Origin of the sequence: Pseudarthrobacter sp. SORGH_AS 212, from assembly GCF_030818145.1 — a bacterium.
In the GTDB taxonomy this organism is placed as follows: domain Bacteria; phylum Actinomycetota; class Actinomycetes; order Actinomycetales; family Micrococcaceae; genus Arthrobacter.
Genome location: NZ_JAUTAA010000001.1, coordinates 2576004 through 2689603, shown reverse-complemented (window position 1 = coordinate 2689603; position 113600 = coordinate 2576004). Strand labels below are relative to the sequence as shown.

At 66.1% G+C, this 113600-nt stretch carries 103 protein-coding genes and 3 pseudogenes (2 of these 106 cut by a window edge); 62 read left to right on the top strand and 44 right to left on the bottom strand.

The window, feature by feature from the left end:
• The 3 genes in view from ligK to QE394_RS12215 are tightly spaced (at most 28 nt apart) and all read right to left on the bottom strand, a layout consistent with a single transcriptional unit that may run on beyond the window.
• A protein-coding gene (gene ligK / locus QE394_RS12225) for a 4-carboxy-4-hydroxy-2-oxoadipate aldolase/oxaloacetate decarboxylase (RefSeq protein ID WP_349034635.1) crosses the window boundary here: on the bottom strand, positions 1-321 show its 5' portion. It extends 363 nt beyond the left edge of the window; only the first 321 of its 684 coding nucleotides appear in the window; it begins with the start codon at positions 319-321; its stop codon lies off the left edge, out of view.
• A gap of 28 nt (positions 322-349) precedes the next feature.
• Positions 350-1375 carry an amidohydrolase family protein gene (locus QE394_RS12220; RefSeq protein ID WP_349034634.1) on the bottom strand — a complete coding sequence of 342 codons (1026 nt, stop codon included), beginning with the start codon at positions 1373-1375 and terminating at the stop codon, positions 350-352.
• Positions 1372-2559: a 4-oxalomesaconate tautomerase gene (locus QE394_RS12215; protein ID WP_056080692.1), complete on the bottom strand. Its 1188-nt coding sequence runs from the start codon at positions 2557-2559 to the stop codon at positions 1372-1374. The genes QE394_RS12220 and QE394_RS12215 overlap by 4 nt, the downstream gene beginning before the upstream one ends.
• Before the next feature lie 168 nt (positions 2560-2727).
• On the opposite strand from QE394_RS12215, the gene QE394_RS12210 reads away from it, so the two are divergent.
• Positions 2728-3384 carry a GntR family transcriptional regulator gene (locus QE394_RS12210; RefSeq protein WP_349034633.1) on the top strand — a complete coding sequence of 219 codons (657 nt, stop codon included), beginning with the start codon at positions 2728-2730 and terminating at the stop codon, positions 3382-3384.
• A gap of 23 nt (positions 3385-3407) precedes the next feature.
• Here the strand turns inward: QE394_RS12210 and QE394_RS12205 are convergent, their stop codons facing one another.
• Positions 3408-4499 carry an SDR family oxidoreductase gene (locus QE394_RS12205; RefSeq protein WP_056080698.1) on the bottom strand — a complete coding sequence of 364 codons (1092 nt, stop codon included), beginning with the start codon at positions 4497-4499 and terminating at the stop codon, positions 3408-3410.
• A 348-nt stretch (positions 4500-4847) separates the two neighbouring features.
• Here QE394_RS12205 and katG point away from each other — a divergent pair, with 348 nt between their 5' ends.
• Positions 4848-7142, top strand: a complete 2295-nt coding sequence (katG, locus tag QE394_RS12200; protein WP_349034632.1) for a catalase/peroxidase HPI — start codon at positions 4848-4850, stop codon at positions 7140-7142.
• A 111-nt stretch (positions 7143-7253) separates the two neighbouring features.
• Here katG and QE394_RS12195 read toward each other — a convergent pair whose 3' ends face one another.
• Both QE394_RS12195 and QE394_RS12190 read right to left on the bottom strand, forming a co-directional pair.
• A complete protein-coding gene (locus tag QE394_RS12195; RefSeq protein WP_349034631.1) occupies positions 7254-7886 on the bottom strand; it encodes an MBL fold metallo-hydrolase in 633 nt (210 codons plus the stop codon).
• 112 nt (positions 7887-7998) lie between these two features.
• Positions 7999-8835 (bottom strand): helix-turn-helix transcriptional regulator, encoded by an 837-nt coding sequence (locus QE394_RS12190; RefSeq protein ID WP_268155830.1) that lies wholly within the window; start codon positions 8833-8835, stop codon positions 7999-8001.
• 86 nt (positions 8836-8921) lie between these two features.
• On the opposite strand from QE394_RS12190, the gene ilvD reads away from it, so the two are divergent.
• The 4 genes from ilvD (at position 8922) to QE394_RS12170 (ending at position 12618) form a co-directional block, all read left to right on the top strand.
• Positions 8922-10781, top strand: coding sequence for a dihydroxy-acid dehydratase (ilvD, locus tag QE394_RS12185; protein ID WP_349034630.1), 1860 nt, complete (start codon positions 8922-8924; stop codon positions 10779-10781).
• 107 nt (positions 10782-10888) lie between these two features.
• The gene (locus QE394_RS12180; RefSeq protein WP_349034629.1) at positions 10889-11227 is read left to right on the top strand and encodes an antibiotic biosynthesis monooxygenase; all 339 of its coding nucleotides are present in this window, start codon (positions 10889-10891) and stop codon (positions 11225-11227) included.
• 4 nt (positions 11228-11231) lie between these two features.
• A complete protein-coding gene (locus tag QE394_RS12175; RefSeq protein ID WP_349034628.1) occupies positions 11232-11921 on the top strand; it encodes an SDR family NAD(P)-dependent oxidoreductase in 690 nt (229 codons plus the stop codon).
• Positions 11922-11958: 37 nt separating this feature from the next.
• Positions 11959-12618: an HAD family hydrolase gene (locus tag QE394_RS12170; RefSeq protein ID WP_349034627.1), complete on the top strand. Its 660-nt coding sequence runs from the start codon at positions 11959-11961 to the stop codon at positions 12616-12618.
• A gap of 249 nt (positions 12619-12867) precedes the next feature.
• Here QE394_RS12170 and QE394_RS12165 read toward each other — a convergent pair whose 3' ends face one another.
• Entirely contained in the window at positions 12868-13050 is a 183-nt protein-coding gene (locus QE394_RS12165; protein ID WP_349034626.1) for a hypothetical protein, read from the bottom strand.
• Positions 13051-13409: 359 nt separating this feature from the next.
• On the opposite strand from QE394_RS12165, the gene QE394_RS12160 reads away from it, so the two are divergent.
• Positions 13410-14600: a GDSL-type esterase/lipase family protein gene (locus tag QE394_RS12160; protein WP_349034625.1), complete on the top strand. Its 1191-nt coding sequence runs from the start codon at positions 13410-13412 to the stop codon at positions 14598-14600.
• A gap of 79 nt (positions 14601-14679) precedes the next feature.
• Here QE394_RS12160 and QE394_RS12155 read toward each other — a convergent pair whose 3' ends face one another.
• The 4 genes from QE394_RS12155 to QE394_RS12140 all read right to left on the bottom strand — a co-directional run bounded on the left by QE394_RS12155 (position 14680) and on the right by QE394_RS12140 (position 17763).
• Positions 14680-15117, bottom strand: a complete 438-nt coding sequence (locus tag QE394_RS12155) for a VOC family protein (RefSeq protein WP_349034624.1) — start codon at positions 15115-15117, stop codon at positions 14680-14682.
• A 128-nt stretch (positions 15118-15245) separates the two neighbouring features.
• The gene (locus QE394_RS12150) at positions 15246-15710 is read right to left on the bottom strand and encodes a pyridoxamine 5'-phosphate oxidase family protein (RefSeq protein WP_056080726.1); all 465 of its coding nucleotides are present in this window, start codon (positions 15708-15710) and stop codon (positions 15246-15248) included.
• A gap of 75 nt (positions 15711-15785) precedes the next feature.
• Positions 15786-16445: a response regulator transcription factor gene (locus tag QE394_RS12145; protein WP_349034623.1), complete on the bottom strand. Its 660-nt coding sequence runs from the start codon at positions 16443-16445 to the stop codon at positions 15786-15788.
• On the bottom strand, positions 16438-17763 hold the full coding sequence (locus tag QE394_RS12140; RefSeq protein WP_349034622.1) for a sensor histidine kinase: 1326 nt from the start codon (positions 17761-17763) through the stop codon (positions 16438-16440). The genes QE394_RS12145 and QE394_RS12140 overlap by 8 nt, the downstream gene beginning before the upstream one ends.
• A 163-nt stretch (positions 17764-17926) precedes the next feature.
• On the opposite strand from QE394_RS12140, the gene QE394_RS12135 reads away from it, so the two are divergent.
• Positions 17927-19033: an FtsX-like permease family protein gene (locus QE394_RS12135; protein ID WP_349034621.1), complete on the top strand. Its 1107-nt coding sequence runs from the start codon at positions 17927-17929 to the stop codon at positions 19031-19033.
• A 26-nt stretch (positions 19034-19059) separates the two neighbouring features.
• Complete coding sequence (locus QE394_RS12130; protein ID WP_349034620.1) at positions 19060-19767, top strand: ABC transporter ATP-binding protein; 708 nt, start codon at positions 19060-19062, stop codon at positions 19765-19767.
• A 74-nt stretch (positions 19768-19841) separates the two neighbouring features.
• Here QE394_RS12130 and QE394_RS12125 read toward each other — a convergent pair whose 3' ends face one another.
• The gene (locus tag QE394_RS12125) at positions 19842-22778 is read right to left on the bottom strand and encodes an exo-alpha-sialidase (RefSeq protein ID WP_349034619.1); all 2937 of its coding nucleotides are present in this window, start codon (positions 22776-22778) and stop codon (positions 19842-19844) included.
• 177 nt (positions 22779-22955) lie between these two features.
• Here QE394_RS12125 and QE394_RS12120 point away from each other — a divergent pair, with 177 nt between their 5' ends.
• On the top strand, positions 22956-24686 hold the full coding sequence (locus QE394_RS12120; protein ID WP_349034618.1) for a sialidase family protein: 1731 nt from the start codon (positions 22956-22958) through the stop codon (positions 24684-24686).
• On the opposite strand, the gene QE394_RS12115 is transcribed toward QE394_RS12120, so the two are convergent.
• Positions 24670-25566, bottom strand: a complete 897-nt coding sequence (locus QE394_RS12115) for a DUF4862 family protein (protein ID WP_349034617.1) — start codon at positions 25564-25566, stop codon at positions 24670-24672. The genes QE394_RS12120 and QE394_RS12115 overlap by 17 nt on opposite strands.
• A 141-nt stretch (positions 25567-25707) precedes the next feature.
• Here QE394_RS12115 and QE394_RS12110 point away from each other — a divergent pair, with 141 nt between their 5' ends.
• From QE394_RS12110 to QE394_RS12070, 9 genes are all read left to right on the top strand, one after another.
• Positions 25708-27360, top strand: coding sequence for an ABC transporter substrate-binding protein (locus tag QE394_RS12110; protein ID WP_261620572.1), 1653 nt, complete (start codon positions 25708-25710; stop codon positions 27358-27360).
• A gap of 21 nt (positions 27361-27381) precedes the next feature.
• Positions 27382-28338: an ABC transporter permease gene (locus QE394_RS12105; protein WP_015938539.1), complete on the top strand. Its 957-nt coding sequence runs from the start codon at positions 27382-27384 to the stop codon at positions 28336-28338.
• A gap of 3 nt (positions 28339-28341) precedes the next feature.
• Complete coding sequence (locus QE394_RS12100; protein WP_056080748.1) at positions 28342-30477, top strand: dipeptide/oligopeptide/nickel ABC transporter permease/ATP-binding protein; 2136 nt, start codon at positions 28342-28344, stop codon at positions 30475-30477.
• Complete coding sequence (locus QE394_RS12095; RefSeq protein WP_056080753.1) at positions 30474-31280, top strand: ATP-binding cassette domain-containing protein; 807 nt, start codon at positions 30474-30476, stop codon at positions 31278-31280. The genes QE394_RS12100 and QE394_RS12095 overlap by 4 nt, the downstream gene beginning before the upstream one ends.
• A gap of 47 nt (positions 31281-31327) precedes the next feature.
• On the top strand, positions 31328-32257 hold the full coding sequence (locus tag QE394_RS12090) for a dihydrodipicolinate synthase family protein (RefSeq protein WP_268155804.1): 930 nt from the start codon (positions 31328-31330) through the stop codon (positions 32255-32257).
• 205 nt (positions 32258-32462) lie between these two features.
• Positions 32463-33470 carry an ROK family protein gene (locus QE394_RS12085; protein WP_349034616.1) on the top strand — a complete coding sequence of 336 codons (1008 nt, stop codon included), beginning with the start codon at positions 32463-32465 and terminating at the stop codon, positions 33468-33470.
• Positions 33471-33472: 2 nt separating this feature from the next.
• Positions 33473-34156, top strand: coding sequence for an N-acetylmannosamine-6-phosphate 2-epimerase (locus tag QE394_RS12080; protein WP_056080757.1), 684 nt, complete (start codon positions 33473-33475; stop codon positions 34154-34156).
• On the top strand, positions 34153-35352 hold the full coding sequence (gene nagA, locus QE394_RS12075) for an N-acetylglucosamine-6-phosphate deacetylase (protein ID WP_349034615.1): 1200 nt from the start codon (positions 34153-34155) through the stop codon (positions 35350-35352). Before QE394_RS12080 ends, nagA begins: the two co-directional genes overlap by 4 nt.
• Positions 35353-35526: 174 nt before the next feature.
• On the top strand, positions 35527-35949 hold the full coding sequence (locus tag QE394_RS12070; RefSeq protein ID WP_349034614.1) for a GNAT family N-acetyltransferase: 423 nt from the start codon (positions 35527-35529) through the stop codon (positions 35947-35949).
• 6 nt (positions 35950-35955) lie between these two features.
• Here the strand turns inward: QE394_RS12070 and QE394_RS12065 are convergent, their stop codons facing one another.
• Positions 35956-36135, bottom strand: a complete 180-nt coding sequence (locus QE394_RS12065) for a hypothetical protein (RefSeq protein ID WP_261620578.1) — start codon at positions 36133-36135, stop codon at positions 35956-35958.
• A 137-nt stretch (positions 36136-36272) separates the two neighbouring features.
• Between QE394_RS12065 and QE394_RS12060 the strand changes: the two genes are divergently transcribed.
• From QE394_RS12060 to QE394_RS12050, 3 genes are all read left to right on the top strand, one after another.
• Positions 36273-36524: a DUF1272 domain-containing protein gene (locus tag QE394_RS12060; protein WP_349034613.1), complete on the top strand. Its 252-nt coding sequence runs from the start codon at positions 36273-36275 to the stop codon at positions 36522-36524.
• A gap of 172 nt (positions 36525-36696) precedes the next feature.
• Positions 36697-37449, top strand: a complete 753-nt coding sequence (locus QE394_RS12055; RefSeq protein ID WP_349034612.1) for an AAA family ATPase — start codon at positions 36697-36699, stop codon at positions 37447-37449.
• A 212-nt stretch (positions 37450-37661) separates the two neighbouring features.
• Positions 37662-37886, top strand: coding sequence for a hypothetical protein (locus QE394_RS12050; RefSeq protein ID WP_349034611.1), 225 nt, complete (start codon positions 37662-37664; stop codon positions 37884-37886).
• 66 nt (positions 37887-37952) lie between these two features.
• On the opposite strand, the gene QE394_RS12045 is transcribed toward QE394_RS12050, so the two are convergent.
• Both QE394_RS12045 and QE394_RS12040 read right to left on the bottom strand, forming a co-directional pair.
• Complete coding sequence (locus QE394_RS12045) at positions 37953-38513, bottom strand: hypothetical protein (RefSeq protein WP_349034610.1); 561 nt, start codon at positions 38511-38513, stop codon at positions 37953-37955.
• Entirely contained in the window at positions 38510-39040 is a 531-nt protein-coding gene (locus QE394_RS12040) for a hypothetical protein (RefSeq protein WP_349034609.1), read from the bottom strand. The genes QE394_RS12045 and QE394_RS12040 overlap by 4 nt, the downstream gene beginning before the upstream one ends.
• A gap of 112 nt (positions 39041-39152) precedes the next feature.
• Between QE394_RS12040 and QE394_RS12035 the strand changes: the two genes are divergently transcribed.
• A complete protein-coding gene (locus QE394_RS12035) occupies positions 39153-39755 on the top strand; it encodes a dihydrofolate reductase family protein (RefSeq protein WP_349034608.1) in 603 nt (200 codons plus the stop codon).
• Position 39756: 1 nt separating this feature from the next.
• On the opposite strand, the gene QE394_RS12030 is transcribed toward QE394_RS12035, so the two are convergent.
• The 3 genes from QE394_RS12030 to QE394_RS12020 all read right to left on the bottom strand — a co-directional run bounded on the left by QE394_RS12030 (position 39757) and on the right by QE394_RS12020 (position 42259).
• Positions 39757-40524, bottom strand: coding sequence for a glucosamine-6-phosphate deaminase (locus QE394_RS12030; protein ID WP_056081634.1), 768 nt, complete (start codon positions 40522-40524; stop codon positions 39757-39759).
• A 144-nt stretch (positions 40525-40668) separates the two neighbouring features.
• Positions 40669-41400, bottom strand: coding sequence for a FadR/GntR family transcriptional regulator (locus QE394_RS12025; protein ID WP_349034607.1), 732 nt, complete (start codon positions 41398-41400; stop codon positions 40669-40671).
• Positions 41401-41503: 103 nt separating this feature from the next.
• The gene (locus QE394_RS12020) at positions 41504-42259 is read right to left on the bottom strand and encodes a ZIP family zinc transporter (protein ID WP_261620599.1); all 756 of its coding nucleotides are present in this window, start codon (positions 42257-42259) and stop codon (positions 41504-41506) included.
• A gap of 217 nt (positions 42260-42476) precedes the next feature.
• On the opposite strand from QE394_RS12020, the gene QE394_RS12015 reads away from it, so the two are divergent.
• Complete coding sequence (locus QE394_RS12015) at positions 42477-42953, top strand: ATP-binding protein (protein ID WP_015938559.1); 477 nt, start codon at positions 42477-42479, stop codon at positions 42951-42953.
• Positions 42954-43095: 142 nt separating this feature from the next.
• On the opposite strand, the gene QE394_RS12010 is transcribed toward QE394_RS12015, so the two are convergent.
• Complete coding sequence (locus tag QE394_RS12010) at positions 43096-43707, bottom strand: NADPH-dependent FMN reductase (RefSeq protein ID WP_091723336.1); 612 nt, start codon at positions 43705-43707, stop codon at positions 43096-43098.
• A gap of 246 nt (positions 43708-43953) precedes the next feature.
• On the opposite strand from QE394_RS12010, the gene QE394_RS12005 reads away from it, so the two are divergent.
• The 4 genes from QE394_RS12005 to QE394_RS11990 all read left to right on the top strand — a co-directional run bounded on the left by QE394_RS12005 (position 43954) and on the right by QE394_RS11990 (position 49100).
• Complete coding sequence (locus QE394_RS12005; protein ID WP_349034606.1) at positions 43954-44106, top strand: hypothetical protein; 153 nt, start codon at positions 43954-43956, stop codon at positions 44104-44106.
• A 148-nt stretch (positions 44107-44254) separates the two neighbouring features.
• Complete coding sequence (locus tag QE394_RS12000; protein ID WP_349034605.1) at positions 44255-46936, top strand: Tat pathway signal sequence domain protein; 2682 nt, start codon at positions 44255-44257, stop codon at positions 46934-46936.
• A gap of 250 nt (positions 46937-47186) precedes the next feature.
• Positions 47187-47915: a polysaccharide deacetylase family protein gene (locus QE394_RS11995; protein ID WP_056080794.1), complete on the top strand. Its 729-nt coding sequence runs from the start codon at positions 47187-47189 to the stop codon at positions 47913-47915.
• A 165-nt stretch (positions 47916-48080) separates the two neighbouring features.
• Positions 48081-49100 (top strand): SRPBCC family protein, encoded by a 1020-nt coding sequence (locus QE394_RS11990; RefSeq protein WP_349034604.1) that lies wholly within the window; start codon positions 48081-48083, stop codon positions 49098-49100.
• Positions 49101-49225: 125 nt separating this feature from the next.
• Here QE394_RS11990 and QE394_RS11985 read toward each other — a convergent pair whose 3' ends face one another.
• From QE394_RS11985 to QE394_RS11975, 3 genes are all read right to left on the bottom strand, one after another.
• Positions 49226-51262 carry a rhamnogalacturonan lyase gene (locus tag QE394_RS11985; RefSeq protein ID WP_349034603.1) on the bottom strand — a complete coding sequence of 679 codons (2037 nt, stop codon included), beginning with the start codon at positions 51260-51262 and terminating at the stop codon, positions 49226-49228.
• A 430-nt stretch (positions 51263-51692) separates the two neighbouring features.
• Positions 51693-53009 carry an MFS transporter gene (locus QE394_RS11980; RefSeq protein ID WP_349034602.1) on the bottom strand — a complete coding sequence of 439 codons (1317 nt, stop codon included), beginning with the start codon at positions 53007-53009 and terminating at the stop codon, positions 51693-51695.
• Between the two features lie 14 nt (positions 53010-53023).
• On the bottom strand, positions 53024-54454 hold the full coding sequence (locus tag QE394_RS11975; RefSeq protein WP_349034601.1) for a M20 family metallopeptidase: 1431 nt from the start codon (positions 54452-54454) through the stop codon (positions 53024-53026).
• A 121-nt stretch (positions 54455-54575) separates the two neighbouring features.
• Here QE394_RS11975 and QE394_RS11970 point away from each other — a divergent pair, with 121 nt between their 5' ends.
• On the top strand, positions 54576-55478 hold the full coding sequence (locus QE394_RS11970) for a LysR family transcriptional regulator (protein ID WP_349034600.1): 903 nt from the start codon (positions 54576-54578) through the stop codon (positions 55476-55478).
• Positions 55479-55510: 32 nt separating this feature from the next.
• Here QE394_RS11970 and QE394_RS11965 read toward each other — a convergent pair whose 3' ends face one another.
• The gene (locus QE394_RS11965; protein ID WP_056080814.1) at positions 55511-55993 is read right to left on the bottom strand and encodes an Lrp/AsnC family transcriptional regulator; all 483 of its coding nucleotides are present in this window, start codon (positions 55991-55993) and stop codon (positions 55511-55513) included.
• Positions 55994-56112: 119 nt separating this feature from the next.
• On the opposite strand from QE394_RS11965, the pseudogene QE394_RS11960 reads away from it, so the two are divergent.
• From QE394_RS11960 to QE394_RS11950, 3 genes and pseudogenes are all read left to right on the top strand, one after another.
• A pseudogene (locus QE394_RS11960) lies at positions 56113-57180 on the top strand (histidinol-phosphate transaminase); the annotation flags it as partial.
• Positions 57181-57260: 80 nt separating this feature from the next.
• A complete protein-coding gene (locus QE394_RS11955) occupies positions 57261-57866 on the top strand; it encodes a YitT family protein (protein WP_235501540.1) in 606 nt (201 codons plus the stop codon).
• 70 nt (positions 57867-57936) lie between these two features.
• Positions 57937-58579 (top strand): annotated as a pseudogene (locus tag QE394_RS11950) (NAD(P)-binding domain-containing protein).
• Between the two features lie 92 nt (positions 58580-58671).
• Here QE394_RS11950 and QE394_RS11945 read toward each other — a convergent pair.
• Positions 58672-59652: a hypothetical protein gene (locus tag QE394_RS11945; RefSeq protein WP_349034599.1), complete on the bottom strand. Its 981-nt coding sequence runs from the start codon at positions 59650-59652 to the stop codon at positions 58672-58674.
• Between the two features lie 154 nt (positions 59653-59806).
• Between QE394_RS11945 and QE394_RS11940 the strand changes: the two genes are divergently transcribed.
• Positions 59807-60145: a hypothetical protein gene (locus QE394_RS11940; RefSeq protein ID WP_056080823.1), complete on the top strand. Its 339-nt coding sequence runs from the start codon at positions 59807-59809 to the stop codon at positions 60143-60145.
• Positions 60146-60183: 38 nt separating this feature from the next.
• Here QE394_RS11940 and QE394_RS11935 read toward each other — a convergent pair whose 3' ends face one another.
• Both QE394_RS11935 and QE394_RS11930 read right to left on the bottom strand, forming a co-directional pair.
• On the bottom strand, positions 60184-61113 hold the full coding sequence (locus QE394_RS11935) for a threonine/serine dehydratase (RefSeq protein WP_349034598.1): 930 nt from the start codon (positions 61111-61113) through the stop codon (positions 60184-60186).
• 1 nt (position 61114) lies between these two features.
• Positions 61115-61420: a hypothetical protein gene (locus QE394_RS11930; RefSeq protein ID WP_056081647.1), complete on the bottom strand. Its 306-nt coding sequence runs from the start codon at positions 61418-61420 to the stop codon at positions 61115-61117.
• Between the two features lie 159 nt (positions 61421-61579).
• Here QE394_RS11930 and QE394_RS11925 point away from each other — a divergent pair, with 159 nt between their 5' ends.
• Both QE394_RS11925 and QE394_RS11920 read left to right on the top strand, forming a co-directional pair.
• Positions 61580-62191 carry a thymidylate kinase gene (locus QE394_RS11925; RefSeq protein WP_349034597.1) on the top strand — a complete coding sequence of 204 codons (612 nt, stop codon included), beginning with the start codon at positions 61580-61582 and terminating at the stop codon, positions 62189-62191.
• Positions 62192-62313: 122 nt separating this feature from the next.
• Complete coding sequence (locus QE394_RS11920) at positions 62314-63801, top strand: cation:dicarboxylase symporter family transporter (protein WP_349034596.1); 1488 nt, start codon at positions 62314-62316, stop codon at positions 63799-63801.
• 91 nt (positions 63802-63892) lie between these two features.
• Here the strand turns inward: QE394_RS11920 and QE394_RS11915 are convergent, their stop codons facing one another.
• Positions 63893-64762 carry a hypothetical protein gene (locus QE394_RS11915; RefSeq protein WP_349034595.1) on the bottom strand — a complete coding sequence of 290 codons (870 nt, stop codon included), beginning with the start codon at positions 64760-64762 and terminating at the stop codon, positions 63893-63895.
• 88 nt (positions 64763-64850) lie between these two features.
• A complete protein-coding gene (locus tag QE394_RS11910; RefSeq protein WP_349034594.1) occupies positions 64851-65690 on the bottom strand; it encodes an IclR family transcriptional regulator in 840 nt (279 codons plus the stop codon).
• A 179-nt stretch (positions 65691-65869) separates the two neighbouring features.
• Here QE394_RS11910 and QE394_RS11905 point away from each other — a divergent pair, with 179 nt between their 5' ends.
• The 3 genes from QE394_RS11905 to QE394_RS11895 all read left to right on the top strand — a co-directional run bounded on the left by QE394_RS11905 (position 65870) and on the right by QE394_RS11895 (position 70448).
• Positions 65870-67180: an MFS transporter gene (locus QE394_RS11905; RefSeq protein WP_261620595.1), complete on the top strand. Its 1311-nt coding sequence runs from the start codon at positions 65870-65872 to the stop codon at positions 67178-67180.
• 106 nt (positions 67181-67286) lie between these two features.
• A complete protein-coding gene (locus tag QE394_RS11900) occupies positions 67287-68495 on the top strand; it encodes an amidohydrolase family protein (RefSeq protein ID WP_349034593.1) in 1209 nt (402 codons plus the stop codon).
• Positions 68496-68651: 156 nt separating this feature from the next.
• Positions 68652-70448, top strand: coding sequence for an HNH endonuclease (locus tag QE394_RS11895; protein WP_349035405.1), 1797 nt, complete (start codon positions 68652-68654; stop codon positions 70446-70448).
• A 169-nt stretch (positions 70449-70617) separates the two neighbouring features.
• On the opposite strand, the gene QE394_RS11890 is transcribed toward QE394_RS11895, so the two are convergent.
• Entirely contained in the window at positions 70618-71508 is an 891-nt protein-coding gene (locus QE394_RS11890; protein ID WP_056080843.1) for a Rieske 2Fe-2S domain-containing protein, read from the bottom strand.
• Between the two features lie 170 nt (positions 71509-71678).
• On the bottom strand, positions 71679-72047 hold the full coding sequence (locus tag QE394_RS11885; RefSeq protein ID WP_349034592.1) for a cupin domain-containing protein: 369 nt from the start codon (positions 72045-72047) through the stop codon (positions 71679-71681).
• A gap of 515 nt (positions 72048-72562) precedes the next feature.
• Here QE394_RS11885 and QE394_RS11880 point away from each other — a divergent pair.
• Positions 72563-73063: a hypothetical protein gene (locus QE394_RS11880; protein ID WP_349034591.1), complete on the top strand. Its 501-nt coding sequence runs from the start codon at positions 72563-72565 to the stop codon at positions 73061-73063.
• 69 nt (positions 73064-73132) lie between these two features.
• Here the strand turns inward: QE394_RS11880 and QE394_RS11875 are convergent, their stop codons facing one another.
• Positions 73133-74155 carry an Lrp/AsnC family transcriptional regulator gene (locus tag QE394_RS11875; RefSeq protein ID WP_056080850.1) on the bottom strand — a complete coding sequence of 341 codons (1023 nt, stop codon included), beginning with the start codon at positions 74153-74155 and terminating at the stop codon, positions 73133-73135.
• Positions 74156-74292: 137 nt separating this feature from the next.
• Here QE394_RS11875 and QE394_RS11870 point away from each other — a divergent pair, with 137 nt between their 5' ends.
• Together QE394_RS11870 and QE394_RS11865 are read left to right on the top strand one after the other, a co-directional pair.
• The gene (locus QE394_RS11870) at positions 74293-75537 is read left to right on the top strand and encodes a M20 family metallopeptidase (RefSeq protein ID WP_349034590.1); all 1245 of its coding nucleotides are present in this window, start codon (positions 74293-74295) and stop codon (positions 75535-75537) included.
• Positions 75538-75610: 73 nt separating this feature from the next.
• Positions 75611-76900 carry an MFS transporter gene (locus QE394_RS11865; protein ID WP_261621035.1) on the top strand — a complete coding sequence of 430 codons (1290 nt, stop codon included), beginning with the start codon at positions 75611-75613 and terminating at the stop codon, positions 76898-76900.
• A gap of 104 nt (positions 76901-77004) precedes the next feature.
• Here the strand turns inward: QE394_RS11865 and QE394_RS11860 are convergent, their stop codons facing one another.
• Positions 77005-78051, bottom strand: coding sequence for a DUF808 domain-containing protein (locus tag QE394_RS11860; protein WP_261621034.1), 1047 nt, complete (start codon positions 78049-78051; stop codon positions 77005-77007).
• 166 nt (positions 78052-78217) lie between these two features.
• Positions 78218-79267: an acetylxylan esterase gene (locus tag QE394_RS11855; RefSeq protein WP_349034589.1), complete on the bottom strand. Its 1050-nt coding sequence runs from the start codon at positions 79265-79267 to the stop codon at positions 78218-78220.
• 35 nt (positions 79268-79302) lie between these two features.
• On the opposite strand from QE394_RS11855, the gene QE394_RS11850 reads away from it, so the two are divergent.
• Positions 79303-80187 carry a DeoR/GlpR family DNA-binding transcription regulator gene (locus tag QE394_RS11850; RefSeq protein WP_326493563.1) on the top strand — a complete coding sequence of 295 codons (885 nt, stop codon included), beginning with the start codon at positions 79303-79305 and terminating at the stop codon, positions 80185-80187.
• 32 nt (positions 80188-80219) lie between these two features.
• Here the strand turns inward: QE394_RS11850 and QE394_RS11845 are convergent, their stop codons facing one another.
• The 6 genes from QE394_RS11845 to QE394_RS11820 form a co-directional block, all read right to left on the bottom strand.
• Positions 80220-81134: a substrate-binding domain-containing protein gene (locus QE394_RS11845; protein WP_056080868.1), complete on the bottom strand. Its 915-nt coding sequence runs from the start codon at positions 81132-81134 to the stop codon at positions 80220-80222.
• A gap of 79 nt (positions 81135-81213) precedes the next feature.
• A complete protein-coding gene (locus tag QE394_RS11840; protein WP_056080871.1) occupies positions 81214-83496 on the bottom strand; it encodes an FAD-dependent oxidoreductase in 2283 nt (760 codons plus the stop codon).
• 101 nt (positions 83497-83597) lie between these two features.
• A complete protein-coding gene (locus QE394_RS11835) occupies positions 83598-85379 on the bottom strand; it encodes a BNR-4 repeat-containing protein (RefSeq protein WP_349034588.1) in 1782 nt (593 codons plus the stop codon).
• A gap of 83 nt (positions 85380-85462) precedes the next feature.
• Positions 85463-86782 carry an extracellular solute-binding protein gene (locus tag QE394_RS11830; protein ID WP_200937805.1) on the bottom strand — a complete coding sequence of 440 codons (1320 nt, stop codon included), beginning with the start codon at positions 86780-86782 and terminating at the stop codon, positions 85463-85465.
• 55 nt (positions 86783-86837) lie between these two features.
• Positions 86838-87704, bottom strand: coding sequence for a carbohydrate ABC transporter permease (locus QE394_RS11825; protein ID WP_235501518.1), 867 nt, complete (start codon positions 87702-87704; stop codon positions 86838-86840).
• 59 nt (positions 87705-87763) lie between these two features.
• Positions 87764-88573 (bottom strand): sugar ABC transporter permease, encoded by an 810-nt coding sequence (locus tag QE394_RS11820; RefSeq protein ID WP_349034587.1) that lies wholly within the window; start codon positions 88571-88573, stop codon positions 87764-87766.
• A gap of 469 nt (positions 88574-89042) precedes the next feature.
• Between QE394_RS11820 and QE394_RS11815 the strand changes: the two genes are divergently transcribed.
• From QE394_RS11815 to QE394_RS11765, 11 genes are all read left to right on the top strand, one after another.
• Entirely contained in the window at positions 89043-89843 is an 801-nt protein-coding gene (locus tag QE394_RS11815) for a TIM barrel protein (RefSeq protein ID WP_261621033.1), read from the top strand.
• A 110-nt stretch (positions 89844-89953) separates the two neighbouring features.
• Entirely contained in the window at positions 89954-90832 is an 879-nt protein-coding gene (locus QE394_RS11810) for a 2-hydroxy-3-oxopropionate reductase (RefSeq protein ID WP_349034586.1), read from the top strand.
• A 131-nt stretch (positions 90833-90963) separates the two neighbouring features.
• Complete coding sequence (gene gcl, locus QE394_RS11805; protein ID WP_349034585.1) at positions 90964-92754, top strand: glyoxylate carboligase; 1791 nt, start codon at positions 90964-90966, stop codon at positions 92752-92754.
• 3 nt (positions 92755-92757) lie between these two features.
• Positions 92758-93954, top strand: a complete 1197-nt coding sequence (locus QE394_RS11800; RefSeq protein ID WP_056080891.1) for a glycerate kinase — start codon at positions 92758-92760, stop codon at positions 93952-93954.
• Entirely contained in the window at positions 93947-95290 is a 1344-nt protein-coding gene (allB, locus tag QE394_RS11795; RefSeq protein ID WP_056080894.1) for an allantoinase AllB, read from the top strand. Before QE394_RS11800 ends, allB begins: the two co-directional genes overlap by 8 nt.
• A gap of 105 nt (positions 95291-95395) precedes the next feature.
• Positions 95396-96151 carry a winged helix-turn-helix domain-containing protein gene (locus QE394_RS11790; protein WP_349034584.1) on the top strand — a complete coding sequence of 252 codons (756 nt, stop codon included), beginning with the start codon at positions 95396-95398 and terminating at the stop codon, positions 96149-96151.
• Positions 96152-96170: 19 nt separating this feature from the next.
• Entirely contained in the window at positions 96171-96698 is a 528-nt protein-coding gene (gene bcp, locus QE394_RS11785) for a thioredoxin-dependent thiol peroxidase (RefSeq protein ID WP_349034583.1), read from the top strand.
• Between the two features lie 225 nt (positions 96699-96923).
• Positions 96924-98438: a CotH kinase family protein gene (locus QE394_RS11780; protein WP_349034582.1), complete on the top strand. Its 1515-nt coding sequence runs from the start codon at positions 96924-96926 to the stop codon at positions 98436-98438.
• Positions 98439-98564: 126 nt separating this feature from the next.
• Positions 98565-99044 (top strand): thioredoxin-dependent thiol peroxidase, encoded by a 480-nt coding sequence (bcp, locus tag QE394_RS11775; RefSeq protein ID WP_349034581.1) that lies wholly within the window; start codon positions 98565-98567, stop codon positions 99042-99044.
• A 183-nt stretch (positions 99045-99227) separates the two neighbouring features.
• On the top strand, positions 99228-99803 hold the full coding sequence (locus QE394_RS11770) for a GNAT family N-acetyltransferase (RefSeq protein WP_349034580.1): 576 nt from the start codon (positions 99228-99230) through the stop codon (positions 99801-99803).
• A gap of 154 nt (positions 99804-99957) precedes the next feature.
• The gene (locus tag QE394_RS11765) at positions 99958-100623 is read left to right on the top strand and encodes a DNA alkylation repair protein (protein WP_349034579.1); all 666 of its coding nucleotides are present in this window, start codon (positions 99958-99960) and stop codon (positions 100621-100623) included.
• 211 nt (positions 100624-100834) lie between these two features.
• Here the strand turns inward: QE394_RS11765 and QE394_RS11760 are convergent, their stop codons facing one another.
• On the bottom strand, positions 100835-101212 hold the full coding sequence (locus QE394_RS11760) for a hypothetical protein (protein ID WP_235501520.1): 378 nt from the start codon (positions 101210-101212) through the stop codon (positions 100835-100837).
• Positions 101213-101481: 269 nt separating this feature from the next.
• Here QE394_RS11760 and QE394_RS11755 point away from each other — a divergent pair, with 269 nt between their 5' ends.
• The 4 genes from QE394_RS11755 to QE394_RS11740 are packed head-to-tail and all read left to right on the top strand — an operon-like array spanning position 101482 to position 105310.
• The gene (locus QE394_RS11755) at positions 101482-102594 is read left to right on the top strand and encodes a SpoIIE family protein phosphatase (RefSeq protein ID WP_056080907.1); all 1113 of its coding nucleotides are present in this window, start codon (positions 101482-101484) and stop codon (positions 102592-102594) included.
• Positions 102591-104570 (top strand): glycosyltransferase family 2 protein, encoded by a 1980-nt coding sequence (locus QE394_RS11750; protein ID WP_349034578.1) that lies wholly within the window; start codon positions 102591-102593, stop codon positions 104568-104570. Before QE394_RS11755 ends, QE394_RS11750 begins: the two co-directional genes overlap by 4 nt.
• Positions 104560-104892, top strand: coding sequence for an STAS domain-containing protein (locus QE394_RS11745; RefSeq protein WP_015938602.1), 333 nt, complete (start codon positions 104560-104562; stop codon positions 104890-104892). Before QE394_RS11750 ends, QE394_RS11745 begins: the two co-directional genes overlap by 11 nt.
• The gene (locus QE394_RS11740) at positions 104885-105310 is read left to right on the top strand and encodes an ATP-binding protein (RefSeq protein ID WP_056080913.1); all 426 of its coding nucleotides are present in this window, start codon (positions 104885-104887) and stop codon (positions 105308-105310) included. Before QE394_RS11745 ends, QE394_RS11740 begins: the two co-directional genes overlap by 8 nt.
• Positions 105311-105380: 70 nt before the next feature.
• Here the strand turns inward: QE394_RS11740 and QE394_RS11735 are convergent, their stop codons facing one another.
• Positions 105381-106607: a GAF domain-containing sensor histidine kinase gene (locus QE394_RS11735; protein ID WP_349034577.1), complete on the bottom strand. Its 1227-nt coding sequence runs from the start codon at positions 106605-106607 to the stop codon at positions 105381-105383.
• A 276-nt stretch (positions 106608-106883) separates the two neighbouring features.
• Here QE394_RS11735 and uraD point away from each other — a divergent pair, with 276 nt between their 5' ends.
• The 4 genes and pseudogenes from uraD (at position 106884) to QE394_RS11715 (ending at position 111155) form a co-directional block, all read left to right on the top strand.
• Positions 106884-107381: a 2-oxo-4-hydroxy-4-carboxy-5-ureidoimidazoline decarboxylase gene (gene uraD / locus QE394_RS11730; RefSeq protein WP_056081667.1), complete on the top strand. Its 498-nt coding sequence runs from the start codon at positions 106884-106886 to the stop codon at positions 107379-107381.
• Positions 107378-107716, top strand: coding sequence for a hydroxyisourate hydrolase (uraH, locus tag QE394_RS11725; RefSeq protein WP_349034576.1), 339 nt, complete (start codon positions 107378-107380; stop codon positions 107714-107716). The genes uraD and uraH overlap by 4 nt, the downstream gene beginning before the upstream one ends.
• Before the next feature lie 160 nt (positions 107717-107876).
• Positions 107877-108686 carry an IclR family transcriptional regulator gene (locus QE394_RS11720; RefSeq protein WP_056080922.1) on the top strand — a complete coding sequence of 270 codons (810 nt, stop codon included), beginning with the start codon at positions 107877-107879 and terminating at the stop codon, positions 108684-108686.
• 470 nt (positions 108687-109156) lie between these two features.
• Positions 109157-111155, top strand: a pseudogene (locus QE394_RS11715) (BCCT family transporter).
• A gap of 140 nt (positions 111156-111295) precedes the next feature.
• On the opposite strand, the gene QE394_RS11710 reads toward QE394_RS11715, so the two are convergent.
• Entirely contained in the window at positions 111296-111571 is a 276-nt protein-coding gene (locus QE394_RS11710) for a hypothetical protein (protein WP_056080928.1), read from the bottom strand.
• Between the two features lie 312 nt (positions 111572-111883).
• Positions 111884-112564 (bottom strand): GntR family transcriptional regulator, encoded by a 681-nt coding sequence (locus QE394_RS11705; protein WP_056080931.1) that lies wholly within the window; start codon positions 112562-112564, stop codon positions 111884-111886.
• Positions 112565-112685: 121 nt separating this feature from the next.
• Here QE394_RS11705 and purU point away from each other — a divergent pair, with 121 nt between their 5' ends.
• A protein-coding gene (gene purU / locus QE394_RS11700) for a formyltetrahydrofolate deformylase (protein WP_056080934.1) crosses the window boundary here: on the top strand, positions 112686-113600 show its 5' portion. Its footprint extends 6 nt past the window's final position; 915 of the gene's 921 nt are visible here — the first part of the coding sequence; it begins with the start codon at positions 112686-112688; the stop codon falls past the right edge of the window.

Below are 113600 nucleotides of genomic sequence, written 5' to 3'. Positions count from 1 at the left end.
GCGGGCCTGGAGGGAGGTGGCCAGCAGGTCGCCGAAGAATCCGTCCTCGCTTTCGGTGGTGCAGGCCGCCACCAGCACGTCGCCGGGCCGGACCTGCTCTGCGGCCACATGCATCATCCAGTTGTCACCGGGCTGCAGCAGCACTGTCACGGCGGTGCCGCACAGTTTGGCGCCGGGGTAGACGGGCCGGATGTAGGGCCGCATCAGGCCCAGCCGGCCCATGGCCTCATGAATGGTGCTGACGCCGAATTCCGATAGTGCTCTGACGTCCACCTCCGCCGCACGGGTGATGGTGCGGTGGACAACTCCTAGTTCCTGCATGTTCCTGGCTCCTTGGTACGTGGCTGCGTCAGCGGCCCTGCTGCTTGAGCAGGGCCTTGAGGCGGGGGTAGACGGTGCGGGCGTTGTGTTCCTGGATGGCTGCACGATCGGGTTCGGCCAGCCCTGCCGCCTCGATATAGCGGGCAGTGTCGTCGAAGTTGTGGCCGGTGCAGGGATCAATGTCCCGGACCGCGCCGATCATTTCCGAGGCGAACAGGATGTTCCTGGTGGGAATGACGTCCAGGAGGAGGTCGATGCCGGGCTGGTGGTAGACGCACGTATCGAAGAAGACGTTGCCCAGCAGGTGCTCTTCGAGCGCCGGCTTCTTCAGCGCCATGGCCAGTCCCCGGAAGCGGCCCCAGTGGTACGGGACGGCCCCGCCACCGTGGGGGATCACGAGTTTCAGGGTGGGAAAGTCGGCGAAGAGGTCACCCTGGATCAGCTGCATGAACGCGGTGGTATCGGCGTTCAGGTAGTGGGCTCCGGTGGTGTGGAAGGCCGGGTTGATGCTGGTGCTCACGTGGACCATGCCCGGGATGTCGTACTCCACCATTTTTTCGTAGATGGGGTACCAGTAGCGGTCCGTGAGCGGCGGGGCGGTCCAGTGCCCACCGGACGGATCCGGGTTGAGGTTCAACGCCACGGCGCCATACTCCTCCACGCAGCGGGTCAGTTCCGGGATGCAGCTGGCCGGATCGACGCCGGGCGACTGGGGCAGCATGGCCGCGGGGACGAAACGCTCGGGGTAGAGCTGGCTGACGCGGTAGCAAAGCTCGTTACAGATCGCAGCCCACTCAGCGGACGTTTCGAAGGTTCCCACGTGGTGCGCCATGAAGGACGCCCTGGGCGAGAAGACTGTGAGGTCGATTCCGCGCTCATCCATGAGCCGCAGCTGGTTCTGTTCGATGCTCTGCCGCAGGTCGTCGTCGGAAATCCTCAACTCCGCTGGCGTGGGCGCCTGGGCCGGGTCCGTGAGCCCGGCTACCTGCCGGTCCCGCCACTCGCCGAGGGCCGGCGGCGCCGTGGTGTAGTGGCCGTGGATATCGATGATCACAGGTCTTGCTCCTTTGAGGACTGGGGTTGCCGCTGGCGGGCCGGGATCATGACGTCACCGGCCATGATCAGCCGGGCGGTCCGGATCAGCGCGGACTTGGCCACGCGGGTGGGGTCTGCGGGATCGAGCTCCAGCTGGACGCTGAATTCCCCGCTGGGGTGTTCCACCGAAACCGTGGGGGTCCCGCCGTCGGGCATCTTTGCGACGGCGTGCGCCACCGTGCCGGCCAGCACGGCGGCCGTACCCACGGTGACGGCGGCCAGCACGCCGATCGATTCGTGGCAGACGTGCGGGATAAAGCTGCGGGTACCGATGGTCCCGCCCTGCGCCGGCGGGGAGACCAGCGTCATCTTGGGGTAGTTCTTCCCGGCAACGTCGCCGAGCCCCATCAGCTCGCCGCAGCTGAGCCGGAGCGCTTCGAGCCGGGCCTTCAGTTCCGTGTCCGCGTTAAGCTCGACGACGGGTTCCCGGCCCGTGCGCCCCAGCGCGGCGGCGTCGATGATCACCAGCGGCTGGCCGTTGTCGATGCAGGTCACCTCCACCGGACCGAAGCCGCCGATCTCCACGGAGTCCGTCAGGTTGCCGGTGGGCAGCATCGAAGAACAAACGGACCCTGCCGTGTCCAGGAAGCTGATGACGACGGCGGCCGAAGTGCCGGGAACTCCGTCAATTTCCGCGTCCCCGCCGTACTCGACGTACCGGCCGTCCTCCCCCGCCGGCGTCGGGATGGCGATCTCGGCCACCAGCCCGGTGTTCAGGGTGAGGACCCGTGCGGAGGTGATGTCGGCGCCGGGCTCCAGCAGGCCCGATTCAATCGCAAACGGCACCACGGCTGCGAGCATGTTGCCGCAGTTGGCCGTGGTGTCCACGGTGTCCTGGTCCGGCTGGACCTGGGCAAACCTGAACTCGAGGTCGATCCCGGCCTGCCGGCTCAGCCCCACGATGCCCACTTTGCTGGTCAGCGGGTGGGCCCCGCCCAGGCCGTCAATCTGGCGGGGGTCCGGCGAGCCCATGGCCGCCAGGAGGATGCTGTCACGCGCGTTCGAATCCTGGGGAAGGTCGTCGGCACGGAAGAAGGGGCCCTTTGACGTGCCACCTCGCATGAACCAGCACGGCACTGCGAACTGGCTGCCCGCGCGGCGGGGGGCCGCCCGGCGGACCTCTCGAATAGCTGTTGGAACCACGACGTTCCCTCTCAATTGATGGTGATGCAGTACACACACGATAGCCGTTAGCTAAATTGTTAGCAATCCTTTTGATGATCTTTCGCACATCCTGGGCGGTTGAGAGGGCAGGCCAGGTGACAAAATTGTTTACAATGGGTGGCACGGCGGCCATAGACAAGGGGCAGCATGACAACGATTCCTGAGACCGAAGGGCCTACGCTTTCGGCTCCGCAGCTGGTGGAAATCCTGCGCAAGGCGATCATTACGGGCGAGCTGGTGCCCAAGCAGCGGCTCGTTGAAGCCGACCTCGCCGAAGATTACGGGGCCAGCAGGGGCAACGTGCGGGTGGCGCTCGCGGAACTCAGCGTCGAAGGCCTCGTGGAACGCGTTCAGAACAGGGGTGCGCGGGTCAGGGCCGTCTCCATTGAGGAAGCCGTGGAGATCACTGAAGTCCGCGGCGCGCTGGAGGCGCTTTGCGCCCGGAAAGCCGCGGAGCGGATCACTGATGCCGGGGCCCAGGAACTGCGGGAACTCGCCCGCCAGATGGAAGATGCCGTGGCGCGGGGTGACCGCGAATCCTATTCGGCCTGCAACCAGCGGCTGCACGCCAAAATTATCGAGGTCAGCGCCCAGGCCACGGCGGCTGCCACCATCCAGCGGCTTCGCGGCCAAGCGGTGCGGTTCCAATTCCAGCTGGCACGGCAGCCTGGGCGCCCCAGCGTTTCCCTTCCCCAGCATCTGGCCATCATCGACGCCGTGTGCCGGCATGATCCCGAGGGTGCCGCGGAGGCCATGCGGCTGCACCTGGAAAGCGTGGCCGACGCTATCCGGGAATCGGCCTAACGGCTTGTGGCGGCCCTGCGCCGTCAGGGAATCAGGTTCTCCGCGCGGTACCGGTCGAAAAGTGCGGTGAAGGCGTCCAGCGTCCGCCGGTAGCCGGTGAAGCCGGCGTCCCTGCTCTTGCCCATGTCCGTCACCACCTCGATGTTCCGCCCGAGATCACCGTCCGTGTGCCACCAGGATGCCACGCGGCCCAGGTCCGGTTCGCTGAGGCCATGGCGCCCGGCCAGCTCCCGCCACTGTTCCTCCCGCCCCGCCATGGACTGCTCAAGCGGACGGGGCTCCCCCTGGTATCCCTCCCACTCCACGCCGAAGTAGGCTGCGAGCTTCGGCCACATCCAGCGCCAACGGAACACATCGCCGTTGACGATGTTGAAGGCCTCATTCGCGGCTGCCGGAGTGGTGGAAGCCCAGAGCATGTGCTCGGCCAGCAGGCCGGCATCCGTCATGTCGGTCAGGCCGTTCCATTGGGTTTCGGATCCTGGGAAGACGAACGGCTGCCCGCTGTCCCGGCACAGGGCGGCCTGCGCGGCAAGGGTGAGGCCCATGTTCATGGCGTTGCCCACCGCGTGCCCGATCACGGTGTGGGCGCGGTGCACGGACCAGGTGAACCCCTGCTCAGCCGCTGCCGCCCAAAGTTCGTCCTCCTGGGCGTAGTAGAAGTTGTTCACCGGAAGCCGCGGCTCCTCCTCATGGAAGGGCGTGTCCGGCATTTCCCCGGCGGCGTAGGCTTCGAACGGTCCCAGGTAGTGCTTTAGCCCGGTCATCAGGGCTACGTGGGCTACGTCCTTTCCCCGCAGCGCCGCGAGGAGGTCACGCACCATGCCCGCATTCACGGCGATGTTCTCTTCCTCCGTGGCGCGCCGCGACCATGCGGTGAAGAAGACATGGGAGGGGTTTTCCGGAGCAAGCACAGCGGTGAGCGCGGAAACCGAGGTCAGGTCCGCGGAAAGCCACCGGACGCCGGGACGCTCGGCCCCGGGCCGGCGGGACAGGGCAAGGACTGCCCAGCCGTCGCCAACCAGGGTATCCACCAGGGCCGAGCCCGCGATTCCGGTGGCCCCCACCACCAGGGCCGTCCGTCCGTTGCCCGCTGCTGTTCCTGATCCGATGGTCATAGTGCTCCTTCTAGTGGGTGCTGGGTGTATCCGCGCGTCAGCACGGCCTCACGCTGTGGCGGAGGCCCGCGCGCTGCGTCGCGCCGGGACAAAGGGCCACCGAAGGCCCCTTAGCGACAAGCCCCGCCATCAGGCAGATATTCCATGGAGCTCCCTGGCGGGACTGTTACGCGGAAGGCGGAAAGCGCCGGCTGCACCTCAGCGGTGGCAAGCCCGGGGGAACGGGCCGCACGGCGGATTGCGAGGAAAATAGGGTCTCATCCGCCCAGCCGTCTATGTTCCAATGGGAGGGTTGCACCGGCTGCCCGAGTCCAACCGCGGCCTCGGCCCAACGGAAGGAAGAAGCACATGACCGAACCCCAAGAGCATCCTCCGGTTCCCACGCCCGCGAGCGCCCAGGGCTCTGGCCAGAAGGCCGAGGGTGGCTGCCCCGTAATGCATGACAGCGTTACCGCACAGGGCAGCGAGAGCGAAAACCCGGCCATCGACTCACCCCAGCCCAAGGGGCACCGGCCGCGGACCATCGCCGACTGGTGGCCCAACCAGCTGGACCTCTCCGTCCTCCACACCAACCACCCGGCCGGCAACCCGCTGGGCCCGGACTTCAGCTACCGGGACCAATTCCAGAAACTCGACGTCGAGGCGCTCAAGCAGGACATCACCGAGGTCCTCACCACTTCCCAGGACTGGTGGCCGGCGGACTTCGGCCACTACGGCGGCCTGATGATCCGGATGAGCTGGCACGCGGCGGGCACCTACCGAGTCCATGACGGCCGCGGCGGAGCGGGCGACGGCGGCCAGCGGTTCGCGCCGCTGAACAGCTGGCCGGACAACGCCAACCTGGACAAGGCCCGCCGCCTCCTGTGGCCGGTGAAGCAGAAATACGGCCAGAAGCTTTCCTGGGCGGACCTGCTGGTCCTCGCCGGCAATGTGGCCCTCGAATCGATGGGCTTCAAAACCTTCGGCTTCGCATTCGGCCGCGAGGACGTCTGGGAGCCGGAGGAGATCTTCTGGGGCCCCGAGGATGCCTGGCTGGGCGACGAGCGGTACGTCGCCGAAGGCCAGATGGCTGATGAGGTGGGCTCCACCGAGATGGGCCTGATCTACGTCAACCCCGAAGGCCCCATGGGCAACCCGGACCCTATGGCCGCCGCAGCGTTCATCCGCGAAACGTTCAAACGGATGGCCATGAATGACGAGGAGACCGTGGCGCTGATCGCCGGCGGCCACACCTTCGGTAAGACCCACGGTGCCGGCAGCGCGGATGACCATGTGGGTCCGGAGCCGGAGGGCGCGGACCTTGAGTCCCAGGGCCTGGGCTGGCTGAGCACGTACGGGTCCGGCAAGGGTGCGGACACCATCACCTCCGGCCTGGAAGTGACCTGGACTGACGTGCCCACGCAGTGGAGCAACCGGTTCTTCGAGATCCTGTTCGGGCATGAGTGGGAGCTGCTGGAAAGCCCCGCCGGCGCCAAGCAGTGGGTGGCCAAGAACGCCGAGAAGATCATCCCGGACGCCCATGACCCGGAAAAGAAGCACCTGCCCACCATGCTCACAACGGACCTGTCGCTGCGCGTGGACCCGGAGTACGAAAAGATCTCCCGGCGCTTCCTGGAGAACCCGGACCAGTTCGCGCTGGCGTTCGCCAAGGCCTGGTACAAACTGCTGCACCGCGACATGGGCCCGGTGGGCCCGCACCTGCTCGGCCCGTGGGTTCCGGAGGCGCAGCTGTGGCAGGATCCTGTTCCCGCCGTCGGCCATGAACTGATCGGCGAGGAGGACATCGCCGCCCTGAAGGCCAAACTCCTGGACTCCGGCCTGACTGTCCCGCAGCTGGCCTCGACGGCATGGGCATCCGCCGCCACGTACCGCAAGACAGACCGGCGCGGCGGCGCCAACGGGGCCAGGATCCGTCTGGAACCGCAGCGCAGCTGGGAAGCCAACGAGCCCGAACAGCTCTCCACCGCACTGCAGACGCTTGAACGCGTGCAGGAGGAGTTCAACACCGGCCAGGCCAACGGCAAGAAGGTATCGCTCGCGGACCTGATCGTCCTGGGCGGCGCCGCGGCGGTGGAAAAGGCAGCGTCCGACGCCGGGGTCCCCGTCACGGTGCCGTTCCGTCCGGGCCGCACGGACGCGGCACAGGAGCAGACCGACGTCGAGTCCTTCGGCTACCTGCAGCCACGCGCGGACGGGTTCCGGAACTACATCCGGCCCGGGGTGAAGCTGCAGCCCGAAACCCTGCTGCTGGACAAGGCCTACCTGCTGGACCTCTCCGCGCCGGAGATGACGGCGCTGGTGGGTGGCATGCGCGCGCTGGGCACCAACGTGGGCGGCTCCGGCCACGGTGTCCTCACCGACAGGCCACAGGCCCTGACGAACGACTTCTTCGTCAACCTCCTCTCCCCCGGCACCAAGTGGAAGGCCTCGGAGAATGAGGAGAACGTCTACGAAATCACGGACGTCTCCACTGGCGAGGTGAAGTGGACTGCCACCCCCGTGGATCTGGTGTTCGGCTCCAACTCCCAGCTCCGCGCCCTGGCCGAGGTCTACGCCAGCGGCGACGCCAAGGAGAAGTTCGTCCACGACTTCGTGGCTGCCTGGGCGAAGGTCATGGAACTGGACCGGTTCGACCTAAACTGAGCCCTACTTTCGGCGGCTTCTAGCCGCTGAACCGGCGTCAGGAATGGCGGCGAAACCATGCCGGTTTCGCCGCCATTTCCTTGACCTGAGCTGTCGATGTCAGAAGTCGACTCACGCCGGTTCTGTAGATCCTGGCCTCCAGGGCGTGTGCGTGTGCGTCAGCCACACCGCGCCCGGGTTCAGCGAGCGCACCAGCAGCTGGCCCTCGGTGCTGGGGTTGTCGAGTTCTCCGAACCACACTGCCGTGTCCCCCGCGATGACCGTGGGGACTCCTCCTGGGTCGATGACCACGATCTGCGAGCCGGGGGTATGACCAGGGGCAGGGAGGAGCCGAATCCCTGGAAGCAGCTCATGCTCGCCGTCGACGGGGACGTAGGTGACCCCCGGCGGATCCACCCACTCCGGGATGGTGTAGTCCTCCTGGGTGCGGGCGTCGTCGAGTTCCCGGCGCTGCACATAGATGGGTTTCCCCGCAAAGAGATGGTTGCCGCCGCAATGGTCAAAATGCAGGTGGGTGTTGACCACCATGTCCACGCTGCCCAGGTCAAAGTCCTGGTCGGTCAGGGGATAGAGGCGGGGATCCATGTCCGCCACCGCCGGATGAAGCCGGGTCAGTCCGGTATCCACCAGTACGCGGGCTTCGGGGTGGTCGATGACGTGCACATACACCGGCATCAGCTCGCCCTCGGCCAGCAGCTCGGCAACCCGAATGGCGGTAACACTGATTGCAGCGGAAGAATTCATGCCTGGACCTCAGTTCCACGTCGTGGCGGTTGAATTGCCGGCACCAACGCCGGTGGCTGGGGCGGCGACGTTCTGGTGCTTGGTCCAGACTCGCACCTGCTCCGGCGTTCCGCTAGGTTGCCGCTGCAATAAGGGACGCCATCTGCGTGCCCGCGTCGCTCCCGGGTGCCGGGGTGTAGACCACCAGGTGCAGGTCCGGCCGGTCCGACGGGGACAGCTGGTGGTGCTCCAACTGCAGCACTCCCACGGCGGGGTGGTGGAACAGCCGCTCGCGTGATTCGAAGCCCAGGATGTCGTACCGGTCCCATCCTTCCCGGAATTCCGGGCTGGCCTCCTTGAGCCGTTCCACCAGGTTCTTGACGTCCACATCCCCCAGCCGCTGGCCCGTTTCGGCGCGGAACTCGGCCAGGAACCTCTTGCTGGTCACCTCCCAGTCGGGCAGCAGGTCCCGCACGTAGGGATCGGTGAACACCAGCCAGAGGAGGTTGCGGTCCGCAGCAGGAACCGTGGCGATGTTGGGGAAGAGTGCCGCGTAGGCGTTGTTCCAGCCGGCGACGCCCCAGTCCGGGAACAGCGCGAAGGAGGGGTTCGGGTCCAGGGCATCGAGCAGCCGCTGGAGGTGGGCTGGTGCGGTGGCGGCCGCCGTCGTGCTTGGTCCGGCGGACGCATATCCGCCGAGCGACAGGACGTAGTCCAGACCGGTGTCTGAAAGATGCAGTGCCCTGCTGACGGCTTCCAGCACCTGGCGGGACGGGCTGATGTCGCGGCCCTGCTCCAGCCACGTGTACCAGGTGACGCTCACGCCGGAAAGGAACGCCACCTCTTCACGCCGGAGGCCCCGCTCACGCTTGCGGGCTATCGGCGGGAGTCCATAGTCAACCCGGACGGCTTGGTCCCGGCGGGCCCGGAGGAAGAGGCCCAGTTCTTTGCGCCGGCCAGAATTCTGCACGAAAGAAATACTATTACTCTGGTACTTTCACTACTAGTAGCAAGGCCGTCTTCCTCTTGCGGCGGCGCCAGAGAAGGATGGTCATCATGCCTGCACTACGTTCAAAGACAGTTACCCACGGCCGCAACATGGCCGGAGCCCGCGCACTGCTGCGCGCATCCGGCGTCGCCAACTCGGATATCGGCAAGCCGATCATCGCCGTGGCCAACTCCTTCACAGAATTCGTCCCCGGCCACACCCACCTCGCACCTGTGGGCCGGATTGTCTCCGACGCGATCCTCGCCGCCGGCGCCGTGCCGCGCGAGTTCAACACCATCGCCGTGGATGACGGCATCGCCATGGGCCACTCCGGCATGCTCTACTCGCTGCCGTCCCGCGACCTGATCGCCGATTCGGTCGAATACATGGTCAACGCCCACTGCGCCGACGCCCTGGTGTGCATCTCCAACTGCGACAAGATCACCCCCGGAATGCTGATGGCCGCGCTGCGCCTGAACATCCCCGTGGTCTTCGTCTCCGGCGGACCCATGGAGGCCGGTCGCGTCACCCTGACCGACGGTTCCGTCCGCTCCCTTGACCTGGTGAACGCGATCGCCGACGCCGTGGACGAGTCCATCTCCGACGAGGACATCAACCTCATCGAAGAAAACGCCTGCCCCACCTGCGGCTCCTGCTCCGGCATGTTCACGGCCAACTCCATGAACTGCCTCGCCGAGGCCATCGGCCTGGCCCTGCCGGGCAACGGCTCCGTGCTCGCGACCCACACCGCACGCAAGGCGCTGTACGAGAAGGCCGGCGCTACCGTCGTCGAACTCGTGAAGCGCTACTACGACGGCGACGACGAGTCGGTCCTGCCCCGCAACATCGCCACCGCGGAAGCCTTTGACAACGCCATGGCGCTGGACATCTCCATGGGCGGCTCCACCAACACCATCCTGCACCTGCTGGCTGCAGCCCAGGAAGCCGGCGTGGAGTACGGCCTGGCCGAGATGGATGCCAAATCCCGCCAGGTGCCCTGCCTGGCCAAGGTTGCCCCGAACGTTGCCGGCAACAAGACCTACTACATGGAAGATGTGCACCGCGCCGGCGGCATCCCTGCGCTGCTGGGTGAGCTGAACCGTGGCGGGCTCCTGCACAAGAACGTCCATTCCGTGCACTCCACCGACCTGGACGGCTGGCTGGATGACTGGGACATCCGCGGCGGCAAGGCCACCGAAGAGGCACAGGCCCTGTGGCACGCTGCTCCCGGCGGCGTCCGCTCCTCAACCGCGTTCTCACAGTCGAACGAGTGGACGTCCCTGGACACCGACGCGGAGGGTGGCTGCATCCGCTCGGTGGAGCACGCCTTCTCCAAGGACGGCGGCCTGGCCGTGCTGCGCGGCAATGTGGCAGAGGACGGCGCCGTGGTGAAGACCGCCGGCGTGGACGAATCCATCTGGACCTTCCAGGGCCCGGCCGTGGTGTGCGAGTCCCAGGACGAGGCCGTGGAGAAGATCCTGAACAAGGGTATTAAAGAAGGCGACGTGGTGGTCATCCGCTACGAAGGCCCCCGTGGCGGCCCGGGCATGCAGGAAATGCTCTACCCGACGTCGTTCCTCAAGGGCCGCGGCCTGGGCAAGAAGTGCGCACTCATCACGGACGGCCGCTTCTCCGGCGGCACGTCCGGCCTGTCCATCGGGCACATTTCGCCTGAGGCTGCCTCCGGCGGAACCATCGCCCTGGTGGAGGATGGCGACATCATCAGCATCAACATCAGCCAGCGCTCCCTGCAGCTGGAGGTCTCGGACGAGATCCTTGCCGAACGCCGCGAGAAGCTGCTGGTCAACGGCGGCTACAAGCCGAAGGACCGGGACCGCCACGTGTCCGCAGCTTTGCGTGCCTACGCCGCCATGGCCACCTCCGCGGACAAGGGAGCCGTCCGCGACGTGTCCCTCCTGGAGCACTAGGCTTTAGCGATCAGATGACCCCCGCCCGGATGCTTTTCGGGACGGGGGTCATCTGCGTTACAGCAGGTCAGGACGGGAACGGCCCGGAAACCTGCCAGAATGGCCGGATGATTACCGAGCACGCACTGCTGCCCGTCGTTCCCGGCCAGGAAGAGGAGTTCGAAGCCGCCTTCGGCCAGGCCCGGCACATCATTGCGGCCATGCCGGGCTTCCTTTCGCTCTCGCTTTCGCGCTCGCTTGAGTCCCCCAGCACCTACCTGCTGCTGGTGGAATGGGAAACCCTCGAGGACCACACCCAAGGCTTCCGCGGCTCCCCCGAATACCAGCAGTGGCGGGCTTTGCTGCACCGGTTCTACGAGCCGTTCCCCGTGGTGGAGCACTATAACCAGGTGATGTCGGCAGGGCCTGCCGATGTGGGGGCCGCCGACGTGAAAGATCCGGCCTGATCTGGTGGGCAGGCTCGCAGTGGTCACTGGGGCCAACCGCGGACTGGGATTCGCCATCGTCCGCGAGCTCTCGGAGAACGGGTGGGACGTCCTCGCCCTGACCCGTACCTCCGCCGAACCTGCGGGGGGATCCTGGCCGGCCGGCGTCGTACCCGTCCTGCACGACGTCCGGTCCGAACCGTCGCACGCGCTCACGGCGGCAGTGGGCCAGAGGCCCGTTGACCTGCTGGTCAATAACGCGGCGCAGGGTGCCCCGCACGCCAGGCTGGGAGCCATTGAGCCGGCCGGCCTCATGAACGCTGTGGATGCGAATGTGGCCGGTCCGCTGCGGCTGACGCAGTTCCTGCTGCCGAACCTCCTGGCCGCGCCCGACCCCGTCATCGTCAACGTGGCGTCCCGGCTGGGTTCCGTGGCGGCGCAGGCGAAGGGCGATTTCGCGGATCTTTCCACCAGCTATGCGTACAAGGTGTCCAAGGCTGCCCAAAACATGCTCACCGTTTCGCTTGCCCAGGAACTCCAGGGCCAGGTGCGCTGCTGGGCGGTGCACCCCGGCAAGCTTGCCACGGCCATGGGCCAGTCCGATGCTTCCAAGAGTCCCGCCACCGCCGCGCGGCAGCTCCGGGAACTCGTCGACTCGGGCTCCCGCACGTCTCCCCGGTTCTGCTCCCTAGGCGAGGAAGACCTGGCCTGGTAGGTCCGGGACCGCGGCCCGGCGCCATTAGCCTTGAACCGTGAGCATCAAGGCTGTCCTCTTCGACCTGGACGACACACTCTTCGACCATCTGGCATCGGCAAAGGCAGGGCTTCAAGCCTTCACGCGGCATCTCGGGCTTGCACCCTCCAATGACCTGGCCGGGGACTGGTTCACCATCGAGCGAGCCAACTACGACCGCTTCCTCGCCAAGGAGTTAACGTTCCAGGAGCAGCGACGGGAACGGCTGCGGCAATTCCTCCCGCTGGCTGGCTACGCCGCACCCGCCGGCGAGGAAGATTTGAACGAACTCTTTGCGGTCTACCTGGAGTGCTACGAGCGGTCCTGGCAGGCATTCCCTGACGCGGGACCCTGCCTGCAGGCGCTTCGCGATGGCGGCGTACTGACGGCCGTGATCTCGAACGGAAACCACGCACAACAACAGGCGAAGCTCAGGAACATCGGGCTTGAGTCGGCGCTGGATGCAATCTTCACTTCGGAGTCCATCGGCCATCCCAAACCCATGCCGGAGGCCTTCCTGAAACCGTGCGAGGCCCTGACTGTGCTTCCGGTGCATGCACTGTACGTGGGAGACAACTTCCGGGTTGATATCGAAGGTGCCCGCAACGCCGGGCTCCAAGCTGTTCATCTCCAGCGGGGAGGCACCCCAGAACGCGGGACCCTTCAGAACCTAAAGTGAGCTCACTTTACTGATGTCCGCTACTGCGGTGCCAAGAGCGTAACTCCTCACCTGGCAGGCCCGCGGAATGAGGAAAGGCCCCCACGCGAGTCGAAGCTCGAGCGCGGGGGCCTCCTTGTTGCCTCCGCATTGGGGGAATTGGAAGCAACTAGAAATCTACCCGCTGGTAACCTCCGGAAATGCCGATTTTGGCGGCCGGCGGGGAATCTTGACTCAAATTTGAGCCCGGGCACGGGCTGACGCTGCGGTTCAGTCTGTTTCCGTGCCCTTGGCCGCGTCCGGGTCCTCTTCGGGCTCGAAGGTGTTGGCTTCGGCGTCTGCGCCGATTCCGACGCCGTCGCTGCCGCCGGGCACATCGCCGCCGCCCTTTGCCTTGTCTTCCGTCTCCCGGGCTTCGCCGTCAGGCAGTGAGTCGGGTGAGTTGGTGGTCATCGTTGCTCCTCCATTGGCCGGGCCTCCACGCTAACAGCCCCGGCCGCGAAAGGCTCCGGCCCGGGGCAAACTTTTTGACGTACGACGGCGGGCGGCAGCCTGGGCGCCGAGGCTACGGGCCCATGGGGTCGTCACCGGGCCGCCTCTCAGCGCGGGCCCCGCACCGCAACATGAAACACCAAAACATCACAGAAAACGATCAGAATCTCTTGACTGTGAAAGTTGAACGCTGTTACAACTGTTGTAACAGCGGCTCCAGGCTTCTACTTCCATCCCCATTCTCCGAATGACCGCCCGCTCCATTTTGAATCGATACAACATGGCCGTGTGCCGACCACCCGTTATCAAAGGAGATCAACGTGACCGAAACCCGCCCTGCCCGCAGCGCCCGCAGCAGGAACTACCAAAAGCCCCTGGCCTGGTGTCTTGCCGCCACTGCGTTGGCCAGTGGAGCCGGACTGGCGTTTTCCGCCCCGGCTGCCCGGGCCGAGCCCAGCAACTACAGGTTCGACTTCGGCAGCGGCCCGGTTGAAAAGGGATACACAGGAGTCAGCGCCTCGGACGCCTACACACCGGAGCGCCGGTACGGCTTCAACACCCCGGAACACATGGCCAATGTCGCGGCCAAAGGAACCGGGGCGGGAAGCGACGCCGTCCGGTTCCTGGAGTTCGGCACCAAGAGCAACAACACGTTCAACGTGGACCTCAAAGAAGGCCTGTACAGGGTGACCGTCACCCTCGGCGACACGTCACGGGCAAGCGTTGCCGCGGAAGGCGTCTTCCAGGAGATGAACCTGACCGGAAACGGCGCCACAGTGTCCTTCGAGGTCCCGGTAACCGACGGCCAGCTCAATCTCCTGGTCACGGAAGGCAAGGTGGGCACGGCCTTCACACTCAGCGCCCTGGACATCGAAAAGGTGTCGCGCCACCCGGATATGGACCCCACCATCTGGGTGGGCGGCGATTCCACGGTGGCCAGCTACTACCCGCTGGATTCCAGCGTCCAGGGCGGCTGGGGCCAGCTGCTGCCCCAGTTCGTCAGCCCGGAAAAGTACAACGTCCGCAACATGGCCACCGGCGGTCAGATTGCGCGGGGATTCCGCAACGACGGCCAACTGGAGGCCATCCTGCAGTACATCAAGCCGGGCGACCTGTTCCTGCTGGAGATGGGCATCAATGACACTGCCGCCAAGAACGCCACCACCGAGGCGGAGTTCAAGGAAATCATGCGGGACATGGTCCGCCAGGTGGCGGCCACCGGTGCCACCCCGGTCCTGGTGACCCCGCAGGGCCGCGCCACCGATTTCGTGGACGGTGTGCACTCCTCTGTGGACCGCTGGTACCGGCACTCCACCGTGGCCCTGGCCCAGGAGGAAGGCGTCCCGCTGGTTGACCTGAATGTCCTCTCGTCCGCTTACTTCACGCAGATCGGCCCGGAGGCAACGCTGGCCCTGTTCATGAACGGCGACACCCTGCACCCCAACCGGGCCGGCGCCACTGAACTCGCCCGGATCGTCACCGCGGACCTGGCGCGGCAGGGCCTCCAGTAGGCCTACACCTTCCGAAACAGTCGGACGACGGCGGCGCGCGGCACCGGGAGCTGGTTCCGGAAGCCGCAACCCGCCGTCGTCAGTCCTTCTTCAGCTCTTCGGCGAGCATGACGATGATGCCGCTGGGCCCGCGCACATAGGAGAGCTTGTAGATGTCCTGGTAGGTGGCCACACCGCGCAGCGGGTGGCAGCCGTGTTTCGCGGCGATCTCCAGGGCTTCGTCGATGTTGTCCACTGAGAAGGCGACTCGGTGCATGCCGATTTCGTTGGGCAGCGTGGGGCCCGTCTCGATCGCGTCGGGGTGGATGTACTCGAAGAGTTCCAGCTGGCCGTGGCCGTCCGGTGTCTGAAGCATCGCAATCTTGGCGTGGTTGCCGTCAAGCCCGACGGCGGTGTCGGTCCATTCGCCGCTGACGGTATCCCGGCCCACCACCGTGAGGCCGAGATCGGTGAAGAAAGCGATGGTTTCTTCGAGGTCCCGGACGGCGATGCCCACATTTTCCAGCTTGATGGTCATGGGTGCACGCTATCGAGGCGGACAGACGAGGTCCAGTGCCACACCGAACGCGTTGGCTGGTGTGGTCAGCTGCTACATTCGCCTGGCTTGTCGGTTTAGGGACTCGCAGGCCGCAGAATCAGGGTGTTTCAGGTCCAGTCGGACGAGAAATCGAGGGGCGGCCACCAGCGGGTCCGTGAATGCACGGGGAACCTGCGGCCGGTGACTTCGGTGGGAGTAATGCGGATCAGGTGGTCCTTGGGTCCCGGCAGCCACGGTTCACGGTCCGGGTCGGCCAGCTCAACAGGTGCTTCGCCCTCCGGCACTTGGCCCGGGATGCCCTTGACCACCACGCTCCACACTTCCGTGCTGTAGGTGCCCAGCCCGTCCGTCTCAAAGGCAACGGGCGTGCTGCTGAGCAGGGCATTGAGCTTGGCGCCGGGGGCCGTGCGGAACAGGATGGTGCGGTCCACAGGCACGAAGTTGACCGGGAAGATCTCCGGAACTGCCCGGTTGATCACCGCCAGCCTGCCGATGTACGCGGATTCCAGGTATCGCCAGCACTCGTCTTCTGTGAGGGTCTCGGCTTGCGGCTGCTGCTGTGGGGTGGCCATGGCCGTGATTCTAGGCCGGGGAGCCGCGGCGCAACAGGGCCGTGTTGCCCCAAACGCCAGCGGACCAGAAACCGATCAGCCGTTGCCACCCGGCGGCCGGATGATCCGCCGCTGGGTGGCCGCGGCGATTGCCGCGGTCCGGTTGTCCACCCCCAGCTTGCCGTAAATATGGACCAGGTGCGTCTTCACGGTCGCCTCGGAAATGAAGACCTGCTTGGCGATGGCACGGTTGGAGAGGCCGGTGGCCAGCAGTTCCAGCAGCTGCACCTCCCGCGGGGTCAGCGAGGTGCCGGGGTTGCTGATCCGGTCCATCAGCAGGGCAGCTGCCCTTGGTGCCAGGGCCGTGCCGCCCGCCGCAGCCTGCAGGACGGCCTGACGCAGCTGTTCTGGCGGGGCATCCTTCAGCATGTAGCCGCTCGCCCCTGCCTCCACGGCAGCGAGGATGTCAGCGTCGGTGTCGTAGGTGGTCAGGATCAGAACCGGCGGCGGGGCAGCCAGCTTCCGGATCTCGGCGGTGGCGGTGACCCCGTCCATCCCCTGCCCCATCTGCAGGTCCATGAGGACAACGTCCGGCGGCTCCCCCAGCGCGGACAGCCGGTCCAGTTCCTTCAGCGCAGCCCGCCCGTCGGACGCCTCGGCGGCGATGGCGATCCCCTCGAACCCCGCCAGCATGGCCCGCAGCCCGGCCCGGACCACGGGATGGTCGTCCACCAGGAGCACACGGACTTCACTCACGGAATTCACCAGCCAGCGGCAGCCGGATGGCCACCACGGTGCCCTCGCCGGGAGCGGATTCCAGCTCCAGCGAGCCGTTCAGGGCATCCACGCGTTCCCGCAGCGAGCGCAAACCGAACCCGCCGCCGTCGCCACCGCCGGCGTGCGCGGCGGCCGCCGCAGCATCCGGATCAAAGCCCGCGCCGTCGTCGTAAATGTCCATGGTCACCTCCGTGCCGAGGAAAGCCAGGGTCACGACGGCGGTGAGCGCCCCGGCATGTTCGCGGACGTTGGCGAGGCTCGCCTGGGCCGCGCGCAGCAGGGTGACGCGAACCGGCTGGGGCAGGTCCAGGGGATCGCCGTCCACCTCCACGCGGCAGCGCAGCGGCAACCCGGCGGCGGCGGCGCCCGCCTCGGTGGCGGCGCACAACCTGCGAAGTGCGTCCACCAGCGTGCTCCCCTCCAACTGCGGTGAGGACAGTCCACGGACAAAGCTGCGGGCCTCGGCCAGGTTCTCCGCCGCAGTCCGCTGCACCAGCACCAGCTGCGAGGCAGCCGCAATGGAATCGCCGCCGGCCAGGGACTGTTCGGCGGCCCGTCCCAGCAGCACGATGCTGGACAGGCCTTGGGCCAGGGTGTCGTGGATTTCGCGGGCCAGCCGCTCCCGCTCCGCCAGCACACCGGCCTCATGCTGGGTCCGGGCGAGCGCCTCGCGCGTCCGGCGCAGCTCCTCGGCCGCGCGCCGCTGGTTCAGCGCCTCGCGGTACAGGGCGGCGTAGGCCAGGCCCGTGATGACGGCGAAAATGGCACCGAGCGCGGGGCCGACGACGGCGGCCGCGTGTGGAACCGGGGCACCGCTGGCTGCCCACTGGGAGGCGATCACCGCTACCGTCATCAGCGCAATGGTCAGCAGCGCCGCGCGCCGGGGCAGCAGGTGCAAGTGCAGGAAGAAGATGGGGAACGCCAGCCAGGCAAAGTCGGCGCTGCCAGCCAGCAGGAAAGCCCACAGCCCCGTCACCAGCACCAGCCACAGAAGGGCGAAGCGGCGCGGATCCATGCTGGCCCGGCCCTCGGCATGGCGCTTCTCGAGGACCGTTCCGGCCAGGTACACCCCGGCGAGAACCACCGCCACCCCGGCCCAGAGCCAGCGCAGCGGACCGCCGGCCATCAGGATCCGGACCAGGGCCACGCCCAGCAGCACGGCGAACCCGGTGTGCAGGGTGACCCGGAGAACTTTCAGGATCGCTGCGGACGTCGCATTCTCCACGGCATCCAGCGGTCCCCCCGACAGGCTTCCGCCGGTTCTGTCCGGGGATGTCTGTAAGGGCGCGGCGGGCATTCCCCCAGCTTATGCCGGGGCTGCCGGCGGCGGATCAATCAAATGGTTGACTCCGGGATCCACCCCACGGCGGCCGGGGATCAACCATCCCCGCGATGCCCCGGCCGGTGCCCGGCGGGAGAGTGGAATTACCCAATTCCACTCCTGCTGAGAGAAGAACAACGTGTTCCTGGCAATCCGCGATATCCGTTTCGCCAAAGGCCGGTTCGCCATGATGGGCGGCGTCGTAGCCCTGATCACCCTGCTGCTGGTGATGCTGACCGGCCTCACGGCCGGCCTGGCCGAGCAGTCCACCTCCGCCATCGGCAAGCTCGGCGGAGCTGCCGGGTCCAGGCCCGTCGACGCCGTCGCGTTCGGCGCGCCGGGTACTGGCACCCCCAAGGCTTCGTACACGGAGAGCTCGGTGACCGCCGGGCAGGTGGACCGCTGGAAGGACCAGCCGGGGGTGGCCGCCGCCGAGCCGCTGGGCATCACCCAAACCCGGCTGCAAACCGCTGATGGTTCCGGGACGGCAAACGTCGCCGTCTTCGGGGTCCCGGCCGGCAGCCCGCTGGCGCCTGAGTCCGTGGCACCGGGGACGGCGGTGCTCGGCGCCTCGGTGGCGGACGCGCTGTCCGTGGAGAAGGGCGACACGGTAGGCGTCGGCGGCGTGGAACTTGCCGTCGCAGCCGTGGTCCCGGACCAGTGGTATTCGCACACCAGCGTGGTGTGGACGGACCTTCCCCAGTGGGCCAGGGTGGCGCACGTGTCCGACGGCGGGCAGCTGGCCACGGTGGTTGCCGTCACCTTTGCGGACGGTGCCGACGTGGACGAGGCTGCGGCCAATGCCGCGGCGGGGACTGTGAGCGAATCCCGCACCGGGTCCTTCCAGGCTTTGGGATCGTACAAGAGCGAGAACGGGTCGCTGACCCTCATGCAGGCGTTCCTCTACGGCATCGCTGCGCTGGTGATCGTGGCGTTCCTGACCGTCTGGACCATCCAGCGGACCCGGGACATCGCCGTACTCAAGGCCATGGGAGCCCCCGCGTCCTACATCCTTCGCGACGCCATCGCCCAGGCCGCCATCGTCCTGGTGGCTGGTGCCGCCGCCGGCGGGGCCGTGGGTGTTGCTGCGGGGTCCCTGGCCGCACAGGCCGCCCCCTTCATGCTGAACGCCGGCACCACGCTGCTTCCCGTCGTCGGGATCATCGCTTTGGGTCTTGCCGGGGCAGCCCTGGCCGTCCGGCGAGCCACCCGCGTGGATCCGCTCCTGGCTCTCGGCGGCAACTAAAACACCACTTCCCGAAAGGAAACCCCATGCCTGCATCCCCCACCCCCGCTCCCCTTGATCTCATCGACGTGACCCTCGAATACCCCGACGGCACCGGAACCACCACCGCCCTGGACCGGGTCAGCCTCACCGCGAATGCCGGTCAGCTGGTGTCCCTCGTGGGTCCCTCGGGCTCAGGGAAATCCAGCCTCCTGGCCACCGCGGCCACCCTGGTCCGGCCCACCGCCGGGCAGGTCTTCATCGACGGCACGGACACCACCGGGCTCAGGGACAAGGAGCTGACAGAACTGCGGCGCAGCAAGATCGGCATCATCTTCCAGCAGCCCAACCTGCTCCCCTCCCTGACGGCGGCCGAGCAGCTCATCATCACCGACCACCTGCGCGGCAAGCCTGCCCGGGCGGCCCGGGACAGGGCGGCCGGGCTGCTGGACGTCGTCGGGCTCTCTGCGAGCGCCCGGAAGCTGCCGCACCAGCTCTCCGGCGGGCAGCGCCAGCGCGTCAACATTGCCCGCGCGCTGATGGGCAGCCCCAAGGTGCTGCTGGTGGATGAGCCGACGGCGGCGCTGGACCATGAGCGCAGCGAGGCGATTGTCCGGCTGCTGCGCCGGGTCACCACGGAATTCTCGGTGGCCACGGTGATGGTCACGCACGATACCGAGTTCCTGCCGCTGACCGACGCGGTCGCCACCATGCGGGACGGACGGCTGGCGGCACCGGTCCTGGCCAGCGCCTGAGCGGGGGCAGCAACGCAAACAGCCCCGGAAGGGTCTCCCGCCGGGGCTGTTTGCGTCCGTGACGCGGCTGATGGCTAACCCTTCGGGGTCACCTGCAGGCGGTCGAAGGAGACCTGTTTGCCGTCCTTGTCCAGGACCACCACATCATCGCGGCCGTTCTGGACCCCCGCCGGGAGGATGAACTCCACGGTGTTGGCGGTAGTGGGGAAGAGCCAGCCGATCCGCTGGCTGCGCTTGTTGAGGTAGACGTAGTACCACTGCCCGTAGTCGAGCCCCTCGAGGACCACCTTCTGGCCGTTCCGGTACTTGTCCTGCGTCTTCAGGTCGAACGGCGGCGCCTGGCCGTCGAAGTCCTGGACCGTCAGGGCGGGTTGGGACTCCGGCTGGGCGGGCTGGAGCTCAAGCTGGATTCCGCCGCCGCTGACGGAAACGGTGGCACGCTTGGTTCCGTTGTCCCCGGTGGCGCTGAAACGTACTGCGTCCAGCTTCCCGGCGGCGATGTCAGCTGCGGTGAGCACGTAGTCCCTGGTGGCCGTCACAGTGCTGCCGGCTGCGAGGGACGGTTCGCTGATGCCTGCGTCCGGGGCAGCCACCCCGGTCAGCGGGACGTTGCCCGCGTTGCCCAGGGTGTAGGAATACGTCACAACGTCGCCTGCGGAGGCGTACCGGTCGCCGTCCTTGTCGGTCCAAACAGCTGCGACGGTGCCGTCCAGGCTGGCATCTCGCACCTTCAGGTCCACCTCGCCGCCGTTGACGGCGAAGGTCCGGGTGCCCTGGCCTGCGGCGCTGACGTCCCAGTTGGTTTGCGGGATGAAGAAGCCCTGGGCTGCTTCCTCTGCGGTGACGGTGTGCCGCGGCGTGGCGCAGGTGTAGCCCTGGCCCGCGGGCAGGACGCTGTACCGGCAGTTCCCGGGACCGTCAGGCACGAGGGGGCTGAAGTTGCCCGCCGTGGGCACCACCTTTTCCACCAGGGGGCTGGTGTTGGCGACGTCGAACTTGTAGGGGAAGGCCTCCCCTGCCGTGTACGGCTGCGCGGCCAGGTCCCGGCCGGCGTCATTCCGGCTGCCGGTGATCGCGGCGGAAACCAGGCCGTCGCGCAGGGCCACGGCCGCTCCGGTGAACGCCACCGTTTTAGTGAGCGACGGCGTCGCGCTGGCCGTAATGCTGAAGGTGGCCTGCGGCACGAAGTAGCCGCGGGCAATATCCTCGGCCGTCACCGTGTGCCTGGCCGTGGTGCAGGTGTAGCCGGCACCGGCGGCCAGGTTGTTATACCGGCAGTTAGGGCTGCTGGGTGCCCCGGGGGCGGGTGGCAGGAAGCCGGCGTCGAACGGCCCGGAAACGGGTACGGCGTTCGCGGTGACGTTGGCTGTGCTCTTCACAGTGAACGTGTAGCTGACAACGTCACCGGTCTTGTACGGGCTGGCCGCCACGTCGCGGTCCGGGGCGGAGCCGGTAATGGTCATGCCCACCTGCGGTGCAACCGGCACCGTGGCCGTGAAGGTGGCCTGCGAAACCCGGCCGTCCGCCGTCGTGAACGCCGCAGTAAGTATCTGCGGGCCGCTGGCGTTCGCCGGCGCGGTAAGGTCCACGTTCACGGTAGCGGAGGCACCGGGCGCGACGTCGGGCACGGGCACCGTGGTGGCAGACCAGCCGCTGGGAGTGTAGACGGTGGCGGTGGCGCCGGAGAGCGTGGATGCCTCCTGGTTGGTGACCGTCACGGCCACCTGCTTGGTGGCACCGGGTGCGGTGGTGACCGCGGGGACGGACAGTGGCGCGCAAGCGTAGTTCAGCCAGGCATCGTCGAAGGCGGCGAACGGCATGTTGTCCGTGTAGTTGCCCTCGTACAGGACGCCGAAGCGGCCCTCGTCCAGCCGGGTCACGGTGGAATAGGCCGAGAATCCGGCGCGGATGGTGCGGACGCCGGGCCAGGTGGCGCCGTCGTCGCAGGACACCCGGGCCGAGACGTTCTCGCGCCCGGTCTTGGAATTGGCGTTGGTGAAGATCAGCTTCTTCGCGTCGGCCGATCCTTGGGCGGCGTTGGGGAACATGCGCGCGATGGCGCCGTTGTTGGCGGGGTCCGGAAGCTCGGTGTCCTGCGTGACCGGGCCGTAGGTGGCGCCGCCGTCGGTGGAGACCGCAACTTTGCGGTATCCCTGGTTGGCGTTGTCACGGGAGTTGAGCAGCACGCGCCCGTCGGAGAGTTCCACCGTCTTGTTTTCGTCCATCCGGTCGCCCACGTTGGCGCCCTTGTGCCACGTGGCGCCGTGGTCGTCGGAGTAGACGCTGTAGGCCTGGATCCTGTTGCTGCCGTCCGCCTGGCGGATATCCCCGGCGTACTGCTGGATCAGGCGGCCCTTGTACGGGCCGTATTTGAGCTGGATGCCCTCACCGGAGGAAGCGAAGTTCGAGCGGACATCGCCGGCGGCCGGGCTGGCCTTGCTGGTGCCCGGCTTGGTGACGTCAGTGATGAGGTGCGGCTGGCTCCACGAGAGGCCGCCATCGGAGGACTCGATGACCGCGGAGGAGATGACGGACCGGTCCGCGTCGTCGTTGCCGAACTGGCTGCCGCCGAACCCCTGGTCCTTGGAATACACGAAGAATGCGAAGATCTTTCCGGCCTCGGCGTCCACAACGTAGGACGGATCGCTGTAGCCGTACTTTGCAGCGGCGGCGTCGCCCACATGCCCGGCGGCGATCACCTGCACCGGCCCCCAGGTCCGGCCGCCGTCGGTGCTGCGGCGCTGGACGATGGAGTTGGGGTTGGGGGCATCGGCGGAGCTGCCGGGCCTGCCGTCCCATGCCGCGAGGACCACGCCGTTGCCCAGGTAGGACAGTGCGGGGATGCGGTAAAAGAAGTTGTTGGCGGTCCTGTCCGCGGCCAGGTTGGTTTCCTGGAAAGCGCCGGGAGGAGCCGTGGGGCTGTTGGACGGGGTGGGTGCCGCCTGGGCGGGCAACCCGGTTCCGGCAAGCAGGGCTAAGGCGAGGGCGCCTGTGCCCGCAGCATGCCCCATCGATCTTTTCCTGGTTCTTTTCGTGGTAATTCGCAAACCCATGTCCTTTCTGGACGCCGCGCTGCGGCTCGAATGGAGGTGTGGAACGCCGTCGCGCTGAACCCAAAGTGTGATTCCTTCTACATACGACGTCCTACCACCTTAGGCATGGGAAGACCGGAAAGCTAGACTCAACATGTGACGTCCTATCTCCTCCGCCCAAGCGCATCCTCCGCGCCCGCCGCTTTACCCGCCGCCGTCCCCTCAGCCGAGCACGTCCTCGCCGTCCGGGGTCGCGGGGGCTACCGCCAGTACCGGATCCCGGCGCTCGCCGTCACCGCACGGGGCACAGTCCTGGCCGCCTACGACGGCAGGCCGAACCTCGATGACCTGCCCAGCCCCATCGATCTCCTGGTCCGGCGCAGCACAGACAACGGGCAGACCTGGAGCGGCCAGGAAGTGGTCCGAAGCGGCACTGGCTTGGAGGGCTTCGGTGATCCGAGCCTGCTGGTGGACGCCGAAACCGGACGCATCTTCCTCTTCCACGCGGCCGGAACGCGCGCGGGCTTCTTCGAGTCAGCCACCGGGACGTCGCCGGACGACCCCACCATCCAGCACACCGACCTCAGCTGGTCCGACGACGACGGCGCCACCTGGCAGCACCGCCGCCTCACCGCGGAGCTGAAGGGCAGCTCCCCCGCCGGCCGGGATGTCACCGGCATCTTTGCCGCCGCCGGACAGGGTATCCAGATCCACGCCGGGCCCTTCACCGGCCGGTTGGTGCAGCAGTTCGTCCTCCTGTGCGGAGGCGAGATCATGGCCGCCTCCGCCTACTCTGACGACCACGGCGAGCGCTGGATGCTTGGGGAATTCATCAGCGCCGGAACCCATGGCGCGGCGCCCAACGAGAACAAAGTGGCGGCCCTGGATGACGGACGGCTGCTGCTGCACAGCCGGGCAACGCCCCGGCGCCTGGCCGCCACCTCCACGGACGGCGGCCACAGCTGGAGCCAGCTGGCGCCTGTCGAGGACCTTCCGGATCCCAGCGACAACGGCTCACTGTCCCGCTTCGACGGACTGCCGTCCGTCACGGGTTGCGCCGGCACGGCGACGGACCGGTGGCTGCTGGCCACCAACAACCGGGACACCTCGCTGCGCCGCAACACCGTCCTGAGCCTCTCACCGGACAACGGCAGCACCTGGCCTGCCGGGCTGGTGCTCTGCCCGGGAAGCTCGGCGTACTCCACGGCCACACGGCTGCCGGACGGCAACATCGGCGTCCTGTACGAACGCCAGGGCTACCGCGAAATCGTCTTCGCCTCCATTCCCTCGCGTCAGCTGACGGACCAGCTGGCAACGCCGCCGCACCCGCAGCCGTCCACCCCTGAACCGGCCGCCGGACTCACCTTCCACATGGAACTCCGTTCCATCACGCCGGGCCTTCCGGAGGAGTGGCGTAACGCCGGCGAGTTCCACGTCATGGCGGACGACGGCGGCGACTGGGGTGCGGCGTCCAAGGAGATCGGCCAGGGCTACTCCGCCGGGCAGGCCCAGGTGCTGGGTACCCGCGCGGCGCAGGACCTCAACTACGGCCCCATCATCCCCGGCTACAAGACAGGCGACATCCTCGCGTTCACAGGCAGGGCACGGAACGACGGCGGCGATACAGTCACAGGGGTCAGGCTCACTGGGCCGGGGGCCGCGGCTTTCCCGGCCCGGGACCTCCTGCCGGGGGATGCGGCACTGTACTTCACGCCGTCGTACACCCTGACGGCGGGGGACGTGGAGCAGGAAGCCGTGACCATCACCTTCACCGTTAAAGGAACCAGCCGGGACACGGCATGGCAGCTGTCCAGGACCTTCCGGTTCAACATGGCCACCGGGGATGTCAGCGTAGAAGACGCGCCACCGGTCAGCTCCCCTCGATAAGGGCGCACATCTGCCGCAGGCGGTCAACACGGCCCTGCACCGTCAAGCCCTCGCGAGGCAGCCCAACCTTGAAGCCGATGAATGGCCCCGTGCCGGCAGCCGCGAGGCACCGTTGGATTTCGGCGCGGTTGAGCAGGGAGCCCGGCGGCGACCCTTCCACCTCGACGGCCGGAAGGTGCGCGTCGATCCACGGGTAACCGAACTCCGTGGCGTCCGGTGAGCAACCGGAAAACATGACGCCCGCCAGGACGCCCGCCTCCCGGGCCTGCGCAATATGTTCGGCGGCAGTGTCCGGGTTGCGGGTTTCGATGACGGACCGGGCCCAGTTGATCACGAGGCCCACCCGGCCGTCAGCCTGTTCGCGGAGTGAGCGGACCACCTCCACCTCGTCGGCAAACGGCAGGAAGCCTTTCTCCGGCCTGCTGCCGGGCCGGGGCGCGTCGCAGTGTTCCACCAGCACCCGGGTGGTTCCCCAGTCCCAGTCGAGGATTTCGCTCAGCGATGCCCTGAACATGGCCGCATCGGCGCCGGGATACGGCGCTGAATGCAGTTCGACGGCTTCCACCTGCCGCCCCTCGCCCTTAAGGCTGAGGACGAAGGCATGGAGGCCTGCCACGAATTCAAGGGCTTCCCGCCTGCCGCCGGCGTCCCTGGAGGCCAGTCCGAAAGCAGCCGATGCGTTCAGCCGCTGCATGGTGCCCGGTATTGAGGTCACGACGGCGGACCATCCCGCGGGTGCCCCGGCGGGCCAGGGGTTGCCGCCGTGCGGTCCGTACGGAAGTTCCAGTCCCCGTACAGCCTGGACGGATGCGAGCTCACGGTAGAACTCCTGCTGCGAGCCGGCAGGCTGGGCCGGATAAGCGCCGACGATGAGGGACATTTCAAACTCCGTTGCGTGGAAGGCGGTGTGTCTGCAGGGCGATCGGGTGCAGCTGAGCCGCCGCACTTGACGGCTGGCTGTGATCGCCCTTACAGTCGTTCTACGAGCTAGGACATCCTACATCCGATAAACATCTTTTGAATGGTGAGGCACATGAACAACATCAAGAACCTGCCGCTGGTCAATGACGCCAGCCGCCGGAACTTCCTGAAGCTGGGCGGGGCCATGGGCCTGGCCGCAGCTTTCGCCGGCTCCCTCGCAGCCTGCGGCGGTCCCGCCGCTACCACCACGGGCGCCACCGAAAACACCTCGCCCGTCAACAAGGACCTCACCATCGAGGCCGGCATCTCCTACGCGCTGTCTACCGGGTTCGACCCCATCTCCTCTTCCGGCGCCACCCCGATGGCCGCCAACCTGCACGTGTTCGAAGGCCTCATCGAACTGCACCCCGCCACCCGTGAGCCGTACAACGCCCTGGCCGCCGCGGACCCCAAGAAGGTCAGCGACACCCAGTACCAGGTGGCCATCCGGGACGGTGCCGTCTTCCACGACGGTACGCCGGTCACCGCCGAAGACGTGGTGTTCTCCTTTACCCGCGTGATGGACCCGGCCAACAAGTCGCTGTTCTCGCAGTTCATTCCGTTCATCCAGGAGGTCAAGGCCCTGGACGCCAAGACCGTGGAGTTCACGCTCAAGTACGCGTTCCCCGGCTTCGGCCCCCGCATCTCCGTGGTGAAGGTGGTGCCCAAGGCGCTGACCAACTTCCCGTTCGGTTCCGATCAGCTGAAGTCCTTCGATGCAAAGCCCGTAGGCACCGGCCCGTACAAGCTCATCTCCGCCGTCAAGGACGACAAGATCGTTTTCGAAGCCAACCAGGCCTATAACGGCCCGATGCCTGCCCTGGCCAAGGGCATGACCTGGCTGCTGCTCTCCGATGCCGCCGCCCGCGTCACCGCCATGCAGTCCGGCCGCGTCCAGGCCATCGAGGACGTCCCCTACCTGGACATGGAGGGCCTGAAGTCGGCAGCCACCGTTGAATCGGTGCAGTCCTTCGGGCTGCTGTTCATGATGTTCAACTGCAACGCCGCACCCTTCAACAACAAGAAAGTCCGCCAGGCCCTCCACTACGGCCTGGACAAGGACTCCATCATCAAGAAGGCCCTGTTCGGCAACGCCAAGCCAGCCAGCTCCTACTTCCAGGAGGGCCACCCGGACTACGTCAAGGCCAAGAACGTCTACGGCTACGACGCCAAGAAGGCCGAGGACCTCCTCAAGGAAGCCGGCGTCACCAGCCTCGAGTTTGAGCTGCTCACCACGGACACCGCCTGGGTCAAGGACGTGGCACCCCTGATGCTCGAATCCTGGAACAAGATCCCCGGTGTCAAGGTCACGCTCAAGAACCTGCAGTCCGGCGCCCTGTACACGGACCGCGTGGCCAAGGGCGACTACAAGGTTGTTGCCGCGCCGGGCGATCCCTCGGTGTTCGGCAACGACGCGGACCTGCTGCTGAGCTGGTTCTACGCAGGTGACACCTGGATGAAGAACCGCGCTTTCTGGGGCGATACCCCGGAGCGGGTGCAGCTGGTGGACCTTATGTCCAAGGCTGGCCGCGCAACCAAGGAAGACGCCAAGAAGCTGACCGGCGAGATCGTGGACCTGGTATCCGAGGAACTCCCCCTGTACCCGCTGTTCCACCGCCAGCTTCCCAGCGCCTGGGATTCCAAGAAACTCAGCGGCTTCAAGCCCCTCCCCACCACCGGAGTGTCCTTCGTTGGTGTGGGCCGCACCGCCTAGACCTACCCATCGGAGACTACATTGAGCACCATATTGCGACTGCTGGGCCGACGGCTCGCAGCCCTGCCGCTGATGGTCCTTGGCATCACCCTGCTGGTGTTCCTGGTCCTGCAGGCCGCCCCCGGAGACCAGGCAAGCAGCGCCCTGGGCGAGGGCGCCAGCGAGGAAGCCAAGGAACAGTACCGCCAGGCAAACGGCCTGAACGATCCGCTGCTGCTGCAGTATGTGCGGTTCCTGGGCAAGCTCCTGCAGCTCGACCTCGGCGTCACCACGCCGCCGGCCAAGTCTGTGGCGAGCATGATCGGCTCGGCGTTCCCCCTGACGCTGCAGCTGACCTTCCTGGGCGTCATCATCGCCGTCGTGGTCTCCCTGGTCTTTGGCATCATCGGCGCCCTCTACCGGGACAAATGGCAGGACCAGCTGGTCCGCGTGTTCTCCATCGCCGCGGTGGCAACGCCGTCGTTCTGGCTGGGCATCCTCCTGATCCAGTGGTTCGCCCTGGGGCCGGCAGCGATGTTTCCGTCCGGCGGCATTGCCACCCCGGAGTCCGGATTCGGCGGCTGGCTCAACTCGATGGCGCTGCCCGCCCTGGCCCTCGGCATCCCGGTTTCGGCCTCGCTCATCCGGGTGGTCCGCACCTCCATGGTGGAGGAGCTGGACCGGGACTATGTCCGCACGGCCATCGGCAACGGCGTGCCGTACCGCGAGGTGGTCTCCAAGAACGTGCTCCGCAACGCACTCGTCACTCCGGTGACCGTGCTGGGGCTGCGGATCGGCTACCTGCTGGGCGGCGCCGTCGTGATTGAAATGATCTTTGCCCTGCCCGGCATGGGCCAGCTGATCCTCAATGGCATCACCAACCTGGACGTGAACCTGGTGCAGGGTGTGGTGCTGACCATTTCCGTCACTTTCGTCCTGGTGAACATCGCCGTGGACCTGCTTTACCTGCTCATCAACCCCCGAATCAGGACCGTGTGACCCATGCGCAGCAAACTCGCTGAACGTCTGAGCGCCCCCGGGATCCGCCTGCGGGCCCTGCCCTGGGGCTCCCGGCTGGCCCTCGCCTTCCTGGTGGTGATCGCCTTCGCCGCCGTCTTCGCCCCGGTCCTGGCACCGCACGATCCGCTGGAATCCTTCATGCCGGCCACTCCCCCGGGTGCCGAGCATTTCTTCGGCACCGACCGGCTGGGCCGCGACATCTTCTCCCGGCTGCTGTATGGCTCGCAGTCCTCGCTGATGATCGGCCTCGGTGCCGTGGCCCTGGCCGTCCTGGCCGGAGCGTTCCTCGGCTCGCTGGCCGCCACGTCCAGCAAGGCCGTCAACGAGCTCCTCATGCGCATCATGGATATCCTGATGGCGTTCCCCGGCATTGCCCTGGCCGCGGTGCTGCTGGCGGCCTTCGGCAACTCGGTACCCACCATCATCATTGCCATCGCCATCATCTACACCCCGCAGCTGGCCCGCGTGGTCCGCGCCAACGTGCTCTCGCAGTACGGCGAGGATTACGTCCGTGCCGAGCGCGTCATCGGTGCCGGCCGGTTCTACATCCTGGCCAAGCACATCGTCCGCAACACCGCAGCCCCCGTGCTGGTGTTCGCCACGGTGATGGTGGCCGACGCCATCATCCTCGAGGCCTCGCTGTCCTTCCTGGGCGCCGGCGTCCAGGATCCCGCCCCGTCCTGGGGCAACGTGATCTCCTACGGCCGCAACCTGGTCCTGTCCGGCGGCTGGTGGGCCACCACCTTCGCCGGCCTCATCATCCTGCTCACCGTCCTGGCCTTGAACATCCTTGCCGAGGGCCTCACCGACGCCATGGTCAACCCCCGGCTGCGGCGCGCCCCGGTGGTGAAGGACGACGACGGTGCTGCCGCTTCCGTTGCCGGCGCAGCAGTCGCAGGTTCGGCCGTGGATACCGAGGTGGCCACCTCGGTTGCGCAGCCGTCGATTGTGGAACAGCACGAACTCGACGCCGTCCTGCCGGCTTCCGGAACCACCCCCACCGAAGGCCGGCAGGACACCTCAGCGGTACTCACCGACGTCAGGACCGCCGCCAACCCGCACGCCCTGCTGGACCGTGAGCTGGAACTGCTCGCCGCCGTCGAGGCCACCCGCACGGACCGACTCCCCCAGGTCCCGGCGGACGCCCGGACGGTCCTCGAGGTCAGCAACCTCTCCATCCGGTTCCCCGGCCGGTTTGGCGAGACAGCCATCGTGGACAACGTCTCCTTCACCGTCCGCGAAGGCGAAACCATGGGCCTTGTGGGCGAGTCCGGTTGCGGCAAGTCCATCACGTCGCTGGCCGTCATGGGCCTGCTGCCCAAGACCGCCCGGATTAGCGGTTCCATCCGGTTCGACGGCAAGGAACTGCTGGATCCGGATACCAGCCACAGCAACACCAAGGCCTACCAGGGCCTGCGCGGCGAACAGATCGCCATGGTCTACCAGGACGCCCTCAGCTCGCTGAACCCGTCCATGAAGATCAAGGACCAGATGCTGCAGCTGACCCGCCGCGGCGGCCGGAAGACCCCGGCCGAGCTGCTGGAGATGGTGAAGCTCGATCCGGTCCGCACCCTGGCCAGCTACCCCCACGAATTGTCCGGCGGGCAGCGGCAGCGCGTGCTGATCGCCATGGCCTTGTCCCGTTCACCCAAGATTGTGGTGGCGGATGAGCCCACCACTGCCCTGGACGTCACAGTCCAGAAGCAGGTGGTGGACCTGCTCAACGAACTGCGCGAGCAGCTGGGATTCGCCATGGTGTTCGTCAGCCACGACCTCGCACTGGTGGCCTCCCTGGCGCACCGCATCACGGTCATGTACGCCGGCCAGGTGGTGGAATCCGCCCAGGCCTCCGAGCTGCTGCGGAACCCGAAGCACGAATACACCCGCGGCCTGCTCGGCGCGGTTCTCTCCATCGAGGCCGATGCCGCCCGACTGCACCAGATCCCCGGCACAGTCCCGTCACCCAACGACTTCGCCCCGGGGGACCGGTTCGCGCCGCGTTCCCTGCGCAGCGACGCCGACCCCAACCAGCAGCTGGTCCTCACCGCCGTGGCTTCGGCCAACGGCGGGGATTCGGACCACTACTGGGCCAGCCACCGCAAGGAGGACGCCAAGTGAGCGCATCCACCGGACAGCCCGTCATTGAGCTCAAGGGCGTCAAGGTCCACCACCGTGCCCGCACCGGGGGCCTCTTCCGCCCCAACGTGGTCAAGGCTGTCAACGGTGTGGACTTCACCATCAGCCGCGGCGAAACCGTGGGCATCGTAGGCGAATCCGGCTGCGGCAAATCCACCCTGGCATCCGTGCTGGTGGGCCTGCAGGCGCCTACATCCGGGGAGGTCCTGTTCCACGGCAAGCCCGCCATCAAGCGCAACGCCGCCATGCGGAAGGAGTTCGGCCGCTCCGTGTCCGTGGTGTTCCAGGACCCCGCCACCGCGCTGAACCCGCGCATGACCATCCAGGACATCCTCACCGATCCGCTGCAGGTGCATGGCATCGGCAACGCCGCCAGCCGGGCTGCCAAGGTCCGGGAACTGCTCACGCTGGTAGGCCTGCCCGCCTCAGCGGCGGAAGTGACGCCGTCGCAGGTGTCCGGCGGCCAGCGGCAGCGCGTGGCCATCGCCCGGGCCCTCGCGCTGGATCCGGACATCATCGTGGCGGACGAGCCGACGTCGGCCCTGGACGTCTCCGTCCGCGCGCAGGTCCTGAACCTGCTCTCCGACCTCAAGGCGCGGCTGAACCTGGGGATGGTGTTCATCTCCCACGACATCCAGACCGTCCGCTACGTCTCCGACCGCATCTGCGTCATGTACTTCGGCGAGATCGTGGAGGAAGGCCCGGCCGCGCAGGTGTTCGACAACCCCAGCAACGACTACACCAAGAAGCTCCTCGGCGCGGCCCCCAGCCTGCTGCACACCTAGACCACCCATCCCCTCTCTTCTACCAACCCAGTTATCGGAGTTTTCCCGTGTCTTCCCAGTTCTCCGGCGTCATCCCGCCCGTCGTCACCCCCCGCCACGCAGACGGCAGCATCGACACCGCGTCGCTGCACAACCTCACCAACCACTTGCTCGACGGCGGCGTGTCCGGGCTGTTCGTCCTCGGTTCCTCCGCCGAGGTGCCCTACATGACCAACGCCGAGCGCGACCTGGTGGTCAGCACCATCGCCGAAGCCAACGCTGCAGCCGGCGCCAAGGCGGTTCCGCTCATCGTCGGCGCCAACGAGCAGACCACCAACCGGGTGATCGAGGAGGCCAAGCGCGTGATCGACCTCGGTGCGGACGCCATCGTGGTCACCTCCATGTACTACGCCATCGGCAACGCCGAGGAGACCGAGACCCACTTCCGCAGCATCCACGCCGCCGTCAGCAAGCCGATCTTCGCCTACGATGTGCCCGTCCGCACCCACTTCAAGCTCCCCACTGACCTGCTGGTCCGGCTGGGCCGCGAAGGTGTCATCGCCGGCGTCAAGGACTCCTCCGGGGACGACGTCTCCTTCCGCCAGCTCCTCCTCGCCGCACGGGACATCGACAACTTCGATATCTTCACCGGCCACGAAGTAGTGGTGGACGGCGCCCTCCTGGGCGGCGCCCAGGGCGTGGTCCCGGGCTTGGGCAACGTGGACCCGCGCGGCTACCGGAACCTCGTGGACGCCGCAGCCGCAGGCGACTGGGCCAAGGCTGCCGCCGAGCAGGACCGCCTGGCCGACCTCTTCGAGATCGTCTACACCCCCAACGGCCGGGTTTCCGGCGGCGCGGCGGGACTGGGCGCATTCAAGACCGCGCTGCAGGTCATGGGAGTCATCGAATCCAACACCATGAGCGCACCCATGCCGGCGCTGAACGAGGACGAAACCAAGGCCATCCGCGGCATCCTCGAACGCAACGGCCTGGTCTAGTCTGCCGTGGCTGGGTCGCGGCTGGGGGCCATTTTGCCGTCCCTTAGACACCTCCCGGCGCACCGCTACGGTCGCTGGGCGACCTACGCGATGCTCTGGTCGGCGATGCGGGACTACGCAAAACAGCTCCCAACCGCTGGGCGGGCACGTCGCCTTCGCCGGCCGTGGGGTCAGCTGTTGATTGATGCCCTGTGAGGGAGAAGTGATGATGTACGCGATCGGTGTTGACCTTGGGGGTACTAAGACGGCTGCCGGGGTTGTTTCCGGGGGTGGGGAGGTCTTGTTTTCGGAGACCATCCCCACGCTGAGCCGTGACGGTTCCGCCGCGATCCTCGACGCTACTGCGGCGCTGGTTTCTTCCCTCATATCGCGGGCTCAAGCAGAGAGCCTCGATGTGGTGGGGGTCGGCGTCGGGTCCGCAGGGGTCATTGATGCCGCGCGCGGCGTGGTGGTGTCCGCGACGGACGCCATCACCGGCTGGGCCGGGACGGCACTCACCGCAGGCCTGGCCGCACGGCTGGGCCTGCCGGCGTCGTCTGTCCTTGCCGTGAACGACGTGCACGCGCACGCCCTCGGCGAAGCCTGGACAGGCGCCGCCGCGGGGACCTCCAGCTCGCTGCTGGTGGCGTTCGGCACCGGCGTGGGCGGGAGCTTCGTCCTGGACGGCAAGCCCGTGCTGGGGCACCGCTACGCTGGCGGGCACGTGGGCCACTTTGCGTCCCCATACGCGTGCTTCGACAGCGCCCCGCTCCCCTGCGTCTGCGGCGGTTCCGGGCATGTCGAAGCCATCGCGTCCGGGCCTGCCATCCGTGAGGCCTACGTCCGGCTCGGCGGCTCATCCCCAGCTGCGGACACCCGCGCCGTCTTCGGCCTGGCCGCGGCAGGTGATTCTGTTGCCGCCAGCGCAATCGGGACGGCAGCAGCCGCCGCCGGGCAGGCCGTGGGCGGCCTGGCGAACATTCTTGACCCCGAGGTGGTGCTGGTGTCCGGCGGGCTGGCCGACGCGGGCGAGCGCTGGTGGCAGCCGATGGAGGCCGCCTTGCGCGCAGAACTGTTGCCTGCCCTGAGCGGCATTCCGGTGCGACCCGCCTCGCTGGGAAATACGGCCGCCATTGCGGGTGCTGCCCGCCTTGTTCTTGACCCTGCCGCTTTCGGCGCCGCCGTTTCCGGCCCTGCCGATTTCACTACCGCCCAGACGTCCCGAAGGAACTGACCATGCTCCTGTCCCCCGATGCCCTTGAAGCCCTGCACGGGCGCCTGATTGTCTCGTGCCAGGCGTACCCGGGCGAGCCGATGCGTGATCCCCGGACCACCGCCCAGGTGGCAGCATCTGCCGTGATTGGCGGGGCGGCCGCCGTGCGCGTGCAGGGCCTGACGGATGTCCAGCACACCCGTGCGGCCGTGGAGGTTCCGGTGATCGGGCTGTGGAAGGACGGGCACAGCGGCGTCTTCATCACCCCCACGCTCCGGCACGCGTTGGCGGTGGCGAACGCGGGATCCCATGTGGTGGCCATCGACGGCACCCGCCGTGAACGTCCGGACGGGCTTTCCCTGGGCCAGACGGTGGCGGGGATCCATGCGGAATCGCATGCGCTGGTGATGGCCGACTGCGGGTCGTTCGCGGATGCCGCCGCCGCCGTGGACGCCGGCGCGGACCTGATCGGCACCACGCTGTCCGGGTACAGCGGCGAACGCCCCAAGACCTCCGGCCCGGACCTGGAGCTGCTGGCGGAGATTGCGGCTGCCGGTTTTGACGTCCCGCTCATTGCCGAGGGCCGCATCCACACGCCTGCCCAGGCCCGCCAGGCGCTCGACGCCGGGGCCTTCGCCGTGGTGGTGGGCACGGCCATCACGCACCCGGCCACCATCACCGGCTGGTTCTCGGACGCCCTGAAGTGACCCGTTCCTACCTGCTGACGGGCACCCTCCTGACGGACGGCGCCACGGTGGTGGACGCCGCCGTCGCTGTGGTCGACGGACTGATTGCCTACGCCGGGCCGCGGGCGGGCCTGGACGTTGCGTCCCTTCCCGCGTTGGCTCAGATGAAGCTCCCGCCGGGGAGCATTCTTCTTCCCGGCCTCATCGACCTGCACTGCCACGGCGCCGCCGGCGGCGACTTCCCCGGTGGTGACCCCGGGGCCGCCCGGACTGCGGTGGATTTCCTCCACCGCAGCGGGACCACCACGCTGCTGGCCAGCCTGGTGACCGCGCCGCGGGAGGATCTGCTGCGAAGCATCGGGACGCTTCGAGACCTCGCGGACGACGGCCTGATCGCGGGCATCCACGCCGAGGGACCGTTCCTGTCCCAGGCCCGGTGCGGCGCCCAGGATCCGCGGTTCCTCCGGGATCCTGATCTGCACTTCCTAGGGGAACTGGTAGCGGCGGCCGGCGGCCACCTCCGGACCATGACCTACGCCCCGGAGCTGCCGGGCGCGGCCGGGCTGGTGCGGGAGCTTGCCATGCGCGGCGTGGCCCCTTCCTTGGGCCACACGGACGCAGATACACGCACGACGGCGGATTCGCTCACCGATGCGGCGGACCTGCTGGCCGCTTTTGGTCCTGACAATGCCCGTCCCACAGTGACGCACCTCTTCAACGGCATGCCGCCGCTGCACCACCGCAGCCCCGGCCCGGTGGCCGCATGCCTGCAACTGGCCTCCGCCGGGCGGGTTGCCGTGGAACTGGTGGCCGACGGGGTGCACCTGGACCCGGAGACGGTGCGGATGGTCTTTGGCCTGGTGGGTGCCGCGAATGTTGCCCTGGTGACCGATTCGATGGCGGCCACGGGGCTGCCCGACGGTGAGTATGACCTTGGCCCCGCGGGAGTGGTTGTCCGGGATGGCGAGGCTCGCCTGCGCAGCAACGGCGCCCTGGCCGGCGGCACGGCCACACTGCTGGACGTCGTGCGCCGGACTGTCGAGGCAGGAGTGGACCCCGCCGATGCCGTCCTGTCCGCCACTGCGGTTCCTGCGCGGATTCTTGGCCTCAGCGGCGAGGTGGGGAGCCTTCGCACCGGGCTGCGCGCCGACGTCGTGGTGGTTGATCCGGACTTCCGGCGTGTCCTGGTGATTCGCGGCGGAGAGGTCCTGGCGTAGTCCCCGGTTTTACTTACGGGGGCGGCAAACAGCTGCCGTTCCCCCGAATTCGAGCGTGACCTCTTGGGAGATGTCTACGTCGCCGGGCGTTTTGATGATGTAGATGCGTGGGGCCATGTCGTCCGTGCAGGCCTGCGCGGACCCCGTGACTATGCTGCGTGTTTGGATGGGAGGATGACCGCCATCAGCGTTGTAAGGCCAGAGGATCTGCCACTCACCGAAATCCTTGGGCTATACCGTGCGGTGGAATGGTTCGCCTACACCAAGGACCCTGACAAGCTTGTGCGAGCGCTGGAGGGGTCTTCCACCATTGTGGCCGCTCACGATGGCCAGACACTGGTTGGGTTAGCGCGGGTAATTTCCGATGGTGCGTCAATTTGCTACCTTCAGGACATTCTTGTCCTGCCGTCGCACCATAGAAGGGGTATAGGACGAGTCCTCGCTGAACGGGCACTCAAACAGTACCCGCATGTTCGCCAGAAGGTCCTCATCACCGACGACGAGCCGACCCAGAAGGCGTTCTACAAGGCGCTCGGCTACACCCAGGCCGACGAATATCCAGGCGGATCGGTGAGAGCTTTCATCAGGTTCGACTGATTGCCGTTACTCCTTCTTCTCCCGTCGGGCCAGCATTATTTCGTTGGCAGCATACGGCAGAAGGGCAACAAGTGGAATCGCTACGCCTTGCCAGAATGGGACCAGCGACAACACCAGCGGCATGAAGGATGCGACAAATATTAGCGGGTGAACATATCGATACAATTTCATGATCAGTTCCATCATGCTGACAGTTATCTCCGGTTCACTCAACCCTGTGACTTGATACCAAAATCACCATGGGTAAGTTATCCCTATGCCACGAGCCGCGAAGGCCCCGAAACCCGTTCCTTCATCCTGTTTCCCGAAAGTAGAGCTGCTGGGTGCTTGAGATCCGACCGAATTGCGAATGTTGCGGCGTCGACATTGCTCCCTCCGCCGAGGCGTACATTTGTACATTTGAGTGCACGTGGTGTCCGGATTGCGTTGAACGGTTCCCGAATCGTTCTTGCCCAAACTGCGGAGGAGACCTTCAGCGACGCCCCATCCGGCCCGCTGATGCTCTAATCAATAATCCAGCCAGCACTAAAAGGGTTGTATCTCCCCGTTGCCTCGAAAAGGTCACCGGGCTCTAGATCTTTCGAGACGGATCAGAAAGCTGAGTCAATGGCTTACACCCTGAGTCAGATCGAACAAGCACTCCGCGATTCATGGGGAGCCGACACCACCTGTCTGGACACCAAAAGCCTTATGAGATGGCACCAGGGCAATCCAGCGCACGGTCAGTGCGGGCCCACAGCCCTCCTGGTGCAGGACCTTCTCGGCGGCGAGCTCCTGATAGCAGAGGTCACCGGCGGAGATAAGGAAGAGGAGGTTCACTATTGGAACCGCTTCGTTGGCGGCATCGAGATTGACCTCACCCGGGAGCAGTTCGGCCCCCACCGCATCATTGGTGATCCCCGGGTTGTTGTACGGCCGCCAGAAGGGCCCCGTGCCTACGCAACGGAATATGCGCGGCTGAAGGCAAGGGTTCTGTCGGCGCTCAAGCAAGGGTCTGCCCGGCGTTCCGAACCCACCTGCCCGCACCCGGTTACGCTGTCCTTCATGTCTCGAATTCTGATCACCGGCATGTCAGGGGCGGGAAAGACAACTGTGCTGCATGAGTTGTCCCGGCGGGGCTACCGAACGGTCGACACCGATTACGACGGTTGGGTGCTTCCTGACGGAACATGGGACGAACCACGGGTCTCAGCGCTCCTCGCGTCCAGTTCATCCCTCATCGTCTCGGGAACGGTTGAGAATCAAGGTCGCTTCTATGGCCGCTTCTCCGCCGTCGTTCTGCTCAGTGCACCGGTGGAGGTTCTAATCCAGCGGGTCTCAGCCCGTACGAACAATTCCTACGGCCACTCCGAAGCTGACCAGTCCGCGATCCGGCAATACGTACTCGACGTCGAACCGCTGCTTCGGGGCGGCGCAACCCTCGAGCTCGATGCCCGGAGGCCAGTCTCGGACCTGGCTGACGATGTCGAACGCCTCGTGGCTGCCGAGGGCCCAGCCTGACCAACCGGACGCTCAAGCAGCTTCGGCGAGGCGAGGGATTGGCACTAGGGTTGACGTTCAGTCGAAAAACAGGGTTAAGGACCACCGGGGGAACCATGCAGCAGCCATCGGCCAGTGATGTCGGATTTCGGGAAGTTGACCAGGACGGGAGTACCCAGGGCCTTAGGTCCACGGCAGAACCGATGCCCCTCCGGCAGTATCCACGTTGGTCCGTGAACCCGTTCATTGCAATGCTGTGGCTGTTGGCCACGGCATTGCTTACCGGCGGAATCTGGGCCATGGCGACCATGATGTTCACCGCCGGGCCCATGGGAGGGCCTCCCACCCTTTCATTCGTCATGATGACCTTCGCGCCGCAAGGGCTCCTGGTTGGAACGGTATTGGTCCTTTGCCTGCTTTTCTGGCACGCGTGGCAGTGGCAGCGGCGCCGCATGTGATGACTGCACTATCGCAGGCTGTTCAGCCCGCGTGATGGCCACACGGCCACGAAAGGCCCCCTGCACTCATTGGACCGTCGAGTGATGCCCTGCGTTGCGAAGGAGCGGTTGAGTGGGCTGCTGAACGTCGGCTAAAGGCTGGATCAGCAGGTTCCGGTGCAGTGTCACCCATCCGTCGCGTTCAAGCGGAAGGTGATCGAACTGGTCGGGGACAAAAACTACGGTCCTGTCGTCCGGATCCTGCACTTCCACCAGGATGTCCCGGCCGTCACCGAGGCTGTTGCACGCTTCCCAGTAGTTGTATTCGTCGTCATATGGGTATTTCGCCACCAGGCACACGACTTCAGGCAGCGGGCCCGGTGCGGCGTAATAGTTCGTCGACTCGTACGCGGCCAAGAACCGCGACTCGCCGATCTTCGCTTCCCCTGCTTCGTCCTGGATCGCAGGGACGGCATCCTGCTTCGTCAACTGCCGTTCCAACACCTCAACCGTTCCGGGAATCGACAGGAAGAACCGCACGTACAGAAGCCCGAGGGCCAAGCACGTGCCCACACCGGCCACGGCGGCGAACGTGATCATCAGTTTCCAGAACGCCGTCAACGGAACTGGCGGTGGCTGCCCGGTCATTGCCGTCCCCTGAAGAGGTTGTCACTGATCTTCGTCCACCCAGCGGCCTGCAGCTCATTGGTGTCGTACTGGTCGGGGACGAGGGTCAGCTCGCGTCCTGCCTGGTCGCTCATCGTGACGATCGGGTCGTGGGCGGAGACCATGCCGGCGCACCCGGCAATCGGAAGCCCCGGCGCATTCCCTGCTTCAATCAGCAGGCAGATGATTTCCTCGCCATTCGCATCCCTGGTGGCGACAAAGACTTTGGATCCTGACCTCGTCCCCAAGTACCGGGCCGACTCCGTATGAATCCCGCCGTACAGGGAGTAATTCGCGGTAACCACATCTTCGGCCGTGGCCGTCCTCTCCAGGACTTTCAGGGTGGGCCGGCATTCCCACGGCCCGTACTGGAAGACAGCCAGGCCGACGGCTGCGACGGCGAGCCCCAGCCCAAGCCACCGGGCGTTTCTGAACCGGCGGACGGCAAACGCCAGCACCATGGCAGCGGACAAAAATGCGGCGAAGATCAGGTAGTCAATAATGTTCAAGCGCTGCCCCCTCAGGCTGATTGATCTCCCTGCACGCTACACGCTGCCGGCAGGCCGGCCTTCACCGGTCCCCTGAGCCGTCCGATATCGTCCATTTAAGAGATTCATCGTGATGGGGGTAATTGTGCGGGAACTTGTCTACTACGTGGCGGCATCGGTTGACGGCTACATCGCGGCGCCGGACGGGTCATTCGACGTCTTCCCTGTTGAGGGCGACCACATGCAGGTGCTCTTCACAGAGTTCGCCGACGCGTTGCCCACCCATGTCCTCGCAGCACTGGGCATCGAAGCGCCCAAGAACCGTTTCGATACCGTCATCCAGGGCTGGAACAGCTACAATGTCGGCCTCGCCGTGGGCATCGACAGCCCCTACGCCCACCTGCACGAGTACGTCGCCACCCGCAGCAGGACCAGTTCCAACCCGGCAGTCACGTTCACGGACGACGCCGTGGCCACCGTCCGGAACCTCAAACAGGAGGCGGGGCTGGACATTTACCTCTGCGGCGGCGGCGCGCTGGCCGGGGCGTTGCTCCCCGAGATCGACAGGATCATCCTCAAACGCAACCCGGTTGTCCTCGGGGCAGGCATCCCGCTGTTCGGGAACACCGCCTTTGAGCCGGCGGGCTTCCAGCCCGTCACGTCGCGGACCTTCAGGTCCGGAGTGGTGATCGAGGAGTACGAACGCACCCCGCTGGGTGCCGCTGACGCGTCCTGAGTTAGACGCCGACGGCGGCACCGGCCACCCGCACGGTGACCTCGCCGAATCCGGGGGCCAGCTTGGCCGCGGCTGCTTCGTCCGCCACGACGGTGACGTGCGCGTGGCGCTGCAGGATTGACGCCGGGCAGTCGGCTGACACGGGCCCCTGCAGCGCTGCCGTAAGGATCTCTGCCTTGTCCGCCCCGCTGACCACCAGCAGCAGGTGCCGGGCTTCCATGATGGTGCCCAGCCCTTGGGTGATGCACTGTGTGGGGACATCGTCCAGTGACGCAAAGTACCGGGCATTGGCCTGCCTGGTGCGTTCGGTGAGCACCTCCACCCGCGTCCGCGAGTCGAGGGCTGAACCCGGCTCGTTGAAGGCAATGTGTCCGTTGTGGCCGATGCCCAGGATCTGCACGTCAATGCCACCGGCGCGGGCAATGGCCGCGTCGTAATCCGCCGCCGCCTGCCGCGGGTCCGGGGCTCCGCCGTCGGGCACAGCAACCTTTGCCGCATCAAGGCCCAGCCGCACGGTGACCTCACGGCGGATGACTTCGGCGTAGCTTTCGGGGTGCCCGGCCGGCAGGCCAACATACTCATCGAGGGCGAACCCGCGGACGGCACCCATCTCCACGGAATGTTCCGCGAGGGCCTTGTAGATGGGCAGCGGCGAGCTGCCGGTTGCAAGCCCCAGGACGGCGTCGGGCTTGCTGCGGACCACGGCGGCCAGGATGCCGGCGGCGACGGAACCGGTGGCGGAGGCGGTTGGCACTACGAAAATTTCCACGGCAAAGGCACTCTCTACGGGAATCTGGCACGAAACATCGGAACGGAACAGGGCATGGCGCAGCCACATGGAGGGGCTTAGCCACAGGAAGGGGTGCCCCCAACTGCGGTGGAGGGCTGGCGAGGAATCCGGCGGAACCGGGAGCTAGGCTGCGGCGACGTCCTTGAGCTTGAGGCGGATGCCATCGAAGTGCCGCTGGAGCCGCTCGGAGGCCAAGGCCTTGTCGCGGGCCTCCACGGCTTCGTAGATCTCCCAGTGAATCCGGGCCTGTTCTTCCAGGTTGACCGGCCCGGAGCCCAGGGCTTCGTGGATCTGCCGGTAGACCTGCCAGAAGACATCCATGAGGTTGATCAGCAGCTCATTGTTCAGGGGCGCGTAGAGCCGGCGGTGGAACTCGGCGTCGTGCTCCACCAGGGACTCCCCCTTGGCGGCGGCGTCCTCCATGGCCTGCATGGTGGACCGCAGGTCGGCGAGGTGTTCGTCCGTCAGGAGATCGATGGCGGACCCCACCAGTCCGGACTCCAGTGCCTGCCGCACGTCGATAAGCTCCATGGCTTCTTCGCCCTTGTGGCGCAGCGACAGCCGGCCGCGGAACATCAGCCCGGAGACCAGTGCACTGAAGTTGTTGGGCGCCACGAACATGCCGAAGCCGTGGCGGATTTCGATGACGCCGAGGGCCTGCAGGACCTTCAGGGACTCGCGCACAGTGTTGCGGCCAACCCCCAGCTCGGCGGAGAGTTCACTCTCAGTGGGCAGCGCATCGCCCACGTCCAGCCCGCGCTCGAGGATGAGTTCCATGATGCGGGTCTGTAGCGCCTGGGAGCGGATTTGGGCGCTGAACCTGGCTGACGATACCGCCGCGGGTGTTGCTGTCACGTCATCTCCTTCGGCCACACTCCGTGGCGGCCTTCATCTCGAATCAGTGTACAGGACATGGGACGTCCTTTGTCTTGCGGCGTCTCCTTTTCTTCCGGGAACGCTATCCGCCCACGTGGTGGATCGTAAAGGCGGTCAGGAAGCCCACGGAGGCGGTGAGCCCTGTCAGGTTGTGGTGCTCCTCGAAGGCCTCCGGAATCATGGTGTCCGCCAACATGGCCAGGATCCCGCCAGCGGCCACGGAGGTTATGAACGCCACCAACTCATCCGGCGCGTTTTCCAGCAGCGTGTATCCCATGAGTGCTGCCAGGCCGCTGAGGACCGCAATCCCGCCCCACAGTCCGAAGACGTACCCCGCACTCCTGCCGGCCTTCTTCATGCCGGCCGTTCCGGACAGCCCTTCGGGAACGTTGGAGATGAAGACGGCAGCCATCATGGCCGGGCTGACCGCACCGCCGGCAAGCATTGTCACACCCAGCACCACGGATTCGGGCACGCCGTCCAGCAGCGCCCCGACGGCGATGGCCGTCCCACTGCCCGGATCGTCCTTTTCGGAGGGCTGCTGGCCGCCGGACCTCTTGCGGTGCTTGGCGCCCGCCCGGGCCAGCAGCATATTCGCGCCCACGTACACCACGGAGCCGGCCAGGAAGCCTGCCACCGTGGGCCAGAGCCCGCCGCCCTGCACGGCCTCGTCCACGAGTTCGAACGCCAGGGCGGAGATCAGCACGCCGGCACCGAAGGACATGATTGAGGACACCAGCTTGGACGGCAGCGACCACCGCCAGGACAGTGCGGCGCCCAGGACCAGGGCGGCACCGGCGATGGTGCCCCACATCAGGGCCTGCAGCCATACGGGCATGTTTCCCACTTTCCGGCTCCTCCAGCGGAAGCCACGTCCACCAATGCGTACCCCCGGGAGCAGTTCCTAAGCAACAGCTCCTATGCAAACATGCGCGCCGCAGGCACCACCCCCACGCAGAATTGATGGGATCTTGACCCAAACCTTACTGACCCCTGCAGTTGCGGGTCCACGCTGGACGAAGAAAGGCAAACCAGCTTATGGGGAGCAGGAAGTCATGGGAAACGAAACAGCATATGACAAGGACGTCATCGCAGTGGGAGGGGTCCTCACGGACCAGCACCCGCTCGACTTCCACACCTTGGGGCTGGCCGGCTGCATTGACAGGCTGACCGGCCCCCTCCGCCAGCGCGGGACCGCGGTCCGCTGGGATACTCCGCACTGGGGGATCGAAATCCCGGCGGACTGCGCTTCCCTGCTGTACCAGTCGGCACGCGAAGTGATCAGCAACGCCTACAAGTACTCGGACGCATCCGAACTCAGCGTGCAGCTTGCCGTGGTGGACCACAGGATCAGGATGAAAGTGGCCGACGACGGCACAGGCTTTGATTGCAGCCGCGCCAACCGCGGGCGGCACCATGGCTACGGTCTCCGCCTCATGGCGGTTGCGGTCGAGGAAGCGGGTGGCTCCGTGGACATCGATTCCCGCCCTGGCCACGGCACCTCGGTGACGGTCACCCTGCCGCTGGACTGAAGAAGCCCGGCAACACCAGCCCGGCCCCGCATAAGGGCCGCAGAAGACTCGAATGCCCGCCGTCGCTGGGACGGCGGGCATTCGTACATCCAACAAGGCGTCCCATCGGACGCTTCGGCAGCAGCCGTGGAACTGCGGGGAGCTAGCGGGACAGTTTGTCCGCGTCCGGCTCCAGGTCGCCGATATGGCCGGGGGCGTTGGCGGCCAGCACCCGGGCAACAAAGGCGCTGTACTCCTCGATGTAGTGGCGCAGGAACTTGGCGGTGCCCTCATCCCTGAGCTCGCCGTCGTCGTCGAAGGCATCCGGCTTGTACTGGATGTAAGCCTCCGGCGCGTTCAGCTGTGGCGCGTCCAGGAAGCTGAGCACGCTGCGCATGGAGGACTGCATCACCGCCGTGCCGATGCTGCCCGGCGAGGCGCCGATGATGCCGGTGGGCTTGCGGGCGAAGGAGTTGGTCCCCCAAGGGCGGGAACCCCAGTCGATGGCATTTTTCAGGGCACCCGGGATGGACCGGTTGTATTCGGGCGAGACAAACAGGATGCCGTCGGACGATTCGATGGCTTCCTTCAGGGCGCGGCCCTCGGCGGGGAAGTCGGCGTCGTAGTCGTAGCTGTAGAGCGGGAGATCCCGGATGGGGATCTCCGAAAACTGCAGATCTTCAGGGGCCAGCTTGATCAGTGCGTTGGCGAGGACCCTGTTGATGGAGCCGGTTGCCAGGCTCCCTACGAAGTAGCCGATCTTGAACGGTGCCATGAGTGTTCCTTCCGGTGGCCGGCCCGGGCCGGCCACGTGCTGTCCTGGATTGCCTTTCCTGGGAAAACTGCCGTCCCTGGACAGGACCAGCGGCGGCGGTGGTGCTCAGTGCACCCCCAGTCCAGCACAGAAGGCCGGCCCCGGCCAGAGGTTCCCGCACGCGCCATTGACACGCAGCAGGCAAGGGCGCTCAATGATCAGTACCGCCGCCACCGAGCCGCGGCACCAGCAAAGGAGCAGGCAGCGATGACCGAAAATCCATTGCGAGACGAGCGGGTCCACCCGGAGTCTCCGGCGGAGGGCGATCCGGACGCGGATCCCTCGGACGACGTCAGGGCCCATTCCCAGGACCCCGCGGAGGGGCCGGACGTTCCGGACGAGCCGCACACGAAATCCTGATCCGGGGCTGAAAGTCTCCGCAATTTCCGGCCACCCCCTTGCCACCCCGCACCCCGCGCAGTAGGTTTGAAACCATTCAAGAAAGCGCTTTCCCTTGCAGTGGGCGGGGGTTTATTCTGCGCGCCACAAACCGGCGGGAACGGACAACATGACGGACAGTACCCTCATCAGGTGGATCGACGGCGAAGCACCGGCAGGGACCAGCAACGGCACCACTTGGGGGATGCCCTTCCCCCGCGGCACCGTCCACGGACCGGACGCGTTGACAGTAACGGACGCCGGCGGTGCGGGCGTTGCCAGCCAGGCATGGCCCCTGGCCACCTGGCCCGATGGTTCGCTGAAGTGGGCCGGGATCGCGCTTCCGGCAACGGATTCGCCGTCGGCCAGCTACCAGGTGAGGCACGACGCCGGCGCCGCACCTACGGACGGCGACGCACCGCCGCCGGGCGCTCACGACGCCCAGGGCGTTCCGGCAGCCCTGGGCGGCGCCCGGGTCAGTGTCACCGAAAGCCCCGACGCTTTCACCGTGGACACCGGCGCCCTCCAGATGCAGATCAGCCGCAGCGGCTCTACGCTCTTCACCAGCCTCGTCCGCGACGGCCGGACTGTGTCACGCGATGCGCGCCTGGTGAGCCTCCTGCAGGACGGCATCCCGGAAGAGGCGGGCACCGCCAGCCGCCAGCAGTTCACGGGCGAGGTCACCGCCGTCGTGCTTGAACAGGACGGGCCGGTCCGCGCGGTGGTCCGGCTGGAAGGCCACCACCGCCAGGACAACACCGGCAGCGAGGGACGCTGCTGGCTGCCGTTCGTGGTCCGTTTCTACTTCTATGCCAATGCCCGCAGCGTGCGGATGGTGCACTCCTTTATCTGGGACGGGAACGCGGACCGGGACTTCCTGGCCGGCCTGGGCGTCCGCTTCACCGTGCCGCTGGAAACCGAGCTGCACAACCGGCACATCCGGATTGCAGGGGCCGACGGCGGCTTCCTCACCGAAGCTGTCCGCGGGCTTACCGGCCTGCGACGGGATCCGGGTGCTGACGTGCGCGCCGCCCAGGTTGCCGGACGTGCCACCCCATCAACGGACACCTGGAACCCTGAAGTCTCCGAACGCCTGCACCTGATCCCGTCGTGGGGCGACTACACGCTGACCCAGCTCAGCGCGGACGGCTTCGAATTGCGTAAACGGACAGCACCGGGCCACGGCTGGGTGGGCATCTCCGGCGGGACACGATCGGCCGGCTTCTGCTCGCTGAGCGATACTCGCGGCGGGCTGGGCATTGGCATCAAGGACTTCTGGCAGTCCCACCCCGGCCAGCTGGACATCCGCGGCGCCGCGGGAACAGATGCCACCGTGACAGCCTGGCTCTACTCCCCCGAGGCCCAGCCCATGGACCTGCGGTTCTACCACGACGGCCTGGGTCAGGACACATTCGAGGAACAGCTCGAAGGCCTGGAAATCACGTACGAGGACTATGAACCGGGCTTCGGGCACCCCACCGGGATTGCCCGCACCCATGAGTTGACTTTGTTCGCCTACGACGCCACTCCGTCCGCCGAAAGCCTCGCCGCCGACGCCGCTGCGGCGTCCTCACCAGCCCTGCTCCAGGCCACTCCGGAGTACCTGCACTCGGTGGGGGTGTTCGGCGACTGGGATCCGGTGGACCGGGGCACCCCCGCGCGGGCACGGCTTGAGGACCACCTCGACTTCCTGTTCGATTTCTACGCCGGCCAGGTGGAACAGCGCCGCTGGTACGGGTTCTGGAACTACGGCGACGTGATGCACACCTACGATTTCGACCGGCACGTGTGGCGGTACGACGTGGGCGGCTACGCCTGGGACAACTCGGAACTCTCCCCCGACCTCTGGCTCTGGTACTCCTACCTGCGCTCCGGCCGGGCGGACATCTTCCGCTTCGCCGAGGCCATGACCCGGCACACCGGCGAGGTGGACGTCTATCACCTGGGCCCATGGAAGGGCCTGGGGTCCCGGCACAACGTGCAGCACTGGGGCTGCAGCGCCAAGCAGCTGCGCATCAGCACGCCTGCCTACCGCCGTTTCTACTACTACCTCACGGCGGACGAGCGCACCGGCGACCTTCTGACCGAGCTGGTGGACAGCGACCAGAACTTCCTGGGCCTGGACCCGGTCCGCAAGGTCCGCCCGGACGCCGACACCTACCGGCCCAACCGCGGAGCCCTGGGCGTGGGGCTGGGCACGGACTGGGGCTCACTCGCCGCCACCTGGCTCACCGACTGGGAGCGCACCGGCAACCCCCGCTCCCGCGACCGGCTGCTGGGAACCATGGCGGATATTGGCGCCCTGAAGTACGGCTTCCTCACCGGCGAAGCGCTGTACAACCTGGACAAGGGCCGCTTCGATACCGGCCGGGAGATGATTTCCGTGTCCCACCTCAGTGCCGTGTTCGGGCTGGTGGAGATCTGCAGCGAGCTGGTGGACCTGGTGGATGATCCGGAGTTCGAGCGGGCCTGGCTGCAGTACTGCCGGCTGTTCCTGGGCACCAAGGAAGAGCAGGTGGCGGAGGTGGGTGAACCGCTGGCCGGCATCTACCTCACCCAGGCGCACAGCCGCTTGAGCGCTTATGCGGCAGCACGTTTGCAGGATCGTGACCTGGCAGCCCGCGCCTGGGAGAGCTTCAGCGAGGGCGGGGAGCACCTGAACCACGAATCTGCGTTCACGCTGCGGACCATCGAGCCGCCGCAGGTGCTGCTGCCGGTGGACGAAGCACCGACGGTTTCCACCAACGACACCGCGCAGTTTGGCCTGGCCGTCATCCAGAACCTGGCGCTGATCGGCCAGCACCTGCGCTGATACCCGCTCCCTCGAACTAACCCGCGACGGCGGCGCCCGGCCCGTTCATCCAAGACCGTGCGCCGCCGTCGTCCGCTTCCCTCACGCTGCCCTCCAAGGCCCGCAAAATAACGCCCGCATAACGGCCTTTTCGTGTCGCCAGATGTTACCCAGTCGAGGCCCGGCGCGTGTTTACACCGCCTTTCAGGGCGCCATAGGGTGCTTCACCTAAACAAGGTTCAGGAGGACCTTGGGAAGGGAAACGAGCACCATGAAAAGCAAATTTGCCGCCGTGCTCCTGGCTGCCGCGAGCTTGGCTGCGGCCTTGCTGGTGGGCAGCCCGGTGGCGGCCAACGCAGCGGACAAGCCGCTGATCGGCCTTACCTTCGACGACGGCCCGTCAGTCCAGCGCACGGCCTTCGTCCTCGACGTCCTCAAGCAGAAGGGGGTTAAGGCCACCTTCTTCCTCCAGGGCAACCACGCACAGCAGTACCCCGACCTCGTCCGCCGGATCAAGGCCGAGGGACACGTGATCGGCAACCACTCGTGGGATCACGCCAATTTCCCGGAACTGAGCCAGACCAGGCAGCGGCAGGAAGTTGACCGCACCAACTCCGCCATCACTGCCATCACCGGCGTAACGCCCAGGCTGATGCGCTTTCCGTTCGGCAACAGCACGTCCTACTCGCTGAACTACATCAGGAGCATCGGGATGAGCGGCGGCATCCAGTGGCGCTGGCATATCGGCCAGCCCGGCGACTTCGAATGCCCCGGTGCGGCCGGCGTACAGAAGTACGTCCTCGATGAAGCTGCACCCGGCGCGATCATCCTGCTCCACGACGGCAACGATGTCCTGTCCTGCCCCGCGTCGCAGTGGTCCTACCTGGCCCGGTCCATCGACGCTCTGCGGGCACGGGGTTACGACTTTGGCGTCGTGGCACCTTCCGCGACCGCCAACCCGCTGAACGAGGGGTCGTACGGCGTGGTGGTGGCACCCTGACCGAAGCCTCCGCCCGACCCCTGTGCCGCCGTCGGCCGCTTCTCCTCACGCCGCCCATCCCAAAATCAGGGGGTGGATTCCTGCGTCTCCGGAAGGTAACTTGGTAAGCATGCTGATGATTTCTGCAGATCCATCGGCTTCCGGTAACAGAGCAAAGGAGACGTTATGAGCACGAAGGTGGAAAAGCGCATTCTGGTGAACGTTCCGGTGAGCACGGCCTACAACCAGTGGACCCAGTTCGAGGAGTTCCCGCACTTCATGGGCGGAGTCAAGAGCGTCACCCAACTCAGTGACGACCGGCTGGAATGGGTGGCCGAGATCGGCGGCATCCGCCGGCAGTGGGAGGCCAGGATCCTGGAGCAGGTGCCGGACCGCAAGGTTTCCTGGGCCGCCACGGAGGGCGCAACCAACGCTGGAGCCGTCGAATTCGAGGACGTGGGCGGCGGCCAGACCTCCCTGCGGCTGACCCTCGAGTACGAGCCCGAAGGCGTTGTGGAGAAGATCGGCGACAAGCTCAACGTCATTGAACGCCAGGCAGAGTCCGACCTCCAGAAGTTCAAGGAGTTCATCGAGGACGAGGGTTACGCCAGCGGCGCCTGGCGAGGCAGCGTCAACCCCGGCGTAACGACGGGTACGCCCGGGGTTGAGCACGCTGGGGCCTCCCGCGGTGATTCCGGCAAGGCAGGCGTCTCAGGCAAGGTGGCGGCCGGCGTCGGCGTGGCCGCAGTGGCCGGCGCCGCAGCGGCAATGGCTGCCAGCGGTAACAAGGACACCACCGTGGGTGCCGACGAAACGGTCACCCCCGTGGCTCCCGGCGAACCCGTCACGGTCACGCCGATCCCGACCGACACGACCACCGACACCGCCGGCAGCGGCGCAGGCGTTACTGGCAGTGGGGCCGGGGTCACGGGCAGCGGCGCAGGAGTGACAGGCAGCGGCACCACGGCAACAGGCACGACGGCGGCAGCCGGCGCCCCCGGCCCGGTCACCGACGGATCGGTCGCCGACCTCGGCGATGACAGGATCGGCCACCCGTTCGACCAGACCAACGGCCTGGTGGACACCACGGGCGAATCCGACGAAACGCGCGAAGGTGAAGAATTCAGCGCTGGCGAACGCCGCGAGGATGAGCGCCGCCCGGACGGTGGCCTGCCCCCGGTTGGCGGGAACCTCGGCCAGCACTGACGGACGCCGCGTCCGGCCACCGGCCCGCCCAAGGCGGGTGCCGGCGTCGCACGTTGCATTCCTCAACAAAAGCACCGCCCGCCTCTCCCCGAGGCGGGCGGTGCTTTGTTGACCAGCGGCGTTTACTACTTCGTTTTGCCTGCGTAGAAGACGGACGGCGCTGCCGGCGTCTCCATGCCCTCGCCGATGAAGAAGCTCGGGTGCGGCGGCTGGTTGTAGCCCACGGTCTCGCGCGCCACGCCGGTCCGGTACATCGGATCGTGCATCAGCGTGCGGAGCCGGACTTCGGTGGGCGAGGTGCTGGTGTAGATCCGCAGCTCGGTGCTGTCGGTGGACGGGAAGACCAGTTCCTCGCGCCAGTCGCCCAGCAGGTCGGCCTGGAGCGACGGGTTGCCCTTGGTGTGGTTGTTGGTGCGGGCGCCAGTGGCGGTCAGCAACCGGTCGCTGGTTTCGGTCTCCCAGTTCCACTTGGAGATGGTGGGTACGCCCATGCCTGCTTCGGCGTCGAACTCATGGTCCACGATTTCACGCAACAGGTCGCCGTCCCACCAGGCCATGAAGTTGGCGGCCGGAATCTTGTCCGAGATCCGCTCGCCCTTGGCGGACATCAGGAAGCCGACGGGCGAGTTCCAGGCAGCGTCCCCGCCCACGGCCCAGCTTTCAGAGCCGGGGAACCGGGGGTCGATGTCGCCAGTGGCGCCGCGGCCGGTGTCCTTGATGGCGGGGATGCTCCACAGCACTTCGCCCGTGGCGGCATCGCGGAAGGTGGCGCCGCGGTTGCCGCTCTGGCTCATGCTCTCGTGCACCGCGAACGTTTCCAGGCCGGGCCGGGACGGGTCCAGGTCGCCGGTGTGGATGGCATCGCCGTGGCCCAGCTTGGTGTTGTACAGGGGCTTGCCGTCGTCGTCGATGGTCATGGAGCCGAAGACGAACTCGTCCTTGCCGTCCTGGTCCACGTCCGCCACGGAAAGGTTGTGGTTGCCTTGGCCCTTGTATTCGGCGCCGGCGATGTCCGAGTCGAAGGTCCAGCGCTTCACCAGCTTGCCGTCCACCAGGTCATAAGTGACCAGGACGGTGCGGGTGTAGTAGCCGCGACTGAACATCAGGGACGGCTTTTCGCCGTCGAGGTAGGCGACGCCGGCCAGGAACCGGTCCACGCGGTTACCGTAGCCATCGCCCCAGGCTGCGACGTTGCCGCGCGGCGGGTCGTAGGGAACGGTGTCCATGATGGTGCCCGTTGCCCCGTTGAAGACCGTGAGGAATTCCGGGCCGGACAGGACGTAGCCGGCGCTGTTGCGGTAGTCCGCCGCGGCGTCGCCGATGACGGTTCCGGCGGCGTCCGTGGTGCCGTCTGCCGTCTTGAACGACACCTCGGCCTTGCCGTCGCCGTCGAAGTCGTAGGCCAGCATCTGGGTGTAGTGCGCGCCGGCGCGGATGTTCTTGCCCAGGTCAATCCGCCAGAGCTTGGTGCCGTCCATCTTGTAGGCATCGACGTAGACGTTGCCCGTGAAGCCGGATTTGGAGTTGTCCTGGGCGTTGGACGGGTTCCAGAGCTGGATGATCTCGTAAGCGCCGTCGCCGTCCAGGTCCGCCACCGTGGAGTCGTTGGCGCTGTAGGTGTAGGGCTTTCCGTCCTTGCTGACGCCGTCCGCCGGCTTATCCAGCTTGATGGCCAGGTAGTTCTGCGCCAGCGGGGTGAACTCGGCGCTGAGCTTGTCCTGCCCGTTGCCGTTGCCCACGGTCTTGATGACGTACTTGGACTGGGCCGTTCCGTCGGGGTCAACGAAGGTGGTGGTGTCCCGGATGGGCTCCTCCGTGATCTGCTTGCCGTCACGCAGCACCTGGAAGCCCACACTGTCCTTGTCCAGGCCGAGCATGCGCCAGCCCAGGGTGACGCCCTGGTCCGTCAGCACGGCCACGGGGGCCCGGTCCAGGTTTTCCACCTGGCGCTTGAGGGCCTGCTTTGCCGCCTGGCCCGGCGCCGAGGACTGGCCTTGCGCGGTGGGCTGGCCCTGCGCGGTGGCCTCATCGGCCTGGGCCAGCGGAACTCCCGTGAAGGCGAGCGCCGCGGCGGTGAGGGAGGCCGCTGCTGCTGCCAGGGGTGCTGCTTTCCGGGCCCTGCCGGCCCGGGATGTGGGGGAACACTGCGAGTGGTAAACCAAAAGAACATCTCCTTTGATGCGGCGGCAGCTGAGTCTGCCGCTCAACATTTTGGAACGTTTCAACCACGCGGAAGCGCACCGCTTCGTAGAGGTGGGCTAGGGGTCCGCGTCGGATGGAAAACGCTTTCTGCCCTTCTGGTTTATCAACGAATGACAAAGCTGGTCAAGGGTTTGACCGTTAATGGTTGGGAGAAATTGTTCCGTTACGTTCTTTCTTCCATGGTGACGGGCGCTCAGTTTGCAGCGGACTTTCCCAAACGCGTGCCCCCTTCCCGGGACGAAATGCCGAACGCCCGCTCACGTTTGGCGCCTTACACGGAAACGCCCGCTCACCACGTAGCTCCGAAAGGAGGAAGGTGAGCGGGCGTCTCCGCAAAATCTGCAAGGCGTCGCGGGAAGTTGCGCCAGAGACGGCCGGGCGCCGGGTGGTTTACCGGATGCCGCGGAGTTTCACACCGGCAGCGAGGGCAACAAGGCTGATGATGGCCACCACGGCCAGGTAGTAGCCCGGCGCCACCGCCTGCCCCGTCTGCTGCACCAGGAACGCGGCAATCATGGGCGTGAATCCGCCGAAGGCCACCACGGCCGTGTTGTAGCTGAAGGACAATCCTGTTGCGCGGGTCCTGACGTCGAAGGAATCCGACATGACGGAGGGCAGCGCACCGAAGTAGGCAGCCTTGAGCAGGCCAAGGATGGTCATCACCAGAGCCAGCACCAGGAAGGACTTCGCGCTGATGACCCATATGAAGAGAGGTACGACGGCGAGCAGCAGGACCACCACGGTGGGCACCATGATGTTGAGCCTGCCGTACTTGTCCGAAAGGTGCCCCACCACCGGTGTTCCGAAGGTCAGGATGACGCCGGTAATGATCAGCGAGGTGAACGAGATGCCGGGCTCGAGCCCCAGTTCCTTGATGGCGAAGGTGGGCATGTACTGCAGGATGAAGTTCAGTGCCGTGGATACCGCCAGCGCGCCTCCGGCCAGCAGCATTCCTGTCTTCTGCGTGGCGAAAACGTCCCGGATGGGGGAATGCTTCTCCTCCGCAGCGCCCCGCTGGACGGGCACTTCCTTCATCTCCCGGCGGATCAGGAACCCGGCCGGTCCCACCAGCAGTCCGAAGAGGAAGGGGATCCGCCAGCCCCACTCGGTCATCTGTGCATCCGTCAGGACGGTGGTCAGTACGGCCACGAAGATCGCGGCGATCAGGCTTCCCAACCCCTGGCTGGCGAACTGGAAGCTGCCCAGGAAGCCTTTGCGCTTTCCGTTCTGGGCGATGAGGTAAGCGGTGGCGGCGCCGAACTCTCCACCGGCGGAGAAGCCCTGGATCAGCCGCGCCAGGACGATGCCGATGGGGGCCAGGATCCCGATGCTGCCGTAGTTCGGCATGAAGGCCAGCAACGCGGTGCCCAGGACCATCAGCCGGATGGTGACAGTCAGGCCTTTCTTCAGCCCATGGCGGTCAGCGAACGAGCCCAGCACCAGTCCGCCCAATGGACGGATGAGGTAGGAGACGCCGAACACGGCAAAAGCCTGGATGAGTTCGACTCCGGGATCGCTGCTGGGGAAGAAGTTCCGGCCAATGTAGATGGCCAGCAGGGCGTAGATGGCAATGTCGAACCATTCGAGGGCGTTGCCGATAGTGGCGGCAACAATTCCGCGGGTGGCCGCCCTGGAATCGGGCGATGCGTCCGGCGCATCGGCGGCGGCGAGGGCCGTGGGCTGGTTCTTCTGCTGGGGAATGGTCATGGAAACTCCAGGTTTCAGGATACGGAGCTGACGGTCAGGGAGTGCTGGTCCGCGCCGGCGGACGCGGGACTGTGTGAATTGGCGAGGTCGAAGAACAGGCCGCTGGCGATCTGCAGGCCTTCCCGGGCCACGTCCACCAAAAGGTGTTCGTCCGGGGCATGCTGCTGGCACCCCGGGTGGGAGTGCGGGATCCAGAGGGTGGGGAGGTCAAGGACATCAGCGAAGACGTAGCTGGGCAGGGAGCCGCCGATGTTGGGCAGGACGGTGGCCTCACGGCCGGTGCTTGCGGTCAGCGAGTTCGCGGCCCAGGCAACCCAGGGATTGTCCGGATCGATGCGGCTGGCGGCGAACGAGGTGCCCATGCGTAGCTCCACCATGGTGAAGCCCGCGGAGTCCAGGTGTCTGCGGATGGCCGCTTCAAGGTTGGCCACGTCTGTGCCGGGCACGAACCGCAACTGCAGCGCGGCCCGGGCGGTCCCGGGAATGGCATTGACGGGCTTGTCCGGGTTGCCCGCTCCCAGCGCCAGAACTTCGAGGGTGTTCCAGGCGTAGAGGCGCTCGGCCGGGCTGAGGGTCCGGTCTCCCCAGGCAGGGTCTGCTTGGGGATCACCTGGATTCGGCACCAGGTCCAGTACGTCCAGCGCAGCGGTGACGGAGTCCGGGATAGCGGCCGGGAGCAGTTCGGGCAGCTGAATGGTTCCGTGCCCGTCCACCAGGGACCCGACGGCGGCCGCCACCGTGGTGGCCGGGTTCCGCAGGAGCCCGCCCCAGTTTCCTGAGTGGTACGAGCCGGCACGGAGGTCTGCAATCAGTTCGAAGCTGACGCCGCCGCGTGCGCCCAGGAACACCGTGGGGCTCCCGGCGGCGAGGCGGGGGCCGTCGGAGCCGATAAAGACGTCGGCCCGGAGCAGGTCTTGGTGTTCGGCGGCAAAGTCGGCGAGGTCCGGGGAGCCGATCTCCTCTGCCCCCTCCAAGAGGAATACGAGGTTGAAACCGAGGCGGCCCCGCTGCTCAAGCAGCAGCCGGAGCGACACGATGTTGATCCAGTGCTGGCCTTTGTTGTCGGCGGCGCCGCGGCCGTACCAGCGGTCGCCGTCGTCGCTGAGCGTCCAGGGGCTGCGGCCGGCGCTCCATTCCCCGGCCTGGCCGTCGGTGACGTCGGCGTGTCCATAGCAAAGAACGGTGGGCAGCCCAGGATCCTCGTGCCGGGTGGCCACCAGGAAGGAGTTGGCGCCACCCCGCCAGGAGTCGAACCGGTCCACCACGCAGCCCATCGCCAAAAAAGCCGGCCCGATGACGTCATCAAGGTATGACTTCAGCGCAACGCGTCCCTGCGGGCTGAAACTCTCCGTGGGGTAGGAGACCAGCCGGGCCAGATCCTCCCGGAAGCGGCCGGAGTCTACAAATTCAGCTGCTGCGGCCAGAATTTCCTTGCGTTCCTGCATTCCGTACATCCTTTGCTCTTATGGCGTGAGTCCCAAGTTAGGTGTCCCTGGCGCAAACAACCAGTATCGTTTTGTCGATGAGCGTTGACTTCCATGCAAACCTAAAGGTCGGTCCGCGGGCATGAACATGCTGACTCCGGCACTGCTGTACTTCGACGCCGTGGCGCAGGAGGGCACCCTCACCGAGGCCGCAACAAAGCTGCACGTGTCCGCATCCGCCATCAGCCGCCAGATCAACAAGCTCGAAACCTCGCTCGGCATGCCGCTGTTCCACAGGCATGCCCGGGGTGTGGAACTGACCGAGGCGGGCAGGCTCCTGCTGGCTTACGTGCGGCGGGCAGAGGCGGAAGGTGCCGCCGTCCGGGAGGAACTGCTGGTCTCCATGCAGCGGAAGACGAGGACCCTGCGGGTGGCCTGCGCGGAGGGGTTCGCCAGGGTGTGGGTCCCCTCGGCGATCGCCGGCCTCAGCCGCCAGCATGACGACGTCGAATTCCACCTCGACGTAGTCTCCTCCTCTGAGGGGACCCGCCGTGTGGCGGAGGGCGAGGCCGACGTCGCCGTGGTGTTCTCGCTGGGCCCGCAGGCGAAGGTGACGGTGGAACATTCCACGCCAACGCCTGTGGCCTTCGCGCTGGTGTCCCCGGACCACCAGCTCGCCGCGGAACAGACCACCACCCTGAAGGACCTGTGCCGCTACAAGCTGGCGGTCACGGCACCCGGTTCAAGCCAGCGGGAACTGTTCGACCTCGCCATGCAGATCGAGGGCCTCACCCCATCCATCACGTTGCAGTCGGACCACATCAACCCGGTGATCCAGTTCGCCCGTTCCGGCGTCGGCGTTTCTCTGGTGGGCGGCCTGTCCCTGGACCGGCGGGACCGCGAGGAACTGGTGACGGTTCATCTGGACCATCCGGTGTTGCGGCAGCGTCACGGGCAGATCCAGACCATGACCGGCCGCACCCAGCCCGCCATCCTCACCGCATTCGTGGATGCGCTTATCGACGCTTTGGAACTGCTCGCCTGACCACTGGAGCACGTGAGCGCGCGGCGCGGGGGCTACTTGGAATGGGCCACCGCTTCGAGGAGCGGCAGTGTCCGGGTGGGCATGACCTCCACCAGGGACATCGCCGTGCTGGTGCGTACGACGCCGGCGATCGCCAGCATCGCATTGGTTACCCGGTGCAGGTCGGCCGGGTCCTTCGCCGCCACTTTCGCAAGCAGGTCCGCGTCGCCGGTGGTGGCGTGCATTTCGATGATTTCCGGAACGGCCTGCAGCGCCGCCGTGGCTTCGTCGCTGGCGGACTGGCTGATGGAGATCGAAATGAAAGCGATCAGCGGCAACCCCAGGGCTTCGGTGCGGACCCGCTGGCTGAATGGCGCCAGGCTGCCGTCGTTCACCAGCCGCCGCAGCCGGGCATGCACGGTGTTGCGGGCCACGCCCAGCGACCTCGAGAGCGAAAGGACTGTGGCCTGCGGGTCCCGGTCGAGTGTGAGGAGGATCTCTGCGTCAAGGGCATCAATGCGGTGCATAGTGAGCATTTTGCCACTCATGGGCACCATTGCATCAGGATCTGTCCTGCCGGAACCGGCTGTGTTGCGCAGACGCCCCTATTTGTCCCACGATGCTGGCATGACCAGCACCCTTCCCGAAGCGGCCGCTCCCCGCCCTCCGCGCCGCCGTCGCACAGCTTCCCGCGTACGTTGCCGGCAAGAGCGCCGAGTCCGAACTGACCGCGGCCCTGGCCTCCAACGAGAGCCACTTCGCTCCCCTGCCCCCGGTGGTCGATGTGGTGGCCGCCGAGGCCTCCCTGATGCACCGGTACCCGAACATGGGCGTGGTGGACGCTCGCGAGGCGATCGCCCGGCACGTGGGCGTCACCGCAGATGAAATCGCCGCGGGTCCGGGCAGTTCCGGCGTGCTGCAGCAGATCATTTCCGCCGTGTGCGATGCCGGCGATGAAGTGGTCTTCGCGTGGCGTTCCTTCGAGGCCTACCCCATCCTGGTCACGGTGGCGGGCGCCAGGCCGGTGCCCGTTCCGCTGCTGGACACCGAGCACCACAACCTCTCCGCCATGGCCGCGGCCATCACGGACCGCACCCGCCTGGTACTCCTCTGCTCGCCCAACAACCCCACCGGCGTGTCCATCGAAGCGGACGCACTGGAGGAGTTCCTGCAGGCAGTCCCGCCGCACGTCCTGGTGGTGCTGGACGAGGCGTATGTCGAATACCAGCGCGGCTCCGGCCTGGATTCGCTGGCCTTCTACCGCCGGTACCCCAACCTCTGCATCCTGCGCACCTTTTCCAAGGCCTACGGGCTGGCGGGGCTGCGGATTGGCTATGCCATTGCCCGCCCGTCGATAGCGGACGGCCTGCGGCGCACCGCCATTCCGTTCGGCGTGAACCGGATGGCCCAGGCCGCGGCCATCGCTTCGCTGGCAGCCACCGACGAGCTCGCCGCCCGCACCGACGCCGTGGCGGAGGAACGCACCCGCGTGATCGGGACCCTGCGGGAATCCGGTTGGGACGTCCCGGACAGCCAGGCCAATTTCTACTGGCTCCGCGCCTCTGACGAACTGCGCGGGCAACTCCTGGACGCGTTGTCCTCGGCCGACATCCTGGCCCGCGGCTATGCCGGTGACGGTGTGCGGATCAGCCTGGCGGACCGGGCAACGAACGATCGCGTGCTCGCTGTCCTCGCCCACCGGGAACGGTTCGCCGCCCAGTGACCACCTCAGCACTTCGCACCCCGGCCCCGGCCCCGGCTGACGGAACGCCCGGGCAAGGCGGGACGACGGCGGGACCCGCCGTGCCGCCGTCGGCCGCCCGCCATTCAGTGGTGGAGGACGTCCTGGGCATCCTGACGGGCACGTTCGCGGCGTCGCTGGGCCTGTTCCTGCTCAAGTCCAGCGAGGCGGTGACCGGCGGCACCGCGGGGCTGGCCCTGCTGCTCAGCTACACCGTTCCGTTGCCGTTCGGAGTTATTTTCACGGCGGTCAACCTGCCGTTCTTCGGCCTCGCCATCTGGAAGAAGGGTTGGAATTTCGCCCTGCGCACCGGGGCCGCCATCGCGCTGGTCTCGGTGATGGCCAGCCTGCACCCGTGGGCCTTCGGGTCCCTGGAGCTGGACCCCGCCTACGGCGTTGCAGCCGGGAACCTCCTGGCCGGCGTGGGACTGCTGATCCTGTTCCGGCACAAGTCCAGCCTGGGCGGCTTCAACATCCTGGCGCTGCTGCTGCAGGACAAGCTGAAATGGCGGGCCGGGTATGTGCAGATGGTGCTGGACGTGGCCATCGTGCTGGCAGCCCTTGCCCTGGTGTCCCCGCTGATGGTGCTTCTCTCCGCAGCCGGCGCCACCCTGCTGAACCTCATCCTGGCGCTGAACCACCGGCCGGGGCGCTACCTGGGAAAGTAGCTGCTTCGCCGCCGTTTTATTCCCGAAGTTTGCCTGAAATAACTTCATGGAAGCCGCTGTTGCCGCCACTATGACAACAATCGGAATCATCGGTGCAGGACATATTGGAAGCCAGGTTGCCCGGAAGGCGGCGGAGCTGGGCTACGACGTAGTCATCAGCAACTCGCGCGGACCGGAAACCCTGACGGACCTCGTGGCAGAGCTTGGCCCGAAGGCACGGGCTGCAACTGCAGCTGAAGCGGCCGCTGCCGCGCGACTTCGCCGTGGTTACGGTGCCGCTGAAGAACTACAAGGACGTTCCGGCGGAGCCGCTTGCAGGCAAGATCGTCATCGACACCAACAACTACTACTGGGAGCGCGACGGCCGGGTCCCGGCACTGGACAACGGCGAGGCCACCACCTCCGGCCTGCTGCAGGAGCACCTGCCCCAGTCAAAGGTGGCCAAGGGCTTTAACCACATCATGGCCAAGGACATCACCACGGACGGCACCCCGGCCGGCACGGACAACCGCCGTGCCCTGGCCACCGCCAGCGACTACCCGGAGGCCGCGGAACTGGTGGCGAACCTGTACGACGAATTCGGATTCGATACCGTCAATGTGGGCCCGCTGGAGGAAAGCTGGCGTGTTGAGCGTGACCGGCCGGCCTACGTGAAGCGGCAGAACGCCGCCGAACTCAAGGACAACCTGACGAAGGCACCCCGCACCGTCTGAGCACTTCTTGGCTAAGACCAGCCCGAACTGGCTGGCAGCACCTGTCGCGAAAACCCGGTTTCGGCGACGGTTTGCTGCCAGCCAGGGTCTTGTCAGTCCTCGTCCTGATTGTGGCTGCCGTCATGGTCGTGGCTGCGGGCAGGGACCAGCACCACTTCATACTGCGTGGGCGGCGGCATCTTGTTGAACTTCGCGTTCACCGCGGCGAGGGTATCACCGAACCTGGCCAGTGTGGTGGGGACGTCAAAGTTCTTGCTGGTGATCTCCTCCTTGAGCTTGCCGGATGAGAGGTCGCCGGAAAGCCTGATACGGGCGATCTTGTCCTGCTGGTTCTGGACGGCCCACAGGGTGCGGCCCTTCACCAGGATGCCGTCAACGTAGGGCAGCGCCGGAGTGTCGATCTTCGCGGTGTCGCCGGTCTCGGGATCCACGGTGTAAACGGCCTCGTTGAAGGTATGTGCAACGATCAGGACTTTACCGCCGCTGGCCGACGCTATGCCGTTGAGTCCGAACTGGCTTGCCGGATCAGACAGGGCAATTGTTGGATCATTGAGGGTCCTCGTCTCCACCTTCCCCAGCTTTCCCGAGCGGCTGACGGGGACGAAGTACAGCTCCGGGCGCTTGGAGTTGGTGAACCACGCGCCGTCTTTGGTGACGGTGACGTCGTTGATGAAGCCCGGCGCCAGGTCAACGGCGCCCGCGTCCTTGCCGGTCTCCGCGTCATAGACGAAGGCCTTGCCGGTACCGCCGCCGGCTACGAAGAGCAGGTTGGTGCGCTCGTCATACTTGAGGCCAACAGCCATCCGGGGGTTCGGGTCGAAGGTGGAGACGTCGATGAACCGCCCTGCCTTCCCGTCACGGATGTCGCCTCTGAAAATGTCACCGGTCATCAGCTCGCCGGCGTAGAAAGCAGTCCCGCGGCCCTCGGCAATGCCCTCGGCGGAATTGGCGCCGTCGAGCACTATGACGTCGCGCGGAGGCGCCGAGGCCGAGGCGGGAATGGCGGATGGCGCAAGCAGCGCGAAGAGGGCGATGAGTCCTGCGGCGGTGCGGCGATGTGCTGTTCGGCGCATGCTGGATCCTTAGTTGGCGGGTGATGCGCGGGGCCAATCTGCGGCAGCTCCGCACGGTGGTCCAGTAATTTTAAGCGCCTGCGTCATGCCCGCCAAGGCATCGAAGCCCCCATTCTGCTTACAATCGAACCCTCAATCGACTACTGAGGGATCCATGAAGAAACTCGCCACAGTCCTGTTCGCCGCAGGCCTCCTTGCCTCCGCCACGGCCTGCTCCGCTTCCCACCAGCTTTCCACCACCGAAACCTGCGAGCGTATTCAGTCCGTTGTCTCGAACCCCGCCAACGGTGCCGGCAAGACGGGCATGAACCGCCTGGCCAACCAGATCCGCCCCATCCACGCGGTCGCCTCGGATGACCTCAAGCCCGCACTGCAGTCCATCCTGGAGTACACGGATGAGCAGGCAAAGGAAACTCCGGACGAGGCCAAGCTGGCCGAACTCCAGACCGGTTACGAACAGGCCAGCGGCACCTACAGCCGTTTCTGCAGCTAAACCAGCGCAGCGGTTAACTGCGCGGCGGATCCGGCCGCCTACAGCGTGGCCGGGTCCGTGTTGGCGCCGCAAAGGACCACGGCCACGCGTTCGCCCGGCCCCGGCACATACGCGCCGGACAGCAGGGCGGCGTAGGCAGCGGCTGCACCGTGCTCCACCACGATGCGGTAGCCGTTCCACAGCGCGCTCCGGGCGGCGATAATGTCCGCATCCGTCACCAGGACACTTTCGACGCCGGCGCGGACCGCCACCGCGAAGCCGATCGCGCCAACGCTGCGGGCACCCAGCGAATCCGCCGCGACACCCGACACGGCCACGTCCACCGGGCTGCCCGCACGCAGCGCGGCATGAAGGGTGGGTGCGCCTTCGGGCTCCACTGCCACCACCTTGGCGTGCCCTTCCACGGCTGCGGCAATGCCGGCCATCAGTCCCCCACCGCCCACGGCCACCAGGACCGTGTCCACACCGGGTACCTGGTCCAGCAGTTCCAAGCCCACCGTCCCCGCGCCGGCCGCGATCTCCGGCTGGTCGTACGCGTGGCAGTACACCGCGCCGGTCCCGGCAGCATGCGCCACCGCTGCTTCGTAGGCCACCGCGTATTCCGCGCCGCCCTGCACGACGGCGGCACCGATGTCCCTGAGCTTTGCGACCTTGACGGCGGGCGCCGCGGCGGGGACGAAGACCGTTGCAGGGACGCCAAGCCGGGCAGCTGCGTAGGCGTTGGCCAGGCCGGCGTTGCCTCCCGAAGCCACCACAATGCCCGCCGGGGTCAGCTCCCCGCGTTCCTGGCTGGCCAGGATCCGGTTCAGCGCACCGCGTGCCTTGAAACTTCCGGTGTGCTGCAGGAATTCGCATTTGAACCAGACCGGGCCTTGGTACTGGCCGCGGTCTGCCTCCAGCACGGGCGTTAGCCGGGTGAGGCCGGCAATCCGCTGGGCGGCCTCATCCACATCCGTACGGTTGATCATCCTAGACGTCGTCGTCCCAGGTCCCGGGATCCTTCACCGCTTCCTCAGGCTTGCGCTCCTGCCCGCCGTCCGCAGGGTCTGCAGCCTCGCTGCCGGCAGTCTCGCCGCTTCCCACGTACGACGCCGGCACGGTCCCGGCAGCGTGGGCCTGCTGCTCTTCGCGGATATTGGCGGCGTTCGGCTGCTCCGGGTGCTGCCCGCTTTGCGGGGCTTCGGTGACTTGTTCCGCGTTGTCCCGGGCTTCGTCCGGGTCGCCGGGTCCACGGAGGTCCGCGGTGTTGCGGGGTTCATCGTTCGGTGTGGTCATGATCCTGCCTTCCGTTGTTGCTGGCTGGTCCTGCGGGCGGTTCCGGGGAAGCACGCCGCGAGTCCCAGCCTACTTTCTGCCGCGCTTCCTGTGAGTTCGGCCTCAACCGGGACGTTGGCCGGCCGGCCCGCGTTGTAGGAAGTGGCGGAAGGAGGCCACATGATCATCGTTCTCACCGGCATCGACGGTTCGGGCAAGTCGACGGCGGCCCGCGCCCTGGTGCAGGCTGTCCGGTCACGAGGAGGCAAGGCGATGCTGCTGAGCAACCATGCGGGCCGGCGCACCATGTCAGTCCTGGCTGCCAGGTGGGGTGTGCAACTGCCGGCCAGGGCCGCGGACGCCGCCGAAACACTCCTGCGCGTCTCCAACGTGCTGGTGTCCCATGTCCGGGCCCGCTGCTTCGATGGCGTGGTGGTCATGGACCGCCACCTTCATTGCCAGCTTGCCCTGCGCACCACGAAGGGACTGCCGCGCGGGCGCTTCCTGCCCTGGCTGCTCACGGCACTTCCCCAGCCCGCCGCCGTCGTACATCTGGACCTGGACCCGGCCGAAGCGCACCGCCGGATCACAGCGCGTGGAACCGATTCCGAAACCCTGGCGGACCTGGCCGCTTTCCGGGATGCCTACGCGGGACTGCCTGAATTCGGCACCTTCCTCCGGGTGGACGCCTCCCTTCCCGCCACCGAACTGGCAGAACGTGTGCTGCACGCTGTGGACACGCTTCGCGGCGGCCCAGGCGGCTACGGGAGGGGCGCGGCAGTCACAAACTGAATTTAGGCATTTCGCATTGTGGAAATGCAATTTCCCCTTGCGGAATTGATGTGACTGGGGTTACTTTTGCCTTAAGCCCCGGGCGTCCCCGGGCTGTTCCCGAATCGAAGAGGCAAAGGTCAATGAAGATCCCCAACCCTGAGGCACTGAAGGCGAGTTCGGTGCCCGCGAAGAGGAAGCCGCTGTATAAGTCGCTCTTCTTCCAGATTCTGATCGCCGTCGTGGCAGGTGTCCTCATAGGGCATTTCTGGCCGGACCTCGGATCACAGCTGAGGCCGCTCGGAGATGGCTTCATCAAACTCATCAAGATGATCATCGCGCCGCTGATCTTCCTGGTGATCGTCACCGGCATTTCGGCCGTAGGCGACGTTAAGGCGGTTGGAAGGGTTGGGGTCAAGGCCCTGGTCTATTTCACGGCGGCCACCCTGTTCGCCCTGCTCTTTGGCCTGGTGGTGGGAAACCTGGTCCAGCCCGGCGCAGGACTGAATATTGACCCGGCCACTTTGTCGCAGGCGGATCTGGACGCCAAAACCGGCTCTGCCGCACCCAAGGACGCGGCATCCTTCATCCTGGACGTCATCCCCGCCAGCGTCATCGGCGCCTTCGCCAGCAACAGCCTCCTGCAGGTCCTGTTCTTCTCGGTATTCTTCGGTGCAGCCATTGTGGTCATTGGCCGCGAACGGTGCATGCCGGTCATCAGCCTGATGGAGACCGTCCTGGAACTGATCTTCAAGATCATGTCCTGGATCATGAAGGTGGCACCCATTGGTGCCTTCGGCGCCATGGCCTTCATCATCGGCCAGTACGGCCTCAGTACGCTGAGCACCTACGCCGTGTTGATCGCCGCGTGCTACGGAGCCGCCATCGTCTTCATTGGGCTGCTCTTCGCCGTCGCCTGGCTCACCGCCCGCGTGCCGCTGTGGCAGTTCCTCAAGTACACCCGTGAGGAATTCCTCCTGGCCCTGGGCACCGCTTCCACCGAGGCCGTCATGCCACGGATCATGACCAAGCTGACCAACGCCGGCTGCTCCCGCGCCACCACCGGCCTGGTGGTACCCACCGGATACTCCTTCAACCTCGACGGCGCAGCCATCTACCTCTCGATTTCGCTGCTCTTCCTGGCGCAGGCCTTCGGACATAATCTGGACCTCGGCCAGCAGCTCGCCGCCCTGGGCGTCCTGCTCCTCACCTCCAAGGGCATGGCCGGCGTCCCGGGCTCGTCCTTCCTGGCACTCTCCGCCACGGCCGCCGCGCTGGGGATCTTCCCGGTAGCCGGCGTGGCGCTCCTGCTCGGTGCGGACCGGCTGATGGACTCCATGCGCGTGGTGGTCAACCTGCTCGGCAACTGCGTGGCCACCTTCGTGGTCTCCAAATGGGAAGGCCAGTTTGACCGCAGCGTCATGGTCCGGGCCTTCAAGGGCGAGATCACCAACCACGACTCCGCCGTGATGCTCGGGAAGGAAGAAGACTTCCAGGACCAGGAGCTGCAGCGGATCAGCGAGGGCCAGGCACCGTCGCCCAAGTTCCGCGGCGGCCCGAATCCCGGTGATATTCCCCGGTTCCAGATGAGCAAGTCAACGCGCGCCGGCACGGGCAACAGCCCGGACTAAGCGTTACCAACCCTTAGCAAGGCGGCAGGCGGGCAGGACCACCAGGTCCTGCCCGCCTGCTTTATGCGCCGCAGTTATGCACCGCGTGCCGTCAGTTCGAGGCGGTAGGCGAGGGCGTGGGCCCTTCGCTCTCCTCCATCTCCGATTCGGTGGTGCTTGGCACCGCCGACCCGCTGGGCGTCGCGGAACTGGAGGACGTGCTGCCGGAAGTAGCCGACGATGTGGACGTGGGGCTGGACGTCGCACTGCCGCCATCGTCCGCCTTCTCCAGCACCTTGTCGATAAGGTCCTCAAGCTCCTTCCTGTCCGGATCCCCCAGGCTGGCGCCGCTCTTGGTGGCTACCACCAGCAGCCTGCCTTCTGCGGCCGAGACCTGCATCAGCTTCTGGCCGTTCTCACCGCTGCGGGTGCTCACCGTGGCAAACGTCTCGCTGGCGTCGGTGTCAGCCTTGAGCTCCTCGGAGGACACCTCGTAGGTCTGGCCCAGGGCGGACACCTTGAAATTGGCGCACTGGTCCATCTTGTCCTTGATACCGCTAAGCACCTTCACGGCGTCCGGCCCCTCGCTGCCGGACTGGGCGGACAACGTGCGTGGCTGGTCGCCTTCAGACAGGGCAACGGCTACGTCGCCGCTTTCCACCTTGTCCAGCAGGCCCGCTGTCGCGATGTCCTTGCAGTCCTTGGGATCGACTGTCGCAGTGCTCATCAGCAGGTTGGCGATGTTCCCGCCCTGGTCCACCTGTTCCTTCGAGTAGAGCTTCAGCTCGTTGCCGTCCCCGTCCTTTTGGCCGGCGATCAGGTCACGCAGCTCATCCTCGCTGAACACCTTCGCCTCGGCACTTGGGGTTGCCGACGCCGACTCCGTTGCCGAAGGGCTGGATGTCCCGCCGCCCCCGCCGGAGCAACCGGCCACGGCCAGCATTGCCGCCGCCATCAATCCAAGCGCAGGTACTTTTCGCATCAGAAACAACCCTTTCAGAATAGAAAGCATGCTTAGTGTTTCTACTCTAGGCCCGTGCCGGGAAGACCGGAAGCACCCTCGGCAACTTTCAGGCGGAGCTGTTTCCGCGCGCGGCCGGTACAGGATGCCGCCAGGCACCGCTGGCCTTCCCCTGGTGCCCCAGGCTCCGGGAGATGGCGAGGGCCGAGGCACGCACCAGCGGCACCATTTCATGCGCCTGGGTGGCGGCATCGGGCACCACGATGGACAGTGCCGCCACAACATCCCCGCCGGCGCCACGGATGGGCGCCGCCACGGATACCGTCTGCGACGGATGGGTACGCCTCACCACGGCGGCGCCCGCCTGCTTGACCTCGGCCAGCAGTGCACGCAGGTCCTTGGCGGGGCCTGGTCCCGGGCCGCCGCCCTCTCCGTCAGGCTGAGCCAGCAGCTCCTCCTGCACGTCCGGGGCAGTGTAGGCCAGGAGGACCTGCCCGACGGCGGTGGTGGACAGGGGCATCCGGCCACCTACCCGGTACGCGACTTCGGTGGCGGTGCGTGAGGAGAGCCTGTCGATCAGGACGGCCTCGTGGCCTTCGCGAACGGCAAGGAGCACGTGGTGGCGCGTCACTTCGTAAAGGTCCTCGAGGTAGGGCAGGGCGATCTGCCGGACCCCGTGGCCGCGGGGCGACAGGGAGGCAATCTCCCACAGCCGCACTCCCACCACATAGCGGCCGTCCTCCAGCTTTTCCAGCGCTCCCCATTCCGTCAGGTGGCGCACCATCCGCAATGCGGTGGCGGGCGCCAGGTCCGCGAGGCGGGCCAGCTCGGACAGGTTCAGGGCCCTTCGCTGTTCGGTGAACTGGGCCAACAGGCTGAGGGCGCGGACCACCACGGGCTGGCCGGGAACCACCGGCACGGACCCCGCTGCACTACCCGCTCCCGCCACGCGGTCTCCCTTCACCCTTGATAGACGCCCCTCCTTCTTCAAGCCTCAACTTTGTGGCCCACGACACAAAGTGCATTTTCACTCAGTGAAAAGTACGATTTCGGCGGCGCCCACCGGCGGGCAAGCTGATGGACGACCCGCCGGGGACTGCCTGGCGTCTTATCCGATTGGAATCAACGATGAACTCCAATGCTCCCAGGAAATCCCTGGCCGTCATCTTCGTGCTGTGCTGGCTTGGCCTGCTCGCGGACGGCTACGACCTTTACGTCTACGGCGCCACCCTCCCCGGCCTGATCGGACATCCGCCGTTCAACGTCACGCCCGCCGCCGCTGGTGCCGTTGGCTCCATTGCGCTGGTGGGGATGCTGCTTGGCTCCCTTATCGTCGGCACGCTGACTGACCGGCTGGGCCGGCGCCGGATCTTTGTCAGCGCCCTCGCCCTCTTTTCGCTGGCCATGCTGGCCTGCGCCGCAGCGCCGAGCTGGGAGCTTTTTGCGGTGTTCCGCTTTGTCGCCTGCTTCGGCGTCGGCGGTTTGCTCCCGACGGCGGTGGCGCTCACCAACGAGTTCGCCCCGCCCGGCAAGAAGTCGCTGGTGCTCGGCGCAGTGCTGACGGGCCCGGCTGTGGGAACCGTGGTGGCATCCCTCAGTTCGCTGGCACTGTTGGAGGGGAGCGGCTTCCGCCCGGTCTACGCCATCGGAGCGGCCGGCCTGTTGATCGTCCCGTTCGCGTGGTTCCTGCTGCCGGAATCGCCGTCGTTCCTCCGCACCCAGCTCCGCACCGCCGAGGCGGACAGGCTCGAAGCCGCCTATGGGTTGCCCGGCAGCGGCGATGCCGCCACGTCATCCGCCGTCCCATCCGCCAGGATCTCGCCCACCCGTGCCCTGTTCGCCGAGGGGACAGCCCGCACCACTGTCCTGCTCTGGGCCATCACGGTCCTGAGCCTGCTGACGATCTTCGGCGTCAGCACCTGGCTCCCGCAGATCATGCGCACGGCAGGTTTCGGCGTCGGCTCCTCGGTGTCGTTCCTGCTGGCCTACTCGGTGGGCGCCGTCGTCGGTACCGTCCTTGCGTCCGTAGCCAGCCAGAAGTTCGGGCCACGGCCGCTGGTGATCGTCGGCTTCGTGAGCGCGGCGGTAGCCCTCCTGCTGATGTCCACCAACCCGCCGGCTGCCCTCATGACGGTACTTGCCGCCGTCGCGGGCTTTGGCGGACTGGGAACACAGAACATGATCAACGACTTCATCGCCCAGTTCTACCCAGCCGCTACGCGTGCCACCGGCCTGGGTTGGGCCCTGGCCGTGGGCCGGCTTGGCGCTATCGCCGGGCCCACCTACGGTGCATTGCTGGTGGGTTTTGGTGGCGGAGTACCCGTGGCTGCCATGGCGTTCGCGGCACCCGCGCTGATCGGGGCCGTGCTGATGCTCGCGCTGCGCACCAGGGCGGCGCGGCGTCCTGCCGTCGCGGCCGACGCAGAACTGGTTGCCTGACAGAGTGGCGTAGGGACGCAGGTCCCCTGAGCTGAACCCATGCCCCGGGCGGTAACCGCCCGGGGCATCCTGCTGTGGAATAATCCGCTGCGGGAGGCCTGACGACGTGAGCAACGAACTGATCCTGCGCGGGCGCGTGGTCACCGGACGCCTGGACATCGCCGATGGTGTGGTGGCTGTGGACGGCCGCCGCGTCACGTACACCGGTCCGGCGTCGGACTTCCCCGGAGAACCCCTGCCCGCCCGCGACCCCACTGCCGCCGGACGTATCCTCCTGCCAGGGCTGGTTGATCTGCATTGCCACGGCGCGCACGGAAACGACTTTTCGGAAGGATCTGTGGACGGCGCCCGGGCCGCGGCGCGCTACCTGCACAGCCGGGGCACCACAACCCTGCTGGCCAGCGTGGTGACGGGGTCGCCACGGGACCTGCTGCGCAATCTGAGTGCGCTATGGACAGTGGCCGGGGAGGGTTTGACTGCAGGGTCCCATCTTGAGGGCCCCTTCCTCGCGTCGTCCCAATGCGGCGCCCACGACCCGGGGTTGCTGCTGGAACCGGACAACGCCCTGATGGAGCAACTGTTGGAAGCCGCCGGGACGTCCCTTGCATCCATGACGCTCGCCGCAGAGCTTCCGGGTGCTTCCGCGCTCCTGGATCTGCTGGCCTCCCGCGGGGTGATCCCGTCGCTGGGGCACACGGCCGCCGGGCATTCCACTGCCGCGGCTTTCCTTGACCGAGCAGCCTTGGAACTTCGTGGTTCGTCCAACGTTACGGGCAGGCTTCGGCCCACGGTGACCCATCTGTTGAATGCCATGCCGCCGCTGCATCACCGGTCCCCCGGCCCCGTTGCCGCAAGCATCAGTGCCGCGCGCGCCGGACAGGCGGTGGTGGAACTGATCGGCGACGGCGTCCACGTGGTGCCGGAGACCATCAAGCTGGTGTTCGACCTGGTGGGTGCCGGGAACGTCGCACTCGTCACCGATTCGATGGCCGCGACAGGACTGCACGACGGCGGCTACCGGCTTGGGACGCTGGCGGTCACCGTTGAGCAGGGCGTGGCACGGGTCGACGCCACGGGTGCCATCGCCGGCGGTACGGCCACGCTGCTGGATGTGGTGCGGGTTTCCGTGGCCGCCGGGGTCCCACTTCAGGATGCGGTGCTGGCTGCGAGCAGCGTGCCGGCTGCGGTCCTCGGGCTTTCTTCCGAGGTGGGCGACCTTGCCGCGGGAATGCTTGCGGACGTTGTGGTGGTTGACTCCGGACTCGGGCTCACCGGGGTGCTCCGGAACGGCGAATGGGTGACCCCGCTCGTTTGAGGGTGCCGGGCGGCTGGCTTTGTTGCGCTGCTGGTTCTGTGGCGCTGCTGGTTGGGCTCCGGCGATGAGTTGGAGCAGCCTATGAATGTCAGACCCTCACGCGATGATGTCTGTATGGGAAACGCGGCGGCTTCTCCGGTCGAGGAGACAGAGGTGATGGAGGGTCTTCGGGCCTCTGTCGCCAGCCTCGACGTGCTGTTCCTGAAGGACGAGGAGCTGGACCGGGCTGGCTCGGATGTGTTTGGCGCGAACGCTCCATATGTGGCTGGTTCCGGCGGTGCTGATGTTGATGGTTTGGAGCGGAAGTCTGAGCTGCGGCTGCAGCGGTTGGCGTTCTGGAGCAGGCTGGAAGCCCAGATCGCGGCGGGCAAGGCCCGGGACGCCGCTGAGTTCGCCGAGTTTCAGGAGGCGATGACGCCGCCGGACGCCACAGACTCGGAGCGGGCGTTCGTGGAGATGTCCACGACCGCGGAAGTCGCCGGGGTCCTGACGCTCAGCCCGGGTGCGGCGGCAGCGTTCATCAGCCAGTCCCGGAAGGTCTGTGCGATGCCCCTTGTTGCCGGTGCGCTGGCTGCGGGGTTGATGTCGTGGCGGCATGCGGTGATTGTGGCCGACGAAGCGGACTGCCTCGCCCCCGAGAGTGCTGAGGCGCTGGTGGCGCACTTCTTCGACCCCGACGCCCCCAACCGTGCCCGCGGGTTGGCACCCGGTGACCTCGTGCCGCACCTGTTCCGCCGGAAAGTCAGGACCTGGCGCGAACGCACCTACCCCGCCTCCCTCGCAACCCGGCATGCGAGGTGTGTGGCGGACCGGCGGATGGAATACCGCCCAGACGCCGACGGGATGGCAACGATTACCCTGATCCTGCCCGCGGACACCGCCTGCGCCATCTGGAACAAGACCACAGCGATCGCCCGCGGCCTCCAAGGCCCCGGCGAGACCCGCACCCTCACCCAGCTCCGCCCCGACACCGCCGCCAGGCTCCTCCTCGGCACCCACACCGGGGCCGCTGCCACCGGTACAGCTGCCACCGGTACAGCTGCCACCGGCCAGTCCAACGACGGCCAAAAACCCGGTGGCGGGAGCGACCCGTTCGCGATTGATCTCAGCAAGGTCCCGGCACCGAAAGCCGACGTCCTGGTGACCGTCCCGCTGCTCGCCCTGCTGGGCATCACTGATGAACCGGCAGATTTGGACGGGTACGGGCCCATCCCGGCGGCCATGGCACGGAAACTCGTCGCCGACGGGGCGACCTCGTTTTACCGGGTCCTCGTCGATCCCCGCGACGGCGCACCGCTGGAGATCGGTAGGACCAGTTACCGGCTGACGGAGGCGATGAAACGCTGGATCAGGATGCGCGACGGGCACTGCACCTTCCCCGGCTGCACCAACCCCAGCACAGACAACGAAACGGACCACCTCACCGCCTGGCAGCACCACGGGACAACAGGAATCAGCAACCTGGCCCAACTCTGCCCGAAACATCACCGGCTGAAGCACAACAGCCGCTGGACCCCCACACCAGCAACCGGGACTGAACCACCCGGCTGGACCTCCCCCACCGGCCGCCACTACCCGGGCCAACACCCCCACCCACAACAACCACACTGGCCACCCGCACTCCTCGAACTCGAACAGGACAGGGCCCTGACAGGAGACGTCGTCGCGCCCGGAGACTCAGCATCGACCGGAGACCTTGCGCCGGGCGGCGACGTTGGCGCGGCCGAGGAATCTGTCGTGACCAGCGTGCCCGGCGCGATCGGACACACGGCACCGGACAGACACCTGACAACTGTCGGAGACCCTGCACCAGCCACAGATCTTGTATCAGCCGGAGCCGCTGGCACTGCGGGTAGGCCCAGCCCGACCAGAGCATCAGGCGCTCCGGCAAGCATGCAGCCGGACAACCTAAGCCCGCTCGAACGCGCACTCACGGCCTACCTCGCCGCCTGAATCCAGGAAGTCGCGAGTGAGCCTTCTGCTCAGCCAATAGGCATTGCTGCGTGACACGTCACCAGCCGCAGCCAGACAGAAGGCGTGGTGCGTGGGCAGTCGAGATTTGTCGGCAGTTCGTACCCGTCGGCAGGCGTGATGCCGCGGCAGAGTGATCCGTGGGCGGTTTTTACCCGTCTGCGCCGGGAAGGCTGACCTCCACAATGCCGTCGGTGATGCGGGTGTCGAACCGCGGCTGCTTCGCTGTAGCCGGGCCCGCCACAACTTCGCCGGTCCGGAGGGAGAACGTGCTCCGGTGCCAGGGGCAGACGACGCAGGGCCCGCCGTCGTCCGCAAGGTTGGAACTCTTGAGCTTGCCCTCATGCAGGGGGCCGGAGAGGTGGCTGCAGACATCGGAGAGCACGCTGACGCTGTCCCCTTCACGGAAGACCAGAAGGTTCAGCCCGGCAACCACGCGCTTATCAAGCTTTCCGTCGGGCAATTCTGCAAGTGGCGCCAGGGCATGCCACCCCGACGGGAACCGGTGCGGAATTTCTTCACTGTGGTTCACGCCGGCTGCCTGCCGATACGTCAGATGGCCGCCCAGGAAGCCTCCGCCGCTCACTACGGCGAGGCCCAGGTAGGCCAGCACCTTGCCGCTCGCGTGGCTGCCCCTGGCACGTTGGACCAGCGACGCCGAGTACAGGCTGGTGGCCGCGATGTTGGCGGCCGCATGGACCAACCCCACGCGCTGCTGCTGGGGATGCAACTGCGTCCAGTCCGTGAATCCAGCCACGGCCGACGGGACAGCGCTCAGGGCACCCACACCCACCAGGATCTTGGCCGCCTGCTCGGTCCCGGGAACAGCGTCGAGCACTGCGGCCGAAATCCACGCGCCCATGGGGACCTGAACGGCCAACGGGTGCACGGGGTGTCCCACGGGGACGCCGTGGAGGACATCGCGCATCCAGCCGGGCGGGATGATTTTCTTGACTGCTTTCCGCACGCTCTTGGCCACTGGATCAAGCCATTCGGCGTCCTCAAAGCGGGTTACTAGCTCAAGTGCAGGCAGCGGTTTCATGGAACTCCCTTACCCCGGAATCTCGTATGCAGTCGATGCACCCAGAGCATAGCGGGGAACCCTGCCGTTCAATAGGGCTGCTTGCGGCCAAAGCACAGGGCCTACGAAACCTGGATCCCAAAGAACTGACTTGTAGGCCCTGGCATGTGTAGGCCTGGGCACGCCGGGAGCTACGTCAGCGCATGCATGCCGTAGCTCCGCGGCCGTCCGAAGGATGCAGCGCCAAGGAACTCGACGGCGACGAACGGCTCGTTGCCCACCACCCACTCGTCGTGCCCGGGAGGGAGCGCGTAGGTATCGTGCGCGTGAATTGACGAGCACCCGCCGTCGGCCGTTTCGATGTCCAGCCGGCCTGAGATGCAGTAGCCGAGGTGGTGATGCTCGCAGAAGGCTGTCAGCTCAGTGGGTTTGGCGGATTCGGACCATCGCCAGCCAGGGGCGAGGATGAGGCGGGCCACGGTGTAGTCGTCAACGGTGACAAGGTCGAACTCGGCCTTGTCCGGGCAGCGCTTCCTATCCGGAAGATCAAATGATTTCACTGCCAACGCTCTGATGAAATTAGCGGTCACTGGAACACAATCTGTGGGTCAGTGCAGGGAAGCCCGCCGTAAGGCGGGCCATGAATCGGATACCGATGAAACGGTTTGTGAAGCGAGACCTGTTTCCGCATGCACCTATGCCCCCGGTGCACACCCGTCGAACCAGACAGCTGGTTACCTATAACCGTAGCCCTGCCGGACCTGAAGTCAATGGAGGATACCTGGCACGTGCAGCACCCCGCGAGGATCCCTGAACGGGTCGCAAAAACGCGTCAAAAAAGGTACTTCGGCATATGGAATAAGACCGTGTGCGGGTCCACGCTTAGATAACCGGATCACGAACTCCGGTGAGTCAAGCCCCCGCTCAGTCGGGCGTGCTGTTTGAAATGGGACAGGCAGGCTGTTGCCGCCATACTGGTCAATCGCGACTTGCCCGGTCGCGCGCTCAGCGCTGCCTTAGCAGGGACACTCGCACCCTGCACAAATGGGAAATGCATCCTTTCAGGAGCAAGAAAATGTCAATCACCCCAACACTGAAAACCCGGTCCATCAGGGCGAAAATGGCGCTCGTTCCAGCCCTCACCCTGGGCCTTCTTGGCGGTGCCGCGGTAATCGCCGCACCGGCCCAGGCCAATGACAACTACAGAAATGGTTGTACCGTCAAACCCCTGACACCGCAGGATGCCCGCGGCGATTGGGTGAACTTCCCGGTAAGTGTGAGATGTGGTGACGGGATGAAGCTCGTCCACATCCAGCAAAAGCGCTACGAAAAGGATCGTGGCCGCGACACCAAGCTGCACGAAGGCATGTATGACGGCTTCACCTACTACGTGCACCGCGGCGACCGCTACGAGATCGTTGACAGGTATGACCGTGTGAGCCGCAAGCTTGATCGCCGCGGCCCCGAAGAGGTTTACCACGAGATCCGGTTCGCTGTAGTCGATCGCAATGGCCGGCTTGAATGGTCCGGATGGATGAGAAGCGGCACGCTAACAGGCGTCAACTCGCATAGCTGATCCAAACCCGGTGAGCCAGGGGCCAAGCCCCTGGCTCACCTCTGTATCCGGGCCCGCCGGGGACACACGTCAGCCGGCCATCTCCAAGCCGCCGGCATGGACGACGGCGCCACTCGCCGTCGTATCCCGGTTCAGCAGCCAACCCACGCGTTTGACGGTGCTGAGCATGACCACGCTTTCCACCAGGTCGATGCCGGGTACCTTCTGCTGCAGGGTCAGTTCTGCCGTCATGACGTCGGCCAGGGAATGCAGCCACATGATGATCACGAAGTTCGTGGGCCCGGTGGTGGAGGCACTGAGCCGGACATTACTGATGGTGCGGATCGCCGCCGCTGCTTCCTCGTGCCGGCCTGCCGGAACGTTAGCGAACCACTGGCAGGTCACGGGGTAGGAGGACAGTCCCTGGGCCACCTCGCAGCGGAACAGCAGTATGCCGCTGCCCAGCACCCGGTTTAACTGGCGCTGTACCGTGGCCGGCTGCCGGCCCAGGCCGCGGGCAATATCCGCCGCGGTGGCCCTGCCGTCCCGCGCCAGGTAGGGCAGCAGGTCCAGGTGGCTGGCGGGAAGCTGGGCCGGCGCAGGACTGCCGCCGGACGCAGCCTGATTTCCGAGCGTCCGCAGCGTCGCCAGTTGCGGTTTGTCGAGAATGTTGAGCCGCCAGGCGTCACCGCTGCTGTGCAACCGGGTGCACAGCGAGATCTGGTACTTGGTCAGCCCGCGGATGGCCTTGAACCGGGCGACTACCTTCTCGCTGAACTCCTCAAGGGTTTTGGTGATCACGGTCAGCATGAGGTCCCGGTGGCTGGCGGCCTCCTCGACGGTGACGATCTCCGGGATGGCTGTGAGTTGCGCGGTCACGGCTTCCCGCTGGTTCATCTCGCAGTCCACGGCCACGAATGCCAGAAGCATCTGCTGAGGATCACCCGCCAGATGGGCCGTCACCCATGCGGTACCGCTGGACTTCAGCCGCTCCCACCGGGCCGCGAGGGTGGTGGCGTGAACGTCGAGTACTTTGGCCGCATCAGCCCAACCCAACCTCGGTGAGGTCTGCAGGACCTGGATCAGGGCAAGATCCTCCTCGCTGAGCTCCATATCCATCCTTCTCATGTAGTGCATGAATCGTGGGGAGAGGCCGGCCACACAGCATATTTCCTGCGCTAAACGGGAATGTGAACCACGCCACTCCAGAATAGTCGACGAGAAGGACTGACCGACGCCGAGGAGCGGGAATGACGATTACCACCGATGCCAAGGACCTGCAGCAAGACCTGACCCGCCTCCGCCACGACCTGCACCGGCAACCGGAAATCGGGCTCCACCTCCCACGCACCCAGGAGCGGGTTCTTCAGGCGCTGGACGGACTTCCCTATGAGATCACCCTGGGCAAGGACACGACGTCGGTCACTGCAGTCCTGCGCGGCGGCCACCCGGGCGCCGGAGAGCAAAAGAATGCCGGCGTCAGCAATGCCCGCCCGGCCGTCCTGCTCCGCGCGGACATGGACGGCCTCCCTGTCCAGGAGAAGACCGGGGTGGACTTCACCTCCCAGGCCGATGGCGCCATGCACGCCTGCGGCCACGACCTGCACACGTCCATGCTCGCCGGAGCCGCCACCCTCCTGGCCGAGAAGCGGCACCAGCTGGCCGGCGACGTCGTCCTCATGTTCCAGCCGGGCGAGGAAGGCTTCGACGGCGCCAGCTATATGCTCCGCGAAGGCGTCCTGGACGCCGCAGGCCCCCGCGTCCAGGCGGCCTACGGCATGCACGTGTTCTCCTCGCTGGAGCCGCACGGCACGTTCTGCACCAAGCCGGGCGTCATGCTCAGTGCCTCCGACGGGCTGGAGGTCACCGTGCTGGGCGCCGGCGGCCACGGTTCGGCACCGCATTCGGCCAAGGACCCCGTGACGGTTGCAGCGGAGATGGTGACCGCCCTGCAGGTGATGGTCACCCGGCAGTTCAACATGTTCGATCCCGTGGTCCTGTCCGTGGGCGTGCTGCATGCCGGCACCAAACGGAACGTCATCCCGGAGTCGGCCCGCATCGAGGCCACCATCCGGACGTTCTCCGAAGCGTCCCGCGTAAAGATGATGGAGGCCGTGCCGCGCCTGCTCAAGGGGATTGCCGCCGCACACGGGGTGGAGGTCGCCGTCGACTACCTGCAGGAGTACCCGCTCACCATTACCGATGAGGACGAGACGCACACCGCCGAAAAGGTCATCGGCAGCCTCTTCGGCGAGCGCCGCCTGGCCCGCTGGGCTACTCCGCTCAGCGGCTCGGAGGACTTCTCCAGGGTGCTGGCAGAGGTGCCGGGCACGTTCATTGGCCTCAGCGCCGTCGCGCCGGGCGCCGACCACGCCACTTCACCGTTCAACCACTCCCCCTACGCAACCTTCGACGACGGCGTGCTGGCTGATGGAGCGGCGCTCTACGCCCAGCTCGCGATCTCGCGGCTGGCCACACTTTCCGCCGCGTCATAGCCGACAAGACTCACAGCCGGCAGCAGCGCCGCTGCCCGCCACCACCATCCGAACCGACCACCAGGAAGCCACCATGTCCATTGCAGTAAGCAAGCAGCAGACTGGACGCATGTCCACCGCCAAGACCGTCGTCGGCACCGGCATCGGCAACGCCGTCGAATGGTACGACTGGGCCATTTACGCCACGTTCACCCCGTTCATCGCCAGCCAGTTGTTCAGCAAGCAGGACCCGGCCTCGGCCGTGCTGTCCACCCTGGCCATCTTCGCCGTCGGCTTCGTGGCCCGCCCGTTCGGTGGCTTCCTCTTCGGCTGGATCGGCGACAGGGTGGGCCGCAAAGCGTCCATGACCCTCGCCGTTGGCCTCGCCTCCCTGGGCAGCCTGATGATCGGCGTCGCACCCACCTTCGCCGCCGTCGGCGCCTGGGCATCCCTGATGCTTTTGGTGGCCCGGCTGGTCCAGGGCCTGGCGCACGGCGGCGAGCTCCCGTCGTCGCAGACGTACCTGTCCGAGATGGCGCCCAAGGAGCACCGCGGATTCTGGGCCACCCTCATCTACACATCGGGGACGGTGGGAATCCTGTTCGGCACCCTGCTGGGCGCGGTCCTGAACATGACAATGACCGCCGAGGCCATGAACGCCTGGGGCTGGCGGGTCCCGTTCCTGCTGGGCGCCGCGATGGGCCTGTACGCCCTGATTATGCGGTCACGGCTGCACGAAACCGAGGCGTTTGAAGGCGAGTCAAAGACGGAGAAGCGTGCCCCGATCTGGCCGCAGGTTGTCCAGTACCGCAAGCAGGCCCTGCAGGTGATCGGGCTGACCGTCGGGCTCACGGTGATCTACTACATCTGGGGCGTCGTGGCACCGAGCTACGCCACTACCGCTCTGAAGATCGACCGAGGCGAAGCCCTGTGGGCCGGCGTGGTCGCCAACATCGTGTTCATTGCCGCCCTCCCCTTCTGGGGCAAGCTGTCCGACCGCATCGGCCGCAAGAAAGTGCTGTGGGCCGGCGCCATCGGCTCGGCGGTGTTCCACTTCCCGATGACTTGGCTGCTGAAGGATTCCGCGTGGCAGCTGGCAGTATCGATGTCCGTCATGCTGATCTTCATCGCCGCGAGCGCCGCCATCGTTCCCGCCGTGTACGCCGAGCTCTTCCCGACGTCGATCCGCACCGTTGGCGTCGGCGTCCCGTACTCCATCTGCGTGGCAGTGTTCGGTGGCACCGCGCCCTACCTCCAGCAGTGGCTGGGTACCTCGCTCGGGGCGCCGCAGGTGTTCAACGTGTACGCAGTGGTGCTGCTGGTCATCAGCGCCGCGTTCGTCTTCAGCATCCCGGAGACGAAGGGCAAGGACCTGACGCACTAGGTCTGCACAGGCTTCACGGACGACGGCGGGCTCCGCACCTGATCTGGTGCGGAGCCCGCCGTCGTTGTTCTGTTTTCATTCGCACCCGCAGCGGTGCACCGCGGCTAGGAGGCCGTTCCGCCGTCGTTCTTCGCCGGCGGCTGGGCTGTGGCGGCATGGTTGCCGTCAGTCGTGCCGCTGCCCGCGTGACCGTGCTCTTCTTTAGCCTTGGCCTTGCTGGACGGCAGCGCCTTGAGCAGCGGCGTCACAACAGCCATCACGATGGTCCCCCAGATGAGACCCAGCACTGCGGAACACAGGGTGTTCACGAGCCAGGCCAGGAAGCCGCCCACCACCGCAATGCCGGCGAACGGGTGCTCCAGGGCATGGACAAGGTCGTACAGTGTATGCCAGCCGAGATCGTGCGTTCCCTGCAGCATGATGTGGCCGCCCACCCAGAGCATGGCGATGGTTCCGATGAAGGTGATGGCGCCGAGCACTGCGGGCATCCCCCGGACCAGGAGCTCGCCAAATCGCTGGGAGCCCGCCGAATCCTTCGCGGCAAGGTGCATGCCGACGTCGTCCATCTTGACGATGAGCGCCACGGCGCCGTACACCGCCACGGTGATGACAATCGCGACCACCACCAGGATGAGCGCCCGCACCCACAGGGAAGCATCGGGGACCTCGTTCATGGCGATCACCATGATCTCGCAGGACAGGATGAAGTCGGTGGTGATGGCACCCTTGACCACCTTGGATTCCGCCTCGGGACCCCGGTCAACGGCAGGCGAATCTTCGTCCGCGGAGTGGTGGCCGCGGAGCTTGTGCCACACCTTCTCCGCACCCTCGTAGCAGAGGTAGGTGCCACCGAGCATCAGGATGAACGGAATGCTCCACGGGATGAAGGCACTGATCAGGAGCAACGCCGGCAGGATGATCAGGAGCTTGTTGCGCAGTGAGCCCCAGAAGATCTTCTTGATCATCGGCAGCTCGCGGGACGGGTCGGCCCCGGATACGTACTGAGGCGTGACGGCGGCGTCGTCGATGACCACACCTGCCGCCTTTGCACCGGCCTTGGCCGCTCCGGCTGCGACGTCGTCCACCGAGGCCGCCGCTATGCGCGCCAGGGCCGCAATGTCGTCGAGCAGCGCGACGAGGCCGCCGCTCACAGCTCCGCTCCGGTTCGGGTGGAGGCTGACGGCGTCACTGGGATGTCTCGGTCGAGGCGCGTGATTGGCATGTTCGGAGTATATGTTGGCGGCTCAAGGTGCTGGCTACCCGGCCGGCCGGCGGCAGGGCAAAGTTGTGTGGGAAATTCGCTTTGCTGCGTTGGTGTCAGGCCCGCCGCGCGGCACCCTCCAGGCTGCGGCCGAGGTGCGCCTTAGTTGCTGCATAAGCTGCCTGACGCACTGGCTGGATGCCGGGGTACTCGACGTGTCCAGCGGGTTGGATGTCCAGGTCAAGTTCGGCGCCAAGGCCTTGGCTGGACGCGCAGGCTACCCCGTTCGCCACGGCGAACTGGCCAGGCGGCGGAACATGGTTATCCCACAGAGCGCACTCCACCCGTACAGGAACCTTCAGGAAGGTAGCGGCCGTCGATGCATCGAAGTACCGAAGGACCTCACGGGCTTCCGGGTGGAGTTGCACATGGGAACGTACCCGTTCGCCGCTGCCGTCGCAGGCAAGGCTGTTGCGCAGGTCGTAGTGGCCGAAGCTGGGCACCACCAGCGTGGCCCCAACAAAGCGCCGATCCCACGGAACTGCCAGCGCGCCGATCCCTCCACCGAAACTTTCACCCACATAGTAGAGCGGTACGTCGCCAACCACTTCGGTAAGTGCACTGGCAGCATGCCAGATGTCCACGGCACAGCGCCCCAATACATACGTGTCAATGGACTCAATACCGAAGAGCACGTGCCCATCTTCCGGAAGAGGGGCTCCCAAGCCGGCGTTCAACCGTCCCTGTCCGCGGGCCAGCGCGAACATCACTGCCGCGTCCCCGGGAACCCGCGAAAAGTCGACTGCCTCCCGCCCGCCATAACCATGGCCATGCACCACACCAGCACGCGGCTCTCCGCCGCCTGCTGGCATTGCCAGCCATCCCCGCAGCCGAAGCCCGCCGGTCGCCGCGTGTTCGATTTCGTAGACACGGCGCCCCTCGACGGGGGCCACTTCTGTCAGCCGGACAGAGGCCGGAACGGGAACCGCTTGCCTGTACCAGGATTTCCACAGGCTGGCGAAATTCGCCGGCGCTTCAACTGGCTGGATGGACAGCAGTCCATCTGTTTCATAACCGTATGAGCCATCACGATGGGCTGCCGGGAACCACTTGGAATAGGGAAACTTTGTCACCGCACCCCTGCCGTCGGTCCGGCGCGTCAGCATGTGCGATCTTCGCCCGCCCCAGCCAAGGGCGGCCGGTGACTCATGGCAGACTGAGGGGGGAACTGAAGGGAGAAGCCGTGCTTGTTGCTGAACGCAGGTCGCGCATCATGTCGGAGGTACGCCGGCTTGGAACGGTGAGCCTTACCGGACTGGCGGAAGTGCTTGGCGTCAGCGAGATGACAGTCCGCCGGGACATCGAAAGCCTCGCCACCGAGGGGCTGATTGAAAAGGTCCGCGGCGGAGCAACGATGCCTCGAGCCGCGAACGAACGAACCGACATCACCTTCGCAACCCAGGCGCGGAACATGACCGCCGAAAAACGAAGTATCGCCAAAAGGGCGGCGGCGCTGGTAGTTCCCGGAATGGCGGTAGGCCTCGCGGGGGGCTCCACCCTGTGGGCTCTGGCCCAGGAGTTGCGCGGTATCCCGGAACTGACCATCGTCACGAATTCGATTCCTGTTGCCGATGTGTTTGCCCGGCCGGACCGTGCGGACGAACCGTACACCCAGACCGTTGTACTGACCGGTGGTGTCCGCACGCCTTCCGATGCCATGGTGGGCCCCGTCGCCGTCCGCTCCCTTGGCAGCCTGCACTGCGACCTTGTCTTCATCGGCGTGTCCGGCGTCGACATTCAGGCCGGCCTCACAACGGTAAACCTCCTGGAAGCGGAAACTAATCGTGCGTTCGTTGCCGCCGGACGCGAAACCACCGTACTGGCTGACTCCAGCAAGTGGGGCGCCGTCGGTTTGACGACGATCGCCGAGCTCCACGAGGTCGATAGGTTGATCATGGACGACGGCATCGACGAAACGGCGCAGAGGACGCTGCGCGCACATGTCAGGGAATTGTGGATCGTTGAGCAGGACGAGGCTGGCGCCCGCGGCGAAGCCCTGGACGATGTAGCCGGCCGGGCCGGATGATCCGGCGTGGCTCATCTGATGGTGTCGGGAGCTCATCGTTCCTGCACCCCGCTGGCCCGCAATGAGCTCGCCCGCACAACCAAGGCAGAATCAACGACGATGTGACGGACGGGGGTGTCAGACCCCGGAGGCGCTGCTATCTGCCGTTCCAGTTCGCTGAAGGCTGCCTCGACAATTCGTCCGTCATCGGGGGCGACAGAGCTTAGCGCCGGTACGGAAAACTGGCTGGCGTGAACGTTGTCGATTCCAATGACTGCCACGTCCCCGGGGACCCGGACACCGGCTTCGTTGAGGCCGGCCAGTACGCCGAAGGCAACGGAATCGTTGGAACACACCACGCCGTCAAAGCCTGCGCCTGTGGCCTTGAGGGACCGTATCGCGCGCAGACCTTCCTCGGGCGTAAAAGCGTCCACGGACACTACCAGGTGGGATTCCTTTGCAAGGGCGAGACGGTCGACAGCGTCGCGGTAACCGGCGTAACGCTGATCGGCCGCGTCAGAAGGCCTGGCGTCCCGTGGTCCAATGAACGCCACCCGCGCACACCCGGCCGATGCCAGGTGTTCGGTGGCAGTGTCTGCGGCTGCCCGGTTATCGATCGAGATATGCGTGAAAGGGCTCACCTGGATGTGCTCGCCCAGAAGCACCAGCGGCCCCGGGGACGTACGGCGGGTGAGGTCGCCGACTGTCAGCGACCGCGGAATATGGATGAGGCCGTCGATGGCGGGAAGCCCAACGCCGTTGGCAACGTCCACCTCCCGGTCGTGATCGCCTTCAGTCTGCTGGATGAGGATGGACAAGCCCCGTTTCTCGGCACCACGCGCCAGCAGTGTCGTCAGCTCAGCGAAATACGGTTCCTCCAGGTTGGGAACGGCGAGGGCCACAATTCCGGTACGCTCCCGCCGGGTGACCGGCGTGCTGCGCTCGGAGGCCGAGTTGGCAACGGACACTGTTGTCCTCCTGGCTAAAGGTCGCCCGCTGGGTCCCCCGGGACGGTCTGATCTGTAGGTTAGGGTATCGCGCCGCATTTCACTCCTGCACCCGCAGGGCAACGACGCGCGCCTGTACGGCCCCGTTCGTCGCGGTGATAACCAGTCGCAGGGCCTTAAACGGTCCTACCCCGGGAGGAACAGGGTGAACGCGGTGCCGCCGCCTGTTGCCGGTCTCTTCCGCAATGGGAAGCCAGTCGCCGCAAGACTCACTCCCTGCCGACGGAGGCCTGTCCGGCAGCACCTCAATACGGTAGTCCTTGACGAGCTCAGGGATAACCAGATGGGGGCTTCGGTGATGATGGAGGGTGTTCAGCTCAAGGTCAACGTCATCGTCGAACACCACGCGGACCTCCCGCGCGTCCACCGCTTGGCCCCAATCCAGGCGCAGCCATTCCGGCTGCCCGGCCGTCATTGGAGCCGATGCCCACATGTTCGGGCCCCCGAATGGCCGGTTATAGCCGCTGACCGCACGTTCCGGCGCCAAGGCCGCTGTCCGCGGAAGGGCACGGAACACCACGGATTTTCCCCGTAAGGGCTTGGTTGGCCACTGCACAAGGAGTTCTTCCTGGCTGATCATCACATTCTGATCTTCCGAATCGGGTGCCCGCAGAAGCGTCAGGACCCCGGGTGGCAGCTCCGGCGACAGATGCACCACGACGTCGTCATTTGCGCGTAGGACCACGACGGCGTTTTGGGGCTCGCAGGTTGGCCAGCCAATGGCTGCGGTGATCCATTGTTGGTGCCCCGCCGGGATCATGACCTCTGCCGATGACTCCAGGTGTTGGGGGACAACGTTCTGCGTTTTGCCCGTTGACCAGGCTTCCACCGTCAATGTCGTGTCCCGCAGGGCGGTGATGAGGAGCTCCACGGCGTCGAGTCGCGGATGGACCGGCACAACGATGCCGATGTCGTTGACCAGGCTATGGGATTCGTGATCAGTGTGTTCTCCCGTCCCGATATGCGTTGTCAACGTCGATGCAGACACGGCTGCCCGACGCGCCAAATCGGCGGGGTCGTTGTTGGGGACGCCCAGAACGGGGGCATCCCAGCGGAGCAGGGTCTGGCGCAGTTCATCGCGGTGCTCCTTGTAGAGGCCGCGGGGCGTTGTCCGCTTGTCGAGCACCAGGGAGGCGGCTGTCCCCGCAGCCTGCCCCATAGCAGCGCATGTGGCCATTACACGTGCGGCCCCGAAAGCGATGTGCGTGGCAGAAACATTGCGGCCGGCCATCAGCAGGTTCTCCACGTTCGCAGAATAGAGGGAACGGAAGGGGATCTCGAAAACACCATTCGAGAAACGCTGCAAGGCTCCGGCATTTCTTGAATACATCCCTTCAGCGGGGTGCAGGTCGATGGACCAGCCGCCATATGCGATGCCATCGTCGAATTCCGTCTGTCCGACGATATCGCCCTGGTGGAGGGTGTAGTCCCCCACCAGACGGCGGTATTCCCGTTTCCCGGGTACGTTCCCGATCCACTCAAGGTCGAGGGTCTCGGCATCGAACGCCCCGGAATTCTTGATGTAGTCCCAAATACCGAGGATGACCGACCTGAGCTCATCACGGATCCGCTCGTTGTCCTCCACAATGTCCAGTTCCCCGCCCCATTCCACCCACCAATAGTGGGCGCCGTTGTCGCCGCTGCGGATGACGCGCGAGGTCGGGATGGATGTTTCGCGGATGTCCTTCGCAGTTTCCGGGGGGACAAAGCGGATCGGGCGTCCCGTGTCCTTGGTGTAGAACAGCAGCGTCGACCCAAGGAACTCACGCACTGGTTCTTCCGGTGCCCAGTCCTCGCCGAAGTCCGCCCGCCCTTCCTTCCCTAGCCGTGCCTGGGCGCCCGCTAGGTGGCCCACCAAACCGTCGCCGGTGCAGTCGAGGAAGACCGGGGCGATGAATGTGGTCAGGGTTTCCGAACCCATGGTCCAGCCGCACACAGACTCTATGGTGCGGGCGTCGTCGGGACCGCTGGCGAGGACATCCCGCACGTCGGTGTTGAGGAACAGCGAGATGTTCTCCTCCCGCCGGACTGCGTCGAGCACCACGTCGTCCCAGTGGATGGGGTTACCCTCCGGATTTCGGAACTGATTTTCGACATAGAGCTCGCCAATGATTCCGGTTTCCCGCGCCCACCGCTGGTTTCCGTGGGCCGTGGCTCCGCACACCCACACCCTGACCTCCGATGATGAGTTGCCGCCCAGTACTGGGCGGTTGTTGATCAGAGCAACGCGTTTTCCAAGGCGCGCTGCAGAAACCGCTGCACTGACGCCGGCCAGACCTCCTCCAATAACGACGACGTCGGCCTCGACGGTCTGTGTTCGCATGCTCTGTTTGTTCCTTCCTGGGGGCGGAGCTGAGGACTCAGCTTTTTGCGATGGCTTCAATCTCAAAGACCCTTGCAACGTCGGTCGGTGAAGCGGAAGGGTCACTGATGAGTAGGCGGATTGCTGTCTACTTCGAGGTCAACAGCTACGGCCGTCCTGACCAGCCGGTCCCGGTTGCCGGTGTACTGTCCCACTTGGGTCCAGCCTTCAGTTGTGTGGACCTCCACGGTGAAGCTGCGCAGCACCGAATCTGTTCCCGGGTCAGTGCTGTAGCCGCTCCGGACCCTTATCTCGTCGAGCCGTTGGGGTTTGCGCAGCGTGATAGTAATGCTGGGGGCCGTATCGCCGACTGCCGATATCCACCTGCTTGCGTCGGTGCAGATGCCGTCGACGGCAAGTTCGCCGCCCGTGTCCGGCCGGAGGGCGGACGAGGCCTGCACACTGGCTCCCAGTGCGACATTGACGCCGCCGAGTTCTCCGCGCAGGTTTGCCACGATGTCCTCGAGTTTGCTGCCCTCGCTTGTCCGGCCGGCACGGGGCAACTCGACGTATTCCAGTACCGCAGGAGCAGCGTTGGGAGCACTCAGGTACAGGATGTCTGTACCGTCTGGCCGGGTCTCTGCCCGCATCCGTTGCTGCCCGATGCGCTGCTCACCCACGGGAAAGTAGGCCAATCCCTCTCGGCCCTGGGTCTTTTCGATCATCACTGCCTGGCTGCGGAGCTCTCCGCACACCTGTGCCGTAAGGACAGTGTAGGCACGTGTTCTGGATCCGAAGGACGTGGTGTCCAGCGCCGCCGCAGTGGCCACGCCACTGCCCAGGGAAGAGGTGTCAAGGAGCATCTCAGTGACCCAGTTGGAACCGTCCCACGTCACGTTAAGAAAGTCATAAGCGGCCGCATCCTTGGGCACGAAACGGTAGACGATGCCCGCCGGCCTGGAGCCCCGCATAGCAAGCTTGGCTGACTGCAGGGCCGGCATGAAGGAACGTATGGTCTCATCCGGCCCTAAGTCCCGCCAGATCACGGCCCCAGCGGTGGTGGGAGTGATAGGGCCGGTAAGGGCCTGGCCGGCGACGTCGGTGAACGTCCCGGAGTCGGGGTCATAGACGGCGTAGGAGCCAAGATGCCGCGCAGGGTCCGCCGGAAAGGGACCCCATTCCCAAAGGAGGTGCAACCGTCCGTCCTCGCCGACTGCGAGGTCATCCGGATAGAAGGCGTATCCCTTGGCCGCAGCGATGACAGTCTCCCGCTCCCACCGGCCCGCTCCAAGGTCGTAGTGATACAGGACGCCCTCCCGTGCGCCGTCTGCGTCGGTACCTGTGCGGACCAGCACCCATGCGTCCCCGTCCGGGCCGCTGGCCGTTACCGGGTAGGTGATATCGACGTCGAGGTCAGGCATTTCGGCCGTTGCGTCAGTCATCGATCTGACGTCACCTGGGGAGGCCGAGCGGAAATAGTTCCACTTCTCGTTGTGCATGGAGACAAAGGCATGGATTGTTCCGTTGCCGTCGACGACAATTGATGGCTGGTTGTGGCCGTTGTCGTCAAGGAACGTTACACAGGGTCCGTTCGTGTCGGTGCGCAGGCAGCCTTCGGTCCACGCGCCGCCATCGTCCCGGGAAGCGAGGTGGACTTCGTGCCGCGAAGACGCCGCGGCGGGTGCGTTGAAAGCAAAGTAGGTAGTTCCGTTGGCTACGGCCACAGGATTCCACCATGCCGCCTGGTTTGAACTGTCAACCTTGAAGGGCAGCGTTTCCGAGGAGGCCCGGGAGGCGGTGTCTACAGTGCCGTTGCTGGCTGCCGCTCCGGGCACCAGGCCGGCGAGGAGGACCACAAGGGCCGAGCTGACGGTGAGGACGGGTCGAAGGAGGTGCTGAAGCATACGTTCTTCCTTGAACTGTGATGCGGGTCTGGCATGGCGGATGGGGAACCCGGCGGCGCCGCCGGGGCCGAACAAGTACCGGCCTAGCGAACGAGCTTCTGGGCGGCCTCGCCGGCCGCCTTCATGGCGTCGGCTGGTTTCGCTGAACCGACCAGGACGGCCTGGACGCGGTTGGCGATTTCCGATTCCACTTGTGAGTACGAGGTGAAGGCCCAGAGCGGATTCGTCGTGGCGGTAGCTGTGATGCGTTCGCTGAAGAGGGAACCGAAAGCGTCGGACGCCACTTTGTCCGATTCCAGCGCTTCGGCCGTTGCCGGAGGCAGTCCGCGGACCGCATAGTCGCCGAGCACTGTGTCCAAATCGGATGTTGCGAACTGGGCGAAGTCGCCGGCAGTTGCGGCACCGTCTCCGTCCACGACGGCAATCGCGCCACCCCAGACGAGCGCGCGCGGCTTGTCTCCCTGTTTCAGGACGGGGCGCGCCACGGGGTTGAGCTTGCTGGCGAGATTGGCATCGGGTGACTCCTTGGTGACAGCGTTGCGGCCCACCGGGGCGTCGTCGTAGATCGCGGCGCGCCCCTGCGAGAACAGCGAGCGCGCGTCAAAGCGGTCCACATCAGGAGAAATCAACCCCTGGTCGTAAAGGCTCTTATACCAAGTGACCGCTTCAACACTTGCGTCATCGCCGATGGTCACTGTGTCACCGTCAACCAGCGGACTGCCGAACGTCTGCATCCAGATCAGGACGTCCTTCAGCTGGGCGGCCTTCGTTGAAGCTGCGTAAGGAATGATCCCGCCGCCGAGTGCCTTCAGGTCCTTCAAAGTCTTTTCAAATCCGTCAATTGTTGTGGGAAAGCCGTCAGGGGCAACACCGACCTTCTGCAGCATCTCCGCGTTTGAGACGAGCCCGATTGCGCCAATGGTCCACGGCAACGCGTACTGGACCCCGTCAAACCGGGCAGCGGCTAGGGCGGCGTCAGTGTATCCGCGGCCCTCTGCCAGGCTGGAGAGGTCCTGGAGTTTGCCCATGGCGGCCAGTGAGCCCAGCCAGGCAACGTCAACGTGCGCCGCACCTGTGAACTGTCCGCCTTTGATCTGAAGCGTCAGCTGGTTGATGTACTCGTTATAGGGGAAAGACGTGGGCGCGACTTTCACTCCTTGTTTGGCTTCGTAGCCGTCGATGATCTGCTCAAGCGCCGGCGCTGCGGCGGCTTCAGTCAGGGACCAGGAAGCGAACTTAAAGTCAGTCGGCCCTGCCCCGCTGAGGCCGGCGCTCCCCTGCGGAGAAGCGCCGCCCGACGTCGGCATGCACCCGCCCAGGGCGGTAGCGGCGGCGCCAAGGCCGAAGAGCTGCAGTGCTCCGCGCCTTGTCAGTGAGGGACGGGTAGGAAAGTTTGCGGACACAGGTGTCCTCCTTGTCGTGGGTCTTGTGTTGGATGCTGCGGGGTACAGCGGTGTTCTAGCCTTTGACGGCACCGGCAGTCATGCCGCTGACAAGGAACCGCTGCAGCAGGATGAAGGCGAGAGCAACGGGCAGCGAAACAACCAGCGAGGCGGCCATCAGTTCCGGCCACGCCGTGGCCGCTTCGCCGACATATGTGTTGACGAGTCCGGGTGGAAGCGTCTGCTTGTCAGGACCGGCCAGTGTCAGGGCGAAAATGAAGTCATTCCAACCTCGGACGAACGCAAACAGCCCGGCCGCCACCATGCCCGGGGCGGAGAGCGGCAGCACTATCGAGTGGATGATGCGCAGGCGTGACGCTCCGTCCATGAGGGCGGCCTCAATGAGCTCGTTGGGGATGGTGTCGAAGAATCCCTTGAGCATCCATACGCACAGGGGAAGCGTGAAGGTGGTGAAGGAGAGAACCAGGGCCGTATAGGTGTTGAGCAGGCCGTAGGCGCTGAAGACTGTGTAGAGCGTCACCAGCAGCAGGGCCTGCGGGAACATTTGGGATGCGAGAACGAAGTACATCAGCGCCCGGCGCCCGGTGTATCTGAACTTCGAGAAGGAGTAGCCCATATAGGCGGAGACAATGACCGACAGCACAGCCGTAACGACGGAAACGATGATGCTGTTCTGCATGTAGGTGAACAGCTGTGAATTCGAGAACAAAGACGCGTAGGCCTCGAATGACACCTCGCTGGGAAAAAGCCGTGGCGGATAAGAGAAGACCTGGTCCCTGGGCGTCAGGGAGGTGGCCAACAACCAGTACACCGGGAGCAAGCCGAAGCCGCCGCAGACAATCACGGAAGCCCAGGCGGCGACGCGCACACCCGGGCGGTCTGCGCGCAGGGCCGGCGCCTTCCGCGGGGTCCTTTCCTTCATTAGATGGCTGCCACTAGCATCTGGTGCCGTCGTAGGGGCTGGGCTCTGGTGAGTGGTGGTCATCGTTCCTCGCCTTTCTCTGAGAAGCGCACATAGACCACCACGAGCGCCATGAGGAGAATCAGCCATAGCAGGCCCAAAGCACCGGCATGCCCGAGGTCATACCCGCGGAATGCGGTTTCGTAAACGGAAGTAGCAAAGGTCTGGGTACTGCCCGCAGGCCCTCCGCCGGTGAGGACATAAATGATGTCGAAGTGCTGGAAGTTCCAGATGAACTCCAGAAGGAGAACGAGCCCGATGATGCCCTTCAGTTGCGGCACCGTGATGGCGAAGAAGCGCCTGACCGTGCCGGCTCCGTCCATTTCGGCGGCTTCGTGCAGCTCGCGCGGCACTGTTTGAAGACCAGCGAGGAGCATGACCATGATCCAAGGGAAGGACTGCCACGTCTTAGCGATAATGACAGCCCACATGGCCGTGCCGGGCTGGGCCAGCCAGGCCTGGGGCTCGACCCCGAGGGGTGCGAGCAGGGCGTTCATCACACCGTAATTTCCGTTGAAGATCCACATCCATAAGAAGGAAACCACCACGCCGGGCACCAGCCATGGAATAAGCATGAGTCCACGCATCAGGTTGGCACCCCGGATTCGGGTGTTTAGTGCGAGGGCAAGGGCGAAGCCGATGGCAAACGGCAGGATGGTTGTACCGAGGGTGAAGATCATCGTCTGCTGGAACAGTTGGAGGAAGTTCCCTTGCAGGACGTCGACGATGTTGTCGAAACCGACAAATTTCCGTCCCGGGACTACCAGGCTCTGCTTGAAGAAGGCCGTCACGAGGGCCGTCAACAGAGGATAAGCCACGATTGCGGTCATCAAAGCGATTCCCGGCAGGACCAGGAGGATAGCGAAGACTCCGTCTGACAGCCTTCGAGGCTTGTTAGAAGATGTTATTACTTGTGAACTACTTGTCATATTCACATCCGTGTGATTTTTCCTCGCCCTTGAGGCAAATGCGGGCTCATATGGGCCTGTTTCGTTTATGTGCCCCTTCAGAATGCAGGCCGCACTTGAGGCCTGTCAAGCAAATCCTGTGAAGTTCTGAAAAGAAATCACGCTGGCTTGTAATTATTTGGTAGTTTTTGCAACTCGGGTTGGGCTAAACATCACATCACGCCCCTGCGGCATACCGCCGCTCTTGACGCTCACGCCGTAATGTCCCTACACTTTTCATAAAGCAGAATCTAAATTCCACAAAGCGGAAAGTGGCGAAGAGCCGGAAACGGCAGGCCGCACCCACCGCAAGGGAAAATAGATCAAAGCCCCTCCCTCGGAAGGACCTACGATGACGTACACAGTGAACTGCTCCATCCTCCTCACGGAATTGCCCCTGCTCGAGCGCCCCGCGGCGGCCAAGGCAGCAGGCTTCGACGCCGTCGAGTTCTGGTGGCCCTTCGAGACCTCAGTCCCTGCAGACAGCGAGATCGCCAAGTTCGAGAACGCCATCACGGACGCGGGTGTGCAGCTCACCGGCCTGAACTTCAACGCCGGCAACATGCCCGGCGGCGACCGCGGCCTGGTCTCCTGGAAGGGACGCTGCTCCGAGTTCAAGGACAACATCGAGGTAGTGGCCGGTATCGGCGAGCGCCTCGGCTGCACGGCCTTTAACGCCCTCTACGGCAACCGGCAGGACGAATTCACCCCCGAAGAGCAGGACGAGCTGGCCGTCAGGAACCTCGCGGCAGCAGCTGAGGGCGTGGCCCGCATCGGCGGCACCGTCCTCCTCGAACCCGTCAGCGGCGCACCCAAGTACCCGCTGCTCACCGCCGACGACGCACTCAAGGTCATCGCCCGCGTCAAGGCGGAGGCCGGCGTCGGGAACATCAAGCTCCTCGCCGACTTCTACCACCTGGCCGTTAACGGCGACGACGTCGAATCCGTCATCGAAAACCACGCCAAGGACTTCGGCCACATCCAAATCGCGGACAACCCCGGCCGCGGCGCACCCGGCACCGGAACCCTCCCGCTCGGCGAATGGATCGCCCGCAGCCGCGAACTCGGCTACGACGGCCACATCGGCCTCGAATACAAGGAACCGCAGGAAACAGCCTTCAGCTGGGCCATCCGCGAACACGCCGCCAAATAGTACCAACCAGCCCAACTGAGTAGCAGCAGATGTCGTTTAGACCGCCCAGAACGACATCTACTGCGACCTAGTTGGGCCGCCACCCGCAGACTTTCAGAAAGAGAACCATCATGAGCAACGTTGCAGTCATTGGACTCGGAATCATGGGCCTGCCCATGGCCATCAACCTGGTCAAGGCCGGCCACACCGTCACCGGCTTCAACCGCAGCCAGGACAAGATCGACAAGCTGGTCTCCGAGGGCGGCCAAGGCGCCTCGAGCATCGCCGACGCGGTCAAGGACGCCGACGTCGTCATCACCATGGTGCCGGACTCCCCCGATGTTGAGGGCGTAGTCAGCGGCAAGGACGGCGTTTTCGCCAACGCCAAGCAGGGCGCCATCTGGATCGACGCCTCAAGCATCCGCCCGGACGTTGCCAAGCGCCTCTCCGACGACGCCCGCGAAGCCGGCATCCGCCCGCTCGACGCCCCGGTCTCCGGCGGCGAACAGGGCGCCATCGACGCCGTGCTCTCCATCATGGTGGGCGGCGACAAGGCAGACTTCGACGACGCCCGGGACGTCCTGAACGCCGTCGGCAAGACCATCGTCCACGTAGGCCCCTCGGGCTCCGGCCAGACCGTCAAGGCTGCAAACCAGCTGATCGTGGCCGTCAACATAGAGGTCCTCGGCGAGGCAATTGCGTTCCTCGAGGCTTACGGCGTGGACACCGACGCCGCCCTCAAGGTCCTCGGCGGCGGGCTTGCCGGCTCGAAGGTCCTGGACCAGAAGGGCCAGAAGATGCTGGACCGCAACTTCGACCCCGGCTTCCGCCTCGCCCTCCACCACAAGGACCTGGGCATCGTCACCGCCGCCGCCCGCGAAGCCAACGTCGCCGTCCCCCTCGGCGCCGTCGTCGCACAGCTCGTCGCCGCCACCGTCAACCAGGGCGACGGCGCACTGGACCACTCAGGACTCTTCAAGCAGGTCCTCCAGCTCAGCGGCCGCGAGTAAAGCACCGCGGCGAAGGCCGCAACCCAGCACTCAACGGAAGCCCCGGCGTCGTACACGCCCGACGCCGGCTCCCCTTCCACACCCAAAAACCAGCCCGCACAGGGCCCCCAAAGTTTCCCAAGGAGCACACCATGAGCAAGATGCGTACCGTTGATGCAGCGGTGGCCATCCTGGAAAAGGAAGGCGCCATCGAGGCGTTCGGCCTGCCAGGCGCTGCCATCAACCCCTTCTACTCCGCAATGCGCGCCCACGGCGGCATCCGCCACACGCTGGCCCGCCACGTTGAAGGCGCCAGCCATATGGCGGACGGTTTCAGCCGGGCCAAGGACGGCAACATCGGCATCTGCATCGGCACCTCCGGCCCCGCCGGCACGGACATGATCACCGGCCTGTACGCCGCCTGGGCAGATTCCATCCCCATGCTCTGCATCACCGGCCAGGCCCCCGTGGCCAAGCTGCACAAAGAAGACTTCCAGGCCGTGGACATCGAGTCCATCGCCAAGCCCGTCACCAAGATGGCCATGACCATCCTGGAACCCGGCCAGGTTCCCGGCGCCTTCCAGAAGGCCTTCCAGCTGATGCGCTCCGGCCGTCCCGGCCCCGTCCTGCTGGACCTGCCCATCGACGTGCAGATGGCCGAGATCGAGTTCGACATCGATACCTACGAGCCCCTGCCCGTCGAAAAGCCCAAGGCCTCCCGCAAGCAGCTGGAAAAGGCCCTGGACATGCTGCTCGCCGCCAAGCACCCGCTGATCGTGGCCGGCGGCGGCATCATCAACGCCGGCGCCTCCGCACAGCTGGTGGAGCTGGCCGAGACCCTCAACGTTCCGGTCATCCCCACCCTGATGGGCTGGGGCACCATCCCGGACGACCACCAGCTGATGGCCGGCATGGTGGGCCTGCAGACGTCCCACCGCTACGGCAACGAGAACTACCTGCAGAGCGACTTCGTGATCGGCATCGGCAACCGCTGGGCCAACCGCCACACCGGCGGCCTGGAGACCTACACGGCAGGCCGCACGTTCGTGCACATTGACATTGAGCCCACGCAGATCGGCCGCGTGTTCTCGCCGGACCTGGGCATCGCGTCCGACGCCGGCGCAGCGCTGGCAGGGCTGGTGGAGCTCGCCAAGGAAAGGGCTGCTGCCGGGTCCCTGCCGGACTACAGCGCCTGGGTTGCCGAATGCCAGGACCGCAAGGCCTCCCTGCACCGCAAGACCCACTTCGAGAACATCCCCATCAAGCCGCAGCGTGTGTACGAGGAGATGAACAAGTCCTTCGGCCGCGACACCACGTACGTGTCCACCATCGGCCTGTCCCAGATCGCCGGGGCGCAGATGCTGCACGTCTTCGGACCGCGCAAGTGGATCAACGCCGGCCAGGCAGGGCCCCTGGGCTGGACCGCCCCGGCAGCCCTCGGCGTCGCCCGTTCCAACCCGGACCAGACAGTGGTGGCGCTCTCCGGCGACTACGACTTCCAGTTCATGATCGAGGAACTGGCGGTGGGCGCGCAGTTCAACCTGCCGTACATCCACGTGGTGGTGAACAACTCCTACCTTGGCCTGATCCGCCAGTCCCAGCGCGGCTTCAAGATGGAGCAGAACGTGTCCCTGGCGTTCGAGAACATCAACAGCTCGCACCTGTCAGAGGAGACCCGCGGCTACGGCGTGGACCACCTGAAGGTGGCCGAGGGCCTGGGCTGCAAGGCCGTCCGCGTGGAAGACCCCAACGACCTGGGCGCAGCGTTCGACAAGGCCAAGGCCCTGATGGGCGAGTTCCAGGTTCCCGTGGTGGTGGAGGTGATCCTGGAAAAGGTCACCAACATTTCCATGGGCGTGGAAATCAACGCCGTCAACGAGTTCGAGGAACTGGCCGAGTCCGCCGCTGACGCCCCCACCGCCATCCTGGCACTGCAGGCCTAAACCATGCGCATCGTGATTGCCCCGGACAAGTTCAAGGGATCCCTGTCGGCTCCGGAGGTGTGCAGGTTCCTCGAAAAGGGCCTGCAGCGCGGAGCAGGCGGCAACCTCGATGTCCTCCGGATTCCGGTGGCCGACGGCGGCGAGGGCACCCTCGACGCCGCCGTCGGCTCCGGCTTCACCCGGCGCACGGCCACGGTGGCCGGGCCCACCGGGCAGCCGGTGGAAGCCGAGTTCGCCGTCCGGGGCCACGAAGCCGTCATCGAAATGGCCACAGCCTCCGGGCTGGCGCTGGTTCCCCGGGTACAGGACGGCGGCCGGCCCGCCTCGGCGGATGCCACCACGGCCACCAGCCTGGGCACCGGGCAGCTCATCCGTGCGGCGCTGGACGCAGGTTGCCGCCGCATCGTGCTAGGCGTTGGGGGCAGCGCGAATACCGACGGCGGTGCGGGGCTCCTGCAGGGCCTCGGCGCCAGGTTCCTCGACAGCGGCAACAACGAACTTCCCCCGGGCGGTGCGGCGCTGGCAAACCTGCACAGCATCGACTTCACCCACTTTGAACCCCGCCTGGTGGACACCCGCTTCGTGCTGGCATCCGACGTCGACAACCCCCTGCTGGGCGCCCAGGGCGCCGCGGCGGTTTTCGGCCCGCAAAAAGGTGCCACACCACAAGACGTCGGCATGCTCGACGCCGCCCTGGCCAGGTTTGTCGAAGTCCTGGCCAGGGAAATCGGATTCCGCGCCGTCAAGGCCGCCGAGGCTCCCGGAGCCGGAGCAGCCGGCGGCGTGGGCTACGCCGCCATCGCAGCCCTGGCCGCAACGCGGCGGCCGGGAATCGACGTCGTCCTCGAATTCACCGAACTGGCGGACCGGCTAACCGGCGCCGACCTGGTGATCACCGGCGAAGGCAGCCTGGACGAACAGAGCCTGCTCGGCAAGACCCCCATGGGAGTTGCCAGGGCCGCAGCAGCACGGGGCATTCCCGTCATTGCGGTGTGCGGGCGGACCACCCTGGAGCACAGCCAGGCCGCCGCCGCAGGATTCGAAGACGTTTACGCTTTGACCGAGCTCGAAACCGATGTAAACAGGTGCATATCAGAGGCCGGCGAGCTCCTGGAGCAGCTGGGCACCCAGATCAGCAAGCGGCTGGCGGCCGGACGGCCTGCCGGCGCCGCAAGTACCAAGGAGGACCTCCGTGTCTGAAGAACGTTTTGACCTGGTCATCCGGGGCCAGCGCATCCTCACCACCGCCGGGATCGCCCCACGCGAAGTGGGCGTCCGCGGCGGCAAGATCGTCGCCATCGAGCCGCTGGGCAACGGCCTGGCCGGTACCGAGATCATCGAACTGGCCGACGACGAAACCCTGCTCCCTGGCCTGGTGGACACCCACGTCCACGTCAACGAACCCGGCCGCACCGAGTGGGAAGGTTTCGCTTCCGCCACCCGCGCGGCAGCGGCCGGTGGCGTCACCACCATCATCGACATGCCGCTGAACTCCGTCCCGCCCACCACCACCGTGGCAAACCTCAAGCTCAAGCGCGAGGTGGCCGAGGACCAGGCGTTCATCGACGTGGGGTTCTGGGGCGGCGCGATTCCGGGCAACAAGGCGGACCTGCGCCCTCTGCACGACGACGGTGTCTTCGGCTTCAAGTGCTTCCTGCTGCACTCGGGCGTGGACGAGTTCCCCCACCTGGACGCAGACGAGATGGAGGAGGACATGGCCGAGCTGAAGTCCTTCGACTCGCTCATGATCGTCCATGCTGAGGACTCCCACGCCATCGACCGCGCACCGCACCCCGGCGGCGACCACTACGAAACCTTCCTGGCCTCCCGCCCCCGCGGCGCCGAGAACAAGGCCATCGCCGAGGTCATCGAACGGGCACGCTGGACCGGTGCCCGTGCGCACATCCTGCACCTCTCGTCGTCGGACGCGCTGCCCATGATCGCTTCGGCCAAGCGCGACGGCGTCAAGCTCACCGTGGAGACGTGCCCGCACTACCTGACCCTCATGGCCGAGGAAATCCCTGACGGCGCCACCGCGTACAAGTGCTGCCCGCCTATCCGCGAGGCCTCCAACCGGGAGCTGCTGTGGCAGGGGCTGCAGGACGGCACTATCGATTGCATCGTCTCGGACCATTCCCCTTCCACCCTGGACCTCAAGGACCTGGAAAACGGCGACTTTGCCGTGGCCTGGGGCGGCGTCTCGTCGCTGCAGCTGGGCCTCTCCCTGATCTGGAGCGAAGCCCGGCACCGCGGCATCCCGCTGGAACAGGTGGTGTCCTGGATGGCGGAGAAGCCCGCCAACCTGGCCCGCCTCACCAACAAGGGGCAGCTGGCCCTGGGCTACGACGCCGACTTCGCGGTGTTCGCCCCGGATGAGGCTTTCGTAGTGGACGTCTCCAAACTCAAGCACAAGAACCCCATCACGCCTTATGACGGCAAGACCCTTGCTGGCGTGGTCCGCAAGACCTTCCTGCGCGGCGCCGTGGTGGACGGCCAGACCCCCACGGGCAAGCTGATCCGCCGCGGCGGCGTCTAGGGACGCGCCATGGCAGTGGAAGCACACCATCCGCGGGCGGCTTTCCCCTCGGGGATGCCTTCCCGCCCGAGGATGCCCCACAGCCGGCAGATGGCGGAGCCTTCCATGACCCAGCCCCCTCGTTCAGGCCAGCCGCCGCGGACGGTCCAGCCCAAAGCTGTGGCCCGCGGCCTGGCCGTATGGGTGGTGCCGGACGAAGGAACCAGCCCTGAAATCCTGGCCCGGGCCGCCGAACTGGTGCTCGCCCGTGCCCTGCAGACTGCTCCGGAGGCGGAAGTCCACTGGCCTGCCACCGGAGCCCCCACGTCCGGGGCCTCCGCCGCGGAGGGAGCCACAGACCACTCCTCCCGCACTCCCTCCACGGCGGAGGACCCCGGCGATTCAGCCGGTGATTCATCGGGGGATTCAACCGGTGTTCCAACTGGGAGGGCCGGCGGCGCCGCTGCCGGGACTGTTGCAGTGACTGCTGCGGCGGAAACCGTGGCGGCAGGCAGCGCGGACGACGACGGGCCCCACCTGCCGCCGTCGGCCGGGACGGTCAGCACCGTGGCCGTGGACCTCGCCGCCGATACCGTCCTCCTGGACGGTGTGCCGGTGTCCCTGACCGGCGTCGAATACAAGGTGCTGCGGTTCCTGGTCACCCACCTGTCCCGTACCGTCAGCCGCGAGGAGCTTCAGGAATTCCTGGAGTTCCTGAATTACCCCGGCGCCACCGCCCGGTCCATCGACGTCTACGTGGGCCGGATCCGCCGGAAGCTTGGCAACGCCCGCCACGCCGTGGCCACGGTCCGCGGCGGCGGTTACCAGTTCATCCCCGGCCCGCACGCCACCGTGCGCGGGCCCGCCGAATACTCCATCTGAAACCCCACCGAGGAGCAGTATGACCACCGCGCCCAACAACATCGCGCCCACCAGCACCGCGCCCACCAGCACCGCTCCCTACACCGCCCGGCTCCAGCCCGGCAACCCCGCGCCAGCCTTCACCCTTCCGGACGCCGCCGGAAACCCTGTGTCCCTCGAGTCCTTCCAGGGCCGGAACGTGATCGTGTATTTCTACCCGAAGGCCGCCACTCCCGGCTGCACCACCGAAGCGTGCGACTTCCGCGACAACCTGGCCTCGCTGCAGGGCCGCGGCTACGAGGTCCTCGGCATTTCCCCCGACGCCCCGGAAGCCCTGGCCGGCTTCACCGCAGACCACGCACTGACGTTCCCGTTGCTCTCAGACCAGGACCACGCCGTGGCCCGGGCGTACGGCGCCTGGGGCGAGAAACTGGTCAACGGCGAGATCATCGAAGGCGTCCTGCGCTCCACTGTGGTGGTGGGGCCGGACGGCCGTGCCATCCTCGCGCAGTACCAGGTGGACGCACAGGGCCACGTCGCGGCGCTGCGGGAAGAACTCGGCCTCTGACCCCCAACGCCCGCTCACTCGTGGTGCCCAAAAACCCAACGCGCGCTCACTCGTAGCGCCAGCCGAATGGATGCGCCATCAGTTAGGGCTCCCAAACCCGGGTTTGGGGACGCTATCTGATGGCGCATCCGGTTTGCATACCGGCCGCATGGCACCCGCACAGCAACGGCACAGCTGGGCCCGGGAACGTGGATGGAACACATCCCCGAGCCTGAAGCAGGACCCATGCGACGTTTCCCCGGTGCCATCCTTTCCTCCTCCGCCCTGGCGGTTGCCCTGGCCCTGACCGGGTGCGGTGCGGGGGCCGGTGGGGAGGCGTCCGGGACGCAGGGCACGTCAGCAGCGTCCGCCAGCGCGGGAGTGGACGCCGGCACCAGCACCACAGACACCACGACGGCGGACTCCACACTGTTCACGGACGGAACCTCCCACACCGTCAGCGTCACGTGGAGCGAGGACGACTATGCCGCGATGATTGCCACCTACGAGGCCGACGGGTCCAAGGACTGGATCGCGGCCGACATCACCATCGACGGCACCACCGTGTCCAACGTGGGCGTGCGGCTCAAGGGCAACTCGACGCTACGGAGCCTGAGCGGCAACGGCGCGGGCGGCGGCGGGATGGGCGGGAACGCGGCGTCGTCCGGGATCTCCTCCGACGTCCCCGAATCCCTGCCCCTGCTGATCCGCTTCGACAAGTACGTTGACGGCCAGACCTACCAGGGGCTTGGCGAGGTGTCGTTGCGCCCCGGCTCCCCCGTCCTGAATGAGGCGTTGGCCCTGGCGCTCACCGGTGCCAGCGGCCAGGCCACGCAGCGGTACGCCTACACCACCTACTCGGTGAACGGCAGCCCCACCCAGACCAGGCTTCTCGTGGAAAACCCCGATGAGGACTATGCGGACACCCTGTTCGATACGCCGGGAGTCCTCTACAAAGCTGATGCCGACTCCAGCTTCACGTACCAGGGCGACGACCTGGCCACCTATGGGGACCAGTTCAAGCAGCTCAACAACGAGGACAGTGAGACAGTCCAGCCCATCGTCGACTTCCTCAAGTGGCTGTCCGAAGCCACCGACGAGGAGTTCGACGCCGGCCTGGCGGAGCGGGTGGATGTGGAGTCCTTTGCCCGCTACACCGCCACGATGAACCTGTTGGTCAACGGCGATGACATGGCCGGGCCCGGGCAGAACTACTACCTCTGGTACAGCCTGGACACCAAGAAGATCTCGGTCATTTCCTGGGACCTCAACCTCGCCATGACCGGCGACGCCACGGCCTCTCCCGAGGCGCAGCTGTCCATCGGTGGTGGCGGCGCAGGCGGCGGAGGAAATCAAGGTACGGGCGGCGGCATGCAGCCTCCGGGATCGGACGACGGCGGCTGGGCACCTTTTGCGGGCGCCGCTGCGGACGCTGACAGCACGGCAGGGGCAGCGGGCGGAACGGGAGCAGGTGGAACAGGGGCAGGCGGGGCTGGAGGTCCAAGCGGCGGAGGCCGCGGCAGCAACGAACTGAAGGAAAGGTTCCTGGCTTCGGAGGCCTTCCAGTCCGTCTATGACGCCGCCTACGCGGATCTTTACGCGCAGCTGTACGCCAGCGGAACCGCCGCCGGCCTCCTGGACTCAATTGCCGCCGTCGTACCCCTTAGCGACGGCCTCACCGCCGAGGAACTGGCTGGTGAAACGCAGACCCTGCGCACTTTCATCCAGCAACGCACGGACGCGCTCAAGGACCAGGTTTAGGCCGCCGGTCAGGGGTCTCCGGCGCGGGTGGCGGAATACCGGGTGTGACGGCGGAGTTGTTGCTGACAGCGGAAACCCGCTTCACTTGATGTTGGCCATTATTGACCGAATCTCCAAAGGAACGCCATGAGCCAGACCTTGACCACCAAGCTTCAGCCCGGAACCCCGGCTCCCGACTTCACCCTGCGGGATGCCCAGGGCCGGGAAATCTCCCTGGCCGATTACCGTGGCAAAAATGTCATTGTGTACTTCTACCCCAAGGCCGCAACCCCCGGCTGCACCACCGAGGCCTGCGACTTCCGCGACAGCCTGGGCGCACTGCAGGGCCAGGGGTACGAGGTCGTAGGCATCTCCCCCGACGCCCAGGAAGCCCTCGCCGGCTTCAGCGGCGACTTCTCCCTGACGTTCCCGCTGCTCTCCGACCAGGACCACGCCGTGGCCCTCGCCTACGGCGCCTGGGGCGAGAAGCTGGTTCACGGCGAGATTGTCGAGGGCATCGTCCGCTCCACCGTTGTGGTGGACACCGAGGGCAAGGTGGTCCTGGCGCAGTACCAGGTGAAGGCCGACGGCCACGTGGCCCGGCTGAAGGAAGCCCTGGGACTCTAGCCTGCGCTGACGGGGTGACGCGTCTACGGCAGACGCTGCTTCAATAACCTGATGACGAAAGAATGCCTCCGCGCCGAAGGTGCGGGGGCATTCTTTCGTTTGCAGGCGGCGGCGCGATTGTCCGGTGCCGGAAGCGGCCGCGGAATCGTTGCCGCACCCGCCGGCCGGTGACAGGATGGCGGCATGGCGATCGAAATCCGTCCGGCCACCGATTTCGCGGACGTCCAAGCCCTCGTGGGCCCCAAGCGGCCCGACGCGAACGTGTGCTGGTGCCTGAGCTACCGCCTCCCGTCCAAGCAGAACCAGCAGCTCCACGGAACGGAACGCGGGGCGTTCGTGAAGAAGCTCGTGGCGGAGGATCCTCCGCCGGGAATTTTGGCGTACGACGGCGGCGAGCCGGTGGGGTGGGCAGCGGTCCACCCCCGCGCGGACACCTGTTTTGCGACCAACCGCCGGATCCCCCACGTGGACGGCCGGGAGGTATGGTCCATCTGGTGCATCCGGGTCCGGCCCGGGCACCGCGGCAAAGGAATCTCGCACGCGCTGCTGGCAGGTGCCGTGGATCTGGCGCGGACCTACGGGGCACCCGCTGTCGAAGGGTATCCGGTGGACAACGCCGGGCAGAAAGTGGACCTCACCATGGCCTACGTGGGCACTCGGAAGCTCTTCGAGGACGCCGGTTTCACGAAGGCCGCGGGCACGGAGTCGGTACTAAACGGCTTCCCGCGGGTGCTGATGCGGCTGGACCTGGAACAGTAGCCGGCGCGGCGGTGGCAGGCCGGTGGTGAGCCCCGTACTGAACAGGCCGGGGCGGGCAGCTCGATCAGGAGGCCCCGGAGGTAAAGCCCGGGCAGTGACTGACGGAGCCCGGCCGTAAGCTGATACTTCACGGCAACGGAGGCGGAGGTAGGGAATGTCCCAGGCAGTGGATGAAGTTCTGGCCGAACTGGCGCGGCTCGAAGATCCCAAGTTTCGCGAAGCCAATGAAAAGCGCGGGGACGATCACGGCGTCAACCTGGCCAAGCTCCGGGCCGTAGCCAAGCGGCTGAAAACCCAGCAGGACCTGGCCCGGCAGCTGTGGGCCACCGGGGATACCGCCGCGCGGCTCCTGGCGCTGCTGATCTGCCGGCCCAAGGACTTCAGCCGTGAGGAACTGGACGCCATGCTGCGCGAATCCCGGGCACCGAAAGTCCACGACTGGCTGGTCAACTACGTAGTCAAGAAGAGCCCGCACGCCGAAGCACTCCGCGTGGCCTGGACGGCAGACCCTGACCCGGTGGTGGCCAGTGCCGGCTGGGCCCTCACCACGGAGCGGGTGGCCAAAAAGCCGGAAGGGCTGGACCTGCCGGGCCTGCTGGACACCATCGAAGCGGAGATGAAGGCCGCCCCGGACCGCCTGCAGTGGGCCATGAACCACACCCTGGCGCAGATCGGGATCGAGCATCCGGACCAGCGGGCCAGGGCCATCGGCATTGGCGAGCGCCTGGAGGTTCTCAAGGACTACCCCACCCCGCCCAACTGCACGTCACCGTTCGCGCCGGCATGGATCAACGAGATCGTGAGCCGCCGCAGCGCATAGGCGGGACGCTGGTGGCGGGTAACTGGTGGTGGGTGTGGCGGTTACTTCCTTCGCCAGTACTTGCCCCAGTCCACTTCCATGGCCCACAGCGCCAGCAGAAGCGCGTCCATGGTCATGAGTCCTGCCAAAAGGTAAGCCCAACCTGCCATCCAACCCACCGCAATCTCCTGACTGTTTCCCCCAGCCAATCGATTGCTCCTCAGTGTGGCAGCTAAACCGCCTGGACGGAACGCCCCCGGCCCACAGTCTTAAAAAGCCCTTCCAGCCGGAGGTGCGCGTCCGTCTCCACCCTCAACCGGTGCGTCAGCTTCTCCACGTGCTGCGACATCTCGTCCCCCACGGGCAGCCGGTCGCCCGGCCAGTTCCAGACGTCCCTGGACTCGGCCAGGGCATCCGCGAGTTCGCGGGCAGCGGCACGGACTTTGCGGGCATGGACATGGAGGCACCACAGGGCACGGGCCTTCGCCGCGCCCACCTCCAGGACTTCCCGGACGATCAGGTCCAGGCCGACACCCGGACGAGCTCCGGTTTGCGTCCCAGCTGCACCCTGGGCGGGCGCACCCCGGTTCGTATTCTCCGTCTGTTCCATGGCTTCCCCCCGCGATCCGCCAGCCAAGCAACTCCCGGCGGGGACCGCCGTCGTGTCCCCTGCTGCCCGGAATCTGCAGCCTTGCTCCGAGTGTCCCGGCCGATGCTCAACGTCCGGGCAAGCCGGTCCCAAGATTTGCGCAAGAAGCCACGACGACGGCTCCGGGCGCCGTTGCCACGGCAAGTTTTGGCCGCTGAACAGCGGATTCGCTTGAAACTGTGAAGCGCTGAGACATGCCCCGTCCGCCTTAATACGGTAGAAGTAGAGCTATGGTCTCTCCCCCTGAAGTTCGTCGTGCCGTTGTCATCGAGGATGACCCGGACATCCGCGGGCTCCTGGTCCGTGTGCTGACCAAGCAGGGCTTCGAAGTCACGGAGGCCGGCGCGGGCCTGACCGGCGTTGAGGAAGTCAGGCGCAGCCAGCCGGACCTGGTCACACTTGACCTGAACCTCCCGGACCTGGACGGCCTGGAAGTCTGCAAACTCCTCCGCGAATTTTCCGATGCGTTTATCGTCATGCTGACAGCCCGCGCAGACGAACTGGACAAGCTGACTGGCCTGGACAACGGCGCCGACGAATACATCAGCAAACCGTTCAGCCCGCGTGAACTGCAGTCGCGGATCAACGCGCTGTTCCGCCGCCGGCCCTCCCCCGCCGCTGACACGGCGTCGCGAAGCGAACTCCAGCGTGCCACCGAAGTCCAGCAGAGCCTCCTGCCCAAGGAGGACATCCGTGTTGAGGGGTACGACGTCGCCGGGGTCTTCCGCCCCTCACGCAGCGTGGGCGGGGACTTCTACGACTGGTACCAGACACCGGAAGGCCTGCACCTGACCTTTGCCGATGCCATGGGCAAGGGCATGGGTGCAGCACTGATCGCCGCCACCGTCCGCGCCGTCATGCGCTCCACCGGCCGCCGGCAGGACCTGGACGGTGCGTTCGCCTCCGCCAGCAAGGCCATCGCCACGGACCTTGATTCGTCCAACTCCTTTGTCACCCTCTTCCACGCCCGGCTGGATGCGGCGTCGGGCAAGGTCACCTATGTCGACGCCGGCCACGGGCTTGCGCTGCACGTCGAGTCGGGCGGGGCAGCCCACCGCCTTCCTTCGGGAGGGCCGCCGGTGGGGGCCTGGTCCGGGTCCGAGTGGCCGCAGTCCGGCCTTGACCTGGCGCCCGGCGACTGCCTGGTGGTGGTCAGCGACGGCGTACTGGATGTCTTCGAATCCGTGGAAGACTTCACGGAAGCTGTCCGGCGGGCCACCCAGGCCGAGGATTCCGCGCAGGCGGCCAGCAGCGCCATCCTGTCCCTCGCCCCGGCCGAGACCGCTGAGGACGATGTGACAGTGGTTGTGGTCCGCAGGCTCCCGCAGGAGGTGGCGGCATGACCCGGTTCTGGACCCGCCTGGTGGTGGTGCTGACCGTTATCACCGGCGTGAACTACATCGCCTGGCGGTGGATGGCCTCCCTGAACTGGGAAGCCTGGTGGATCGCCCTGCCGCTGGTCATCGCCGAAACCTACAGCCTCATCGACGTGATGCTGTTCGGCATGACGGTGTGGAACCTGAAGATCCGCAAAGGGGCCCCGGAGCCGCCGGCCGATGCCACGGTGGACGTCTTCATCACCACGTACAACGAGGACCTGGACATGGTGCTCACCACGGCGCTGGCGGCCCAGCGGATCCGGCATCCACACAGCACCTGGATCCTGGACGACGGCGCCCGCCCCGAGATGAAGGCACTCGCCGAACAGCACGGGCTGGGTTACGTGACGCGCAGCGAGGACTGGACCAAGGACCTGCCGCGCCACGCCAAGGCCGGGAACCTGAACAATGCGCTGATGCAGACCGGCGGCGAGTTCCTGCTGATCCTCGACGCGGACCAGATCCCCGAGCCGGACATCCTGGAAAAGACGCTGGGGTACTTCAACAACCGCAAGGTGGCGCTGGTCCAGACCCCTCAGTACTTCAGCAACGTCCCGGCCGATGACCCCCTGGGCAGCCAGGCGCCGCTGTTCTACGGCCCCATCCAGCAGGGCAAGGACGGTTGGAACGCTGCCTTCTTCTGCGGCTCCAACGCCATCCTGCGCCGCGAAGCGCTCATGCAGCTGGGCCTGGTGGGCTACGTGAAGGAAACCGAGAAGAGCATCCGCCGCGCGTTGGCCGCCTCCCGGCAGGCCATCCGGCAGGCCCGCAAGTCCACCGACATGGACTCGCCGCTGGTGGCGCAGGTGCTGGACGAGGTGGAAGCCGCCACCGTTGAAGCGCAGCAGGAACTGGACTCCGGCATGGCGCTCAGCGAGATCACCTACCGGGTGCGCCGCCGCGTCGACACCGCCGTGCAGACCCTGGTGCAGGCCGACGTCGAGGCCCTGCAGTCGGACCTCGAGGAAATCGCGGCCATGGAACTCGCCCATGTTGGCGAGGCCGGCGTTCCGGTGGTGGCTGACGACGCCGTGCAGCGCATGTCCGCCCGTGACTGGTCCCCGCTGGGCGCCCTCGAATCCGTCCAGGCCGTCCTGGACGCGCTCTCGGTGGAACGCAACGACGAAGCCCAGCCGATCATGCCGCTGGCCACCATCTCGGTCACCGAGGACATGGCCACCGCCATGCGCATGCACGCCATGGGCTGGCAGAGCGTCTACCACCACGAGATCCTGGCCTACGGACTGGCGCCGGAGGACCTGAAGACCATGCTCACCCAGCGGCTCCGCTGGGCCCAGGGCACCATCCAGGTGCTGCTCCGGGAGAACCCGCTGGTGCAGAAGGGCCTGAAGGTCGGCCAGCGGCTGATGTACTTCGCCACCATGTGGACCTACCTGAGCGGCTTCGCGGCGGTCATCTACTTCGCCGCCCCCATCATCTACCTGTTGCTGGGCATACTGCCCGTCACCAGCCTCAGCTGGGACTTCTTCATCCGGTTCATCCCGTTCATGGTGGTCAACCAGCTGCTGTTCGCGGTGGCCGGCCGCGGCATTCCCACCTGGCGCGGCCAGCAGTACAGCCTCGCCCTGTTCCCCACGTGGATCAAGGCGTGTACGACGGCGGCGCGCAACGTCTGGTTCGGCCGTCCCCTGGGGTTCGCGGTGACGCCCAAGGCGCGCCAAAGCGGCGGACCCAGCTGGAGCCTGATCCAGCCCCAGATCGTGGTGTCCATCCTGCTCGCCGTGGCCGCCGTCGTCGGAATAGTCCGCCTGGCCACCGGCCTGGCAGAACCGCTGGGCACCCTGGTGAACGTGGCCTGGGTGATCTTCGACCTGGTGGTCATGTCCATCCTGGTCCGCGCAGTGCTCTACAAGGGCTTTGAACCGCCCGCAGAATCCGCAGAACCAACACAATCCGAGAGGAATCCCGATGGAGTTTAGCTATGAGGTCAAGGACTCATATGCCGAGGTCAAGGCGGACGGGCGGCTGAACATGGTGTCCGCGCCCAAGCTCCGCGAGTTCGTCACGGACGTTATCGCCGGCGGGTCGAACCGGATCGTGGTCAACCTGGAGAACACCGCCTTCATGGATTCGTCCGGTCTGGGCGCCCTCATTGGCTGCCTCAAGGCTGCGCGGCAGGCCGGCGGGGACCTGCGGATCGCTGCGGTCCAGCCGCAGGTGAAGATGGTCCTGCAGCTCACCAGCATGGACAAAGTCCTCACGGCCTACCCGTCGGTCGAAGAGGCGTTCAGCAATGACTGACGTCCTCGCCTCACGCAGCTTCCGCGGGCTCGCCACCGAAGACGCGATCAACGACGTCCACAACGACATGGACAGCCTGTGGCTGGACGTACCGTTCGTGAATGACATGGACCAGATGACGTTCACCACGGCGGTCATCGAGTCAGCGTCCAACATCGTCCAGCACGCCGAACCGGCGGCCGCGGATCCCGTGGAACTGGGCGTGGACATCACCGTGGAGCCGCTGCTTCTCCAGGCCCGGGTGAGCGCCTACAACGCCAAGCCGCCCTTCGGCCCCATGGAACCGGCTACACCCGGCGAGGATGCCGAGTCAGGCCGCGGGCTTGCCCTGATCCAGGCCCTGGTGACCACCGTGACGTTCGAACGGCAGGACGGAACCAGCACCTGGGTCCTGTCCCGCACGTCTTCCCAGGACTGACTGCTGCCTGGGGTTGGGGTTGTCGAAACCCGGTTTCGGCAAGCATAACCACCGGCGCTAAGACCGCACGCTACTGCTTCGCGGGAAACAGTACTGAGACGGTTGCTCCGCCGCCCGGCGTTTCACTGATGCTCAGTTCGCCACCGTGTGACTGGGCAATCCGCTGGCAGGTGGCCAGGCCCAGCCCCGATCCCGCGCCGTCTCCGGGCCGGTGGAGCCGGACCAGCGGTTCCACCGCCCTTTCACGGTCCTCTGGTTTGATGCCCTTGCCGTTGTCCGCCACATGGATGGTGACACCGCGGGGGCAGGTGGTGGCGGTGATGGCCACCTCCAGCCCACGGGCGGGTTCACGGTAGTTGAGTGAGTTGGCCAGCAGGTTCTGGATCAGGGTACGCAGCTGCTGGCGGTCCGCGGTGAGTTCGGTGTCCTCGCACAGGAAACCGCTGCCGAGCCCCAGGTCCACCCCGAGGTCCTGGGCAGCTTCTGCCGTGACGGCCAGCAGGGACACCCGTTCCAGGTGCAGCTCCCCATCCGCGCGGGCGTAGTTGAGCACGTCTTCGAGGGTTCCCAGCATGCGCCGGCCACCGCTTCCAATCAGCCCTAAGTACTCGGCTGCCGGGTGGTCCGGCGCCATAGCGGGATCGTCCTCAGCCAGCTCAACATAGCCCAGGATCGTGGTCAGCGGAGCACGCAGGTCATGGCTCACGCGGCCGGCGAACTCGGACAGCATGGCGTTGCTGCGGCGCAGCTCCACCAGTGCATGGTCAAGCTGGAGCGTCCGGTGCTGGAGCTCGAGGAGTTCCACCACCTGCAGGGCCAGCACCTCCACCAGGTCTATCTGCTCCGGGGTGGGGAGTTCGGCCTGGTCGGAGAAGACACACAGCGAACCCAGGACCAGGCCGCTGGAGGTCCGCAACGGGACGGAGGCGTAGAAGCGGACCTCCGCGATTTCCCCCGTAACGAACGGGTTGGCGGCGAACCGGGGATCCAGGGAGGCGTCCCGCACCACCGTGGTTCCGGGGTCCAGGAACACGGAGGCGCACATGGAATCCTCGCGCGAGCAGATGCCTGCCGCGGTCCCGGACGCCGCAATCTGCAGCTGCTGGTCCGAGGTGATGATGTTGACCACGCTGTAGGGCACCCCGCACAGCGATGCCGCCACGCGTACCAGGTTGTCGAGGGCGCCCTGCGCCTGACGGTCAAGAAGTATGGGGATAGTCCCCTCGTGGGCCGGCAGTAATCCGTATTCCTGCAGGCCCAGATCGCGTCCGGCGTCCTGATCGGTCAGCGTCTGCATAGCGTCCCGTCCATATTCTGTTGACTCCCCAGTCTGTGTCACCAGGCCTTTGAAAGGCCTTTCCGTGATGATACCGGGTAGGCCGCGGTGGTGTTGTAGTCTCTTGACACCACACCCCCTGTACCCTTAAATATTACGTATGCTGAAATAACAGTTCCATGATGCGGAACCTTCGTTGGCTTGCCTTGGCGAGTTCGTCACGGAGGCGCCGGGCAATCCGGCCTCCGCATAGCCGTCACCATGGATGCCAGCATCGCTACCGAGGAACCAGCCAGCATGAAGCTTGCCGAATTCAACAGCGCGGACCCCTCCTCCGCCGCAGACACCCTTAAGCCCTGCATCGATGTCACCCGCTGGGTGGATGCCGTCACGGCAGCCCGTCCCTTCCACACCAGGGAAGCCCTCCTGGCGTTCGCGTCCGCGGCCGCCAACCCCTTCACCCCCGCCGAGGTGGAGTCCGCCATGGCCCACCACCCCAGGATCGGGGAACGGCCGACGGCGGGCACAGCCGAGGCGTCCATGTCCCGTTCCGAGCAGGCCGGGGTGGATCCCGCGGACGCAGCGGCAGCGGAGGCGCTGGCCCACGGGAACCGGGAATACGAGGAAAAGTTTGGCCGGGTGTTCCTCATCCGCGCCGCCGGCCGCACCGCGCCGGAAATCCTGCAGGCACTCAACAGCCGGCTCGCCAACACCCCCGCAGAGGAAGACACCATCGTGGCCCAGCAGCTGCGCGAAATCGCCGTACTCCGGCTCGAAGGACTGATCACCGAATGACCGCCTCCCACGTAACCACCCACATCCTCGACACCGGCGCCGGGCGCCCGGCGGCGGGTGTCGCCGTCGTCCTTTCAAGGAACGACGCCGGCACCTGGCGGGAGCTCGCCGCCTCCACTACTGACGCGGACGGCCGCGCAAAGGACCTTGGCCCCGAGCAGCTGGAACCGGGCCACTACAAGCTGAACTTCGCCACCGGTACGTATTACGCCGGCCTGCAGACCGCCACTTTCTTCCCCGAAGTGGACCTGGTTTTCGAGGTGACAGGCCCTGAGCATTACCACGTCCCGCTGCTGCTGAGCCCGTTCGCCTACTCCACATACCGGGGCAGCTAGCACCCGGCCCCCACCGCACCCTCGGCACACCGCGGCAGACCGGAATGTCGGGTTCCGGGTCGTGCCGGTCACAAATCCCGGCATAGGATCGAATGGAGTAACCGACCAGCGCTTGCGGCCCGCCGGCACGCAAGCGGCAGCGACGACGTGGGAGCGCCTGATGGCTTCGAACAACCACCCCGAACCCGACGCGGACGCCGAAAGCGGCCCGTCCGGCGGGGTGCAGTCCGTAGAGCGCGCCCTGGCGGTCCTGGAGATCCTGGCGCGTGAAGGCCAGGCCGGAGTCAGTGAAATTGCCGAAGAAATGGGCATCCACAAGTCCACAGTGTCCCGGTTGATGGGATCCCTGGTCAGCCGGGACATGGTGCAGCAGAACAACGACCGCGGAAAATACCAGCTGGGGTTCGGCATCCTCCGCCTTGCCAGCGTGATCCCCGGCCGGCTCAGCCTGGTCCACGAGGCACGGCCGGTCCTGGAGGGCCTCGCGGCCGAGTTCAAGGAGACGGTCAACCTCGCCGTACTGCGCTCCAACTACGCGGTCAACGTGGACCAGGCCATGGGGCCGTCCACGCTGGCCACCTACGACTGGGTGGGCAGCCTGACCCCGCTGCACGCCACGTCCAGCGGAAAGATCCTGCTGGCCGCGCTGGCCACCGACGAGCGCGACAGGATCCTGAAGGAGACCGGCCTCCCGGCCCGCACGTCCCGCACCGTCACCAACCGGCAGGAGCTGGACCGCCAGCTGCTGGAAGCCGGCAGCAAGGGTTACGCGGTGGTCCGCGAAGAGTTCGAGATCGGCCTGAACGCCATAGCGGTGCCGGTGCACAACCACCAGGGCAACGTGGTGGGCTCCATCAGCATTTCCGGCCCGGCCTTCCGCTTCGATCCGGAAAAGATCCCGGGCCTGGTGGAGGCACTCCGCGAGGCAGGCCTCCAGATCAGCGCCAACATGGGGTACGCCAGGCGCTAAACACGATCAGGAACGGCCCCGGCCCTATGGGTCGGGGCCTTTTTATGTCTCCTTCGGTGCTTTCCAATTGCCTCTTGCGCAACCGTCGCTGCACTGTGCAACAAATAGATTTCGCTTTCCTCACTGTCAAGCGGCCGGGTCTTGTTGCCCCGGCCGGATGAAATACCTTGACTTTGAATGTGGCCTAGCGCACTCTGTTGCCTAACGCGAATACTGTTGACCCTTGCGAAACACTCCCCAGGTGCTTTACCCGTCCGCCATCCCGGTCCGTCGGAATCTTCCAGCCGCCGCGACCCATACCAGAGGTAACTCCACGCACCCCGCCTGCCGGCGCCGGGAAGAGACTGCCGGCAAGCACTTGCCTTAAAACAGCTACGCACCATCTACGGCGACATCATGGCCTTCAAGTCCGGCGAAGTCCCCCAAGCTTCGATCCGGCGGACGCGCCGGGCCCTGCCTTGCGCATGTCCATGACCGCCGAGCAAAGGATCCAGCTCATGGCTATCAATAGTGAATTAACCACCCCTAAACCCGGGCGTCCCGAGGACGACCAGGACAGCATCCCCGCTGAGGCAGCCGCCGCCCCGGGCGGCAGCACACCGGACACCGCAGCCCCTCCCGCGGAAGACACCCTCACCGAACCCCTCCCGGACACCGAAGAGTACGACCAGATCCTGGAGGAACTGCGCCAGACCAAGACCGAACATGCGGTGTCCCAGCGCCGCAACCGCAAGCTCACCCTGGACAAGGCAACTTTCGGAATCACGGGCGCCATCGCCGTCGCCTTCGTGCTCTGGGGTTTCTTCGGCAAGGACAGCCTGGCCGCGACCTCCAAGGACGCCCTTGACTGGGTCATGGAGTACACGGGCTGGCTCTTCATGGTTCTCGCCTCCCTGTTTGTCGTCTTCGTCCTGTGGTTGGCCATGGGGAAGATTCGGCAACATCCCCCTCGGCAAGGACGGCGAAAAGCCCGAATTCCGTACCGTGTCCTGGATCGCCATGATGTTCGCGGCCGGCATGGGCATCGGCCTGATGTTCTACGGCGTCGCAGAACCGCTCTACCATTTCATCTCACCGCCACCCGGAACGGTTGACGGCCGCACACCCGCCGCCATTCAGACCGCCATGGCCACCTCGATCTTCCACTGGACCCTGCACCCCTGGGCCATGTACGCCGTGGTGGGCATTGCAATGGCCTACGGGACCTACCGCCTGGGCCGCAAGCAACTGATCTCCGCAGCCTTCACGTCACTGTTCGGCATCCGGACGGTTGAGGGACCGGTGGGCAAGTTCATCAACATCCTGGCCATCTTCGCCACGCTCTTTGGAACCGCAGCATCGCTGGGCCTCGGCGCCCTGCAGATCGGCAGCGGCCTCACCTCCAACGGCTGGGTGGGCGAAGTGGGAACCCCGGCACTGGTGGCCATCGTGGCCATTCTGACGGCATGCTTCGTGGCGTCCGCAGTCTCCGGCATCAGCCGCGGCATCCAGTGGCTGTCCAACATCAACATGGTCCTGGCCGTGGTCCTGGCCGTCATCGTCTTTGTGGCCGGTCCCAGCCTGTTCATCCTGAACCTCATCCCCTCTGCCGTCGGCGACTACGCCCGTGACCTCGCGGAAATGTCCTCCCGCACCGAGGCGGTGGGGGATGAAGCCCTGCGCACCTGGATGTCCAGCTGGACCATCTTCTACTGGGCTTGGTGGATCTCCTGGACGCCCTTCGTTGGCATGTTCATCGCCCGCATCAGCCGCGGCCGCACCATCCGCCAGTTCGTCACCGGCGTGCTGCTGGTACCCAGCGTTGTCAGCGTGATCTGGTTCGGCATCTTCGGCGGTGCCGCGTTCAACATCCAGCAGGAGGCCGACAAGGCCGGCCAGCCCGGCCTGATGACCGTCACCGACGGTGTGGCTTCCATCGACTTTGACGGGGCACTGTTCAACCTGGTGAAGAACCTGCCGATGCCGGGCTGGCTGACCGCCGCGGTGATTGTCCTGGCGATGGTCCTCGTAGCCATCTTCTTCATCACGGGCGCGGATTCAGCCTCCCTGATCATGTCCTCCCTTAGCTCCAACGGAGCCTCGGATCCCAAGCGCGGGCTCGTCATCTTCTGGGGCGCCCTCACCGGTGCCGTGGCCGCGGTGATGCTGCTGGCCGGCGGCGATGAACCTTCCGAAGCGTTGTCCGGCCTGCAAAGGATCACCATTGTGGCGGCACTGCCGTTCGTGGTGGTGATGCTGCTGCTGTGCTTCGCCCTCGCCAAGGACCTCCGGCGGGACCCGCTGTCGCTGCGTCGCCGCCTGGCGGATTCCGTCGTCGAACGCGCCATTCGCACCGGCGTCGAACAGCACGGCGGCGTCCAGTTCGACCTGGTGACACGGCACGAACACAGCGAGAAGTGCGCGGAAGGGGAATCCTGCCCCGGCTCGGATTCCAGCCCTGTTTCCAGCACCGAGTCCAGCAAGAACTAGGCAAGCCACGCAATAGAAAAGGTCCGGCTCCGGTGGATGTCCACCGGGGCCGGACCTGTGCTGGTTCGCCTACCCCTCCAGGCCGGGAGCAGGCCGGGACCAGGCCGGGAAGGTTGGGCCAAGGCAGCTTCAGTACGGGCTTAAACCCATATCTGGTAGCCGGTGCCCTTGTCGAAAAGCCGGCGGGTATCGGCGCCGGCGCCGGCAAGCCACAGAACCGAATCGTCGTCCGCGGCCTGGTCCACTACTCCCGTCGCCACATGCTCCCCGAGCAACCACACCTCCACGGTGTGGCCTGGAAGGCGGGCCCAGTCGGCCCGGACTCCTTGCACCGGCACGCTCTTGCCGCGGCCGTTCCGCTTTGCTTCGATGGTGCTGCTTCCGGCATCTGCGACGGCGTGCACGCTGGGGTTCATCTCTTCCTCCGGATAGTCTGGTCAGCCCCTTAGGGGTCAGCATTGATATTTTTTTGATATATCAATGCTGATGAAAGTATGACCCGGGTCACACGGGGCGTCAACACCGTTCCGGAATAGCGGTGGCATTCGTCGGAAATGCGCGTCCGCGCCCACAAGGCTGAGCGGCAGCGGGGCGGCGCGACGGCGAGGGCCGGGCGCTGAAGACGGCCTCGCGGACAACGTCACGACCGCGAGCGCAACGACGGCGAGGGCCGGGCGCTGAAGAGGGCCTCGCGGACAACGTGACGACGGCGAGGGCGACGATGGCGATTAGGCGCTGAAGAGCGCCTCACGGACGGCGCGCTCAAACCCGCTGACGTGCACGCGCGCCAGATCGGCTGCGCTGTCCTCATCGCCGTCGATGACCGCCCGCAGCAGGTTCAGGTGCTCGTGCACGTGGGCCGAGAGATCCGGCAGGCGGTCCACCACCATGCACCAGATCCTTGTTGCCAGGTTGTCGTAGCGGATCAGGATGTCCTCGAGGTGCGGGTTGGCAGCTGCCGCATAGATGCTGTGGTGGACGCGGGAATCCAGCTGGAGGGTTTCCACCACGGAGGCTGCGCTGACATCAAAGGCCTCAACCTCGGCGAGGATGTCCTTGAGATTCGCCCGGACAGCGGGCGAGGCAACCCGCGCGGCGCGTGAGGCGGCCAGGGGCTCCAACTGGGTGCGGATCTCGGAGATATACGAAAGATCGGTCACGTCCACCCGGGTGGCGAAGGTGCCGCGCCGGGGGTAGGTCACCACCAGCCGGTCCAGCTCCAGCCTTTTAAGGGCCTCGCGGACAGGCGTGCGGCCCACTCCCAATGATTTGGACAGCGCATCGTCGTTGAGCAGGTCGCCGGGCTTTATGTCCAGCATCAGCAGCCTGTCGCGGATGCTTTCGTAGGCGACGTCCGCGAGCGATTTCCTGGCGGCATCTTCCGCGAGCGCCAAAGTCTCAATTGCCATCGCAGTACCTCTCCCCTTGAGCCGAAAAACCTATTGACCTCACCCACCGACCAGTATACGCTGATATTCAACCTAATATATCAGTACGCAACACAGGAATATATCTATAGAAGGAGGAGACATGACCCTGGTGGAAACAGCCTCATCGACGGCCCTCGGCGGGACCACGCTTACCGAAACGGTTGAGCAGCCGACGGATCAGAAGTTTGTCCTGACCCTGTCCTGCGGCGAGCGCGCCGGTATTGTCCAGGCCGTGACAACCTTCCTGTTCGACCGCGGCTTCAACATTGACGAGCACCAGCAGTTCGATGACAGCCTCCGCGAAACGCTGCACCTGCGTACCGCGTTCTCCGGTTCGCCGGCCTACACCCGGGCCACGCTCGAAGAAGAGTTCCGTCCCATCGCAGACCGGTTCGGCATGAAGTTCAGCTTTGCCGACCAGACCCAGCAGCGCGTACTGGTGATGGTGTCCAAGTTCGGGCACTGCCTCAACGACCTCATCTTCCGCTGGCGCGGCGGCACCCTGGGCGGTGACCTGGTACTGGTGGTGTCCAACCACGAAACCCACCGCGCGATGGCCGAGGCCGCCGGCCTGCCGTTCATCCACATTCCCGTCACCGCGGATACGAAGGCGGACGCCGAGCAGCGCCTGCTGGACCTGGTGGAGGAATACGACGTGGACCTGGTGGTCCTGGCCCGCTACATGCAGGTCCTGTCCAACGATCTGTGCCGTGCCCTGGAAGGCCGCGCCATCAATATCCACCACTCCTTCCTTCCCGGTTTCAAGGGGGCACGCCCCTACCACCAGGCCTACGACCGCGGCGTGAAGCTCGTGGGGGCCACGGCCCACTACGTCACCGCCGACCTGGATGAGGGCCCGATCATCGAGCAGGAAGTCATCCGGGTTGACCACAGCTACGGGCCCACCTCCCTCTCCACCGTGGGCCAGGACGCCGAAGCCCTCGCCCTGTCCCGGGCCGTGCGGTGGCACTGCCAGCACCGCGTCCTGCTGGACCAGACCAGCACCGTGGTGTTC

Excerpts from the sequence above, each read along its gene's own strand:
- QE394_RS12210 (WP_349034633.1), top strand. The coding sequence starts at position 2,728 with ATGACAACGATTCCTGAGACCGAAGGGCCTACGCTTTCGGCTCCGCAG.
- QE394_RS12205 (WP_056080698.1), bottom strand. The coding sequence starts at position 4,499 with ATGACCATCGGATCAGGAACAGCAGCGGGCAACGGACGGACGGCCCTG.
- katG (WP_349034632.1), top strand. The coding sequence starts at position 4,848 with ATGACCGAACCCCAAGAGCATCCTCCGGTTCCCACGCCCGCGAGCGCC.
- QE394_RS12195 (WP_349034631.1), bottom strand. The coding sequence starts at position 7,886 with ATGAATTCTTCCGCTGCAATCAGTGTTACCGCCATTCGGGTTGCCGAG.
- ilvD (WP_349034630.1), top strand. The coding sequence starts at position 8,922 with ATGCCTGCACTACGTTCAAAGACAGTTACCCACGGCCGCAACATGGCC.
- QE394_RS12180 (WP_349034629.1), top strand. The coding sequence starts at position 10,889 with ATGATTACCGAGCACGCACTGCTGCCCGTCGTTCCCGGCCAGGAAGAG.
- QE394_RS12165 (WP_349034626.1), bottom strand. The coding sequence starts at position 13,050 with ATGACCACCAACTCACCCGACTCACTGCCTGACGGCGAAGCCCGGGAG.
- QE394_RS12155 (WP_349034624.1), bottom strand. The coding sequence starts at position 15,117 with ATGACCATCAAGCTGGAAAATGTGGGCATCGCCGTCCGGGACCTCGAA.
- QE394_RS12150 (WP_056080726.1), bottom strand. The coding sequence starts at position 15,710 with ATGGCCACCCCACAGCAGCAGCCGCAAGCCGAGACCCTCACAGAAGAC.
- QE394_RS12140 (WP_349034622.1), bottom strand. The coding sequence starts at position 17,763 with ATGCCCGCCGCGCCCTTACAGACATCCCCGGACAGAACCGGCGGAAGC.
- QE394_RS12130 (WP_349034620.1), top strand. The coding sequence starts at position 19,060 with ATGCCTGCATCCCCCACCCCCGCTCCCCTTGATCTCATCGACGTGACC.
- QE394_RS12125 (WP_349034619.1), bottom strand. The coding sequence starts at position 22,778 with ATGGGGCATGCTGCGGGCACAGGCGCCCTCGCCTTAGCCCTGCTTGCC.
- QE394_RS12115 (WP_349034617.1), bottom strand. The coding sequence starts at position 25,566 with ATGTCCCTCATCGTCGGCGCTTATCCGGCCCAGCCTGCCGGCTCGCAG.
- QE394_RS12110 (WP_261620572.1), top strand. The coding sequence starts at position 25,708 with ATGGTGAGGCACATGAACAACATCAAGAACCTGCCGCTGGTCAATGAC.
- QE394_RS12100 (WP_056080748.1), top strand. The coding sequence starts at position 28,342 with ATGCGCAGCAAACTCGCTGAACGTCTGAGCGCCCCCGGGATCCGCCTG.
- QE394_RS12085 (WP_349034616.1), top strand. The coding sequence starts at position 32,463 with ATGATGTACGCGATCGGTGTTGACCTTGGGGGTACTAAGACGGCTGCC.
- QE394_RS12080 (WP_056080757.1), top strand. The coding sequence starts at position 33,473 with ATGCTCCTGTCCCCCGATGCCCTTGAAGCCCTGCACGGGCGCCTGATT.
- QE394_RS12070 (WP_349034614.1), top strand. The coding sequence starts at position 35,527 with ATGACCGCCATCAGCGTTGTAAGGCCAGAGGATCTGCCACTCACCGAA.
- QE394_RS12065 (WP_261620578.1), bottom strand. The coding sequence starts at position 36,135 with ATGATGGAACTGATCATGAAATTGTATCGATATGTTCACCCGCTAATA.
- QE394_RS12045 (WP_349034610.1), bottom strand. The coding sequence starts at position 38,513 with ATGACCGGGCAGCCACCGCCAGTTCCGTTGACGGCGTTCTGGAAACTG.
- QE394_RS12035 (WP_349034608.1), top strand. The coding sequence starts at position 39,153 with ATGGGGGTAATTGTGCGGGAACTTGTCTACTACGTGGCGGCATCGGTT.
- QE394_RS12020 (WP_261620599.1), bottom strand. The coding sequence starts at position 42,259 with ATGCCCGTATGGCTGCAGGCCCTGATGTGGGGCACCATCGCCGGTGCC.
- QE394_RS12015 (WP_015938559.1), top strand. The coding sequence starts at position 42,477 with ATGGGAAACGAAACAGCATATGACAAGGACGTCATCGCAGTGGGAGGG.
- QE394_RS12010 (WP_091723336.1), bottom strand. The coding sequence starts at position 43,707 with ATGGCACCGTTCAAGATCGGCTACTTCGTAGGGAGCCTGGCAACCGGC.
- QE394_RS12005 (WP_349034606.1), top strand. The coding sequence starts at position 43,954 with ATGACCGAAAATCCATTGCGAGACGAGCGGGTCCACCCGGAGTCTCCG.
- QE394_RS12000 (WP_349034605.1), top strand. The coding sequence starts at position 44,255 with ATGACGGACAGTACCCTCATCAGGTGGATCGACGGCGAAGCACCGGCA.
- QE394_RS11995 (WP_056080794.1), top strand. The coding sequence starts at position 47,187 with ATGAAAAGCAAATTTGCCGCCGTGCTCCTGGCTGCCGCGAGCTTGGCT.
- QE394_RS11990 (WP_349034604.1), top strand. The coding sequence starts at position 48,081 with ATGAGCACGAAGGTGGAAAAGCGCATTCTGGTGAACGTTCCGGTGAGC.
- QE394_RS11980 (WP_349034602.1), bottom strand. The coding sequence starts at position 53,009 with ATGACCATTCCCCAGCAGAAGAACCAGCCCACGGCCCTCGCCGCCGCC.
- QE394_RS11975 (WP_349034601.1), bottom strand. The coding sequence starts at position 54,454 with ATGCAGGAACGCAAGGAAATTCTGGCCGCAGCAGCTGAATTTGTAGAC.
- QE394_RS11970 (WP_349034600.1), top strand. The coding sequence starts at position 54,576 with ATGAACATGCTGACTCCGGCACTGCTGTACTTCGACGCCGTGGCGCAG.
- QE394_RS11965 (WP_056080814.1), bottom strand. The coding sequence starts at position 55,993 with ATGCTCACTATGCACCGCATTGATGCCCTTGACGCAGAGATCCTCCTC.
- QE394_RS11945 (WP_349034599.1), bottom strand. The coding sequence starts at position 59,652 with ATGCGCCGAACAGCACATCGCCGCACCGCCGCAGGACTCATCGCCCTC.
- QE394_RS11940 (WP_056080823.1), top strand. The coding sequence starts at position 59,807 with ATGAAGAAACTCGCCACAGTCCTGTTCGCCGCAGGCCTCCTTGCCTCC.
- QE394_RS11935 (WP_349034598.1), bottom strand. The coding sequence starts at position 61,113 with ATGATCAACCGTACGGATGTGGATGAGGCCGCCCAGCGGATTGCCGGC.
- QE394_RS11930 (WP_056081647.1), bottom strand. The coding sequence starts at position 61,420 with ATGACCACACCGAACGATGAACCCCGCAACACCGCGGACCTCCGTGGA.
- QE394_RS11925 (WP_349034597.1), top strand. The coding sequence starts at position 61,580 with ATGATCATCGTTCTCACCGGCATCGACGGTTCGGGCAAGTCGACGGCG.
- QE394_RS11920 (WP_349034596.1), top strand. The coding sequence starts at position 62,314 with ATGAAGATCCCCAACCCTGAGGCACTGAAGGCGAGTTCGGTGCCCGCG.
- QE394_RS11915 (WP_349034595.1), bottom strand. The coding sequence starts at position 64,762 with ATGCGAAAAGTACCTGCGCTTGGATTGATGGCGGCGGCAATGCTGGCC.
- QE394_RS11905 (WP_261620595.1), top strand. The coding sequence starts at position 65,870 with ATGAACTCCAATGCTCCCAGGAAATCCCTGGCCGTCATCTTCGTGCTG.
- QE394_RS11895 (WP_349035405.1), top strand. The coding sequence starts at position 68,652 with ATGGAGGGTCTTCGGGCCTCTGTCGCCAGCCTCGACGTGCTGTTCCTG.
- QE394_RS11890 (WP_056080843.1), bottom strand. The coding sequence starts at position 71,508 with ATGAAACCGCTGCCTGCACTTGAGCTAGTAACCCGCTTTGAGGACGCC.
- QE394_RS11880 (WP_349034591.1), top strand. The coding sequence starts at position 72,563 with ATGTCAATCACCCCAACACTGAAAACCCGGTCCATCAGGGCGAAAATG.
- QE394_RS11875 (WP_056080850.1), bottom strand. The coding sequence starts at position 74,155 with ATGGAGCTCAGCGAGGAGGATCTTGCCCTGATCCAGGTCCTGCAGACC.
- QE394_RS11870 (WP_349034590.1), top strand. The coding sequence starts at position 74,293 with ATGACGATTACCACCGATGCCAAGGACCTGCAGCAAGACCTGACCCGC.
- QE394_RS11865 (WP_261621035.1), top strand. The coding sequence starts at position 75,611 with ATGTCCATTGCAGTAAGCAAGCAGCAGACTGGACGCATGTCCACCGCC.
- QE394_RS11855 (WP_349034589.1), bottom strand. The coding sequence starts at position 79,267 with ATGCTGACGCGCCGGACCGACGGCAGGGGTGCGGTGACAAAGTTTCCC.
- QE394_RS11840 (WP_056080871.1), bottom strand. The coding sequence starts at position 83,496 with ATGCGAACACAGACCGTCGAGGCCGACGTCGTCGTTATTGGAGGAGGT.
- QE394_RS11835 (WP_349034588.1), bottom strand. The coding sequence starts at position 85,379 with ATGCTTCAGCACCTCCTTCGACCCGTCCTCACCGTCAGCTCGGCCCTT.
- QE394_RS11825 (WP_235501518.1), bottom strand. The coding sequence starts at position 87,704 with ATGAAGGAAAGGACCCCGCGGAAGGCGCCGGCCCTGCGCGCAGACCGC.
- QE394_RS11820 (WP_349034587.1), bottom strand. The coding sequence starts at position 88,573 with ATGACCGCAATCGTGGCTTATCCTCTGTTGACGGCCCTCGTGACGGCC.
- QE394_RS11815 (WP_261621033.1), top strand. The coding sequence starts at position 89,043 with ATGACGTACACAGTGAACTGCTCCATCCTCCTCACGGAATTGCCCCTG.
- QE394_RS11810 (WP_349034586.1), top strand. The coding sequence starts at position 89,954 with ATGAGCAACGTTGCAGTCATTGGACTCGGAATCATGGGCCTGCCCATG.
- gcl (WP_349034585.1), top strand. The coding sequence starts at position 90,964 with ATGAGCAAGATGCGTACCGTTGATGCAGCGGTGGCCATCCTGGAAAAG.
- QE394_RS11800 (WP_056080891.1), top strand. The coding sequence starts at position 92,758 with ATGCGCATCGTGATTGCCCCGGACAAGTTCAAGGGATCCCTGTCGGCT.
- QE394_RS11790 (WP_349034584.1), top strand. The coding sequence starts at position 95,396 with ATGACCCAGCCCCCTCGTTCAGGCCAGCCGCCGCGGACGGTCCAGCCC.
- bcp (WP_349034583.1), top strand. The coding sequence starts at position 96,171 with ATGACCACCGCGCCCAACAACATCGCGCCCACCAGCACCGCGCCCACC.
- QE394_RS11780 (WP_349034582.1), top strand. The coding sequence starts at position 96,924 with ATGCGACGTTTCCCCGGTGCCATCCTTTCCTCCTCCGCCCTGGCGGTT.
- bcp (WP_349034581.1), top strand. The coding sequence starts at position 98,565 with ATGAGCCAGACCTTGACCACCAAGCTTCAGCCCGGAACCCCGGCTCCC.
- QE394_RS11770 (WP_349034580.1), top strand. The coding sequence starts at position 99,228 with ATGGCGATCGAAATCCGTCCGGCCACCGATTTCGCGGACGTCCAAGCC.
- QE394_RS11765 (WP_349034579.1), top strand. The coding sequence starts at position 99,958 with ATGTCCCAGGCAGTGGATGAAGTTCTGGCCGAACTGGCGCGGCTCGAA.
- QE394_RS11760 (WP_235501520.1), bottom strand. The coding sequence starts at position 101,212 with ATGGAACAGACGGAGAATACGAACCGGGGTGCGCCCGCCCAGGGTGCA.
- QE394_RS11755 (WP_056080907.1), top strand. The coding sequence starts at position 101,482 with ATGGTCTCTCCCCCTGAAGTTCGTCGTGCCGTTGTCATCGAGGATGAC.
- QE394_RS11750 (WP_349034578.1), top strand. The coding sequence starts at position 102,591 with ATGACCCGGTTCTGGACCCGCCTGGTGGTGGTGCTGACCGTTATCACC.
- QE394_RS11745 (WP_015938602.1), top strand. The coding sequence starts at position 104,560 with ATGGAGTTTAGCTATGAGGTCAAGGACTCATATGCCGAGGTCAAGGCG.
- QE394_RS11740 (WP_056080913.1), top strand. The coding sequence starts at position 104,885 with ATGACTGACGTCCTCGCCTCACGCAGCTTCCGCGGGCTCGCCACCGAA.
- QE394_RS11735 (WP_349034577.1), bottom strand. The coding sequence starts at position 106,607 with ATGCAGACGCTGACCGATCAGGACGCCGGACGCGATCTGGGCCTGCAG.
- uraD (WP_056081667.1), top strand. The coding sequence starts at position 106,884 with ATGAAGCTTGCCGAATTCAACAGCGCGGACCCCTCCTCCGCCGCAGAC.
- uraH (WP_349034576.1), top strand. The coding sequence starts at position 107,378 with ATGACCGCCTCCCACGTAACCACCCACATCCTCGACACCGGCGCCGGG.
- QE394_RS11720 (WP_056080922.1), top strand. The coding sequence starts at position 107,877 with ATGGCTTCGAACAACCACCCCGAACCCGACGCGGACGCCGAAAGCGGC.
- QE394_RS11710 (WP_056080928.1), bottom strand. The coding sequence starts at position 111,571 with ATGAACCCCAGCGTGCACGCCGTCGCAGATGCCGGAAGCAGCACCATC.
- QE394_RS11705 (WP_056080931.1), bottom strand. The coding sequence starts at position 112,564 with ATGGCAATTGAGACTTTGGCGCTCGCGGAAGATGCCGCCAGGAAATCG.